Annotated in this window: 105 protein-coding genes and 1 riboswitch (2 of these 106 only partly in view); of the genes, 53 read left to right on the plus strand and 52 right to left on the minus strand. The window is 72.8% G+C overall.

Going from position 1 to position 113,789, the window contains the following annotated elements:
- Window positions 1-224, minus strand: partial view of a lysophospholipid acyltransferase family protein gene (locus HDA43_RS04915; RefSeq protein WP_179818528.1) — the beginning only. Its footprint begins 562 nt before the window's first position; the window shows 224 of its 786 coding nt (coding positions 1-224); its start codon is at window positions 222-224; its stop codon lies beyond the left edge, outside the window.
- Between the two features lie 149 nt (window positions 225-373).
- Between HDA43_RS04915 and HDA43_RS04920 the strand changes: the two genes are divergently transcribed.
- Both HDA43_RS04920 and HDA43_RS04925 read left to right on the plus strand, forming a co-directional pair.
- Complete coding sequence (locus tag HDA43_RS04920) at window positions 374-1,138, plus strand: alpha/beta hydrolase (RefSeq protein WP_179818529.1); 765 nt, start codon at window positions 374-376, stop codon at window positions 1,136-1,138.
- A gap of 66 nt (window positions 1,139-1,204) precedes the next feature.
- Complete coding sequence (locus HDA43_RS04925) at window positions 1,205-1,696, plus strand: DMT family transporter (RefSeq protein ID WP_179818530.1); 492 nt, start codon at window positions 1,205-1,207, stop codon at window positions 1,694-1,696.
- 120 nt (window positions 1,697-1,816) lie between these two features.
- Here HDA43_RS04925 and HDA43_RS04930 read toward each other — a convergent pair whose 3' ends face one another.
- From HDA43_RS04930 to HDA43_RS04960, 7 genes are all read right to left on the minus strand, one after another.
- Window positions 1,817-2,950, minus strand: coding sequence for a beta propeller repeat protein (locus HDA43_RS04930; protein WP_179818531.1), 1,134 nt, complete (start codon window positions 2,948-2,950; stop codon window positions 1,817-1,819).
- A gap of 68 nt (window positions 2,951-3,018) precedes the next feature.
- Complete coding sequence (locus HDA43_RS04935) at window positions 3,019-3,726, minus strand: endonuclease/exonuclease/phosphatase family protein (protein WP_179818532.1); 708 nt, start codon at window positions 3,724-3,726, stop codon at window positions 3,019-3,021.
- Window positions 3,727-3,832: 106 nt separating this feature from the next.
- Window positions 3,833-4,777 (minus strand): ROK family glucokinase, encoded by a 945-nt coding sequence (locus tag HDA43_RS04940; protein ID WP_179818533.1) that lies wholly within the window; start codon window positions 4,775-4,777, stop codon window positions 3,833-3,835.
- Between the two features lie 50 nt (window positions 4,778-4,827).
- A complete protein-coding gene (locus HDA43_RS04945) occupies window positions 4,828-5,418 on the minus strand; it encodes a hypothetical protein (RefSeq protein WP_179818534.1) in 591 nt (196 codons plus the stop codon).
- Window positions 5,411-6,580, minus strand: a complete 1,170-nt coding sequence (locus tag HDA43_RS04950) for an ArsA family ATPase (RefSeq protein ID WP_179818535.1) — start codon at window positions 6,578-6,580, stop codon at window positions 5,411-5,413. Before HDA43_RS04950 ends, HDA43_RS04945 begins: the two co-directional genes overlap by 8 nt.
- A 106-nt stretch (window positions 6,581-6,686) precedes the next feature.
- Window positions 6,687-7,124 (minus strand): SRPBCC family protein, encoded by a 438-nt coding sequence (locus HDA43_RS04955; RefSeq protein ID WP_179818536.1) that lies wholly within the window; start codon window positions 7,122-7,124, stop codon window positions 6,687-6,689.
- A gap of 149 nt (window positions 7,125-7,273) precedes the next feature.
- Complete coding sequence (locus HDA43_RS04960) at window positions 7,274-8,041, minus strand: metallophosphoesterase family protein (RefSeq protein WP_179818537.1); 768 nt, start codon at window positions 8,039-8,041, stop codon at window positions 7,274-7,276.
- A 200-nt stretch (window positions 8,042-8,241) separates the two neighbouring features.
- On the opposite strand from HDA43_RS04960, the gene HDA43_RS04965 reads away from it, so the two are divergent.
- The gene (locus tag HDA43_RS04965) at window positions 8,242-10,035 is read left to right on the plus strand and encodes an AMP-dependent synthetase/ligase (RefSeq protein ID WP_179818538.1); all 1,794 of its coding nucleotides are present in this window, start codon (window positions 8,242-8,244) and stop codon (window positions 10,033-10,035) included.
- Window positions 10,036-10,132: 97 nt separating this feature from the next.
- Here HDA43_RS04965 and HDA43_RS04970 read toward each other — a convergent pair whose 3' ends face one another.
- From HDA43_RS04970 to HDA43_RS04985, 4 genes are all read right to left on the minus strand, one after another.
- Window positions 10,133-11,263: a glycosyltransferase family 4 protein gene (locus tag HDA43_RS04970; RefSeq protein WP_179818539.1), complete on the minus strand. Its 1,131-nt coding sequence runs from the start codon at window positions 11,261-11,263 to the stop codon at window positions 10,133-10,135.
- Window positions 11,260-12,579: a M48 family metallopeptidase gene (locus HDA43_RS04975; RefSeq protein WP_179818540.1), complete on the minus strand. Its 1,320-nt coding sequence runs from the start codon at window positions 12,577-12,579 to the stop codon at window positions 11,260-11,262. Before HDA43_RS04975 ends, HDA43_RS04970 begins: the two co-directional genes overlap by 4 nt.
- A gap of 49 nt (window positions 12,580-12,628) precedes the next feature.
- A complete protein-coding gene (locus HDA43_RS04980) occupies window positions 12,629-13,435 on the minus strand; it encodes a gluzincin family metallopeptidase (RefSeq protein WP_179818541.1) in 807 nt (268 codons plus the stop codon).
- A gap of 211 nt (window positions 13,436-13,646) precedes the next feature.
- Window positions 13,647-14,186: a C40 family peptidase gene (locus HDA43_RS04985; RefSeq protein ID WP_179818542.1), complete on the minus strand. Its 540-nt coding sequence runs from the start codon at window positions 14,184-14,186 to the stop codon at window positions 13,647-13,649.
- A gap of 109 nt (window positions 14,187-14,295) precedes the next feature.
- A riboswitch (cyclic di-AMP (ydaO/yuaA leader) is annotated at window positions 14,296-14,455 on the minus strand.
- 595 nt (window positions 14,456-15,050) lie between these two features.
- On the opposite strand from HDA43_RS04985, the gene HDA43_RS04990 reads away from it, so the two are divergent.
- From HDA43_RS04990 to HDA43_RS05005, 4 genes are all read left to right on the plus strand, one after another.
- Window positions 15,051-16,292, plus strand: coding sequence for a serine hydrolase domain-containing protein (locus HDA43_RS04990; protein ID WP_179818543.1), 1,242 nt, complete (start codon window positions 15,051-15,053; stop codon window positions 16,290-16,292).
- 134 nt (window positions 16,293-16,426) lie between these two features.
- Entirely contained in the window at window positions 16,427-17,131 is a 705-nt protein-coding gene (locus tag HDA43_RS04995) for a VanZ family protein (RefSeq protein WP_179818544.1), read from the plus strand.
- Between the two features lie 68 nt (window positions 17,132-17,199).
- Window positions 17,200-17,916, plus strand: a complete 717-nt coding sequence (locus HDA43_RS05000; protein ID WP_179818545.1) for a response regulator transcription factor — start codon at window positions 17,200-17,202, stop codon at window positions 17,914-17,916.
- Window positions 17,913-19,133 (plus strand): sensor histidine kinase, encoded by a 1,221-nt coding sequence (locus HDA43_RS05005; protein WP_179818546.1) that lies wholly within the window; start codon window positions 17,913-17,915, stop codon window positions 19,131-19,133. The genes HDA43_RS05000 and HDA43_RS05005 overlap by 4 nt, the downstream gene beginning before the upstream one ends.
- Here the strand turns inward: HDA43_RS05005 and HDA43_RS05010 are convergent.
- Both HDA43_RS05010 and HDA43_RS05015 read right to left on the minus strand, forming a co-directional pair.
- Window positions 19,084-20,025 (minus strand): C40 family peptidase, encoded by a 942-nt coding sequence (locus tag HDA43_RS05010; protein WP_312873016.1) that lies wholly within the window; start codon window positions 20,023-20,025, stop codon window positions 19,084-19,086. The two genes, HDA43_RS05005 and HDA43_RS05010, sit on opposite strands and share 50 nt — an antisense overlap.
- A gap of 305 nt (window positions 20,026-20,330) precedes the next feature.
- Window positions 20,331-21,653 carry an NYN domain-containing protein gene (locus HDA43_RS05015; protein ID WP_179818548.1) on the minus strand — a complete coding sequence of 441 codons (1,323 nt, stop codon included), beginning with the start codon at window positions 21,651-21,653 and terminating at the stop codon, window positions 20,331-20,333.
- A 151-nt stretch (window positions 21,654-21,804) separates the two neighbouring features.
- Between HDA43_RS05015 and HDA43_RS05020 the strand changes: the two genes are divergently transcribed.
- Both HDA43_RS05020 and HDA43_RS05025 read left to right on the plus strand, forming a co-directional pair.
- Complete coding sequence (locus tag HDA43_RS05020) at window positions 21,805-23,529, plus strand: DEDD exonuclease domain-containing protein (protein ID WP_179818549.1); 1,725 nt, start codon at window positions 21,805-21,807, stop codon at window positions 23,527-23,529.
- 42 nt (window positions 23,530-23,571) lie between these two features.
- Window positions 23,572-23,859 carry an Lrp/AsnC family transcriptional regulator gene (locus HDA43_RS05025; protein WP_179818550.1) on the plus strand — a complete coding sequence of 96 codons (288 nt, stop codon included), beginning with the start codon at window positions 23,572-23,574 and terminating at the stop codon, window positions 23,857-23,859.
- Window positions 23,860-23,963: 104 nt separating this feature from the next.
- Here the strand turns inward: HDA43_RS05025 and trpD are convergent, their stop codons facing one another.
- Both trpD and HDA43_RS05035 read right to left on the minus strand, forming a co-directional pair.
- Complete coding sequence (gene trpD, locus HDA43_RS05030) at window positions 23,964-25,010, minus strand: anthranilate phosphoribosyltransferase (RefSeq protein ID WP_179818551.1); 1,047 nt, start codon at window positions 25,008-25,010, stop codon at window positions 23,964-23,966.
- 21 nt (window positions 25,011-25,031) lie between these two features.
- Window positions 25,032-25,430, minus strand: a complete 399-nt coding sequence (locus HDA43_RS05035; RefSeq protein WP_179822795.1) for a response regulator — start codon at window positions 25,428-25,430, stop codon at window positions 25,032-25,034.
- Between the two features lie 197 nt (window positions 25,431-25,627).
- Between HDA43_RS05035 and ctaE the strand changes: the two genes are divergently transcribed.
- From ctaE to qcrB, 4 genes are read left to right on the plus strand one after another with little or no spacing between them, the layout of a single operon-like run.
- Window positions 25,628-26,245 carry an aa3-type cytochrome oxidase subunit III gene (gene ctaE / locus HDA43_RS05040; RefSeq protein WP_179818552.1) on the plus strand — a complete coding sequence of 206 codons (618 nt, stop codon included), beginning with the start codon at window positions 25,628-25,630 and terminating at the stop codon, window positions 26,243-26,245.
- A 16-nt stretch (window positions 26,246-26,261) separates the two neighbouring features.
- A complete protein-coding gene (gene qcrC / locus HDA43_RS05045) occupies window positions 26,262-27,071 on the plus strand; it encodes a cytochrome bc1 complex diheme cytochrome c subunit (RefSeq protein ID WP_179818553.1) in 810 nt (269 codons plus the stop codon).
- Window positions 27,068-28,174, plus strand: a complete 1,107-nt coding sequence (qcrA, locus tag HDA43_RS05050) for a cytochrome bc1 complex Rieske iron-sulfur subunit (protein WP_179818554.1) — start codon at window positions 27,068-27,070, stop codon at window positions 28,172-28,174. The genes qcrC and qcrA overlap by 4 nt, the downstream gene beginning before the upstream one ends.
- The gene (gene qcrB / locus HDA43_RS05055; RefSeq protein ID WP_179818555.1) at window positions 28,171-29,817 is read left to right on the plus strand and encodes a cytochrome bc1 complex cytochrome b subunit; all 1,647 of its coding nucleotides are present in this window, start codon (window positions 28,171-28,173) and stop codon (window positions 29,815-29,817) included. The genes qcrA and qcrB overlap by 4 nt, the downstream gene beginning before the upstream one ends.
- Window positions 29,818-30,102: 285 nt before the next feature.
- Here the strand turns inward: qcrB and HDA43_RS05060 are convergent, their stop codons facing one another.
- From HDA43_RS05060 to ctaC, 4 genes are all read right to left on the minus strand, one after another.
- Complete coding sequence (locus tag HDA43_RS05060; protein ID WP_312873018.1) at window positions 30,103-31,281, minus strand: L,D-transpeptidase; 1,179 nt, start codon at window positions 31,279-31,281, stop codon at window positions 30,103-30,105.
- A 250-nt stretch (window positions 31,282-31,531) separates the two neighbouring features.
- Entirely contained in the window at window positions 31,532-31,927 is a 396-nt protein-coding gene (locus HDA43_RS05065; RefSeq protein ID WP_179818557.1) for a cytochrome c oxidase subunit 4, read from the minus strand.
- The gene (ctaD, locus tag HDA43_RS05070) at window positions 31,924-33,555 is read right to left on the minus strand and encodes an aa3-type cytochrome oxidase subunit I (RefSeq protein ID WP_179822797.1); all 1,632 of its coding nucleotides are present in this window, start codon (window positions 33,553-33,555) and stop codon (window positions 31,924-31,926) included. Before ctaD ends, HDA43_RS05065 begins: the two co-directional genes overlap by 4 nt.
- Window positions 33,556-33,581: 26 nt before the next feature.
- Window positions 33,582-34,331 (minus strand): aa3-type cytochrome oxidase subunit II, encoded by a 750-nt coding sequence (gene ctaC, locus HDA43_RS05075; protein ID WP_312873019.1) that lies wholly within the window; start codon window positions 34,329-34,331, stop codon window positions 33,582-33,584.
- Between the two features lie 214 nt (window positions 34,332-34,545).
- Between ctaC and HDA43_RS05080 the strand changes: the two genes are divergently transcribed.
- Complete coding sequence (locus tag HDA43_RS05080) at window positions 34,546-35,682, plus strand: cysteine desulfurase family protein (protein ID WP_179818559.1); 1,137 nt, start codon at window positions 34,546-34,548, stop codon at window positions 35,680-35,682.
- Window positions 35,683-35,710: 28 nt separating this feature from the next.
- A complete protein-coding gene (locus tag HDA43_RS05085; RefSeq protein ID WP_179818560.1) occupies window positions 35,711-35,980 on the plus strand; it encodes a sulfurtransferase TusA family protein in 270 nt (89 codons plus the stop codon).
- Between the two features lie 65 nt (window positions 35,981-36,045).
- On the opposite strand, the gene HDA43_RS05090 is transcribed toward HDA43_RS05085, so the two are convergent.
- Window positions 36,046-37,032: a carbohydrate kinase family protein gene (locus HDA43_RS05090; protein WP_179818561.1), complete on the minus strand. Its 987-nt coding sequence runs from the start codon at window positions 37,030-37,032 to the stop codon at window positions 36,046-36,048.
- A 119-nt stretch (window positions 37,033-37,151) separates the two neighbouring features.
- Window positions 37,152-37,505, minus strand: coding sequence for an iron-sulfur cluster insertion protein ErpA (erpA, locus tag HDA43_RS05095; RefSeq protein ID WP_179818562.1), 354 nt, complete (start codon window positions 37,503-37,505; stop codon window positions 37,152-37,154).
- Window positions 37,506-37,757: 252 nt separating this feature from the next.
- Here erpA and nadA point away from each other — a divergent pair, with 252 nt between their 5' ends.
- Together nadA and HDA43_RS05105 are read left to right on the plus strand one after the other, a co-directional pair.
- The gene (nadA, locus tag HDA43_RS05100) at window positions 37,758-38,912 is read left to right on the plus strand and encodes a quinolinate synthase NadA (protein ID WP_179818563.1); all 1,155 of its coding nucleotides are present in this window, start codon (window positions 37,758-37,760) and stop codon (window positions 38,910-38,912) included.
- Between the two features lie 359 nt (window positions 38,913-39,271).
- Window positions 39,272-40,582 carry an RNA-guided endonuclease InsQ/TnpB family protein gene (locus tag HDA43_RS05105; RefSeq protein WP_179818564.1) on the plus strand — a complete coding sequence of 437 codons (1,311 nt, stop codon included), beginning with the start codon at window positions 39,272-39,274 and terminating at the stop codon, window positions 40,580-40,582.
- On the opposite strand, the gene HDA43_RS05110 is transcribed toward HDA43_RS05105, so the two are convergent.
- From HDA43_RS05110 to HDA43_RS05130, 5 genes are all read right to left on the minus strand, one after another.
- Window positions 40,521-41,270: an SIMPL domain-containing protein gene (locus HDA43_RS05110; RefSeq protein ID WP_179818565.1), complete on the minus strand. Its 750-nt coding sequence runs from the start codon at window positions 41,268-41,270 to the stop codon at window positions 40,521-40,523. The two genes, HDA43_RS05105 and HDA43_RS05110, sit on opposite strands and share 62 nt — an antisense overlap.
- 194 nt (window positions 41,271-41,464) lie before the next feature.
- Window positions 41,465-42,037 carry a PspA-associated protein PspAB gene (gene pspAB / locus HDA43_RS05115; RefSeq protein ID WP_376770454.1) on the minus strand — a complete coding sequence of 191 codons (573 nt, stop codon included), beginning with the start codon at window positions 42,035-42,037 and terminating at the stop codon, window positions 41,465-41,467.
- 4 nt (window positions 42,038-42,041) lie between these two features.
- Window positions 42,042-42,953: a zinc metalloprotease HtpX gene (htpX, locus tag HDA43_RS05120; RefSeq protein WP_179818566.1), complete on the minus strand. Its 912-nt coding sequence runs from the start codon at window positions 42,951-42,953 to the stop codon at window positions 42,042-42,044.
- Window positions 42,954-42,962: 9 nt separating this feature from the next.
- Window positions 42,963-43,241: a PspA-associated protein PspAA gene (gene pspAA / locus HDA43_RS05125; protein WP_179818567.1), complete on the minus strand. Its 279-nt coding sequence runs from the start codon at window positions 43,239-43,241 to the stop codon at window positions 42,963-42,965.
- Window positions 43,238-44,095 (minus strand): PspA/IM30 family protein, encoded by an 858-nt coding sequence (locus tag HDA43_RS05130; RefSeq protein ID WP_281395018.1) that lies wholly within the window; start codon window positions 44,093-44,095, stop codon window positions 43,238-43,240. The genes pspAA and HDA43_RS05130 overlap by 4 nt, the downstream gene beginning before the upstream one ends.
- A 148-nt stretch (window positions 44,096-44,243) precedes the next feature.
- Between HDA43_RS05130 and HDA43_RS05135 the strand changes: the two genes are divergently transcribed.
- Window positions 44,244-44,855: a DUF3043 domain-containing protein gene (locus HDA43_RS05135; RefSeq protein WP_179818569.1), complete on the plus strand. Its 612-nt coding sequence runs from the start codon at window positions 44,244-44,246 to the stop codon at window positions 44,853-44,855.
- A 173-nt stretch (window positions 44,856-45,028) separates the two neighbouring features.
- Here HDA43_RS05135 and HDA43_RS05140 read toward each other — a convergent pair whose 3' ends face one another.
- On the minus strand, window positions 45,029-46,327 hold the full coding sequence (locus tag HDA43_RS05140) for an SMI1/KNR4 family protein (protein ID WP_179818570.1): 1,299 nt from the start codon (window positions 46,325-46,327) through the stop codon (window positions 45,029-45,031).
- A 55-nt stretch (window positions 46,328-46,382) separates the two neighbouring features.
- Here HDA43_RS05140 and HDA43_RS05145 point away from each other — a divergent pair, with 55 nt between their 5' ends.
- Entirely contained in the window at window positions 46,383-47,381 is a 999-nt protein-coding gene (locus HDA43_RS05145) for an aldo/keto reductase family protein (protein WP_179818571.1), read from the plus strand.
- Window positions 47,382-47,564: 183 nt separating this feature from the next.
- Here HDA43_RS05145 and HDA43_RS05150 read toward each other — a convergent pair whose 3' ends face one another.
- Complete coding sequence (locus HDA43_RS05150) at window positions 47,565-47,771, minus strand: hypothetical protein (RefSeq protein ID WP_179818572.1); 207 nt, start codon at window positions 47,769-47,771, stop codon at window positions 47,565-47,567.
- 111 nt (window positions 47,772-47,882) lie between these two features.
- Between HDA43_RS05150 and HDA43_RS05155 the strand changes: the two genes are divergently transcribed.
- A complete protein-coding gene (locus HDA43_RS05155) occupies window positions 47,883-49,184 on the plus strand; it encodes a bifunctional adenosylcobinamide kinase/adenosylcobinamide-phosphate guanylyltransferase (protein WP_312873021.1) in 1,302 nt (433 codons plus the stop codon).
- 48 nt (window positions 49,185-49,232) lie between these two features.
- Complete coding sequence (locus tag HDA43_RS05160) at window positions 49,233-50,054, plus strand: adenosylcobinamide-GDP ribazoletransferase (protein WP_179818574.1); 822 nt, start codon at window positions 49,233-49,235, stop codon at window positions 50,052-50,054.
- 7 nt (window positions 50,055-50,061) lie between these two features.
- Here HDA43_RS05160 and HDA43_RS05165 read toward each other — a convergent pair whose 3' ends face one another.
- The 3 genes from HDA43_RS05165 to HDA43_RS05175 all read right to left on the minus strand — a co-directional run bounded on the left by HDA43_RS05165 (window position 50,062) and on the right by HDA43_RS05175 (window position 52,532).
- Complete coding sequence (locus HDA43_RS05165; protein ID WP_179818575.1) at window positions 50,062-50,985, minus strand: CPBP family intramembrane glutamic endopeptidase; 924 nt, start codon at window positions 50,983-50,985, stop codon at window positions 50,062-50,064.
- Between the two features lie 53 nt (window positions 50,986-51,038).
- Window positions 51,039-52,106 (minus strand): DUF1648 domain-containing protein, encoded by a 1,068-nt coding sequence (locus HDA43_RS05170; protein ID WP_179818576.1) that lies wholly within the window; start codon window positions 52,104-52,106, stop codon window positions 51,039-51,041.
- 78 nt (window positions 52,107-52,184) lie between these two features.
- On the minus strand, window positions 52,185-52,532 hold the full coding sequence (locus HDA43_RS05175) for a GntR family transcriptional regulator (protein WP_179818577.1): 348 nt from the start codon (window positions 52,530-52,532) through the stop codon (window positions 52,185-52,187).
- Between the two features lie 128 nt (window positions 52,533-52,660).
- Between HDA43_RS05175 and HDA43_RS05180 the strand changes: the two genes are divergently transcribed.
- The 9 genes from HDA43_RS05180 (at window position 52,661) to HDA43_RS05220 (ending at window position 62,624) form a co-directional block, all read left to right on the plus strand.
- A complete protein-coding gene (locus HDA43_RS05180; RefSeq protein ID WP_179818578.1) occupies window positions 52,661-54,148 on the plus strand; it encodes a leucyl aminopeptidase in 1,488 nt (495 codons plus the stop codon).
- 217 nt (window positions 54,149-54,365) lie between these two features.
- Window positions 54,366-55,745, plus strand: a complete 1,380-nt coding sequence (gene lpdA, locus HDA43_RS05185; RefSeq protein ID WP_179818579.1) for a dihydrolipoyl dehydrogenase — start codon at window positions 54,366-54,368, stop codon at window positions 55,743-55,745.
- Window positions 55,746-55,784: 39 nt separating this feature from the next.
- Window positions 55,785-57,230 (plus strand): 2-oxoglutarate dehydrogenase, E2 component, dihydrolipoamide succinyltransferase, encoded by a 1,446-nt coding sequence (sucB, locus tag HDA43_RS05190; protein WP_179818580.1) that lies wholly within the window; start codon window positions 55,785-55,787, stop codon window positions 57,228-57,230.
- A 238-nt stretch (window positions 57,231-57,468) separates the two neighbouring features.
- Complete coding sequence (locus HDA43_RS05195) at window positions 57,469-58,362, plus strand: TIGR01777 family oxidoreductase (RefSeq protein ID WP_179818581.1); 894 nt, start codon at window positions 57,469-57,471, stop codon at window positions 58,360-58,362.
- A gap of 51 nt (window positions 58,363-58,413) precedes the next feature.
- Entirely contained in the window at window positions 58,414-59,151 is a 738-nt protein-coding gene (locus HDA43_RS05200; RefSeq protein WP_179818582.1) for a Type 1 glutamine amidotransferase-like domain-containing protein, read from the plus strand.
- A 28-nt stretch (window positions 59,152-59,179) separates the two neighbouring features.
- Window positions 59,180-59,857, plus strand: a complete 678-nt coding sequence (gene lipB, locus HDA43_RS05205; RefSeq protein ID WP_179818583.1) for a lipoyl(octanoyl) transferase LipB — start codon at window positions 59,180-59,182, stop codon at window positions 59,855-59,857.
- A 158-nt stretch (window positions 59,858-60,015) separates the two neighbouring features.
- Complete coding sequence (gene lipA, locus HDA43_RS05210) at window positions 60,016-60,945, plus strand: lipoyl synthase (RefSeq protein ID WP_179818584.1); 930 nt, start codon at window positions 60,016-60,018, stop codon at window positions 60,943-60,945.
- A gap of 176 nt (window positions 60,946-61,121) precedes the next feature.
- Window positions 61,122-61,802: a DUF4191 domain-containing protein gene (locus tag HDA43_RS05215; protein ID WP_179818585.1), complete on the plus strand. Its 681-nt coding sequence runs from the start codon at window positions 61,122-61,124 to the stop codon at window positions 61,800-61,802.
- A gap of 15 nt (window positions 61,803-61,817) precedes the next feature.
- Window positions 61,818-62,624: a class I SAM-dependent methyltransferase gene (locus tag HDA43_RS05220; protein WP_179818586.1), complete on the plus strand. Its 807-nt coding sequence runs from the start codon at window positions 61,818-61,820 to the stop codon at window positions 62,622-62,624.
- Between the two features lie 33 nt (window positions 62,625-62,657).
- Here HDA43_RS05220 and HDA43_RS05225 read toward each other — a convergent pair whose 3' ends face one another.
- Entirely contained in the window at window positions 62,658-63,119 is a 462-nt protein-coding gene (locus HDA43_RS05225) for an RDD family protein (RefSeq protein WP_179818587.1), read from the minus strand.
- A 251-nt stretch (window positions 63,120-63,370) separates the two neighbouring features.
- Here HDA43_RS05225 and glnA point away from each other — a divergent pair, with 251 nt between their 5' ends.
- From glnA to HDA43_RS05240, 3 genes are all read left to right on the plus strand, one after another.
- Window positions 63,371-64,795 carry a type I glutamate--ammonia ligase gene (gene glnA, locus HDA43_RS05230; protein ID WP_179818588.1) on the plus strand — a complete coding sequence of 475 codons (1,425 nt, stop codon included), beginning with the start codon at window positions 63,371-63,373 and terminating at the stop codon, window positions 64,793-64,795.
- 299 nt (window positions 64,796-65,094) lie between these two features.
- A complete protein-coding gene (locus HDA43_RS05235; protein WP_179822801.1) occupies window positions 65,095-65,871 on the plus strand; it encodes a C40 family peptidase in 777 nt (258 codons plus the stop codon).
- Window positions 65,872-65,883: 12 nt separating this feature from the next.
- The gene (locus tag HDA43_RS05240) at window positions 65,884-66,858 is read left to right on the plus strand and encodes an LLM class flavin-dependent oxidoreductase (protein WP_246423910.1); all 975 of its coding nucleotides are present in this window, start codon (window positions 65,884-65,886) and stop codon (window positions 66,856-66,858) included.
- Window positions 66,859-67,019: 161 nt separating this feature from the next.
- On the opposite strand, the gene HDA43_RS05245 is transcribed toward HDA43_RS05240, so the two are convergent.
- Both HDA43_RS05245 and HDA43_RS05250 read right to left on the minus strand, forming a co-directional pair.
- Window positions 67,020-68,282 carry a hypothetical protein gene (locus tag HDA43_RS05245; protein WP_179818589.1) on the minus strand — a complete coding sequence of 421 codons (1,263 nt, stop codon included), beginning with the start codon at window positions 68,280-68,282 and terminating at the stop codon, window positions 67,020-67,022.
- Window positions 68,283-68,444: 162 nt separating this feature from the next.
- Window positions 68,445-71,486 (minus strand): bifunctional [glutamine synthetase] adenylyltransferase/[glutamine synthetase]-adenylyl-L-tyrosine phosphorylase, encoded by a 3,042-nt coding sequence (locus HDA43_RS05250; RefSeq protein WP_179818590.1) that lies wholly within the window; start codon window positions 71,484-71,486, stop codon window positions 68,445-68,447.
- Window positions 71,487-71,875: 389 nt separating this feature from the next.
- Between HDA43_RS05250 and HDA43_RS05255 the strand changes: the two genes are divergently transcribed.
- The gene (locus HDA43_RS05255) at window positions 71,876-72,748 is read left to right on the plus strand and encodes an alpha/beta hydrolase (protein WP_312873023.1); all 873 of its coding nucleotides are present in this window, start codon (window positions 71,876-71,878) and stop codon (window positions 72,746-72,748) included.
- 273 nt (window positions 72,749-73,021) lie between these two features.
- Here HDA43_RS05255 and HDA43_RS05260 read toward each other — a convergent pair whose 3' ends face one another.
- The gene (locus HDA43_RS05260) at window positions 73,022-73,747 is read right to left on the minus strand and encodes a hotdog fold domain-containing protein (protein ID WP_179818592.1); all 726 of its coding nucleotides are present in this window, start codon (window positions 73,745-73,747) and stop codon (window positions 73,022-73,024) included.
- Window positions 73,748-74,179: 432 nt separating this feature from the next.
- Here HDA43_RS05260 and HDA43_RS05265 point away from each other — a divergent pair, with 432 nt between their 5' ends.
- Both HDA43_RS05265 and HDA43_RS05270 read left to right on the plus strand, forming a co-directional pair.
- Window positions 74,180-78,349, plus strand: a complete 4,170-nt coding sequence (locus HDA43_RS05265) for a SpoIIE family protein phosphatase (protein WP_179818593.1) — start codon at window positions 74,180-74,182, stop codon at window positions 78,347-78,349.
- Window positions 78,349-78,645: an STAS domain-containing protein gene (locus tag HDA43_RS05270; RefSeq protein ID WP_179818594.1), complete on the plus strand. Its 297-nt coding sequence runs from the start codon at window positions 78,349-78,351 to the stop codon at window positions 78,643-78,645. The genes HDA43_RS05265 and HDA43_RS05270 overlap by 1 nt, the downstream gene beginning before the upstream one ends.
- A gap of 87 nt (window positions 78,646-78,732) precedes the next feature.
- Here HDA43_RS05270 and glnA2 read toward each other — a convergent pair whose 3' ends face one another.
- Window positions 78,733-80,094: a gamma-glutamylpolyamine synthetase GlnA2 gene (glnA2, locus tag HDA43_RS05275; RefSeq protein ID WP_179818595.1), complete on the minus strand. Its 1,362-nt coding sequence runs from the start codon at window positions 80,092-80,094 to the stop codon at window positions 78,733-78,735.
- A 292-nt stretch (window positions 80,095-80,386) separates the two neighbouring features.
- On the opposite strand from glnA2, the gene HDA43_RS05280 reads away from it, so the two are divergent.
- From HDA43_RS05280 to HDA43_RS05290, 3 genes are read left to right on the plus strand one after another with little or no spacing between them, the layout of a single operon-like run.
- Window positions 80,387-81,394: a terpene synthase family protein gene (locus HDA43_RS05280; protein ID WP_179818596.1), complete on the plus strand. Its 1,008-nt coding sequence runs from the start codon at window positions 80,387-80,389 to the stop codon at window positions 81,392-81,394.
- 35 nt (window positions 81,395-81,429) lie between these two features.
- A complete protein-coding gene (locus tag HDA43_RS05285; RefSeq protein ID WP_179818597.1) occupies window positions 81,430-81,969 on the plus strand; it encodes an EF-hand domain-containing protein in 540 nt (179 codons plus the stop codon).
- A complete protein-coding gene (locus tag HDA43_RS05290) occupies window positions 81,969-83,063 on the plus strand; it encodes a terpene synthase family protein (RefSeq protein ID WP_179818598.1) in 1,095 nt (364 codons plus the stop codon). The genes HDA43_RS05285 and HDA43_RS05290 overlap by 1 nt, the downstream gene beginning before the upstream one ends.
- Before the next feature lie 63 nt (window positions 83,064-83,126).
- Here HDA43_RS05290 and HDA43_RS36300 read toward each other — a convergent pair whose 3' ends face one another.
- Window positions 83,127-84,104 (minus strand): ArsR/SmtB family transcription factor, encoded by a 978-nt coding sequence (locus tag HDA43_RS36300; protein ID WP_179818599.1) that lies wholly within the window; start codon window positions 84,102-84,104, stop codon window positions 83,127-83,129.
- 47 nt (window positions 84,105-84,151) lie between these two features.
- Between HDA43_RS36300 and HDA43_RS05300 the strand changes: the two genes are divergently transcribed.
- From HDA43_RS05300 to HDA43_RS05325, 6 genes are all read left to right on the plus strand, one after another.
- Complete coding sequence (locus HDA43_RS05300) at window positions 84,152-85,525, plus strand: MFS transporter (protein ID WP_179818600.1); 1,374 nt, start codon at window positions 84,152-84,154, stop codon at window positions 85,523-85,525.
- A 447-nt stretch (window positions 85,526-85,972) separates the two neighbouring features.
- Window positions 85,973-87,487 (plus strand): BTAD domain-containing putative transcriptional regulator, encoded by a 1,515-nt coding sequence (locus tag HDA43_RS36305; RefSeq protein WP_179818601.1) that lies wholly within the window; start codon window positions 85,973-85,975, stop codon window positions 87,485-87,487.
- Window positions 87,488-87,489: 2 nt separating this feature from the next.
- Window positions 87,490-89,523, plus strand: coding sequence for a sensor histidine kinase (locus HDA43_RS05310; protein WP_179818602.1), 2,034 nt, complete (start codon window positions 87,490-87,492; stop codon window positions 89,521-89,523).
- Window positions 89,524-89,633: 110 nt separating this feature from the next.
- On the plus strand, window positions 89,634-90,581 hold the full coding sequence (locus tag HDA43_RS05315; protein ID WP_179818603.1) for a TolB family protein: 948 nt from the start codon (window positions 89,634-89,636) through the stop codon (window positions 90,579-90,581).
- A gap of 218 nt (window positions 90,582-90,799) precedes the next feature.
- Window positions 90,800-92,584, plus strand: coding sequence for an NAD+ synthase (locus HDA43_RS05320; RefSeq protein ID WP_179818604.1), 1,785 nt, complete (start codon window positions 90,800-90,802; stop codon window positions 92,582-92,584).
- A gap of 232 nt (window positions 92,585-92,816) precedes the next feature.
- Window positions 92,817-93,287: a hypothetical protein gene (locus tag HDA43_RS05325; RefSeq protein WP_179818605.1), complete on the plus strand. Its 471-nt coding sequence runs from the start codon at window positions 92,817-92,819 to the stop codon at window positions 93,285-93,287.
- Here HDA43_RS05325 and HDA43_RS05330 read toward each other — a convergent pair.
- The gene (locus HDA43_RS05330; protein ID WP_179818606.1) at window positions 93,267-93,557 is read right to left on the minus strand and encodes a hypothetical protein; all 291 of its coding nucleotides are present in this window, start codon (window positions 93,555-93,557) and stop codon (window positions 93,267-93,269) included. The two genes, HDA43_RS05325 and HDA43_RS05330, sit on opposite strands and share 21 nt — an antisense overlap.
- 2 nt (window positions 93,558-93,559) lie before the next feature.
- Complete coding sequence (locus HDA43_RS05335; RefSeq protein ID WP_179818607.1) at window positions 93,560-95,320, minus strand: hypothetical protein; 1,761 nt, start codon at window positions 95,318-95,320, stop codon at window positions 93,560-93,562.
- 277 nt (window positions 95,321-95,597) lie between these two features.
- Between HDA43_RS05335 and HDA43_RS05340 the strand changes: the two genes are divergently transcribed.
- From HDA43_RS05340 to HDA43_RS05350, 3 genes are all read left to right on the plus strand, one after another.
- Complete coding sequence (locus HDA43_RS05340) at window positions 95,598-96,437, plus strand: helix-turn-helix domain-containing protein (protein WP_179818608.1); 840 nt, start codon at window positions 95,598-95,600, stop codon at window positions 96,435-96,437.
- Window positions 96,422-96,646: a DUF397 domain-containing protein gene (locus HDA43_RS05345; RefSeq protein ID WP_179818609.1), complete on the plus strand. Its 225-nt coding sequence runs from the start codon at window positions 96,422-96,424 to the stop codon at window positions 96,644-96,646. The genes HDA43_RS05340 and HDA43_RS05345 overlap by 16 nt, the downstream gene beginning before the upstream one ends.
- Before the next feature lie 219 nt (window positions 96,647-96,865).
- Entirely contained in the window at window positions 96,866-97,222 is a 357-nt protein-coding gene (locus HDA43_RS05350) for an MmcQ/YjbR family DNA-binding protein (RefSeq protein WP_179818610.1), read from the plus strand.
- Window positions 97,223-97,244: 22 nt separating this feature from the next.
- Here the strand turns inward: HDA43_RS05350 and relB are convergent, their stop codons facing one another.
- From relB to HDA43_RS05395, 9 genes are all read right to left on the minus strand, one after another.
- A complete protein-coding gene (gene relB, locus HDA43_RS05355; RefSeq protein WP_312873025.1) occupies window positions 97,245-97,487 on the minus strand; it encodes a type II toxin-antitoxin system RelB family anti-toxin in 243 nt (80 codons plus the stop codon).
- A gap of 101 nt (window positions 97,488-97,588) precedes the next feature.
- The gene (locus HDA43_RS05360; protein WP_179818612.1) at window positions 97,589-97,819 is read right to left on the minus strand and encodes a hypothetical protein; all 231 of its coding nucleotides are present in this window, start codon (window positions 97,817-97,819) and stop codon (window positions 97,589-97,591) included.
- A gap of 133 nt (window positions 97,820-97,952) precedes the next feature.
- Window positions 97,953-98,543 carry a TetR/AcrR family transcriptional regulator gene (locus HDA43_RS05365; protein WP_179822805.1) on the minus strand — a complete coding sequence of 197 codons (591 nt, stop codon included), beginning with the start codon at window positions 98,541-98,543 and terminating at the stop codon, window positions 97,953-97,955.
- Entirely contained in the window at window positions 98,543-99,943 is a 1,401-nt protein-coding gene (locus HDA43_RS34775; protein ID WP_179818613.1) for a hypothetical protein, read from the minus strand. Before HDA43_RS34775 ends, HDA43_RS05365 begins: the two co-directional genes overlap by 1 nt.
- Window positions 99,940-100,341: a hypothetical protein gene (locus HDA43_RS05375; RefSeq protein ID WP_179818614.1), complete on the minus strand. Its 402-nt coding sequence runs from the start codon at window positions 100,339-100,341 to the stop codon at window positions 99,940-99,942. The genes HDA43_RS34775 and HDA43_RS05375 overlap by 4 nt, the downstream gene beginning before the upstream one ends.
- A gap of 95 nt (window positions 100,342-100,436) precedes the next feature.
- The gene (locus tag HDA43_RS05380; protein WP_179818615.1) at window positions 100,437-102,542 is read right to left on the minus strand and encodes a right-handed parallel beta-helix repeat-containing protein; all 2,106 of its coding nucleotides are present in this window, start codon (window positions 102,540-102,542) and stop codon (window positions 100,437-100,439) included.
- A gap of 330 nt (window positions 102,543-102,872) precedes the next feature.
- The gene (locus tag HDA43_RS05385; RefSeq protein ID WP_179818616.1) at window positions 102,873-103,493 is read right to left on the minus strand and encodes a TetR/AcrR family transcriptional regulator; all 621 of its coding nucleotides are present in this window, start codon (window positions 103,491-103,493) and stop codon (window positions 102,873-102,875) included.
- Window positions 103,494-103,500: 7 nt separating this feature from the next.
- Window positions 103,501-105,084, minus strand: a complete 1,584-nt coding sequence (locus HDA43_RS05390) for an MFS transporter (RefSeq protein ID WP_179818617.1) — start codon at window positions 105,082-105,084, stop codon at window positions 103,501-103,503.
- A 241-nt stretch (window positions 105,085-105,325) separates the two neighbouring features.
- Window positions 105,326-106,528, minus strand: a complete 1,203-nt coding sequence (locus tag HDA43_RS05395) for an MFS transporter (protein WP_179818618.1) — start codon at window positions 106,526-106,528, stop codon at window positions 105,326-105,328.
- Window positions 106,529-106,691: 163 nt separating this feature from the next.
- Between HDA43_RS05395 and panB the strand changes: the two genes are divergently transcribed.
- Window positions 106,692-107,537: a 3-methyl-2-oxobutanoate hydroxymethyltransferase gene (gene panB, locus HDA43_RS05400; protein WP_179818619.1), complete on the plus strand. Its 846-nt coding sequence runs from the start codon at window positions 106,692-106,694 to the stop codon at window positions 107,535-107,537.
- A 49-nt stretch (window positions 107,538-107,586) separates the two neighbouring features.
- Here panB and HDA43_RS05405 read toward each other — a convergent pair whose 3' ends face one another.
- Both HDA43_RS05405 and HDA43_RS05410 read right to left on the minus strand, forming a co-directional pair.
- On the minus strand, window positions 107,587-108,498 hold the full coding sequence (locus HDA43_RS05405; protein ID WP_179818620.1) for a threonine/serine dehydratase: 912 nt from the start codon (window positions 108,496-108,498) through the stop codon (window positions 107,587-107,589).
- Between the two features lie 37 nt (window positions 108,499-108,535).
- Window positions 108,536-109,708 carry a trans-sulfuration enzyme family protein gene (locus tag HDA43_RS05410; protein WP_179818621.1) on the minus strand — a complete coding sequence of 391 codons (1,173 nt, stop codon included), beginning with the start codon at window positions 109,706-109,708 and terminating at the stop codon, window positions 108,536-108,538.
- 257 nt (window positions 109,709-109,965) lie between these two features.
- On the opposite strand from HDA43_RS05410, the gene HDA43_RS05415 reads away from it, so the two are divergent.
- The 4 genes from HDA43_RS05415 to HDA43_RS05430 are packed head-to-tail and all read left to right on the plus strand — an operon-like array spanning window position 109,966 to window position 113,510.
- Complete coding sequence (locus tag HDA43_RS05415) at window positions 109,966-110,892, plus strand: ABC transporter ATP-binding protein (RefSeq protein WP_179818622.1); 927 nt, start codon at window positions 109,966-109,968, stop codon at window positions 110,890-110,892.
- Complete coding sequence (locus tag HDA43_RS05420; RefSeq protein ID WP_179818623.1) at window positions 110,889-111,665, plus strand: ABC transporter permease; 777 nt, start codon at window positions 110,889-110,891, stop codon at window positions 111,663-111,665. Before HDA43_RS05415 ends, HDA43_RS05420 begins: the two co-directional genes overlap by 4 nt.
- 10 nt (window positions 111,666-111,675) lie before the next feature.
- Window positions 111,676-112,908, plus strand: a complete 1,233-nt coding sequence (locus HDA43_RS05425) for a sensor histidine kinase (RefSeq protein WP_179818624.1) — start codon at window positions 111,676-111,678, stop codon at window positions 112,906-112,908.
- On the plus strand, window positions 112,905-113,510 hold the full coding sequence (locus HDA43_RS05430; RefSeq protein ID WP_179818625.1) for a response regulator transcription factor: 606 nt from the start codon (window positions 112,905-112,907) through the stop codon (window positions 113,508-113,510). The genes HDA43_RS05425 and HDA43_RS05430 overlap by 4 nt, the downstream gene beginning before the upstream one ends.
- 103 nt (window positions 113,511-113,613) lie before the next feature.
- Here HDA43_RS05430 and npdG read toward each other — a convergent pair whose 3' ends face one another.
- Window positions 113,614-113,789: the 3' portion of an NADPH-dependent F420 reductase gene (gene npdG, locus HDA43_RS05435; RefSeq protein ID WP_179818626.1), read on the minus strand. 490 nt of this gene lie beyond the right edge of the window; the window shows 176 of its 666 coding nt (coding positions 491-666); its start codon lies beyond the right edge, outside the window; the stop codon is at window positions 113,614-113,616.

The following is a 113,789-nucleotide window of genomic DNA, read 5'->3' on the forward strand; positions in this document are numbered from 1 at the left end:
ACGACCCCCTTGAGGCCGCTTCCGGTGAAGTAGTCGGACTTGCCGAGGGTGATCACCTTGCGCGGCAGGGGCAGCGCCCCGAAGAAGTGGTCGGCGAACGACAGGTGGTTGCCGGCCAGGATCACCGGCCCCTCCACGGGTACGTTCTCCACCCCCTCCGCCCACGGGCGGAAGATGAGATGGAGGAAAGGCCAGAGGATGGCCTTCACCACCCAGTAGAACACGCGGGGCTCCTTCGGTTGACAGGCGTCGAACTGGAGTTATCTTCGCACTTTCAGACTCAGCCAACTACACCGCGAAACCACCCAAATCCACCCCTCGCAAAACACGGCCCACTCGTGCGACGATCGGGCGGACCTGACAAGGAGCTGCGATGCCAGTCATGCCTGGTGCGGAACCGTACCACCACAGAGGTGGACAGATAGGCGTGCTGCTCTGTCATGGATTCACTGGTTCGCCCCAGTCGCTGCGCCCCTGGGGCGAATATCTCGCCGCGGCCGGCCTGACCGTGTCGCTGCCCCGGCTGCCGGGCCACGGCACCACCTGGCAGGAGATGAGCCACACCCGCTGGGAGGACTGGTACGCCGAGCTGGACAAGGCGCTGGCCCGGCTGCGGGCCGACTGCGCCGAGGTGTTCGCGATGGGCCTGTCGCTGGGCGGCTGCCTGGCGCTGCGGCTGGCCGAGGTGCACGGCCAGGCGATCAGGGGCGTGGTGGTCGTCAACCCTTCGGTGGCCAACGACGTCCCACTTCTGAGGCTCGCGCCGCTGCTGCGGCTGGTGGTCTCCTCCGTGCCGGGAGTGGCCGGGGACATCAAGAAGGAGGGGGTGTCCGAACTGGGGTACACGCGCACGCCGGTCAAGGCCGCCGCCACCCTCCCCCGGCTGTGGGCCCTGACCCAGGCCGACCTGGGAAAGATCACCCAGCCGGTGCTGGTCTTCCACAGTCCGCAGGACCATGTGGTGAAACCGACCAGTGTGCGTATTCTGCGTGAGAGGCTGACGAGGGGGAATCTCGATGTGGTGGAACTCCGCGACAGCTATCACGTCGCGACGCTCGACAACGACGCCGAACAGATCTTTGCGAGGAGCCTGGAGTTCATCGACACGAACGCCTCTGTACCCTTGCAGGGAAGTTGAACGCGGGTGGGGGATGTGCGGTTTCCGGGAGAAAGAGGCCGCCCGATGAGTAACGGGCCCAGCTAAGTGACACCGCAGAGCGATGAGGACGAGGTCTGGCGTCAGATCGTCGCGTCCTTCAACGACACCGCCGAGCGCGACTCGGCGGATCAGCCGTGGCCGGACAGCGAGAACCTCCCGGCGGAGCCTTCCCGGCGGGTGGTCAAGCGCTCGGACGAGGAACTCCTCGCCGAGGACGAGTACGGCGACGGCGACGCTCCCGGCGGCGACAACCAGGAGGACCGGGAGAACCGGGAGGATCCGGACGACGAGGGCCACTACGTGCCCCCGCCGCCGCCCCCGCTGCCCAAGACCGACGCCACCACGAAGATCGCCTGGCTCGGTCTGTTCGGCGGTCCCGCCTACCTGCTGCTCAGCGCCGCCTTCGGCTGGAGCCTGCCCGGCTGGGTGCTCTTCACCGCGGTCGCCGCGTTCATCGGCGGCTTCGTGGCCCTGGTGGTGCGGATGGGCGACGGCCCGCCCAGCGATTCCGGCTGGGACGACGGCGCCGTGGTCTGACACGGCGCGCGGCCGGGACATCGCGGCACGGTGCCGGCCGGACGACGGCGACCGGAGAACGGCCGCGGCCGGAGGACCGGCGGCCGAGTGAGGAAGCGCGGCGGGGCGGGCCCGGAGCGGTCAGGACTTGGCCCGCTCCGGGGCGCCGAACCGCTCGATCACGTCGGTGTAGCGGCCCTTGGGGTCCACGACGTGGCCCACGGCCAGCACGCCGCCGTCCTTGGGGAGGTAGGCGACCGACTGGAGCCGGACGGTGCGCCGGGCCTCGGCCGGGGCGCCGTGCACCGACTTGAGCGTGCGGCCGTCGTAGCGCAGCAGGAACGCCTCCCCCGGCCGCTTCAGGTCCACGCCGGAGATCCAGAAGTGCCCCTTGCGGTCGCCGGTGACCCCGTACAGGTTCATCCGGTCGCCGCGCACGCGCACCCGGGACCACTTCTTGCCGTTCCACGACAGGATCAGCGGGCCGGCCTCGCCGGACTCCCCCCGGTAGACGCCGCCGACCGCCAGCGCCCGCTTCGGCCCGTCGATGTGGATGTCGCGGAGATAACCGTTGGGAACGCCGGGGGCCTTGACGGTCTTCCACCGCCCGTCGGAGAGCCGGGCGAGCAGCGGCCCGTCGCCGTCGTCGCCCACCGCCCAGCCGTCGTCCTTGCCGGAGAGCGCCACGCCGTACAGCGTGCCCTCGCCCTTGAGCTTGGCGACCTTCCGCTTGGCGGAGGTCACCGTGAGGATCATCGGGTCCTTGCCGCGGCGGCCGACCGAGACCATCCGGCCGCCGCCAGCGGCCACCCCGCCCAGCCAGTCGCCCACGCGCAGCTCGTCGACGGCGAACCGGTCGAAGCCCGTGCCGTCCCCCCGCGCCACGTACGGCAGGCCGTCGTGGCCCTCGCCGACGGCCCACAGCTCCGTCGGGGAGCCCGCGGCGATCGAGCGCAGGACGCCGGCTCCGGTGGGGTCGTTGCGGACGCCGACCTCGCTCCAGGCCGAGCCGTCCCAGTGGGCGATCGCCCCGCGGCTCTGCCAGATGTCCCAGACGCTCTGCTGGCCCACGGCCCAGGCGCTGCTCGCCGAGAGCCCGACCACGTCGGACAGCGACCCGTCGCTGCTCAGGCGCGCGCTGGTCGGCGTCTGCCAGGCACCCCCGGCCGAGGGCGGGTCGGCGGGCTCGGCGAGTGCGGCGGACGGGTGCGAGGACAACAGGAGCATGCCTCCCGCGCACAGCGCCAGCGCACGCCGCGGAAGGCGACGGGTCATGCACCAAATGGTACGGGGCCGGAGAGGATCACGTGTGCCGCTCCCCCGTCCGGGACCCCGGGAAGGGCTCAGCCGCTCCGGCCGGCCGACCGGCTCAGCTCCGCGACCACCGGGAGGTGGTCGGTGGCCGCCGCCAGGTCGGCGGGGTCGGCCTCGCCCCCGCCGCAGGACACGACCCGCAGGTCACCGGCGGCGAAGATCGCGTCGATGCGCAGCCGCGGCCCGCGCGCCGGGAAGGTGAGGCCGTCGCCGCGCGGCGACACGGGGTGGCAGTCGGTCAGCCGCCCGGCGAGGTAGCGCCAGGTCGGCTCGTGGGACTGCTCGTTGAGGTCCCCGGCGAGCACCGGCAGGGCGTCGAAGCGGCGGGCCGTCGCGCGCAGCAGGGCCAGCGCCTCGACCGCGTGGTACAGGCGGGCGCCCCGGTCGAGGTCGAGGTGGACCGAGCCGACCGCCAGCCGCTGCCCGCGCGCCTCCACCACGGCGATCGCGACCGCGCGCCGCTCCAGGCCGGGGAACCACCGCAGGTGGTGGCCCGTGCCGTGCAGCACCCGCACGTCCGGGCCGACCAGGACGGCCACCCCGCCGGAGCGGCGGCCGGCGGCCGGTGTCAGCCCTCCGGAGGAGGCCAGTTCCCGGCGCCTGCGCCGCCAGCGCAGGAAACGGGGCGCCTCCTGCACGCAGAGCACGTCGGCGCGGAGTGCGGCGATCACCCGGCTCAGCGCGGCGGTGTCGTCCTTCATGGAGCGCACGTTGTAGCCGGCGATCCTGACCGTCACCGCGTCACCGCCCGGCGTCCGCCGCCGTCCCGCACCGTCACGGTCCGGCACCTGCCCCGCGTCCGCCGCCCGACACCTTTCGGCGCCCGTCGCCGCCCGGCGCCCGTCAGAGCCGCCTGGCGAGGTCGGCCGCGCCGACCAGGCCCGCGGACGCGCCCAGCTCGGCGAGGCGGATCTCGACCGGCGGGCGGTGCCCCCTGCCGGTCACGATCCGCGCGTAGGTGTCGCGGACCTCGTCGAACCAGAACTCCGCGGCGCGCGAGACGCCGCCGCCGAGCACGAAGCAGCCGGGGTCGAGGACCGCGGTGAGGTCGGCCAGCCCCTGGGCGAGCCACCCGGCGATCGAGGAGAACGCGGCCAGCGCGGCCGGGTCTCCCTCGCCCGCCGCCTGGGTGACCTCCTGGCCCTCGATCCGGTCGGGCGTGCCGCCGGCGATCTCCAGCAGCCGGGCCGCCCGGCCCGGCTCGGCCGTGGCGATCTCCTTGGCCTCGTGGACCAGGGCGTTGCCGCTGGCGTACTGCTCCCAGCAGCCGAGGTTGCCGCACCCGCACAGGCGTCCGCCGGGGACCGCCTGTATGTGGCCCAGCTCGGCGCCCATGCCCCAGCGCCCCCGGTAGAGGGCGCCGTCGAGCACGATGCCGCCGCCGATGCCGGTGCCGACGGTCACGCACACCAGGTGGGTCTCGCCGCGCCCGGCGCCGAACCGGGACTCCGCCCAGGCCATCGCGTTGGCGTCGTTCTCCACCACGACGGGCAGGCCGACGAGGTCGGAGACCTTCTTCTGCAGCGGCTCCTCCCGCCAGGCCAGGTTGGGGGCGAAGCGCACGACGGAGCGCGTCTCGTCGACGAACCCGGCGGCGCCGAGCCCCACGGCCTCGATCGAGCGGCCCTTCGACAGCTCCCTGACCACCTCGGCGATGGTCTCGGCGACCTTCTCGGGGCTCTGGGCCGGGGTGGGCCTCAGCAGGTTCTCGACGATGCGGCCGTCCTCGTCGACCACGCCCGCCGCGACCTTGGTGCCGCCGATGTCAACGCCGATGGTCAGCGCCATTTTCCAACCTCTCTCGCCGGGGTCCGCCCCCGGTCGTTCCGCTCCGGGGGTCACCCCAGGTCGATGTGCTCCACCGGGGTCTCGTCACGACGGCGCTCCCGGGCCCGCTGCGCGGGCGAGGGCCGGTTGAGGCCGTCCACGGCGGTCCTGAAGGCGGCGAACAGCTCGCTGCCCGCCTGCACCAGGTGGTCGGTGACCGCGACGCCCGACTCCCGTTCCCGCGCCCGCCGGTCCGCCATCGCCCGGCAGACGGGGCAGGCCCGGCAGATGTACTCGTCGTGCTCGGACACCGCCTCCTCCCAGACGTCCCGGCCGGCCGTACGGCCGCCGCCGAAGACGCCGCCCACGGTGCCCCGGACGTCCCGGACGGCGCCCCTGACCAGGGTCTTGCCCAGCTCCCTGGCGGCCCGCTGCTGGAGGGAGTCGAAGAGCTTGAACGCCTCCTCGACGGCGCCGCCCAGCGGGTCCCCGGCGGTGGCGCGCGCGTCGCTCCGCACGCCGCGCGCCTCGTCCCGCGCTCCGCCGCGTGAGTCGTCCCGCACGTCGTCCCGCACCGCGTCGCTCACGTCGCCCCACACGTCGCCGCGCGCGTCGGCCCCGGCGTTCTCCGCCTTGCCGGTCTTGTCGGTCATGTCAGTCATCTGGCCCTCCCGACTCGAACCGTACCCGGAGAAGCCCGTCGCGGAGCACGGCCTCGCGCACCCGCCTGCGGGACAGGGCCGCGGGGAGGGCCAGCACCCGCCGGTGGGAGCCGGCGGTGACGATCAGCTCGTCGCCCTTGCGCGCCAGGTCCACCTCGCCCCGCTCGGCGAGCGGCAGCGCCAGGACCAGCTCTCCCTCGGGGGTGATCCGCAGCGGCGGGTCCCCGGCGGGCGGCGCGAAGGGGTCGGTCCCGCCGTACACGGCCTCGGCGACCTCGGCGAGGGCGTCGGCGCCGATCGGCTCGGCGTCGAGGTAGGGCACGGTGTGCAGGGGCAGCGGGGAGAACGACTGGCGGATCTCCGCCAGGTGGCCGGCCTGGGCCTTCACCCAGCCGCGCCGCCACGGGTCGGCACCGCCCGCGGGGAAGACCCGGTTGGCGATCACCGCGTCGACGCGGTAGCCGTACAGGCTGAGCGAGGTGAGCGTGCGGCGGGCCTCGGCCAGCACGACGGCCTCGGGGGTGAGGACCAGCCGGACGCTGGCGCCGGGGCCGGTGAGCAGCTCCCGGACCTCCATCAGGCTCCGGTGCAGGCGCTCGCCCGCGCCGAGCACATGGTCCTCGGGCACGTTCACCTGGGCCACCCTGCGGACCACCGGCGAGAGCGCGCGCAGCAGCCGCCGGCCGGTCGGCAGCAGCCGGTTCACGTGCCAGTCGAGGGCCTCGGGCAGGGCGAGCAGCCGGAGCGTCTCGGCGGTGGGCGCGCAGTCGACGACGATCACGTCCCACCGGCCGTCGCGGGCCTGCTCGCGCAGCTCCAGCAGCGCGATGACCTCCTCCGCGCCGGGCAGCACCGTGATCTCCTCGGCGGTGATCTCGTCCAGGCCGAGGTCGGCGAGGACGTCCCTGGCGTAGTCGCGCAGCTCGCCCCACTGGCGCTCCAGCGCCTTCTGGGTGTCCACCTGGTACAGGTGCAGGCCGGGCGCGACCTCGGCGGGGCCGTCCCCGGCCGTCACGCCCAGCGCGTCGGCCAGCGAGTGCGCGGTGTCGGTGGAGAGCACCAGCGTCCTCAGCCCCGAGCGGGCGGCGAGGGTGGCGGTGGCGGCCGCCACGGTCGTCTTGCCGACGCCGCCCTTGCCGGTGAACAGCAGGACCCGGCTCACGCGGCCTCCCGGCCCGCCGCCGCACCGCCCGGGACGGCCGCCCCGGGGCCCGGCACGGCCGGGACGGCCACCGTACGGCCCGCCACCGAGACCCGGCCGCCGCGCCTCATGAGGCCTCGACGCGCTTCTTCAGTCCCTTCAGGGCGGTGTCGACGATGACCTTCTCGGCCTTTCGTTTGATCATTCCGATCATCGGGACCTTGAGGTCCGCGGCGAGCTCGTACGTCACCTCGGTGCCGCTGCCCCGCTCGGCCAGGACGTAACGTCCGGTGAGCCCGGAGACCATCCGGCCCTCCTTCGCGATCCGCCAGCCGACGGACTCCTCGCCGTTCCAGGTGTAGGCGAGGGTGTACTCGTCGTTGATGACGCCGGCGTCCAGGACGAACCTGACCTCGGCCGGACGGCCGTCCGGCCCGGTGGACAGGACCTCGGCCTCCTTCACCTGGCCGGCCCACCGGGGATAGGAGGGGAAGTCGGCGATCACGGCCATGACGGCCGGGCGGGCGGCGTCGATCGTGATGCTGGAGGAGGTTCGATCAGCCATGGGGTTACCGTACTCGTTCCCGGTTTCCCAGCGGACCTCCGGCGCACCGCGCCGTTCCCTCCCGGACGGCGCCGATCCGGCCGCCCGGATCACCGCCATGGCGTCCGGCTCACCACTCCGGGACGAGGCTCACCATTCCAGGACGAGGCTCACCATTCCAGGACGAAGGGCGTCCCCCGGCCGCGGAAGTGGCCCACGTTGAGGCACTCGGTCCGGCCGATCCGGGTGCGCGGCGACAGGGGCTGGTGGACGTGGCCGAACAGGGCGTAGCGCGGCTGGGTCCGCCTGATCGCCTCCAGCGTGGCCTCGCTGCCCCGCTCGAAGCGCCGGGCGACCACGTCGTAGAGCAGTTCGGGGACGGCCGGGGGGATGTGGCAGCAGAGCACGTCCACCTCGCCGACGGCCTCCACCTTGCGGGCGAACTCCTCGTCGTCGATCTCGTTCGGCGTCCGGTACGGCGTGCGCAGCCCGCCCCCGACGAAGCCGAACCGCAGGCCGCCGATCTCCACGGTCTCCCCGTCGAGCACGCGGTGGCCCTCCCGCAGGTAGTCGGGCCACAGGCGGGGCAGGTCCACGTTGCCGTGGGTGAGGTAGGCCGGGATCGGCATCGCGGCGAAGATCTCCGCGTACTGCCGGCGGACGGCGTGCTCGATGTGGTCGCGGGGGTCGCCGCCGAGGGAGGCCCACAGCGCCGCCGACATCTCCCGCGCCTCACCGAACCGCTTGGCGGTGCGCAGCGCGATGAAGCGGGCGGCCTGCTCGGCCCCGAACAGCTCGGCGAAGATGCCCCGGGAGTGGTCGTCGTAGTCGATGAACAGGATGAGGTCCCCGAGGCAGACGAGCGCGTCGGCCCCCTCTCCCGCGCGGGCCAGGGCGTCGGTCCTACCGTGCACATCACTGACGACATGAACCCGCATGGCGGACATACTAACCAGACCAAGAAAGCGGACATAAGTAACAACTAAGCCGCGACCGGTACGGCACAGCCGCCCTGGGCGGCAAGGCTGATACCGTGAATCCGCCTCGGACAGCGCCTGGTCGTCGGCCTTACCCACGCGTAACATGTCGCGATGAACCTCCAGGCAGACCATCTATCCGCGCGATCTCAGGAGTGCCCGTGCGCGAGTACAGCGTCCCCGTGCTGGTGGATGTCCCCTCCTCCGCCAATCTGACCGACACGCCGTTCCGGCGCGCCGATCGGGAGCCGGGCACCGTGGTCATGCGCCGCAAGGTCGGCGAGGAGTGGGAGGACGTCACCGCCCGGGAGTTCCGCGACCAGGTCGCCGCCCTGGCCAAGGGCCTGATCGACGCCGGCATCGAGCCGGGCGACCGGGTCGCCCTGATGTCGCGCACCCGCTACGAGTGGACCGTCGCCGACTACGCGATCTGGGCCGCCGGCGCGGTCGGCGTACCGATCTACGAGACCTCCTCCGCCGACCAGGTGAGGTGGATCGTCTCCGACAGCGGCGCCAGGGCCGCCTTCGTGGAGCTCGCCTCGCACGAGGAGACGGTCCGCGAGGTGATGGACGAGCTGCCGGGCCTCAAAGACGTCTGGCGCATCGACGACGGCGCCCTGGAGGAGCTGAGCGCGGCCGGCGCCGGGGTGTCCGACGAGACCCTGACCGAGCGCAGGACCTCCCGCGGCATCGCCGACCTGGCCACCATCGTCTACACCTCCGGCACCACCGGCCGGCCCAAGGGCTGCCGGCTGACCCATGACAACCTGCTGTTCACCGCGCGGAACGTCGCGTCCGGCCCACTGGAGGCCCTGTTCACCAGGGATGACCGGGCGGCGCTGCTGTTCCTGCCCCTCGCGCACGTCTTCGCCCGCATGATCGAGATCGTGCTCGTCGAGACGGGCACGATCATCTGCCACACCCCCAACATGAAGAACGTCGCGCCCGACCTGCAGGGCGCCCGGCCGACGTTCCTGCTGGGCGTGCCCCGGGTGTTCGAGAAGGTCTACAACAGCGCCGAGCAGACGGCCGCCGCCGGCGGCAAGGGCAAGATCTTCCACGCCGCCGCCGCCGTCGCCATCGCCTGGAGCCGCGCCGAGTCCTCCGGCGGCGCCGGGCTCGGCCTGAAGATCAAGCGCGCCGTGTTCGACCGGCTGGTGTACAGCAAGCTCCGCGCGGCCACCGGCGGCAGGCTGTCGGCCGCGGTGTCGGGCGGCTCGGCGCTGGGCGAGCGGCTCGGCCACTTCTTCCGCGGCGTGGGCATCGAGGTCTTCGAGGGCTGGGGCCTGACCGAGACCTCCGCGCCGTCCGCGGTCAACATGCCCGGCGCCAACAAGATCGGCACCGTCGGCAAGCCGTTCCCGGGCGTCACGCTCGCCATCGCCGACGACGGTGAGATCCTGATCAAGGGCCGCCACGTCTTCCACGGCTACTGGAAGGACGAGAAGGCCACCGCCGAGGTGATCGACGCCGACGGCTGGTTCCACAGCGGCGACGTCGGCGAGCTGGACAAGGACGGCTACCTCCGCATCACCGGCCGCAAGAAGGAGATCCTCGTCACCGCCGCCGGCAAGAACGTCGCGCCCGGCCCGCTGGAGGACTTCATCCGCGCCCACCCGCTGGTCAGCCAGGCGATGGTGGTCGGCGACGGCCGGCCGTTCGTCTCCGCGCTCATCACCCTCGACCCCGAGGCGCTGGAGCAGTGGAAGAAGACCAACGGCAGGGAGGGCGCCTCCCTGGCCGAGCTCAGCGCCGACCCGGCCGTCCTCGCCGAGGTGCAGAAGGCGGTGGACACCGCCAACCGCTCGGTGTCCAAGGCCGAGCAGATCAAGAAGTTCACGGTGCTCGACACCGACCTCACCGAGGAGACCGGGCACGTCACGCCCAGCCTCAAGATCAAGCGCAACATCGTGATGCGCGACTTCGCCGACCGGATCGACGCCCTGTACGGCTGACACCGTACGGCCGGCGGGGTCCCGCCCCGCCCCGTCCCGCCGCACGACCGGCGCCCGGCCCGCCTCGGGCCGGGCGCCGCCGTACATCGAGCCCGGCTCACGTCCCGGCGGGCGCCGGGTCCCGCAGCAGCTCGGCGAAGCGGGCGGACACCAGGTCCCAGCCCCACTCGCGGGTGACCCAGTCGCGCCCCCGCTCGCCCATCTTCCGCGCCCGCTCCGGGTCCTCCAGCAGCCCGGTCACGGCCCGCGCCACCTCCCGCGGGCGGGTGCCGTCCACCACCACGCCGGTCTCCCCCGGCAGGACCGCATCCGGGGCCCCGCCGGAGGAGCCCGCCACCACGGGCAGGCCGCTGGCCGAAGCCTCCAGGTAGACGATGCCGAGCCCCTCGAAGTCGATGCCGCCCAGCCGGGTGCGGCACGGCATGGCGAACACGTCCCCGGCGTCGAGGTGGGCCGGCAGCGCCGCCCACGGCACCGGCCCGGTGATTCGCACCGCGTCGCCCAGCGGCCGGGCCAGCCGTTCCAGGGTGCGGTGGTAGGGGCCGCCGCCGACGATCAGCAGCACGGCCTCCGGCACGGCCCGCAGCACGAGCGGCCAGGCCCGCAGCAGGACGTCCTGGCCCTTGCGCGGCACCAGCCTGGACAGGCAGACCACGACCGGCCGCTCCCCGAGGTCCAGCGCCGCGCGCACCTCGCGCCCGCCCGCGCCGGGCCGGAACGCCCCGGTGTCCACACCGGGCGCGAGCCGGGCCAGCCTGCCCGCGGGGATCACCCGCTCCAGCCGCCGCCGGGTGTACTCCCCCAGGTAGGTGACCACGTCGGCGTGCTCGCCGATCCTCGCCAGCAGCCCGCGGGCGCCGGGGACGCCGGCCCAGGCCGCCTCGTGCCCGTGGGTGACCATGACGATCCGGCGGGCCCCGGCGGCGCGCATCGCGGGCGCGAGCAGCCCGAGCGGGGCCGCCGCCCCGAACACCACCGTGTCGCAGCCGTACGCGGCCATGACCTCGGCGGCCCGGCGGGCGACCCCGCGGGTGGGCAGCATCAGCGAGGTGGGGTGCCGCACGACCGGGTACGGCCGGCGGGCGTCGAAGTCCTCGCAGCCGGACCAGCGCGGGGCGTAGACGACCACCGACCCCGGCGGGCGGCCGGCGGCCAGGCCGTGCACGAACGCCTGGATGCCCCCGGGCCGGGGCGGGAAGTCGTTGGTGAGGAACAGCGCGCGGCTCACGGCTCCGGAACGCCGTTCAGCAGGGCCCATGAGCGCGCCATGGCGATCCGCTGCGGCGCCGTCGGGTGAGAACCATAGAGAACATATTCCAGGAAGTCCGGCGAGAGATCGGAGATGTTGGTGACCGACAGGCGCCGCTGCATCGCGACGAACGTCTCCGGGTCCCGGGTCAGCTCCAGCGCGTGCGCGTCGGCGCGGGCCTCGATCTGCCTGCTGACCAGGTTCTGCGCCGGCCCGGACAGCACCGTGGCCAGGCTCATCAGCCCCATGATCAGCCCCACCGCCCGCGGGTCGGCCGCCGAGGCGACGCCGGCGCGCCGCCGCACGGGGCCCGCGGCGAGCACCAGGTACAGCAGGCAGGCGCCGAAGGCGGCGCCCAGTCCCCCGACGAGCGTGCCGTACAGCACGTCGCCCGCCTTGGCGTGGCCCAGCTCGTGCGCCACCACCAGCTCGACCTCCCTGGCGGGCGCCCGGAGCAGGGTGTCGTAGACCACGATCCTGCGGGTCGCGCCGAACCCGGAGACGTAGGCGTTGAGCGCGGTGGTGCGCCGGGAGGCGTCGGCGACCAGGACGTCCTCGACGGGCACGCCGTCGCGGGCGGCCATGGCCAGCAGGTCGTCGCGCAGCGGCCCGGCGGCCATCGGCGTGAAGTCGTTGAAGAGCGGCTCGATGACCACCGGGTAGGCGAAGGACGCGGCCACGGTCAGCGTGAACGCGCCGATCGCGGCGGGTATCCACCAGCGCCGGAAGCGCCGGGCCAAAGCCACCACCGCGAGCACCATGACCGCGAGCAGCGCGGTCCGGACGCCGATGTCCTTGAGCCGGTCCGCGGTCCACGACGGCCACGTCTGGGTGGACAGGCCGTAGGCGCGCAGCTGCGTCTCCGACCACATGCCCAGCGGCCAGCGCAGGGCCTCGACCGCCGCCGACAGCCCGACGACGCCGAGCAGCGCCCGCGCCCACCAGGGTCCGCGCAGCCGGCCGAGCAGCCGGGCGCCCAGCGGAGTGGCCACCAGCACCCCGGCGACCAGGAGGGTCAGCCCGAGCGACAGGTAGGCGGGCGCGGTGAGCGCGGCGTCGAACGCCTCGGAGCGGGCGATCTGCCCGGCGGTGAAGTCGCGCGCCGGGTCCGGCGCGACGGCCGGGGCGGCGGACGGCAGGGCCCACCAGGGGGTGGTGAGCGCCACGACCGCGACCGTGGCCGCGCCCAGGACGGCCAGCGCCCATCCGGCGGCCCGCACCCCCGCGGGTGCCGCTGCCGCTTCCGCCGCTTCCGCCGCTTCCGGCGTGTCCGGGCCCGTCGCGGGGTCCGTCATCGGGTCCCTCCGAGTCGCGGGGACCCCGCCCTCGGGCGTGGAGAGGACGTCAACCCAGCTCCCTTCTCAGGTGGTCGCGCCAGCCGGCGGTGAACTCCGCCGGGGACATGCCCGGCACGCCGCCGACATCGCTACCGTAGAGCCTCACCAGGGCCCGCTCGCCGTACCGCTGCGCGACATAGCGGCAGGCGAGCCACGCCTCCTCGTACGCCTGCGCCCGCCGCGGGGCGCCCGCCGCGAAGTCGGCGGGGCCGGGGAGCCGCGCGGGCAGCCGGCCCTCGCGCACCTCCGCGGCCAGTTCGGCGGCGGCCGTCGCGGTCGCGATCCCGGCGTCACGATAGCCGACGTAGTCGGCGAACCCCTCCGACAGCCAGACCGGCACCCGGCCGCCGCGGGTGGCGCCGGTGGCCACGTGGGTGAGCTCGTGGGCGAGCACCACGTCGCGGCCGGGGCCGCTCAGCCTGGCGTATCCCGACGGCAGGACGATCACCCGGCCCGCGTCGGCCAGCGCGGCCAGGCCGGCGACGGCGGCGGGCGCGGCGCCGGCCAGCGCCGCCGCCTCGGCGTCGTCGGCGGGGAACAGGACCACCGCCCGGACCGGCCCCCAGACCTCGAGGACCGTACGGCGGGCGCGGTCGGCCCTGGCCGCCAGGTCGGCGAGGCGGGACGGCGGGACACGGTGGCCGATCACGACGGAGTGCTCGCCGCGGACGGTGACGGAGTCGCCGGGCCACGGGTCGCGCGGCGCGGGAGACGGGCTCGCGCCGGTGACCAGGGCGGCGCCCGCCATCGTCAGGATCCCGGCGAGCACGGCACGACGCTCCGCCGGGACGCGCTGCTCTGTCGGGACGCGCACACGCCCGATGGTAGCGACGGGCCCCGGACGCCGACCGGCGGCGTCCCGGTGGCGCGGCGGGTGCGCCGCGGGGTCCGGCGGCGTCGCGGCACGTCCCGGCGCGTCCCGGGCCGGACCGGCCCTAGACACGCGGCGGCCCCGCCCGTCCCTTCGCGGGACGGGCGGGGCCGTCTTCCCGGTCACCTCCCTGGCGGGCGGCGGCCGGGATCCGTCAGGCTCCGGGCCGGACCGCCCCGGAGAAGGAGGACCGGTAGTACCCCTTCAGGAGGACGACCCTGACGGTCTTGCCGCTGCTCGGCGAGTGGACCATCCTGCCCTTGCCGACGTACATGCCCACGTGGCCCTTGCCGTAGAAGAACAGCAGGTCACCGGGGCGCAGGCTGCTCCACGAGACCTTCTTCCGCACGGATCGGTACTGGCTGGTCGTGACCCTGGGGAGGGAGACGCCGGCCTTGCGCCACGCGTACCGGACGAGACCGGAGCAGTCGAACGCGCCGGGACCGGAGGCTCCCCACCGGTATGGATCGCCGATCTGCTTCTTGGCCGTCGAGACGGCCCTCGCGGCCTTCACCTTCTGCAGCGCGGTCCTGCTCAGCGTGGTCTTCTTCTTCGCCTTCGCCGTCTTCTTGGCGCTGACGTGCGCCGCGGAGGCGGCGGAGGCGGCGACCGGGCTCTCAATCCGAGAGGCGGTGCTTCTGACCTGGAGAACGGAGCCGGTTTCCGTGTCGGCCAGCGCGGCCGTGGAGCTCATCGTGACCGCTCCGGCGGAGGCGGTCACGGTGAGGGCGAAACCACTGGCACAAACGCGAAAAAAGCGCGACGAACGGGGGTTAAGCAGGGTGGTAGACAGGATTTCTCCTTGGGACTTCCGCTGACGCCTACCGGGTTAGCTGACGGGTTCGGGCAGGGAAGAAGCCCTACGGCGCGTCGGACGCGCCGATTCACCCCTGGCCGTGTCTCACGGCCGGTGGGTCCCCGGCTCCGTGCCTCCTGGCTGCACGGACTCGGCAGGCCGCCGCAGGTGGGAGCGTCTCTCGCCGGGCGCGGCGGCCGGATGGATCTTTCGTGGGCTCCGGCATGACGGGCCGGACCCGGCGCGGCGGCATGGCTTGCTCGCCGCGACGCCAGAAGTTACCCCCGCTTCTCACGATTCGGCAAAGGAATCGCAAAAGATACATAGATCGACAACGCTTCCGGTGATCGCCGAGTCGCTGTTCAGGGACCGATTTCACCGGGCGAATATGACGCTCGTCACATTTCTGTGATCAAACCGAGAAATCATGATTTTTGTGGCACAGATCACATAATGGTTAAGATCATTGGCGGAACGCCCGGCCGCCCGGGGACGGGCACGTACGGGTTCTCGCGCTCCATGTCGCCGTCGCGGCGCTCCGGGCAGGGGCGATGAACTCCGTTCCCAGGTCGCCGGATCAGGCGACGCGGCCGATCACGCCGCTGCCTCCTCGCGCTCGGCTCCTGGCAAGGGACTCCGTGTATCGCGGACGTATGGAAAACCGCATACGCCGCCGCAACGGTCCCGCGTCTTCAGTGAAGGCGTGAACCATCACGCATCACTGTCAGCACCGGCTTCATCGGCCGGGAAAGGACCATGATCATGGGTTCGGATTCGTTACCTGGCATCGACCGGCGGCGGCTGGTCAAATGGGGCGGGCTGGCGGCCGCCGGCGTCGTCGCGGCCGGCACGCCGCCGGTGAGCGCCGGGACCGGCCACACCGAATCGTCCGGACACGGCCGGATCCCGCCGGACACCCTGCCCGGCGGGGCCTATGACCGGTACGTGGCGCGGCTGGCCGCCGAGGGCAGGTTCTCCGGTGTGGTGCTGCTGTCACACCAGGGCCGGACGGTGCTGTCCCGCGGCTACGGCATGGCGGACGAGGAGAGAGGGATCCGCAACCACGAGGGCACCGCGTTCAGCCTCAGTTCGGCCGGCAAACCGTTCCACGCGGTGGCCGTTCTGCAGCTGGCGCAGCGGGGCAGGTTGCAGCTGACCGACACGGTGGGCGAACACCTGACGGGCTTCGCCCCGGAGATCGCCGACCGGGTGACCATCCACCACCTGCTGTCCGGCACCTCGGGGCTGGACATGCCGGACGAGGACGTGCAACGCGTCTTCCAGAGCCGGGACGAGGTGCACGACCACTACGTGCGGCGCGCCCGGCAGGCGAGACCGGTGGGCGCCCCGGGCACTCCCACCACCGCTCACGCGGAGGCCGAGGTCACCATTCCCGCGCTGATCGTGGAGGCCGTGACCGGCATGACGTACTGGGACTACGTCCAGGAGAACATCTTCAAGCGCTGCGGCATGGCCGGCTCGGCGTTCCACACCAGGCCGCGGTGGCTCACCGGCGAGCACATCGCGCACCCCTACATGAAGCTGGCCGACGGCAGCGTGGTGGACGCCCTCCGCAACCTGGACAGGGGCAGCCCGTACCCGCACGTACCGGGCAAGAACCCGGGCCGCGGCTTCATCGACGCCCCCGGGGACGGCGGCTTCGCCACCGCGCCGGATCTGGTCCGGTTCGCACACGCGCTGCGCGACGGCACGGTGCTGGACCGGCCCTGGGCCGACGTGCTCACCGCGGCCAAGATCCCCCACGGACCGGCGTCGTTCGGCGCGTACGGGATCCCGATCGACATCGTCAACGGCCAGTGGATGTTCCAGCGTGCCGGTGGCAACCCCGGCGTCGGCGCCAACTGGAGCATCTACCCCGACACCGGCTGGGTCGGCGTCATCCTCTCCAACCGCGACTCAGACGGCGTGTCGCTGCAGGACATGATCGGGCGGGAGACGCAGGCCGTCACCGGGGCTTCGCCCGGCGGCGGGGGTGGTGGCTGAAACGTTCCGGCGGCTGAGTCGGCTGCGGGCCCGGGGCGGAGGCGCCGGGCGGCGACGCCGGGGACTCCGTGTATCGCGGACGTATCCGAAATCGCATACGCCACCGCAACGGCCCTCCGTCTCCAATGGGAGGCATGAACCGAAGTGCATCCCTGTCAGCACCGCTCCGCCGCGCGCGCGGCATCGTGCTCGCCGGCCTGGCGATCCTCGGCCTGGCGGGCCTGGCGTTCGTCGTGCGGCGGCCGCTCATGATGTCCGCTCCGAGGTGCCTGGCCGGCCGGTGGCACGGCTGCCTCGACACGGAGAACGGTGTGCTGCTCATGACGCTGGTCGCGCTGCCGCTGGCCGCCCTGGCGGCGTGGGCCCTGGCGCGCCGCCGGCGTGCCGCCTGCGCCGCGTCGGCCTGGCGGATGTCGCTGGCCGAGGTGGGCATGGTCTACGGGACGGTGCCGTTCGTATGGATGACCATGATGCCGGGCCCGGGGGCGGGCGTCATCCCCGGCCGGGTGAGTCTGGTCCCGCTGCGGGATCTGCTCACCATGGGGCCCGTCGGCATCGGCGGCAACCTGCTGGTCTTCGCGGCGCTGGGGTTCTTCGCCCCGATGCGGTTCGCGGCGCTGGCGTCCGTGCCGCGGATCCTGGCGCTCGGGGCAGGCTGCTCGGTCGTGGTCGAAACCGCGCAGTACGTTCTGTGGCTGGACCGGGTGTCGTCGGTGGACGACGTGCTGGTCAACGCCGCCGGCGCCGCGCTGGCCGCGCTGGCGTCGCGCCGCTGGTGGCGCACCGCGGCGGAGGCGCCGTCGGATCGGCCTCGCCCCGCGCCGGCATCGGCGGGCTGAGTCGCGTGCCCGGTGCGCACGCGTCCTCGCATACCCCGGCGATATGTCGTACTGCCTAGGCTTCGGACATGCGCGTACTGATCGTGGAGGACGAGCCCTACCTGGCCGAAGCCGTCCGTGACGGTCTGCGGCTGGAGGCGATCGCCGCCGACATCGCCGGCGACGGCGACTCCGCCCTGGAACTGCTCAGCGTCAACTCCTACGACCTCGCGGTCCTCGACCGCGACATCCCCGGCCCCTCCGGCGACGAGGTCGCCCGGCACATCGTCGCCTCCGGCAGCGGCATCCCGATCCTCATGCTCACCGCCGCCGACCGGATCGACGACAAGGCTTCGGGGTTCGGGCTCGGCGCCGATGACTACCTCACCAAACCGTTCGACCTTCGGGAGCTCGTGATGCGGCTGAGGGCGCTCGACCGCAGACGCGCGCACGCCCGGCCCCCGGTCAGGGAGATCGCGGGCCTGCGGGTGGACCCCTTCCGCCGGGAGGTCTTCCGGGACGGACGCCACGTCGCGCTCACCCGCAAGCAGTTCGCCGTGCTCGAAGTCCTCGTCGCCGCCGAAGGCGGTGTCGTCAGCGCCGAAGAACTGCTGGAGCGGGCCTGGGACGGGAACGCCGACCCCTTCACCAACGCCGTCCGCATCACCGTCTCCGCATTGCGCAAACGACTCGGCGAACCATGGCTCATCGCCACGGTGCCGGGCGTCGGCTACCGAATCGACACCGGCGCCGACACCGGCGCCGACACAGGGCATGGGCCCCGCCCGCCCTGGCGGCACTCGTGACCAGGCGCCCGGGGCTCAGCGCCCGGCTGAGGCTCACCATCAGCTACGCCGGGTTCCTCCTGCTCGCCGGCGCTCTCCTGCTGGCCGTGGTATGGGTGTTCCTGCTGCGCTACGTACCCGACGGCACGCTCATGATCGAGCCGTGGGGCGGCCGGCCCGGGGCGCCGTCCCCGCGGCTCATACCCAACCGCACCGACCTCCAGCGCGCCTTCGTCCCCCGCGCGGCCCAGGCACTGGCCTTTCTGCTGACGTTCGGCCTGCTGGGCGGATGGATCCTCGCCGGCCGGATGCTCGCACCGCTCACCCAGATCACGGATGCGGTCCGGACGGCCGGGAACGGGTCGCTGTCCCACCGGATCCGCATGAAGGGCCGCCAGGACGAATTCCGTGAGCTCTCCGACGCGTTCGACTCGATGCTCGAGCAACTGGAGTCCCACGTCGCCGAGCAGCGGAGGTTCGCCGCGAACGCCTCCCACGAACTGCGAACCCCGCTGGCGATCTCGCGGACGCTCCTCGACGTCGCCCGCCAGGACCCCACGCGGAACCGGGACGAACTCATCGAACGCCTGCGCACCGTCAACCAGCGGGCGATCGGCCTCACCGAGGCCCTCCTGCTGCTCAGCCGCGGCGACCGCGGAAACTTCACCCGCGAGGGCGTCGACCTCTCCCTCCTCGCCGAAGAAGCCGCCGAGACCCTGCTTCCCCTCGCCGAACGGCGCCGGATCACGCTGGACGTCACCGGCGGGGCGGCCCCGGCCGACGGCTCCGCCGAGCTCCTGCTGCGGATGGTGACGAACCTCGTCCAGAACGCCATCGTCCACAACCTCCCCGCCGGCGGCACCGTGACGGTCCACACCGAGGCGCACGACGACACGAGCGTGCTGCGGGTCGAGAACACGGGTCACCGGCTTCCACCGGAACTGGTGCCGACCCTCACCGAACCCTTCCGGCGCGGAACGGAACGTGTGCGCACCGGCGAGCACGCCGGCGTCGGGCTCGGCCTGGCCATCGTGCACAGCATCGTCCGCGCCCACGACGGCACCCTCGACCTCGTCCCCCGCCCCGACGGGGGTCTCCTCGTCACGGTGCGGCTTCCCGGCGCGCCGACGGCCGAGACCGGCCCGGCCTCGTCGGCCTCGCGGTCAACGCGACCCGGAGAGGGCCGGCTCAGGGACGGACGGCGCCGACCAGGCCGCTGCGGAGGGGCGAGATCTTGACGACGTCGCCGGTCTGCGGGGCGTGGACCATCTTCCCGCCGCCGATGTAGATGCCGACGTGCCCCAGGCCGTGGCTGAAGACGAGGTCTCCGGGCTGGAGGGCGCTCACCGGCACCCGGCGACTCGCCCCCCAGCTCCACTGCTCCCAGGTCGTACGGGGCAGGCTGACGCCCCCGCTGCGCCAGGACGCCTGGACGAGCCCGGAGCAGTCCCAGCCGCCCGGCCCCGTCCCGCCGAACCGGTAGGGCTTGCCGATCTGGGCGTAGGCGAAGGCGAGGGCGGTGCGGGCGTTGCCGGAGGCCGGGCCGCTGTACTTGATCCCGGTGCTGTTGGGGTTGCCCTGCTGGTAGGTGCCCAGCTCGTTCAGGAGCTTGGTCTGGGCCCTGACCATCTTCTCGACCTTGGCCTTCTCGCCGGCCAGCTCGTCACGCGTCTTGTCGGCCTCGTTGAGGGCGGCCTTGGCCTGGTTCCGGTTGTCGCGCAGCGTCTTGGTCGCCTCGTCGAAGGCGTTGAGATACCGGGCGCGGGCGGCGGCCATCTGGTCGGCCGCGGCCATGCTGCTCAGCAGGGCCCCGGGGTCGCCCTGGTTGATCAGGCCCTCCCAGCCGGTCACGGAGCCGTACTGGTAGGAGCTGACCGCCATCGTGACGAGCTCCTTGCGCAGGTCGGCGACCTTGGCCGTCTGGCGGGCGAGGTCACCGTCCAGTGCCTTGTACTTCTTGCGGGCCTTCTTCCACTTCTCGCCCGCCTGGTTGTACTTCTCAACGATCTTGTCGGCCTGGTCGTTGAGCTTCGCCAGCTTCCGCTTGGCCTCGGCGACCGTGGGCCTCGGATCGGCGGCCGCACCGCCCATCGGCACCAGGAACAGCGCGAGGGCGAGCCCCGCGGCCACCGGTACACGTCCGAACCAAACCGGCTTACCCGCCACGGCCACAGTGCCGCCTCCCCAGTGCGAAGACCTGGGGCGAAATAGTACAGAAGAGGTAAGGACCGGCTCACCTTTTCGGGGGTTTTACTTGGTTTCGAAGCGATCTCTCCTGACGGTCCGGCGCACCCCGGCCGGTCGGCCCGCCCGGCGCGGCGGCGCCGGCTCAGGAGAGACGGACACGGAAGGGACCGGGAAGAGACCGGGAAGGGCCCCGGAGCCCCGGGCGGGCACCCGGTGGCCCCGGGGTGGCCGCCGGCCGCGTGCGGGCCTCAGGTGCGCCCGAGACGCCGCAGCAGCAGCACCGAGGGCACCGGCCGGGCGCCCATCCGGCGGACCGACTCGGCCACCTCGCGGTCGGAGGAGACCACCGCGACGGCGCGGCCGACCGGCTCGGCGCGGACGAGCTGACGGATGAGGTCGTCGGCGATCTGCCCCGGGGAGCTGAACATCACCCGCACCCCCCGCGGGGCCGACACCGGCACCGGGCCGTTCAGCTCGGCGCCGTCGAAGACGCAGGTCAGCTCGACCCGGGTCTGCGCGTACAGCGCGCCGAGGCCGGTGAGCAGCCGGGCGCGCTGGTCGGCCAGGGTGAGCGTGCCGTACCCGGTCTTGGTGACGTTGTAGCCGTCCACGATCACGTGGATCTGCGGCAGCGCGAGCAGCTGGTCGAGCAGTGCCGGGTCGTCGTCGGCGAGCGCCCGCGCGGGCACCGCCTGGGCCCCCTGCCCGCCGGGCGCCACCGAGAGCACCGAGTCGGCGGGCCGGTTGATACCGGAGGGCAGGGCGAGCTCCCGGCGCAGTCCGGCGGCGGCGTCCTGGAGGGCGTCGAGCAGCATGCGGACCTTGGCGTCCTCCAGGCTGCGGCCCTCGCGGGCGGCCCGGCGGCTGGTCTCCAGCTGCCGCTCGGCGTCGGCGAGGCGCTCGCGCAGGCGGCGCAGCTCGCTCTCCCCCGCGCTGCCCGCCGACGCGGCGGCGACCTTGGCCTCGCGGACCTCCTCCTCCGCCTCGGCGGTCCGTGCCTCGGCGGCCCGGGCGCGCTCGCGGGCGTCGTGCAGCCGGCGGCGCAGGTCGGAGATCTCCGAGCGGGCGCCCTTGAGCTGCTCGCGCAGCCGTTCGCCCTCCTCCTTGGCGGCGGCCTTCTGCGCGGCGAGCTGCTCGCGCAGCCGGGTGACGGTCTGCTCCATCGCCGAGCCCTCGGCCACGGCGGCCGACCGCTCCAGGTCGTCACGGGCGGCCTCGACCATGTCCGCCCAGCCGGGCGGACGCGTGAGGTAGGCCGCGGCGGCCACCAGGGACGGCTCGGCCGCCGGCGGCGCCACACCCCCGGCGAGGCTCGCCACCAGGTCGGGCCACTCGGCCGCCAGCGCCTCGGCGACCAGCTCCCGGAACTCCTTGTCGTTCTCCAGCTGGGCGGCGATCGGCGCGCTGCCCAGCCTGGCCCGCTTGCGTGGGTCGAACTTCGCGATCCCCTTGAGCTGGGAGGGCACGGCGGCGGCGGGCATCGCCCCCAGGATCTGCGCCGCCAGCTCCACGACGTGTGAGCGGACCTGCTCGGGTAACGGACGAGACAGGCCCTCTCCGGCTGAACTCATCACGGGCCCCTACTCGGATCGGTCTTGACGTCAAGGGTACGGCCAGCCCGCGACGGCACCGACCTGAGCGGAGATCACCGGCTCCGGCCCGACCTGCGCGCGCCGGGGGCCGGACGGTGAATGTCGGTGGGGGCTTCTATGGTCTTGAGCCGTGGAGTACGCCGTACAGGGAACGCTGGACGAGCTGGGCACCCCCCTCGACCAGATCACGTTCGTCGTGTTCGACCTGGAGACCACAGGCGTCTCCGCGGCCGAGCATGCGATCACCGAGATCGGAGCGGTCAAGGTCAGGGGCGGCGAGATCCTGGGCGAGTTCGCCACGCTGGTCGACCCCGGGTCCCCCATCCCTCCGTTCATCTCCGTGCTGACCGGCATCACCGACAGCATGGTCGTGGCCGCCCCGAAGATCGAGGCGGTGCTGCCGTCCTTCCTGGAGTTCACCCGCGGGACGACGCTGGTGGCGCACAACGCCGGGTTCGACGTGGGCTTCGTCAAGGCGGCCTGCGCCGCCCACGGCCATCCCCCGCCCGACCACCCGGTGGTCGACACCGTCGTGCTGGCCCGCCGCCTGCTGACCCGCGACGAGGCCCCCAACTGCAAGCTGGCCACGCTGGCCCGGCTCTTCAGCGGCACCGAGCCCCGCCACCGCGCCCTGGCCGACGCCCGCGCCACGGTGGACGTGCTGCACGCGCTGCTGGAGCGGGCCGGCTCCTTCGGCGTGCACACCCTGGAGGAGCTGCGCGGCTTCACCCGCGCGCCCACCCCCGAGCAGCGCCGCAAGCGCCACCTCGCCGACGCGGTGCCCGCCGCCCCGGGCGTCTACGTCTTCGAGGACCACCGCGGCGACCCGCTGTACGTCGGCAAGAGCGTCGACCTGCGCACCCGCGTGCGCAGTTACTTCACCGCGAGCGAGACCCGCCCGCGGATCCGCGAGATGGTCGGGCTGGCCGAGCGGGTCCGGCCCATCGTCTGCGCGACCCCGCTGGAGGCCGAGGTCAGGGAGCTGCGGCTGATCGGCGCGGCCAAGCCGCGCTACAACCGCCGCTCTCGCTTCCCCGAGCGGGCGGTCTGGCTGAAGCTGACCGTCGAGCCCTTCCCCCGCCTGTCGGTCGTCCGCGAGGTCAGGGACGACGGCGCCGCCTACCTCGGCCCGTTCGGCGGCTCCCGCGCCGCCGAGGACGCCCGCGTCGCCCTGCACGAGACGTTCCCGCTGCGGCAGTGCGCCGAGCGGATCACCGCCCGCGCCCGGCGCCCGGCCTGCGCCCTGTTCGGCATCGGCCGGTGCGGCGCGCCCTGCGAGGGCCGCCAGAGCGCCGAGGAGTACGGCGAGCTCGCCGAGGCCGCGCGCCGGGCGATGGAACTGGACGCCTCGGCGGTCTTCGCCGCGATGGAGACGCGGATGACGCGCCTGTCGCTCGACCAGCGCTACGAGGAGGCCGCGGCCGACCGCGACCGGCTGGCCGCCTACGTCCGGGTCGCCGCGCGCATGCAGCGGCTGCGGGCGCTGACCGCCCTCCCCCAGCTCGTCGCAGCCGCCCCCGCGGCGGACGGCGCCTGGGAGGTCCACGTCGTACGGCACGGCCGGCTGGTCTCGGCCGGGGTCATGGCCCGCGGCGTCCACCCCACGCCCTTCGTGGAGGCGCTGGTGGCCACGGCCGAGACCGTCGTGCCGGGGCCCGGCCCGCTGCCGGCCGCCCTGGCCGAGGAGACCGAGTGCGTGCTGCGCTGGCTGGAGGGCCCCGGCGTGCGGCTGGTGCAGGTGGAGGGCACCTGGAGCCTGCCGGTGCACGGGGCCGGGAGGCTGCGGGCCCGCATCGACCACGCCTACCGTGGGATCGACTCCCACCGGCCGCGTGAGGGCCGCCCGGAGCGCTGATAGCTTCTGGACTGCAAGCCGCACTCAACGAGGAGGAAGCCCGTGGTCACCGCGATCGTGCACATCACCGCCGAGGTGGACCGGATCCCCGAGGTCGCCCAGACGATCGCCGAGCTCGACGGGGTGAGCGAGGTGTACTCCATAACCGGCGAGTACGACCTGATGGCGATGGTGCGCGTCCCCTCCTACGAGGAGATCGCCGAGGTCATCCCGGGCCGGATCAACAAGGTGCCCGGGGTGCTGCACACCGAGACCAACGTCGCCTTCCGCACCTACTCCCGGCACGACCTCGACGCCGCCTTCTCGATCGGCCTCGGCGAGTCCGACTGACGTCTCCCCGGCCGGCTTCCGCGATCCGGGGCCGGCCGGCAGGTCCGGGGCCGGGCTCCCGGCCGGGCGCGGGGTTCGGCCCGCGGGAGCCCGGCCCGGGGGGCTCAGGCCCGCTTCAGTGACCGGCTGGCGGCGATCCAGCGGTCGAGGAGGGCGGCGGCGGCGCCGGAGTCGACGGCCTCCACGGCGCGGGCGTAGGCGGCCGTCATCGCGGCGTCCAGGTCGTCACCCGGGCCGTCGTGGGCGACCAGCGCGGCGGCGGCGTTGAGCAGCACCGCGTCGCGGACCGGCCCGGTCCTGCCGCCGACCAGGTCGCGGACGGCCTGGGCGTTGAAGACCACGTCGCCGCCGCGCAGCGCGTCCGGGGCCGACCTGGGGATGCCCAGCACGGCCGGGTCGAAGACGGTCTGCGTGGCGTCGCCGTCGCGCACCACCCAGACCGTGGAGGTGGTGGCGGTGGTGAGCTCGTCCAGCCCGTCGTCGCCCCGGAAGACCAGCGCCGACACCCCGCGCTCGGCGAACACGCCGGCGATCACCGGGAGCATGCGCGGCTCGAAGATGCCGATCGCCTGGGCCTGGGGCCGGGCCGGGTTGGTCAGCGGGCCCAGGAAGTTGAAGACCGTCGGGACGGCCAGCTCCTTGCGGGCCGGGCCGGCGAAGCGCAGCGCCGGGTGGTAGAAGGCCGCGAAGCAGAAGGCGATGCCCACCTCGGCGGCCAGCCGGGCGGTGGCGGCCGGCGGCAGGTCGAGCACGATCCCGAGGTGCTCCAGCACGTCGGCGGCGCCCACGGAGGAGGACGCCGAGCGGTTGCCGTGCTTGACGACCCGCGCACCCGCGGCGGCGGCCACGATCGCGGCCATCGTGGAGACGTTGACGGTGTGGGCGCGGTCGCCGCCGGTGCCGACGATGTCGACGACGCGGCCCTCGACGGTCAGCGGCGTGGCGTGCTCCAGCATCGTGCGCGCCAGGCCGGTCACCTCCGCGACCGTCTCCCCCTTGGCCCGCAGCGCCACGGCGAAGCCGGCGACCTGAGCGGGCGTGGCCGTACCGGACATGATCTCGTTCATCGCCCAGGCGGTCTCGTCCGCCGTCAGGTGCTCACCGGCGATCAGGGCCGACAGCAGCGCGGGCCAGGTGGTGCGCGCGTCCATGAGAGGTCTCCAGCGGATGGGTCAGTGGGCGGTCAGGCGGCCGGACAGCCGCCGGCGCATCAGGCCGGCGATGGCGTCGGCGAGCGTCACCGGGTCGATCGGCTGCGGCACGACGGCGTCGGCCCGCGACCACTCCGCCAGCCAGCGGTCGTCCCGGCGGGCGATCAGCAGGCAGATCGGCGGGCAGTCGTAGACCTCGTCCTTGGCCTGGCGGGCCACCCCCATGCCGCCGGCCGGCTGGGCCTCCGCGTCGAGCACCGCCACGTCGATCTCGCCGGAGTCGAAGTGCTGGACGACCTTGGCGTGGGTGGCGCACTCCACGATCTCCACGAGGGGCACGTCGGCGGCCGGGCGCCTGCCGATGGCCTGCCGCACCTTCTCCCGGGTGGCGGCGTCGTCGCTGTAGACGAGGACCCTCATCTTGTCGTCGGTGCTCACGGTCTGCGCTCACTCATCCCTTGTCGATGTATGGTCACCTGGGATGCTACCGGTCACCTCGCCCGCGGACCCAGGGCGGAGGTACTGACGGACGGAAAACTCCGTTCGTCCTGTTTACAGTGGCATTCAGGCCCCCTATCGGGGGGCCGTGCGGCGACCCGACCAGGGGAGCCGCAATAATGCTGGGCGTGGCGACAGCATCCGCAATCTCAACGACGACGACAGCACACTCGTCCCGCAGGCCCGACCTGGTCAGCGTGGGGACGATCGTCTGGCTGTCCTCCGAGCTCATGTTCTTCGCGGCGCTGTTCGCGATGTACTTCACCATCCGGTCAGTGAGCATCGGCCGGGGCATGCCCTGGCCCGAGGCTCATCTGAACGTCCAGTTCTCGCTGGTCAACACGATCATCCTGGTCCTGTCGAGTGTGACCTGCCAGCTTGGCGTGTGGGCAGCCGAGAAGGGCCAGGTCGCCAAGCTGCGCTTCTGGTACATCGTCAGCTTCCTGATGGGCGCCGTGTTCGTCGGCGGCCAGCTGTACGAGTACAGCCAGCTGGTCCACGAGGGGCACACCCTGTCGCACTCCGCGTACGACTCGGTGTTCTACCTGACCACGGGCTTCCACGGCCTTCACGTGACCGGTGGACTGATCGCGTTCCTCTTCATGCTGGGACGCACGTACGCCGCGAAGCGCTTCACCCGTGAGCAGGCGACCAGCGCGATCGTCGTGTCCTACTACTGGCACTTCGTCGACGTGGTCTGGATTGGCCTTTTCGTGACCATCTACGGCATTCACTAAGGAATCGGGGATCTCTGTGACTAGGATCACCGCTGGACGGCGGCATCCCCTCGCGAGATACGCCGTCCTGCTTCTGGCTCTCGGGCTGCTCGGAGGTATCTACACCTTCGTGGCCTCGACGACGGGGCGTGCCGACGCCTCCATCGCGGCGGGCCGGGCCGACGACGTAGCCGAGGGCAAGAAGCTCTTCCAGCAGAGCTGCGCCAGCTGCCACGGCTTCAACGCCGAAGGCAGCAACGTGGCTCCGTCGCTGGTCGGCGTCGGCGCCGCGGCCGTCGACTTCCAGGTCAGCAGCGGGCGCATGCCGCTGGCCAGGCCCGAGGCCCAGGCGCCGCGCAAGCCGCCGCCCCCGTGGGTCAACGAGACGACCATCCGCCAGCTCTCGGCCTACGTCGAGTCGCTGGGCGGCGGCCCCACCGTTCCCGCGGCCGAGCAGGTCGACCCGGCCAAGGGCGACCCGGCCAAGGGCGGTGAGCTGTTCCGGGCGAACTGCATCCAGTGCCACAACTTCGTCGGCGCCGGTGGCGCTCTGACCCGGGGCAAGTACGCCCCGAACCTGACGGAGTCCACCCCGACGCAGATCTACGAGGCCATGATCACCGGCCCGCAGGCCATGCCGGTGTTCAACGACAGCATCATCACGCCCGAGCAGAAGCGGGACATGATCGCCTACATCACGGGCGTCCGCAGCCAGGTCGACCCGGGCGGCGCGGGTCTCGGCCGCATCGGCCCGGTCACCGAGGGTCTGACGGCCTGGATCGTCGGTCTCAGCCTGCTCGTCCTGGCCGCCATCTGGATCACCGCGAAGAAGCGACAGGCCAAATGACTGACAACAACCACGACATCGAACAGCCCGAGGGCCGCGTCCCCAAGCGCGTGATCGGCACTCCCTCGCCCGCCACGAGCACGTCCGTGCTCGGCGACGACGAGCGCCCCGGGGACCAGGGTGTCCCCGGGGTCGTCCCGCAGAGCGAGGCGACCGCGAGGAAGGGTGAGCGGATCGCCGCCCTCTGCTTCCTCCTGACCCTGCTCGGGGGCATCGCCTTCATCGCCTCCTATGTGATCTTCCAGGTCGGGGACATCGACTCCGCGCGCGCCTCCAACGTGGCCCTGGGCGGCTCGCTCGCCCTCGCGCTGCTGGCCATGGCCGCCGGCATGGTGGTCTGGGTCCGCCTGGTCATGCCGAAGTACAACATGGTCCAGGAGCGCCACACGATGGCCTCCGACGGCCGGACCCGCGAGTACGTCACCGAGACGTTCAAGCACGGCGTCGACGAGAGCGGCTTCGTCAAGCGGCCGATGCTGCGCCGTACGCTGCTGCTCGCCGCGGCCCCGCTGGGCCTGGCGCCGCTGGTCCTGCTGCGCGACCTCGGCCCCCGCTACAGCGATTTCCCCGAGAAGCTCCGGCACACCGTCTGGGGCGAGAAGACCAAGGACGGCAAGCCTCGCAGGCTCGTCGTCGAGGGCACCGGCGCGCCGATCCGCGCGGCGGACTTCAACTCCCCCGGCGGCATCCTCTCCGTGGTCCCCGAAGGGTACGAGCACGATCTGAACGCGCTGGCCAAGGCCACGCTGATCCTGCTCAAGTTCCGGCCGGAGGAGCTCAAGTCCGGCACGAACCTGAACTGGGCGCCCCAGGGCATCGTGGCGTACTCGAAGATCTGCACGCACGTCGGCTGCCCCGCGGCCCTGTACGAGCAGACCACGCACCACATCCTGTGCCCGTGCCACCAGTCCACCTTCGACGCCGCCGACGGCGCCAAGGTGATCTTCGGCCCGGCCGCCCGGCCTCTGCCCCAGCTCCCCATCGCCGTCGACGAGGAGGGCTTCCTCGTCGCCACAGCGGACTTCTCCGTCCCGCCCGGCCCCAGCTTCTGGGAGCGCGGGGACGCCGAGGCCGAGGTCCGTGAGAACGGAGGCCACGCGTGAGCATCACGACCGTTCCGAAGCCCATCGCGGGAACGAGTTCCTTCCTCGACGACCGCCTGGGCGCCGGAAACTTCCTCAAGCGCAACCTGAGGAAGATCTTCCCCGACCACTGGTCCTTCCTGCTGGGTGAGATCGCCCTCTACTCGTTCATCGTCCTGCTGCTGACCGGCACGTTCCTGACGTTCTTCTTCAAGCCCAGCATGGGCGAGGTCCCCTACGAGGGCTCCTACGAGCCGCTCAAGGGCATCATGATGTCCGAGGCGTACGCATCGTCGCTGCACATCAGCTTCGACGTGCGCGGCGGTCTGCTGATGCGGCAGATGCACCACTGGGCGGCCCTGCTGTTCGTCGGCGGCATGATGGTGCACGCGCTCCGCGTGTTCTTCACCGGTGCGTACCGCAAGCCGCGCGAGCTGAACTGGCTGATCGGCGTCCTGCTGCTGACGCTGGCCCTGTTCGAGGGCCTGACCGGCTACTCCCTCCCCGACGACCTGCTCTCCGGCGCCGGTCTGCGGATCACCGAGGGTGTGGCGATCTCGCTGCCGCTGGTCGGCACCTGGATCACGTTCTTCCTCTTCGGCGGCGAGTACCCCGGCGAGGACGTGATCTCCCGGTTCTACTCGCTGCACATCCTGCTCATCCCGGGCATCCTCCTGGCGCTGATCACCGCCCACATGATCCTGATGTGGGTGCAGAAGCACACCCAGATGCCGGGCAAGGGCCGGACGAACGAGAACGTCGTCGGCGCCCCGTTCTACCCCGCCTTCATGGTCAAGGCCGGCGCCTACTTCATGTTCACCTTCGGCGTCATCGCGCTGCTGGGCGCCTTCGCCCAGATCAACCCGATCTGGCTGTTCGGCCCCTACACCCCGGCGGACATCTCGGCGGGTTCGCAGCCGGACTTCTACATGGGCTTCCTGGAGGGCTCCCTCCGCCTGATGCCCCCGTGGGAGATCAACATCGCCGGCTTCACCCTGCCGATGAGCGTGCTGATCCCGGCGCTGGTCCCGATGGGGATCATCATGACGGGCCTGGCGCTGTACCCGTTCATCGAGCAGTGGGTCACCGGCGACCGCAGCGAGCACCACATCGCCGACCGGCCCCGCAACAACCCGCACCGCACCTCGATCGGCATGGCGGCGGTCACCTTCTACGGTGTCCTGTGGCTGCTGGGCGCCAACGACGAGCTGGCCTCGTTCTTCCACATCTCGCTGAACGCGACCACCTACGTCGGCCGGGTGATGGTCTTCCTCGGCCCGGCGATCGCCTACTACGTCACCTACCGGGTCTGCCTCGGCCTGCAGCGCAGCGACGCCGCGGTCATCGGGCACGGCGTGGAGTCGGGCGTCATCAAGCGCCTGCCCAACGGTGAGTACATCGAGGTCCACGTCCCGCCGAACCCGGCCATCGAGGCCCACGTGCGCGGCAAGGCGCCGGTCCCGATGCTCCCCGGTGCCGACGGCGACGGCGGCGGCGAGCGCGACGGCGTGCCGCCCAAGCAGCTGCGCGGTCCGCTCGGCAGGCTCCGCGTCAAGATGAGCCGGGCCTACGGCGGCGAGAAGATCCCGCTGGACGACGGCCACGGCCACGGCGAGGAGCACGCCGCGATCGGGTCGGGCGAGGACAGGTCCCTCACCCACTGACCCACCGCTGATCCGCCACGGCAGAAGGGCCCGGACACCGCCACGGTGTCCGGGCCCTTCTCCGTCTCCACAGGGCCTCTCAGGGCTCTTCCGCCGGCGTCCCGCGGGCCTGGACCGCGGCGTCCCCAGGGGCCGCCCGGGACGCCTGTACGGGCTCACCGGCCCCCTCGACCGGTGCCCGGCCCCCGAGGCCCGCCCAGGACGTCCGTACGGGCTCACCGGCATCTCGGCCCGGGGTGGGGCGGTGGTCGCCCGTACGGCCCGCTCAGGGCGTCCGGCGGGTGGTCACAGCTCCTCGGTGACGAAGTGCTTGGTGCTGCTCCACTTCAGCCATTCCTTCCAGTTCTCCTGCCACTGTCCCCAGCCGTTGGTGGGCTCCAGCGGGCGCGGCGAGCCGGTGATGATGATCGGGTCGCCGATCAGCGTGTTGTCGAGGAACCACTTGGCGTCCGCCGGGCTGACGTTGACGCAGCCGTGGCTGACGTTGGAGTTGCCCTGCGAGCCGACCGACCAGGGCGCGGCGTGGACGTACTCGCCGCTGTTGGAGATCCGCACGGTGTCGTAGACGGTCATCTGGTAGTAGCCCGACTCGCCGGGGCCGATCCCCGGTGAGGTCATGACCGTGACGTTCTCCCGCGACATGGCCAGGTGGATGCCGCTGGTCGTGTAGTACTTCCACACGCCGCCCTGGCCCGCGCTCATCGGCATCACCCGCACCTTCCTGCCGTCGCGCCTGACGGTCAGGTAGTGGGTGTCGGTGCTGCCCCGGGTGATCTGCGAGCGGCCGACCTTGAAGTCCAGCGTGAGGTTCCGCTTGCCGTACAGGCCCTTGCCGCCGCGGACCCCGGCGAGGCGGGCCTCCAGCCTGACCTTGGTGTGGGCCGGCCAGAAGGTCTTGGGGCGGAAGTGCACGGTCTTGTCGTCGAACCAGTGCCAGGCGCCGGAGACCGGCTTGGACGCGGTGACCACCAGGTTCCGCTCGACCGAGACGCGGTCGGTGATCGGCTTGTCGAAGGTGAGCATGATCGGCATGCCGACGCCGACGGTCAGCCCGGTGTCGTCCTTGTTCGGCTGGACGCTCTCGATCGAGAAGGCCTCCTGGGCCTTGACCGTCGAGAAGGAGCTGGTGGTCTGGGTGAGCTTCCCGTCGGGGTTCACCGCGGTCACCGTGACCCGGTAGGAGGCCCCCGGCGGGATCGTGCCCCAGCTGTGCCAGCGGGTGCCGTCGGCGCTCAGCGCGCCCGGCAGGGGACCCTTCCGGCCCGCGACGGTGACGTCCTTCAGGGTGCCGCCGCGCGCGGAGACCAGGATGGTCGCGTCGGTCGGCACGTTGACCGCCCCGTTGAGAGGGGTCACGGCGACGGCGGCGTCGGCGCGCGGCGTGGCGCCCGGCGTGCCCGCCGTCCGGGTGGAGGTGCTGTCCGAGCAGGAGGCGGCCGCCAGCGCCAGGGCCAGCAGGCTCACCCCCCATATCGGACCACGGATCGCCTGCCGCACATGAACTCCCTGTCCCGGTACTGAACCACTAATTCAGTTATTACCCGGAGTAAGGGGATCACTACGGAGGACATCCGTCTTGTGCAGCTAACAAACGCCAAAAAGCGGGCCACGGAAACTTTCCGTGGCCCGCTTCCAGGTCCCGCCTCCGCGGGTCCCCGTTGTGGCGGGGTCCGCAGAGGCCGGGTCCCGCGGGGTCGGGGACCGGCGGGGCCGGTCAGTGGGAGAAGTGCCCCCGGTAGTACTCGAAGACGAAGCCGATCATGCTCATGATGACCGCGAAGACGCCGATCATGAACAGCCACCAGCCGATGACCAGGCCGACCGCGGTGAGCGCGACGGCCAGGCAGACGAACAGCGGCCACCAGCTGTGCGGGCTGAAGAAGCCGAGCTCCCCGGCGCCGTCGGCGATCTCGCCCTGCTTGTTGTCCTCGGGCTGGTCACCGATGCGGCGGGCGGTGTACATCAGGTAGTAGCCGATCATGAAGGCGAAGCCCACCGAGATGGCCATCGCCGTCGTGCCGACCGGTTCCTTGGACCAGTACCAGTAGACGACGTCCACCGCGGCGAAGAAGACACCGCAGAGGATGAACAACCAGCCCTGAACCTTCATCGGGCGTCCTCCAGCTCACGGGGAGCGGTCACGTGCGGGTACTTGAGGTCGAAGGCCGGACGCTCGGAGCGGATGCGCGGCAGCGAGGTGAAGTTGTGCCGCGGCGGCGGGCAGGAGGTCGCCCACTCCAGGGAGTTGCAGTAACCCCACGGGTCGTCCACCGTGACCTTCGGCGCGTACTTGGCCGTCTTCCAGACGTTGTAGAGGAACGGCAGCGTGGAGGCGCCGAGGATGAAGGCGCCGACCGAGGAGATCATGTTCAGGTCGGTGAAGCCGTCGATCGGGCTGTAGTCGGCGTAGCGGCGCGGGAAGCCCTCGGCGCCCAGCCAGTGCTGCACCAGGAAGGTGGTGTGGAAGCCGATGAACAGCGTCCAGAAGTGCCACTTGCCCAGCCGGTCGTCCAGCATCTTGCCGGTGAACTTCGGCCACCAGAAGTAGAAGCCGGAGAACATCGCGAACACCACGGTGCCGAAGACGACGTAGTGGAAGTGCGCCACCACGAAGTAGGAGTCCGACACCTGGAAGTCCAGCGGCGGCGAGGCGAGGATGACGCCGGTCAGGCCACCGAAGAGGAAGGTGACCAGGAAGCCGATCGCGAACAGCATCGGCGACTCGAACGACAGGTGGCCCCGCCACATGGTGCCGATCCAGTTGAAGAACTTCACACCGGTCGGGACCGCGATGAGGAACGTCATGAACGAGAAGAACGGCAACAGTACCTGGCCGGTCGGGAACATGTGGTGCGCCCACACGGTGATCGACAGGCCGGCGATGACGATGGTCGCGCCGACCAGGCCGATGTAGCCGAACAGCGGCTTGCGGCTGAAGACCGGGATGACCTCGGTCACGATGCCGAAGAACGGCAGCGCGATGATGTACACCTCGGGGTGGCCGAAGAACCAGAACAGGTGCTGCCACAGGATCGGGCCGCCGGTCTCGGTGGCGAAGATCTGCGCGCCGAACTTGCGGTCGGCCTCCAGGGCCAGCAGGGCGGCGGCGAGCACCGGGAAGGCCATCAGCACCAGGATCGAGGTGAGCAGGACGTTCCAGGTGAACAGCGGCATGCGGAACATGGTCATGCCGGGGGCGCGCATGGTGACGACCGTGGTGATGAAGTTCACCGAGCCGAGGATCGTGCCCAGACCGGAGATGGTCAGGCCCATGATCCACAGGTCGCCGCCGATGCCGGGCGAGCTGATCGCGTTCGACAGCGGGGTGTAGGCGAACCAGCCGAAGTCGGCGGCGCCGCCCGGGGTGAGGAAGCCCGACAGGGCGATGAGGCTGCCGAAGGTGAACAGCCAGTAGCTCACCATGTTCAGCCGGGGGAAGGCCACGTCCGGCGCGCCGATCTGCAGTGGCATCAGCTCGTTGGCGAAGCCGGCGAACAGCGGCGTGGCGAACATGAGCAGCATCACCGTGCCGTGCATGGTGAACAGCTGGTTGAACTGCTCGTTGGTGGTCACCTGCAGGCCCGGCTGGGCCAGCTCCGCCCGCATGATCAGCGCCATCACGCCGCCGATCAGGAAGAACACGAACGAAGTGATCAGGTAGAGGTGCCCAATGATCTTGTGATCGGTGGAGGACAGCCACTTCACGATGACGGAGCCCTTGCGCTCCGGCACCGGCATGGAGGTGAGGGGTTCGTTAAGTGCGGTCACTGGGCACCCGCCTGACTAGCGACGTACTGGTCGAACTCGGCCTGGGGAACGAGCTTCACCGAGAACAGCATGCGACTGTGGTCCACACCGCACAGCTCGGCGCATCGGCCGGCGTAGACGGCGGGCTTGTTGAGCGTGTCGACCTCGAACTTGTTCACGATGCCCGGGATCACGTCACGCTTGAAGTGGAAGGCCGGCACCCAGAAGGAGTGGATGACGTCCGGCGACTGCAGCTCGAACTCGACCTTCCTGTCGACCGGCAGCACCAGCTGGGGGCCGTCGGTGTAGTCGCTGACCGGCCGGCCGACGGTCTGCACCTGCTTGCCGTTGTAGTCGGTCGTGAAGCGCCAGCTCCACTGGAACGCCTCGACCTTCACCTTCACGTCCGGCTTGCCGGACATCTTGTCGATGTAGGTCTCGTCCCGGGCGGTGAAGTAGAAGAACACGCCGACCATGATGATCGGGACCACCGTGTAGAGGATCTCGATCGGGAGGTTGTAGCGGACCTGGGGAGGCAGCTCCTCCTTCGAGTTCTTCCTCTTACGGTGGAAGGCCGCGGACCACAGGATCAGGCCCCACACGACCACACCGGTGGCGAGAGCGGCGATCCAGGATCCGTTCCACAGACTCTGGACCGTCTCGGCCTGCTTGGTGATGCCGACGGGCATGCCGGCGCGCTTCCACTCATCGGCACTGCACGCCGTCGCGGACACCAGCAGCAGCGCCAGAGCGGCAGCGCGTGGCACCCGGCGGCGGGCCAACGGACGCCGTGCAGAACGGCGGGTCGGACTCACGGATCGCCTACCCCACAGATGAAGCCCAGAAGTCACTCCTGGGCGGTCGTTTGTTCGTATTAACAACTCGTAGTTCACAGCTTTACGCTGGAGGACACACTAGCGCGGACCCGGCTCGCCCCCCCGCGCAGCCCCCGGTTCCACCACGCGGTGCGACGATTGAGGAATGGCGTACTTCGACGCGGCCTCCACCGAACCGTTGCATCCTCAGGCGCGCGAGGCGCTGATCGAGGCACTCGACGCCGGCTGGGCCGACCCGGCTCGGCTGTACGGCCCAGCCCGCCGCGCAAGGATGTTACTGGAACAGGCGCGCGCCGAGGTCGCCGAGGTGATCGGCGCCCGGCCCGACGAGGTCTCCTTCACCGCCTCCGGCACCCAGGCGGTGCACCTGGGCGTGCTCGGCGCGCTTCTGGGCCGCCGCCGGGCGGGCCGCCGCCTGGTGGTCTCCGCGGTGGAGCACTCGGCGGTGCTGCACGCCGCCGCGCTGCACGAGCGCGACGGCGGCACGGTCGAGACGGTCGGCGTGAACCGGGCCGGCGCGGTCGACCCGGCCGCCTTCGGCGCGGCCGCCGGGGCCGAGGGCACCGCCCTGGCCTGCCTGCAGAGCGCCAACCACGAGGTGGGCACCCTGCAGCCGGTGGCCGAGGCGGCGGCCGCGTGCGCCGAGGCGGGCGTGCCGCTGCTGGTGGACGCCGCGCAGACCGTCGGCCGGGCGCCGGTGCCCGCCGACTGGTCGGTGCTGGCCGCGAGCGCGCACAAGTGGGGCGGTCCGGCCGGGGTCGGGGTGCTGGCGGTCCGCAAGGGCGTCCGGTGGCGTTCCCCGCTGCCGGAGGACGACCGGGAGCGACGGCGGGTCCCGGGCTTCGAGAACGTGCCGGCGATCATCGCCGCGGCCGTCGCGCTGCGGGCCGTCGCCGCCGACGCGGCCCGGGAGTCGGCCCGCCTCTCCGCGCTCGTGGACCGGATCAGGAGCGAGGTGCCGAGGACCGTGCCGGACGTCGAGGTCATCGGCGACCCCGTGGCCCGCGCCCCACACATTGTCACCTTTTCGTGTCTTTACGTGGACGGTGAGGCCCTGTTGACAGAGTTGGATAGGGCGGGGTTCGCCGTGTCGTCCGGCAGTTCGTGTACGGCGAGCACGCTTCGCCCGTCGCATGTTCTGGAGGCCATGGGGGTGCTGACACACGGGAACCTCCGGGTGTCGCTGCCCCGGGGAGCCTCCGCGGCGGACGTCGACCGCTTCCTCGCCGCCCTGCCGGACATGGTGAAGAGGATCCGCGAGGACGCGGGAATGCAGCCGTGACGGACCATTCTTCGGGGAGTGAAGTGACATGACGGCCGGCCAGACGACCGCGGAGGGGGCCGGGCAGCCCCCGGCGCTGACCATCGACGCGCTGGGCAAGAAGTGCCCGATCCCGATCATCATGCTCGCCCAGCAGATCAACGACGTCCCGCGCGAGGCGATCGTGTCGGTCCTCGCCGACGATCCCGCGGCGTTCACCGACATCCCGGCCTGGTGCCGGCTCAAGTCGCACCACCACGTGGCCAGCCACGAGCTCCCCTCGGGCGGCTGGGCCATCCACGTGCGGCGCAACTACTGAGCTGAGCCGCCGGGTCCCGTCCGCGGATCGCCCCGCCCGTCGCGGGGCGATCCGCGGAGCGGGTCCTAGGGGTGGTGGCAGCGCACGTGGCGGGAGATCTCGTCGGCGGCCTCGGAGCCGTAGGCGGCGGCGAAGCGGTCGAGGAAGACCCGCTGGCCGAGGCGGTACTCCTGCCCGCCGACGTGCTCCAGGACGTGGGTGGCGGTGAGGTTGCCGAGCTGGCCGCAGCGCTCCAGGGACAGGCCCCAGGCCAGGCCGGCCAGGAACCCGGCGCGGAAGCCGTCGCCGACGCCGGTGGGGTCGGCCTTGCCCAGCTCGGGGACGGCCGGGACGCGCAGGATCGGCTCACCCCTGCGCTCGATCGCGACGCCCTTGGGACCGAGCGTGGTGACGCGGACCTCGACGCGGTCGAGGACCTCCTCGGCGGACAGCCCGGTCTTCTGCTCGATCATGCCCTTCTCGTAGTCGTTGCTGAACAGGTAGGCGGCGCCGTCCAGCAGCGGGCGGATGTCGTCGCCGGACATGCGGGCGATCTGCTGGGAGAAGTCGGCGGCGAAGGGGATACCGCGCCGGCGGGCCTCCTCGGTGTGCCGCAGCATCGCGTCGGGGTCGTTCGGGCCGACCAGCACCAGGTCGAGGCCGCCGAGCCGCTCGGCGATCGGGCCGAGCTCGATCAGCCGCGCCTCGGCCATCGCGCCGGTGTAGAAGGAGGCGATCTGGTTGTGGTCGTCGTCGGTGGTGCACAGGAACCGGGCCGTGTGGTGCAGCTCGGAGGTGTGCACGGAATCACAGTCGACGCCGTGCCGCTCCAGCCAGGACCGGTAGTCGGCGAAGTCGGCGCCGACCGCGCCGACGAGGATGGGCCGCAGGCCGAGGCACCCCATGCCGAAGGCGATGTTGGCCGCGCAGCCGCCACGGCGGATCTGCAGGTCGTCCACGAGGAACGACAGGGACACCCGATCGAGCTGGCCGGCGATCAGCTGGTCGCTGAAGCGCCCCGGGAAGGTCATCAGGTGGTCGGTCGCGATGGAACCGGTGACGGCGATGCGCACGGGGTTCTTCTCCTCGTTGTCGGCATCCGGAACATGGTCGGGGGGCGGTTACAGGCGTGCGAACACACGATGGCCCCGCCGGGTGAGTCAGCTCACCCGGCGGGGCCATCGTATTGCGACTAGTTGAAAGAGTCGCCGCAGGCGCACGAGCCCGTGGCGTTGGGGTTGTCGATCGTGAAGCCCTGCTTCTCGATCGTGTCGACGAAGTCGATCGTCGCGCCCGTGAGATAGGGGGCGCTCATCCGGTCGGTGACCACACTGACCCCGTTGAAGTCGGAGACGATGTCACCGTCCATCGAACGGTCGTCGAAGAAGAGCTGGTAACGCAGGCCGGAGCAGCCGCCGGGCTGCACGGCCACGCGCAGCTGGAGCCCCTCCTCGCCCTGCTGCTCCAGCAGGCTCTTGACCTTGGCGGCGGCGGCGTCGCTGAGGATCAGGCCCTGCGCCGTGGTCTCGCTGCTCTCAACCGACATGTGGTGACTCCCGCGTCTGCGTCAACCGCCCGTTCGAGACGGTTGTCTGTTTCTGACGTCCTACTAAGACGCTACCAACACCCACGCGGGCCTACACATTCCTGCGGGCTCCGGTCTCCCGCCGCCACCCCGTCCGAACGGCCGTGACCGCCCCCGATCAGGACGTTCGCCCCGATCGACTCCCCCGGGAACAAAAACCCCCGGCCGTGTGTCATCATTAGTCGTCACTTCGACGATAAGGGGGTGGTGGTCGTGACGACCACCGAGACCGGCCTTCCGCTCTTCGTCCTCGGCCGGGGAACCGACCCGCACAGCGAGCGCGGTGTCGACTGCCCCGGCGAGCTGCCGCCCGCGTCCGACCCGGCGCTGGTGGAGCGGGCCCGGCGGGCCAAGGCCGCGCTGGGCGAGCGGGTCTTCGTGCTGGGCCACCACTACCAGCGCGACGAGGTCATCCAGTTCGCCGACGTGACCGGCGACTCGTTCAAGCTGGCCCGCGAGGCCGCCGCCCGGCCCGACGCCGAGTACATCGTCTTCTGCGGCGTCCACTTCATGGCCGAGTCGGCCGACATCCTCACCTCCGACGCGCAGAGGGTCGTCCTGCCCGACCTCGCCGCCGGCTGCTCCATGGCCGACATGGCCACCTTCGACCAGGTCGAGGAGTGCTGGGAGGCGCTGCAGGACGCCGGGATCGCCGACGTCACCGTCCCGGTCACCTACATGAACTCCAGCGCCGACATCAAGGCGTTCTGCGGGCGCAACGGCGGCGCCGTCTGCACCTCCTCCAACGCCCGGCGCGCCCTCGACTGGGCCTTCTCCCGCGGCGAGAAGGTGCTGTTCCTGCCCGACCAGCACCTGGGGCGCAACACCGCGGTGCTGGAGATGGGCCTGTCCCTGGACGACTGCGTCGTCTACAACCCGCACCGGCCGAACGGCGGGCTGACCGCCGGGCAGCTGGAGAACGCCAAGATGATCCTGTGGAAGGGGCACTGCTCGGTGCACGGCCGCTTCAGCGCGGAGTGCGTCGACGACGTCCGGGAACGCATCCCCGGCGTCAACGTGCTGGTCCACCCCGAGTGCCGCCACGAGGTGGTCACCAAGGCCGACCACATCGGCTCCACCGAGTACATCATCGAGACGCTGCGGCGGGCGCCGGCGGGCTCCTCCTGGGCCGTGGGCACCGAGCTGAACCTGGTGAAGAGGCTCGCCCGGATGTTCCCCGACAAGAACGTCACGTTCCTCGACCGGACCGTCTGCTACTGCTCGACGATGAACCGGATCGACCTGCCGCACCTGGTGTGGGCGCTGGAGTCCCTCGCCGCCGGGCAGGTCGTCAACCAGATCACGGTCGATGACGACACCGCGCACTGGGCGAAGGTCGCCCTCGACCGGATGCTCGCGCTGCCCTGACGGCCCCGGGGCCGTCAGGGAGCCGTCGGGGCCGGCGCCCGGCGAAGGTCCCGGCCGGCCACTTCCCGGGCGGCCGGGGTCGGACGGCTACCGAGATGCGGGCCGGTGCTCCGGTCTTCAGGCCGGAGGTGAAGGCCCGCGCGGGAGTGCCCGCCAGGGCGCGGGCGTGTCCTGACCTTCCCGGCCTTGCCGCTCGGCTCACCAGGTGTAGGGCACCAGGGCGGTGAAGGGCCGGCCGCCCGCGTTCGGCGATGGTGTGCTCGCCGGGGTGGTGGGCGGCGTCGGCGCGGTCGCCGGTGTGTTCACGGATCGCCCGGATCCCCTACGCCCGGTCATGGCCGGATGGCACGATGATGGCCGTGCGGCTGCGTTACCGGTACCGGCTCTCCCCGGACGCCGCCCGGCGCCAGGCGCTGGCCAAGGCGTTCGGGTGCGCCCGCGTGGTGTTCGACGACGGGCTGCGCCTGCGGCAGGAAGCCCGCGAGGCGGGCCTGCCGTACGTCTCCGACGGGGAGTTGTCCAAGCGGGTCATCACCGAGGCGAAGAAGACGCCGGAACGCGCCTGGCTCGGTGAGGTGTCGGCCGTCCTGCTTCAGCAGGCGCTCGCCGATCTGAACACCGCCTACCGGAATTTCTTCACCTCGGCCGCCGGGAAGCGGAAGGGCCCGAAGGTCGCCCCGCCCCGGTTCCGGTCGCGCAAGGACAACCGGCAGGCCATCCGGTTCACCCGCAACGCCCGATTCTCGATCACGACGGGCGGGAGGCTGCGCCTGCCGAAGATCGGGGACATGCCGGTGCGCTGGTCGCGGACCCTACCGTCGGAGCCGTCCAGCGTCACGGTCATCAAGGACGCGGCAGGCAGGTACTTCGCGTCGTTCGTGGTCGAGACGGCCGACGAGCCGCTACCGGAAACGGTGGCCGAGGTGGGCATCGACCTGGGACTGACGCACTTCGCGGTCACCTCCGACGGCTCGAAGGTGGACAACCCGCGCTTCCTGCGCCGGACGGAGCGCCGCCTGCGCAAAGCCCAGCAGGCCCTCAGCCGCACGGTGAAGGGGTCGGACAATCGCAAGAAGGCCATTGCCAAGGTCGCGCGGGCGCACGCCCGGGTGGCCGACGCGCGCGGAGACTTCGCCCACAAGCTCTCTGCGAGCATCATTCGCGACAACCAAGCGGTGTACGTGGAGAACCTGTCGGTAAGGGGCCTGGCGCGCACGAGGCTGGCCAAAAGCGTCCACGACGCGGGCTGGTCGCAGTTCACGGCCATGCTGGAGTACAAGGCCGCCCGATACGGCCGCACCTTCGCCAAGATCGACTGCTGGTTCCCGTCGTCGAAGCTCTGCTCGGCATGCGGGACCTTGCAGGACAAGATGCCGCTTTCCGTCCGGTCGTGGACCTGCCCATATGGCATGGTCCACGACCGGGACGTCAACGCGGCGATCAACATCCTGGCCGCCGGACGGGCGGACAGGCGAAACGCCTGTGGAGGGACGGTGAGACCACCGCTTGCGGTGGCACGACCCGGCGAAGCAGGAACCCACTCCAAGCCGCCCGCGTTCTCGGCGGCCTGGCAGGGGAGAATCTCCGTCCTTCAGGGCGGGGAGGACGTCAAACCATCATCGAGTAGACCACCTGGACGTGCACCGAGATGTTCTGCTGGCCCGGGCTGATCGAGCTGCGGTCGGCGATCCCGGCGGCGGCGAACATGATGGGTCGCGGCGGTGTGACGTCCTGCTCCCTGATCGTCAGGACGTCGCCGAGCGTGCCGCCGGCCAGCCTCGCGTACTGCTGGGCGCGGGCCTTGGCGTCGGCGAACGCCAGGTCCCGGGCGGCCCGCAGCGCGGCGTTGTTGTCGGAGAGCTCGAAGGAGACGCCGTTCAGCCGGGCCTCGGGCCCGACGGAGACGACCGTGTCCACCGCCTTGTCGGCGTTGTCGAGGTCGCGCACCACGACCTCGACGCCCTGCGCCGCCCGGTATCCGGCGATCTTCGGGTAGTCGTCGTACACCGGGGCGAGGGAGAGCTCGGTGGTCCGCAGGTCCTTGGGAGCGATGCCCGCGTCGAGCAGCGCCTGGGTCAGCCTGGCGGCGGCCTGGCGGGCCTGGGAGAAGGCCTGTCCCGGCGTGTCGGTGCGCACCTCGACGCCGGCGTTGAGCCGCATGATGTCAGGGGTGACGAGCAGCTCGCCCTCCCCCATGACCGTGACCTTCGGCGGGTAGTCGTCCGCCGCCGCCCGCGCCGCTCCGACGGCGGGGCCGACGCCGGGATCGGTGCCGGCCAGGGCCGTGCCGCACATGCCCGCCGTGGCGATCGCGGCCGCCGCCGCGGCGGCGGCCAGGGCGTGAAATACCTTGATCATGGGGTCATGGCACCACGGGGCGGCGGGCCCGCCGGGGAGCCGCCCGCGCGCCCTGTCATGTCTTGAAGAGCAGATTACGGCGTGTTCCCGCCTCCGGGCCGGCGCGCCACGACACCGCCGAAGCCCCGGGGCGTCGCGACACCGCTGAGGGCCCAGGGCGCCGTACCGTCAAGACCCGGCGCGTCGCGAGGCCGCTAAAGGCCCGGCGCGCCCCAGAGGGGGAACCAGCGGTCGAGGTCGGGCTCGACGGGCAGCTCGTCCCCCAGCGCGGCGCGCACCTGGAGTTCCAGTGCGCCGTCGCGGTGCTGCCCCGACAGGGGGGCGAACGGGTAGAAGGTGCCGCGCTTGTACAGGTAGACCAGCGCCAGGCCGCGGCCGGTCGGGGCGGAGAAGCAGACCAGCGAGCACAGCAGGGACGGACCGAACCCCGCCGACTCCAGCGAGGAGTTGACCGCGTGCAGGTCGGTGACCAGCTCGCCGAGCCGGTCGGGCGAATGGCGCATGAACAGCCAGGTGTAGCCGTAGGGGTCCTGCGTCTCCTCGACCGCCGGGCCGTTCCCGGCGGCGAGCAGGTCCACGACCTCCTCCTGCAGCCGGTTGAACGCCTCGCCCTCGGCGGAGCGGAAGCAGACCGACCCGTGCCCGGTCGGCGCCAGCCCGGTCGCCGCCTGCAACGTCACCGCCGCCGACGGCAGCGCGAACAGCGCGTCCAGGTCCGGCTGCGCCGGCTCGGTACGGCCCAGCATCGCGTCCCACCACCGCTTCACCGCGTCACACCCCCCGGCCCAGGTCGGCGGAGATCCTGGCGAGCTGCTCCAGCCGCCGCTCCAGCGGCGGGTGGGTGGCCAGCAGCGCGGCCATGGCCGTGCGCCCCGACACCGCGGGGGCGAAGAAGAAGGCGTTGAACGGCTCGGCCTCGCGCAGGTCGCGGGTCGGGATGCGGGCCATGTCCCCGCTGATCTTGGTGAGCGCGCTCGCCAGCGTCGAGGGGCGGCCGGTCAGCAGCGCGCCGGCCCGGTCGGCCGCCAGCTCGCGGTAGCGCGACAGGGCGCGGATCAGCAGGAAGCTGACCGCGTACACCACGACCGACACCAGCAGGATGATCAGCCCGACCGGCGGGCCGCCCCGGTCGTCGCGGGCCCGCCCGCCCAGGCCGCTGTAGAGGGCCACCCGGGTCATCAGCCCGGCGACAACCCCGAGGAAGGAGGCGATCGTCATGACGGCGACGTCCCGGTGGGCCACGTGGGACATCTCGTGGGCGAGGACGCCCTCCAGCTCCGGCTCGTCCAGCCGGCGCATCAGGCCGGTCGTCACGCAGACCACCGAGGTGCGCTGGTTACGGCCGGTGGCGAACGCGTTCGGGACGTCCGAATCGGCGATCGCCACCCGCGGCTTCGGCATGTCGGCCAGCGCGCACAGGCGGTCGACCAGGGCGTGCAGGGCGGGGGCCTCGCTCGGTTCGACCACCCGCCCGTGCATGGCGAACAGGGCGATGCGGTCGGAGGCGAAGAACTGCACCAGCAGGATGCCGCCCGCGATGAGCAGCACCACGACCGCCCGGACGCCCAGGGAGATCAGCACGCCCACGAACACGACGTACAGCAGCCCGAGCAGGAACATGGTCAGGACCATGCGCCTGGTCAGACCCCGATCTTTGACAAATCGATCGCGAGCTGCCGTCATATGGACAAACTAGCCGGGAATCAGCCCCTCATCCCCGAGCATCTCCCGTACTTCGTCCATGGAAGCGTCGGCCGGAGGCAAAATCAGCTCGGAGGACTCCAGACTGTCGTCCGGCAGCGGCCTGCCCACGTGGCGGATCTTGTCGAGCAGGTCGTGCAGGCAGCCCCGGAAGGCTCCCTCGTCACCGGACTCGATCGCGGCCTCCAGCCGGCCGTCGAGCGCGTTGAGGACGTCGAGGTCCTCCGGGGCGATCTGGACCTGCCCCTCACCCATGATGCGGACGATCACCGGCCCTCCCCCGGCTGGCCGTACTCCTGGGTCGGCTGCGCGTGCGGCTGCGGCTGCTGGGGCGCCTGCTGGTACTGCTGCGGCGCCTGCTGGTAGGAGGGGGCGTGACCCTGCTGCGCCGGGCCGGACTCGATCGCGCCCTGGGGCGCCGGGCCCTGTCCCAGCTCGGCCTTCATCCGGGCGAGCTCCAGCTCCACGTCGCGGCCGCCGCCCATGCGGTCGAGCTCGGCCTGGATGTCGTCGCCGCGCTGGCCGCTGAAGTCGTCGAGCGCGCCGCTGGCGAGCAGCTCGTCGATCGCGCCCGCGCGGGCCTGCATCGAGGCGGTCTTGTCCTCGGCCCGCTGGATCGCCAGGCCGACGTCGCCCATCTCCTCGGAGATGCCGGAGAACGCCTCGTTGATCCGCGTCTGCGCCTCGGCGGCGGTGTAGGTGGCCTTGATGGTCTCCTTGCGGGTGCGGAAGGAGTCGACCTTGGCCTGGAGGCGGTGGGAGGCCGTGGTGAGCTTCTCCTCCTCGCCCTGGAGGTTGTCGTGCTGGACCCGCAGGTCGGCGATCTGCGTCTGGAGGGCCCCGCGGCGGGTCAGCGCCTCGCGCGCCAGGTCCTCGCGGCCCACGCTGAGCGCCTTGCGGCCCTGGTCCTCAAGCTTGCGGGACTGGGCCTCCAGCTGGTTGATCTGCAGCTCCACCCGCTTACGCGAGGTCGCAACGTCGGCGACCCCCCTGCGCACCTTCTGCAACAACTCCAACTGCCGCTGGTAGGAGTAGTCGAGGGTCTCGCGTGGATCCTCCATCTTGTCCAAGGCGTTGTTCGCCTTGGACCTGAAGATCATGGAAAGTCTCTTCATCACGCTCATGCGCGTCGGCCGTCCCCTTCTTCAAATGCGCTTCGGGCCACCCGGGTGATCTCCGGCCCCCTGGGAGAACAACCGGAATCCACCTAGGTTCACCCTACGCATAACGTACGGGGGCGTCACTAAGTTGCAGTCCCGGTAGGCTGGCGATGTGTTCCGACGTACCCAGACCACCGCGGACGACTCCCCCGCCTCCGCTCCCGATCCTAAACCTGCGGGCAAGGGGCGTCCCACACCCAAGCGCCGCGACGCCGAGGGCCGCCGCCGCCAGCCGGTGACCGCCCCCAAGGACCGCAAAGAGGCCTACCGCCAGCTCCGCGAACGCCAGGCCAAGGAGCGCGTCAGGGCCCGCGAGGGCATGATGCGCGGCGAGGAGCGTTACCTCCCGGCCCGCGACCAGGGCCCGGTCCGCAAGTTCGCCCGCGACTGGGTCGACTCCCGTCGCCTCGTCAGCCAGTACTTCCTGCCGTTCATGGTGGTGGTCCTGCTGATCACCTGGATCCCCTTCCCCGACCAGGACTTCCGCACCGCCGTCAACATCGCCGTCGTCACGATCGGCTGGCCGGTCATGATGGTCGGCGTGGTGCTGGCCTCGGTCTGGGTGGCCTGGCGGGTCAAGAAGCTCGCGGCGGAGAAGTTCCCCGGCGAGAACGTCCGGGGCGTCGGCTTCTACGCCGCCATGCGGGGGCTGCAGATCCGCAAGCTGCGCTTCCCGCCGCCCACCCTCCTGCCCGGCGGCAGGCCCGTCCCGCCGAAGAAGTAACGGCCCGAAGAGACAGCGGGCGGACGGCGGCCCTCGAAGGCCGGTGCCCGTGGCCCCGTCCTCCTTTCCGGAGGGCGGGGCCGACGCGTTCCTGCCCGGTGCCCGCGCCGTACCCGTGCTCCGGGCGGGTCCGCTACGGCGCCGCCGCGCCGTAGCGCCGCCCGACCGCCGCCTCAGCTGTCCTGCACGTCCCAGCGGAGCTCGCCGTCGGCCGCCAGGGGCTTCCAGTACCCGACGGTCCCGCCCGTCTCCAGGGCGTCGGCCGTGGCCTTCAGCAGCGCGTAGTAGGAGCGGACCGGGACGCCTCCGGGCTCGAAGCCCAGACTCCCCTCGTGGTCGTGCTCCCCGATGTCGCGGATCAGTGAGTCGGCCACCAGGTGGTCTCCGCTGCCGTCGGCGCCGAACGGGATCATCCGCCCGTCCCACCACTCCGACCGCGGGTCCGACGGATCCGCGGTGTCGTCGGTGTCGTCGATCCCGCACAGCATGCGCCAGGTGTCGCGGATCCCGCGCACGCTCATGAGCCCGTTGTCCAGCGGCCCGAACGGCCAGGCCCGCCCCGCCGCGACCGTGCCGTCGTGCCGCAGCAGGGAGGCACGCAGATCGTTGGGGAAGCGCAGGCCCATCTGCGCCTCGGCGACCGCGATGGTCCGGGCCCGGCCGGGTCCGGCGAGGGTCTCGTAGGTCTTCGGCGCGTTCTTCCGCAGCCACCGCTCGATCCGCGTCCACTGCCGGTTCACCGCCCGGGTGACCCGGGGCGGTACGGCCCGCACGCGGGGCCGGGCGGTCCCGGGACGGCAGTCGGCGTCGGGGACCCCGGAGTTCCCGTACGGCCCGGCCGACTCGCCCTGACCGTCCGGGGAGCCGGTCTCCGCGGGGTACGGGTCTCCCGTCGCCTCGGCGCGGGCCGCCGGGTCGTCTTCCAGCCCGCCCGGGTTCTCAAAGGAGTCCGCGGACGACTCCTCCAGGGTCGTGCAGGTGACGACGCCGCCCCAGCCGGGCTCGCAGTCCGGCACGTCCTGGGCACGGTCCTTCTCCGCGTGCACCGCCCTGGCCCCGGCTCCCCCGGAGAAGACCCCGCTCTCCAGGGCCTGCGCTCCGGCGGCCAGCAGGACCAGCGCCGCGGCCACGGCGCCCCAGCGGGTCAGGCGGCGCCGGGCCGGGCCGTCGAGGGGGCGTCGCGGCGGCCGTTCCGCGGTCAGGAAGCGGGGCAGGCGGGTCCTGGACTCGTAGTGCCTCAGGACGTCGGCGGTGGGGACGCCGAGGATCGGGACGGGCGGCCACCGCCCCTCGGACTTCGGCCCGGGTCCCGGCGCGGGCGGGGAGACGGGCGCGGGAGCTGAGACCGGTCGCGGACCTGCGGCGGGAGCGGCCGGACGGCCCCGCAGGCGCATGATCACCACGACGATCACCGCCGCGGCGGCGGCCGCGAGGCCGAGCCGTACCCATCGAGAAGTGATCAAGCGCAGCACGCCGGGCAGAGTATCCCGAATCGGTCGGCCGGATGGCACCTACTAGGGTCGGCGTATGGAATTTCGGCATCTCGGCCGCAGCGGTCTCATGGTCAGCGAGATCAGCTACGGCAACTGGATCACCCATGGTTCCCAGGTCGAGGAGGACGCCGCCAAGGCGTGCGTCCAGGCGGCGCTCGACGAGGGGATCACCACTTTCGACACCGCCGACGTCTACGCCGGCACCAAGGCGGAGGAGGTTCTGGGCCGCGCCCTGAAGGGCGTCCGCCGCGAGTCCCTGGAGATCTTCACCAAGGTCTTCTGGCCCACCGGTCCCGGCCCGAACGACCGTGGTCTGTCCCGCAAGCACATCACCGAGTCCATCCACGGCTCGCTGCGCCGCCTGCAGACCGACTACGTGGACCTGTACCAGGCCCACCGCTTCGACAACGAGACGCCGCTCGAGGAGACCCTCAAGACCTTCGACGACCTCGTACGGCAGGGCAAGGTCCTCTACGTCGGCGTCAGCGAGTGGACCGCCGAGCAGATCGGCCGGGCCCTGAAGATCGCCGACGAGATGGGCTTCGACCGCCTGGTCTCCAACCAGCCCCAGTACTCGATGCTGTGGCGGGTCATCGAGTCCGAGGTCGTCCCCCTCTGCGAGAAGGAGGGCCTCAGCCAGGTCGTCTGGTCGCCGATCGCGCAGGGCGTGCTCACCGGCAAGTATCTTCCGGGCCAGCCGCCGCCGGCCGGCTCCCGGGCCACCGACGCGAGCGGCGGCAACTTCATCTCCCGCATGCTGACCGACGACGTGCTCACCCGCGTCCAGGAGCTGAAGCCGATCGCCGCCGACCTGGGACTGAGCATGGCCCAGCTCGCGGTGGCGTGGGTGCTGCAGAACCAGAACGTGGCCTCCGCCATCATCGGCGCGACCAAGCCCGAGCAGGTGCGTGACAACGTCAAGGCGTCGGGTGTGAAGCTGGACGCCGAGGTGCTCAAGAAGATCGACGGCATCCTCGACCCGATCGTCGAGCGGGACCCGGCCAAGACCGTCAGCCCCGCGAAGCGCCCGTAGTCACCGCGGTCACCGCGGTCGCCGCGCACACCGCGGGACCATGGGCCGTGGCGGCCCGGCGCGGCCGCCACGGCCACCGGCCCGGGGGCCGGGGCCCCTCACCGGATTCCCGCTCGACGACTCCGGTTCGCCGCCGGAACCCGGGACGCACGCCCCGGCCTCGCCACCTCGGGCCGCCGCGTCTCAGGCCGGGCGCAGCGACATCCTCGCGTACTCCACCCGGTCGCCCTCCAGGAGGCTGACGCTCTCGACGCCCGCCTCCAGCAGCTCGCGCCACGTCTCGCCGAGCCACGACTCCGCGTCCGCCTGACTGGTGAACGCCTCGGACGGCACGGCCTCCACGGTCACCGGATCGCCGTTCGCGTCCTCGTAACGCCAGTACCACGCCATGTCCCGCGCTCCTTCCGCCGATGCCGCCGGCGCCCTCCGACCGCTCAGCGAACCCTACCTCGCCGGTCGTCCCCCGGCATGATCGCGGGGCCGCGCCCGTACGCTGGGGCGGTGAAAGTCCTGATCTCCGGTACGGCGCGCGGCGGAGGGTGGCCCGTCCCGGGCTGCGGGTGCGCCTCGTGCGCCCGTCTCTCCCCCGGCCACCGCCGCCCCACCGAGGTCGTCGTCACCGAGGCGTCCTTCCCCCTGACCGGCTCCGCCGCGGGCGCCCCCTCCCACGCCCCGGCCCCCGGACCCGCCTCCGGAACGGCTCCCGGATCCGCCCTCGGAGCCGCCGGCGCCGTACGGCTCCCGCTCGCGGCCGGCGACCCGCCTCCGCCGGGGCACCGGGTCTCGGCCACCGCCGACGGCCTCGTCCTCGTCACTCCCGGCGGCGGCCGGATCCTCGACACGACGGCCTCGCCCGTCTCGCCGCCGTCGTCCCCGTCGTCCCTCTCGCCCTCCGCGCCGGTCTCCGGCCCCTCGGCGGCCCCGGACGGCGGGCGCGGGGACGCCTGCGACCTGGTGCTGATGGACGTGCTGGACCGGCCGGAACGACTCGGGGACATGCGGCGGCGGGGGGTGGTGGACGAGCGGACGCGCGTGGTGGCCGTGGACGTGGACCACCGGGTGCCGACGGAGGCCGAGCTCGCCCGGCGGGCCGCGTTGTGGGGGGTGCTGGCCGTACCGGACGGGACGGTCCTCGACCTCGCCGGGCCCGCGCCCGCCCGCGCTCCGCGGCCGCCGCGGACCCTGCTGCTGGGCGGGGCACGGTCGGGCAAGTCGGCCGAGGCCGAGCTGCGGCTGGCGGCCGAACCCGAGGTCCTCTACGTGGCGACCGGGCCGTCCGGCGACGGCGACGCCGAGTGGGCCCGCCGCGTGCGGGCCCACCGCGACCGCCGGCCGGCCCACTGGGGCACGGCCGAGACGATCGACCTCGCCGGCCTGCTGCGGACTCCGGGGCCGCCTCTGCTCGTCGACGGGCTCGGCACCTGGGTGGCCGCGGTCTTCGACGAGAACGGCGCCTGGCCGGGCGACCCGGAGAACCCGGACCGCACGAACGACGAGAGCGGCCCGGACGGCCCGGACGGCGCGCGGGACGAGAACCAGGACAAGGACCACACGGACGGCATGGGCGGCGTGGGCGGCCTGGGGGCGGTCTCCGCCCGGTGCGACGAGCTGGTCGCCGCCTGGCGGGAGACCCGCCGCCGGGTGGTGGCCGTCTCCGACGAGACCGGCCTGGGCGTGGTGCCCGCCACGGCCGGCGGCCGGATGTTCCGCGACGTCCTCGGCCGGCTGAACCAGCGGCTGGCCCTGGAGTCGGAGGAGGTGGCCCTCGTGGTGGCCGGCCGCCTCCTCCCCCTGCCCGTCTGACCCCGCGGTCGCCGGACGGCGGATGACGGGCGGCTACGATCGGCGGTCATGTCCGCAGGCCCCTCCTCGCCCCGCCCGTCCACGTTCGCGGACGGGCTCCGCCTGGCCGTCGGCACGCTGAGCGTCCTGCCGGTCCGGTCGCCGGTGGTGGTCGACCGCCGGGCCGCCGGGGTCGCGATGACGGCCGCGCCGTTCGTGGGCGCGCTGCTCGGGGCGATCGGCGCCGCCGTGCTCGCGGCGGCGCTGTGGGCGGGGGTCTCGCCGCTCCCGGCGTCGGTGATGGCCGTGGGCTCCCTGGCGCTGCTGACCCGGGGCCTGCACCTGGACGGCCTGGCCGATCTGGCCGACGGCCTGGGCAGCGGCAGGCCCGCGGACCGCGCGCTGGAGATCATGAAGCGGTCCGACATCGGCCCGTTCGGCGTCGTGACGCTGGTCCTCACGCTGCTGCTCCAGGTCGCGGCGCTGGAGGAGGCGGCCTCGGCGGGGCTGGGGCCGGTCGCACTGGTGACGGCCTGCGCGGCGGGGAGGCTGGCGCTCACCTGGGCCTGCCTGCCGTCCGTCCCGCCGGCCCGCCGGGACGGGCTCGGCGCGACGGTCGCGGGCACCGTACGGCGCGGCGCCGCGCTGGCGGTGACCGCGCCGGTGCTCGCCGGGGTGACGGCCCTGGCGTACGGCGTGGCGTGGCGTGGGCCGTACGCCGTGCCGTGGGGGTGGTTCGCGCCGGCCGTGCTCGCCGGGCTCCTCGCCGCCTGGGCGCTGCGGCGCAGGGCCGTGCGGCGGCTGGGCGGGGTCACCGGTGACGTGCTCGGCGCGCTCGTGGAGGTCGCGGCGACCGCCGCGCTGCTGGTGTGCGCGGCGGTCGCGGGCTGACCGTCGTTCAGACGGCGACCAGGTCGGGCGCGGTGACCGGGCGGAGCCGGAAAAGCGCGGCGGTCAGCACGGCGATCAGTGCCGAGCCGACCAGGCCGGTGATCCCGGCGACGACCAGGTCGGGCGACGCGGCGGCGTCGCCGACCAGCACGACGAGACCGGCCGAGGCGTTCAGCGCCCCGTGGCCGACGACCGCGGGCCAGACGCTGCCGGAACGCAGGCGGAGCCAGCCGAGCAGGGAGCCGAAGGCCACGCAGAAGATGACGAACATGGGCGCGGCCCACGCGCCGAGCTCGGGATAGTTGTAGCCGCGCAGGGTGAGCGGGGCGTGCCAGGCGCCCCAGATCACCCCCGAGGCCAGCAGCGCCCGCCAGGTGCCCAGCGGCATGAGCCTGGGCAGGAGCCAGCCGCGCCAGCCCCACTCCTCGCCGAAGGCCGCGATCGAGTTGATCAGCGGGGCGATCAGGAAGACCGTGACGCCCTGGATGAGGGCCATGATCGTGAGGTCGGGCTGCGCGGCCTGCCCCTGGCCCGCGCGGAGGAGGCTCTGGCGGAACAGGCTGAGGCCGTCCAGGTCGACGGAGAGCAGCCCGAGGGCGGCGCTCAGCGCGATCGCCATGATGGTGAGGACGGGAACGCCGAGCCAGGCCGTCGCGACCAGCCCGAGGGTGCGGCCCCGGCGCTCGCCGAGGGTCAGCCCGGTGCGGCGGGCCCACTCGCGCGGGGAGGTCCCGGGTTCCCCGCGGCTCCTGCCGTACAGCCACACGGCCAGGACCCCGAAGGTGGGGGTGAACATCAGCACGATGCCGACGACCGTGAACAGCGGGGAGCCTATGGGGGCGTCGGCCAGCCAGACGGGCAGCGCGGCCAGCCAGGACAGGGCGAACGTGACGAGCAGGAACAGCGGGAGGCCGGCGGATCTGCGTGGCATGACGTCGCCTTTCGTGACTTCGGGGGCTGGGGGGATCGGGCCGTCCGGGTGGGTCACGCGGCGGCCTCCTCGGCGGCGTAGGCGTTCAGCAGGGCCGCGGCGCGGTCGGCGTCGTCGACGGAGACGACGAGCTCACCGCCGCCGGCCCGCCGGACGACCAGGCATTCGCCGCCGCGCACCATGACGGCGAGCCGCCCGGTGCCGGGCAGGCCCCGCAGGCCCCAGCCGCCGACCTCGATGGGGCTGCGCCGCTCCGCCGTGGCCCACGCGATCTTTCCGGTGGGGACCCGGAACGCGGGCCAGGAGAGCGGGCCGAAGCCGACGCGCAGCCCGTCCGGGCCGACGCGGACGCGGACATCGCTTATCAGGGACACGATCACCGCCAGGGGCAGCAGCGGCAGCATGGCGGCCCAGACGGTCTCCCCGACCGGCGCCCCCAGGACGAGGAACGCGCCGGAGACCGCACCGGCCAGCAGCATCGCGGCCGACAGCCACAGCAGCCAGCGGTTGGTGGCGCGGCCGGCCCAGACCGCCCGCTGCCCTGGCCGCAGCCGCATGGCCGGCGCGTCCCCGGGTTCGACCGGCCGGTCGGGCTCGCCCCGGCCGAGGTAGCCGGCGAGCGCGCCGGTCACGGCGGCCGTGCCGAGCACGGCGGGGACCGCCCAGCCGGGCATCGCGGCCTGCCGCCAGTCGGCGACGTCGAGGTTGGCGAGGAGGATGGAGCCCGAGACGCCCAGGGCGAACACCGACCCGCCGACCAGGAAGCCCCACCAGCCCGCCCGTCCGCCCCGGCGGTTCAGCACCTCGCCGTGGGCGGCCGAGACGAGCAGGAACACCCAGGCGACGCCCCAGACGACCAGGCTCGGCGCGAGGCCCGCGCCGAAGGACATCGCGCTGTCGGGACCGGCCGATTTCCAGTGCGTGGCGAGGGGGTCGGGCAGGCGGTCGCGCAGCGCGAGGGGAGCGGCGATCAGGGCCGCGCAGACGAGCGTGCCCCAGACGGCCGCGACGGTGAGGGCGGTCCGGCGGCCCCGGACGGGGACGCCGGACCGCCCGGCTGCGGAGCCGGTACGGCCTGCGCCGGCCGGGATGTCGCCCCTGCCGGGGTTTCGGAAGGTCATGGCGTCTCCTCGGTCAGATGGGGGTCGGGTGAGGGCCGGGCGCGGCCCGGCGGGAGGGGCGCCACCACGGGGGCCGGCTCACGACAGCTCCCGGATGATGTGGATGACCTCTTCGGGGCCGTAGCCGTACCGGTCGGCCTCGGCGAGCAGCTCGCGCGCCGCCTCCTGCAGCGCCGCGCGCGCGTCGGGCCTGCTGAGCACGCTGACGCCGCGCCCGCGGCGGAACTCCAGCAGGCCCTCGTCCCGCAGCTCGCGCAGCGCCCGCAGCACCGTGTTGACGTTGATCCCGAGCGCGCCCGCCAGGTCACGGGCGGGCGGGAGCCGGTCGCCCGGGGCGTAGGAGCCCTCGGCGATGGCCCGCCGGATCGACCCGGCCACCTGATCGTGCAGGGGACGGGGATCGTTCAAGTCCAAAGTGAGCAGCATGGTGCTAGTTACAGTAGCACCATGCTCTTGATGGTGCTAATAAAAATGGTTTCATCCGGGGACTCACCGATTCGTAGGACGAACCCGCGTTTACGGGTTGGCCCCAAGCACGACTAGCATCGGGCGACGTGACCACTGTGCGGCTGAACTCAACTGACAACGCTGTCTCGTTTGATACCGATGCCCTGGTCGTCGGCGTCCACAGCAGCCCCGACGGTCCCGTCCCCGCTCCGGGGGCCGAGGGCCTCGACGACGCGCTCGGCGGCCGGCTGGCCGCGACCCTCGGCGCCATGGGCGTCAAGGGCAAGGCGGGCGAGATCGCGAAGGTTCCGACCTTCGGCGCGCTGAGCGCCCCCCTCCTGGTCGTCGCCGGTCTCGGCGACGCCCCCGAGGGCGACCACGACCCCGAGGTGCTGCGCCGCGCCGCGGGTGCCGCGACCCGCGCGCTGGCCGGGACCGCCCGGGCCGCGGTCGCCCTGCCCGCCGCCGACGCCGGGCGGACCGGGGCCGTCGCGCTGGGCGCCCTGCTCGGCGCCTACTCCTTCGACAGGTACCGCACCGGCGACGCGCCGACCGCCCCGGTCGGCGAGCTGACCGTGCTGAGCCGCGCCGAGGACGCCCAGGCCGCGGTCGACCGCGCCGTCACCGTGGCCGAGTCGGTCTCCCTCGTCCGCGACCTGGTCAACACCCCGCCCTCCGACCTGTGGCCGGCCCGCTTCGCCGAGATCGCCCAGGAGACCGGCTCGCAGGCGGGCCTGTCGGTGGAGGTCCTCGACGAGAAGGAGCTCAAGGAGGCCGGGTTCGGCGGCATCGTCGCCGTCGGCCAGGGCTCGGCCAACCCGCCGCGCCTGGTCCGCCTCGCCTACCGCCACCCCGAGGCCACCAAGCGGGTCGCCTTCGTCGGCAAAGGCATCACCTTCGACTCCGGCGGCCTGTCCCTCAAGCCCACCGCCTCGATGGACTGGATGAAGTCCGACATGGGCGGCGCGGGCGCGGTCTTCGGCGCGCTCGTCGCGATCGCCAGGCTCGGCCTGAAGGTCAACGCGGTCGGCTACCTGTGCCTCGCGGAGAACATGCCGAGCGGCACCGCGCAGCGCCCCTCCGACGTCTTCACCAGCTACGCCGGCAAGACCGTCGAGGTCCTCGACACCGACGCCGAGGGCCGCCTGGTCCTGATCGACGGCATCGCCCGCGCCGCCGAGGACGAGCCCGACGTGATCGTGGACGTCGCCACGCTCACCGGCGCCCAGATCGTGGCGCTCGGCTGGCGTACGGCCGGCGTCATGGCCAACGACGACGCGCTGCGCGAGACCGTCGTCGAGGTCGCCGGCGAGCAGGGCGAGGCCGCCTGGGGCATGCCCCTGCCGGAGGAGCTCCGCAAGGGCCTGGACTCCCCCGTCGCCGACATCGCCAACCTGCACCCCGAGCGCTTCGGCGGGATGCTGACCGCGGCCATCTTCCTGCGGGAGTTCGTGCCCGCCGGGGTGAGCTGGGCGCACATCGACATGGCCGGTCCCGCCTTCAACAAGGGCGAGCCGCACGGCTACACCCCCAAGGGCGGCACCGGGGCGATCACCCGGACCCTCGTGGGCATAGCCGAGCGCTACGCGGGCTGACCGGCACACCGCCCCGGACGGTGCCCGCGAGCGGGCGGCGCGCGGGGCGGACAAATGAAAAGATGCGGTCGCCGGGGCCCGGCCGACGGGCCGGGTCCCGGCGCGAGCGGCGGTCCGCACCCCGCGGGGCGGACGCGTGCGGCGCACCCGCGCCGTTCGCGGGGCGGGCCGGGCACGACCGTGAAGACGGTATTTCGATCCGACAAGGAGCTTTCCTGTGGCTGATGGCAGCGGCCCCTACGACATCGTCGTCCTGGGGGGCGGCAGCGGGGGGTATGCCTGCGCTCTGCGGGCCGCCGAGCTGGGCAAGAGCGTCGCGCTGATCGAGAAGGACAAGATCGGCGGCACCTGCCTGCACCGGGGGTGCATCCCCACCAAGACCCTCCTGCACTCGGCGGAAGTGGCCGACGAGACCCGGGAGAGCGCGGCGTTCGGCGTCCGGGCCCGTTTCGAGGGCATCGACATGAACGGCGTCCACGCGTTCAAGGACAAGATCGTCAACCGCGCCTGGAAGGGCGTGCAGGGCCTGCTCAAGAGCAAGGGCATCACGATCATCGAGGGTGAGGGCCGCCTGGTGGGCCCGAACCGCGTGGCCGTCGGCTCGGAGGTCTACGAGGGCCGCAACATCGTGCTGGCCACCGGCTCGGCGCCCCGGACGCTGCCCGGCCTGGAGATCGACGGCGAGCGGGTCATCACCAGCGAGCACGCCCTCAAGCTGGACCGCGTTCCGAGCTCGGTGGTCGTCCTGGGCGGCGGCGTCATCGGCGTGGAGTTCGCCAGCGTCTGGCGTTCCTTCGGCGCCGAGGTGACGATCGTCGAGGCGCTGCCGCACCTGCTGCCCCTGGAGGAGGAGTCCAGCTCCAAGCTGCTGGAGCGGGCCTTCCGCCGCCGCGGCATCAAGCAGGAGCTGGGCGTCTTCTTCGAGAGCGTCAAGACGACCGACACCGGCGTGGTCGTCACGCTCGCCGGCGGCAAGACCCTCGACGCCGAACTGCTGCTCGTCGCCGTCGGCCGCGGCGCCGTCTCCTCCGGCATGGGCTTCGAGGAGGCCGGGATCGCGATCGAGCGCGGCACCGTCGTGGTGAACGAGTACTGCCAGACCAGTGTCCCGGGCGTCTACGCGGTGGGCGACCTGATCCCCACCCTGCAGCTCGCCCACGCCGGTTTCGCCGAGGGCATCCTGGTGGCCGAGCACATCGCCGGGCTGAACCCGGTGCCGATCGACTACGACGGCGTGCCGCGGATCACCTACTCCGACCCCGAGGTCGCCTCGGTCGGCATCACCTCCGCCCAGGCCCGGGAGCGCGGCCACGAGATCGTGGAGTTCACCTACGACCTGGCGGGCAACCCCAAGAGCCAGATCCTGCAGACGCAGGGCGCGGTCAAGGTCATCAGCGAGAAGGACGGCCCGGTGCTCGGCGTGCACATGGTCGGCCGCCGCGTCGGCGAGCTGGTGACCGAGGGTCAGCTGATCTACAACTGGGAGGCCCTGCCCTCCGAGGTCGCGCAGCTGATCCACGCCCATCCCACCCAGTCCGAGGCCGTCGGCGAGGCCATGCTGGCCCTGGCCGGCAAGCCGCTGCACGTCCACAACTAACCACCGGCCCTCACTCGGAAAGCACGAGAGAAGACACCAATGCCGAAGTCCGTACAGATGCCCCAGCTCGGCGAGAGCGTCACCGAGGGCACCGTCACCCGCTGGCTGAAGAAGGAAGGCGAGCGCGTCGAGGCCGACGAGCCGCTCCTCGAAGTCTCGACCGACAAGGTCGACACCGAGATCCCCTCCCCGGCGTCGGGCGTCCTCACCAAGATCGTCGTCGGTGAGGACGAGACCGTCGAGGTCGGCGCCGAGCTGGCGATCATCGACGAGGGCGGCACGGCCGCCGCGGCCCCGGCCCAGGAGGCCGCCCCGGCCCCCGAGCCGGAGCCGCAGCCCGAGCCCGAGCCCGAGCCGGCCCAGCCGATCTCGTCGATCCCGCAGCCCGCCCCGCAGGCGCCCGCCCCGGCCCCGCAGCCGCAGGTCCAGGCTCCCGCCCCGGCCCCGGCCCCCGCGCCGCAGGCCCCGGCTCCGCAGCAGGCGCCCGCCCCGCAGCAGCAGGCCCCGCAGGCTCCGGCCGGCGAGAGCCCCTACGTCACGCCGCTGGTGCGCAAGCTCGCCAGCGAGCACAACGTCGACCTGGAGACGCTGAACGGCACCGGCGTCGGCGGCCGCATCCGCAAGCAGGACGTCCTGGAGGCCGCCCGCAACCAGCGCGAGCAGGTCCAGGCTCCCGCCCCGCAGGCCGCCGCCCCGCAGGCGCAGCAGGCCCCGCAGGCCGCCGCCCCGGCTCCCGAGCCGGTCGCGGTGGACACCACGCTGCGCGGCCGCACCGAGAAGATGTCGCGGCTGCGTCAGACCATCGCCAAGCGCATGGTGGAGTCGCTGCAGGTCTCGGCCCAGCTCACCACCGTGGTCGAGGTCGACGTCACCAAGATCGCGCGGCTGCGCGACCAGGCGAAGGCCGAGTTCCAGCGGCGCGAGGGCGTCAAGCTGTCGTTCATGCCGTTCTTCGCCCTCGCCACCATCGAGGCGCTCAAGCAGCACCCGAAGCTGAACGCCACGATCAACAGCGAGACCAACGAGGTCACCTACTTCGACGCCGAGCACCTGGCCTTCGCGACCGACACCGAGCGCGGCCTGATCGTCCCGGTGATCAAGGACGCCGGTGACCTCAACATCGCGGGCCTGGCCCGCAAGATCGCCGACCTGGCCGAGCGCACCCGCACCAACAAGGTGAGCCCGGACGAGCTGACCGGCGGCACGTTCACGCTGACCAACACCGGCAGCCGCGGCGCGCTGTTCGACACGCCGATCCTCAACCAGCCGCAGGTCGGCATGCTGGGCACCGGCGCGGTCGTCAAGCGCCCGGTCGTCGTGGACACCCCCGAGGGCGAGGTCATCGCCGTCCGCTCGATGGTGTACCTCGCGCTCAGCTACGACCACCGCCTGGTCGACGGCGCCGACGCCGCCCGCTTCCTGACGACGATCAAGCGTCGCCTGGAGGAGGGCCGCTTCGAGAACCAGCTGGGCCTGAACGCCTAGTCACTCCGGTTCCCCGTTCCGGGCCGGTCCGCGTCACGCGGACCGGCCCGGTCCGTTTCTCCCGGGACCCCGGCGGCCCGGGTTCCGGTACGGCCGCGCCCGGCTGCCCCGGAATCCCCGGTCGCCGCCACGGCGCCGCGTGCCCGCCGTCCCCGGGTTCCGGTACGGCGGCGCCCGGGTGAATCCGGCGGCCTCCGCCTTCCGAAGACCGGAGGGGAGGTCGATTACATTGGACGGTATGACGATCATCGTGACCGGCTCGTCCGGCCTGCTGGGATCCGCCCTGGTCCGGTCCCTGCGGGCCGACGGCACACGGGTGGTCAGGCTCGTACGGCGGGCGCCGCAGGGCCCGGACGAGGCGTTCTGGGACCCGGCGGAGGGGACTCTCGACCCGGCCGTGCTGGAGGGCGCCCGCGCCGTGGTCCACCTCGCCGGGGCGGGCATCGGCGACCGGCGCTGGAACGAGGAGTACAAGCGCGAGATCGTCCGCAGCCGGGTGGAGGGGACCGCGACCGTCGCCAGGGCCCTGGCGGGGCTGCCGGCCGGGCCGGCGCTGCTGTCGGCCTCGGCGACCGGCTTCTACGGCGACACCGGCGACCGTGAGGTGGACGAGACGTCCCCGGCGGGCTCCGGCTTCCTCGCCCGGGACGTGGTGGTGCCCTGGGAGGCCGCGACCCGGCCCGCCGCAGAGGCGGGCGTCCGGGTGGCGCTGCTGCGCACCGGGCTGGTGCTGAGCCGCGACGGTGGCCTGCTGACCAGGATCCTGCCCCTCTTCCGGGCCGGGACGGGCGCCCCGCTGGGGTCGGGCCGGCAGTACATGTCGTGGATCTCCCTCGACGACTGGGTGGGGGCCGTGCGGTACATTCTGAACGACCCGGAGATGTCGGGGCCGGTCAACCTCACCGCGCCGGAACCGGTGACCAACGAGCGGTTCACCAGGGCGCTCGGGCGGGCCGTGCACCGGCCGACGATGCCGGTGGCCGTACCCGGCTTCATGTTGCGCGCGGTCCTCGGCGAGTTCGCCGAGGAGGGCGTGCTGATCGGCCAGCGGGTGCTGCCGCGGCGGCTGCTGGAGGCGGGGTACTCGTTCCGGCATATCCGTCTCGACGACGCACTCGCCGCCGTACTCTAGGGTCCGTTTCGCCAGGGTCCGTTTCCGCCGAAGTCACCGGGAGATCAACATATGGGCAGGTCCGGGCAGTCGCACATCCTCGCCATCGGGGGCGGCTCCTTCCGCCAGACCGAGCGTCACGGGTTCATCGAGGCGAGCCCTCTGCTGCGCTACGCCCTCGACCTGACCGGGCAGGACCGCCCCAGGCTGGGCCTGCTGGCCACCGCCACGGGTGACGACGCCGACTGGCTGCTGAAGATGTACGGCGCGTTCCGCGACTGGGACGTCGAGGTCAGCCACCTGACCGTGTTCCCGATGCCCAACGTCGCCGACCCGCGCGAGTGGATCCTCAGCCAGGACGCCATCTACGTCAGCGGCGGCAGCGTGGCCAACCTCGCGGCGCTGTGGCGGCTGCACGGCCTGGACGACGCGTTCGCCGAGGCGTGGCGGGCGGGCGTGGTGCTGTCCGGGCAGAGCGCCGGGGCGCTGTGCTGGCACGTGGGCGGCAACACCGACTCCTTCGGCCCCGAGCTCCGGGTGTGGGCCGACGGCCTCGGGCTGCTCCCCTACTCCTGCGGCGTGCACTACGACTCCGACCCGCAGCGCCGCGAGCTGCTGCACGGGTCGGTGGCCTCGGGCGAGCTGCCGGGCGGCTACGCCGCCGACGAGGGCGTCGGGCTGCACTACGTCGGCACCGAGTTCATCCAGGCCGTCACCGTCTCCCCGAAGGGCTACGCCTACCGGGTCGAGCACGACGGCGCCGGAGGGGTCAAAGAGCTCCGCATCGAGCCCCGGCTTCTCACCGCATGAGCGGGGCCGGGTCAACTACTCTTGGTACGTGAGTGACCTGGCGATAGTCCGTCTCGGTGTCGACTTCCCCTACGAACAGGCTTGGGATCTTCAGCGGCGGCTCCACGCCCGCCGGGTGGCCGGTGAGATCCCCGACACCTGCCTGCTGCTCGAACACGCGCCGGTCTACACGGCCGGCAAGCGCACCGCCCCCGGCGAACGGCCCACGGACGGCACCCCGGTCATCGACGTCGACCGGGGCGGCCGGATCACCTGGCACGGTCCCGGCCAGCTCGTCGGCTACCCCATCGTCAAGCTCGGCGGGCCGCTCGACGTGGCCTCCTACGTCCGGCTGCTGGAGGAGACCCTGCTCGGCGTCTGCGCCGACTTCGGGGTGCCCGCCGTACAGGTGCCGGGGCGCAGCGGCGTCTGGGTGGCCGGCGACCCGTCGCACGGGCTGCCGGACCGCCGGGTCGGCGCGGTGGGCATCCGGGTGTCGCGGGGCGTGACGATGCACGGGTTCTCGCTCGACTGCGCCAACGACCCGAGCTGGTACAACCGGATCGTCCCGTGCGGGATCAGCGACGCCGGGGTGTCCTCGCTGTCGGCCGAGACCGGCCGCCGGATCGTGGTGGACGAGGTCACGCCGTACGCCGAGAAGCGCCTGGCCGAGGCGCTCGGCGCGCGGGCCTTCGAGCTGTTCGAGGAGGACCTCTTCCGCCGCTAGGCGCGCCGGTGGGGCGGCCCGGGAGGCGGGGCCGGGGAACCTCGGGCCGGGGGCGGGGTCCGAGGGCCCGATCCGCCGCGCGGGGCGGGCGGCGCGCCGCAGGTCGCCACGGGGTACCGGGTGCGTCCGCTGTCCGCCGGGGACATAAGCTGAATGGCGTGACCGTTGCTCCTGAAGGCCGAAAGCTCCTCCGCCTGGAGGTTCGCAACAGCCAGACCCCCATCGAGCGCAAGCCCCCGTGGATCAAGACCCGGCTGAAGACGGGCCCTGAGTACACCGAGCTGAAGTCGCTGGTGAAACGCGAGGGTCTGCACACGGTTTGCGAAGAGGCCGGCTGTCCTAACATCTACGAGTGCTGGGAGGACCGCGAGGCCACGTTCCTCATCGGCGGCGACCAGTGCACCCGGCGCTGTGACTTCTGCCAGATCGACACCGGAAAGCCCGCCGAGTACGACACCGACGAGCCGCGCAGGGTCGCCGAGTCGGTCCAGCAGATGGGCCTGCGCTACGCCACCGTGACCGGCGTCGCCCGCGACGACCTGCCCGACGGCGGCGCGTGGCTGTACGCGGAGACCGCCCGGCAGATCCACGCGATGGTGCCCGGCTGCGGCGTCGAGCTGCTGGTGCCCGACTTCAACGGCGACCAGGCCCAGCTGGAGGAGGTCTTCTCCGCCCGGCCCGAGGTGTTCGCCCACAACATCGAGACCGTGCCGCGGATCTTCAAGCGCATCCGTCCCGCGTTCCGCTACGAGCGGTCCCTGGAAGTGATCACCAAGGCCCGGCGGGCCGGTCTGGTGACCAAGTCCAACCTGATCCTCGGCATGGGCGAGGAGCGCGAGGAGGTCCTGCAGGCCATGCGCGACCTCCACGAGGCCGGGTGCGACCTGCTGACCGTCACCCAGTACCTCCGCCCCACCCCGCGCCACCACCCGGTGGACCGCTGGGTGAAGCCGGAGGAGTTCGTCGAGCTGCAGAAGGAGGCCGAGGCCATCGGCTTCGCCGGGGTCCTGTCCGGCCCGCTGGTCCGCTCCTCCTACCGCGCCGGCCGTCTGTACCAGCAGGCCATCGAGGCCCGCCAGAACGCCTGAGGCCGCCGTACGGCCCGCCGTACCGCCGCGTGCCCGCGCCGCCGTACGGCTCCCGGCCGCGCCTGCCGTGTGCCCGCGTCACCGTGTACCCGCGGCGGCGCGGGCGGGGGCCGGGCCGGTCGGCCATCAGGTCACGTTTTCATCTCTTGCCCACTCGATTTGTATCCTTCATAACTATGGCGAAGAAGCCCGAAGACCAAGAGCGCCCGGGGCGCGTCAAGCAGCTCCGCATGATCGCTCAGATCATCAAGCAGGCCAACCCCAAGGGGATGCCGATCGTCTACGCGTCGGCGCTCGGCACGCTTGTGCTGTTCGTCGTGCTCGGTCTGGTCACGGGCTGGTTCTGGTACCTCCTCCTCATCGGGGTGATGGCGGCCCTCATCGTCGGGCTGGTCGTCTTCGGCCAGCTCGCCCAGCGGGCCCAGTACTCCATGCTGCAGGGCCAGCCGGGCGCCGCCGCGGCGATCCTGCAGAGCATGCGCGGCAACTGGGAGGTGACCCCGGCCGTCGCGGTCAACCGCGACCAGGACATCGTGCACCGCGTGGTCGGCTACCCCGGCATCGTCCTGGTCTCCGAGGGGCCGGGCTCGCGGGTGCAGCGGATGCTCGTCGCGGAGAAGAAGCGCGTCCAGCGGGTCGCGCTCGACGTCCCGGTCTACGACATCCAGTCCGGTGACGGCGAGGGGCAGATCCCGATCGGCAAGCTGCAGCGGCACCTGATGAAGCTGCCGCGCAACCTCAAGAAGCCCGCCGTCTACGAGGTCAACAACCGGCTGAAGGCGCTCCCGCAGACGCTGCCGATGCCCAAGGGCCCGCTGCCGCGCGGCGGCCGGATGCCCCGCCCGAAGATGCGCTGACGGGCCGGCCCGCCGATGGACCTCGCAGGGGTGGCACGACACCGGGTGGACGCCGCCGGCACCTCCCGGGCCAACCGCGGCTGGTGGGACTCCGCCGCCGACGACTACCAGGCCGAGCACGGCGGGTTCCTGCGCGACGCGGGCTTCGTCTGGTGCCCGGAGGGCCTGGACGAGGCCGACGCGCGCCTGCTGGGCGACGTCGAGGGCAAGGACGTCCTGGAGATCGGCTGCGGAGCCGGGCAGTGCGGCCGGTGGCTGGCCGCGCGGGGCGCCAGGGTCGCGGCCTTCGACCTGTCCTTCCGCCAGCTCCAGCACTCCCGCCGGATCGACCTGGGCGGCGACGGCGGCGAGCCGCTGCCGGTGGTCCAGGCCGACGCCGAGGCCATGCCGTTCGCCGGGGAGTCGTTCGACCTGGCGTGCTCGGCGTACGGCGCGCTGCCGTTCGTCGCCGACGCCGGGGCGGTGCTCCGCGAGGCCCGCCGGGTGCTGCGTCCCGGTGGGCGCCTGGTCTTCTCGGTCAGCCACCCGATCCGCTGGGCCTTCCCCGACGACCCGGGCCCGCGCGGCCTGACCGCCGACCGGTCCTACTTCGACCGCTCCCCGTACGTGGAGATCGGCGACGACGGGCGGCCGTCCTACGTCGAGCACCACCGCACGCTGGCCGACTGGATCGGGCACGTCGTCGCCTCCGGGCTGGTCCTGGAGGGGCTGGTGGAGCCGGAGTGGCCGGACGGCCACGAGCGCGAGTGGGGCGGCTGGAGCCCGCTGCGCGGCCGTCACCTGCCGGGCACCGCGATCTTCAGCTGCGCCCGGCCCGCCTGACCGCCGCGCCGTACCCTTTCTGCGCCGCGGAGCTCAGATGCGCACGACCACGGTGCCGGCCGTGCGGTCGTGCAGGCCGCGCTGGTCGCGGTCCCAGATCATGGCCGGTACGGCCAGGCAGAGCAGCACGGTCCGCACCACCACGGAGAGGAAGGGCGGCCGTCCGCCGCCGAGCGCGGCGACCCGGATCCCGAGCAGGCGCATGCCGAGGGTCGTGCCGATCGTGCCGACCAGCAGGATGTACTCGGCCGCCAGGACCAGGAGCGGGATCCAGCTTCCCTGGGTGGGGTCGATCCGCAGCAGCCCCTGGGTGATGGCCCAGGCGCAGATCAGCCAGTCGATCACCAGCGCGCCGAGCCTGCGGCCGAACCCCGCGACCGACCCGCTGCCGTGCTCGGGCAGGCCGAGCCGTTCCCCCGGGTGACCGAGGTCGACTCCTGCCGATCGGACGCCGCCGAGCCACGTCTGGGTCCAGCGGGGTTGCCTGCTGCTCATGCCCCAAAGGTATCCGCCCGCGCCGCCGCCCTCGAATCCGCCCGCGCCGGTTACCGGGACCGTACGGACGAGAGTCGGCGACGGGACGTGAAACTCCGGCAAAAGTCGATGTATCAGCGCAACCGGGCGTGTCCGGGCGGCTACCGTGGACGGAGGTCGTGCTTAACATGAGTGAAACAGTCGAGACACGGAGTGGTAACGGCGCAGTCCTACGTTCGGCACTGTCAGCCCGTGTCCCTTGGGAGGTTCGCGTGTTCAACTCCGCCGACGACGTCCTGAATTTCATCAGGGACGAAGGCGTGCAGTTCGTCGACGTCAGGTTCACCGACCTGCCGGGGACGACGCATCACTTCACCTTCCCCGCGGAGAACTTCGGGGCCGGCGTCTTCACCGACGGTCTGATGTTCGACGGCTCGTCCATCCGCGGCTTCCAGGCCATCCACGAGTCGGACATGCTGCTGCTGCCCGACCCGTCCACCGCGGTCCTGGACCCCTTCCGTCAGCACAAGACGCTCAACATCAACTTCTTCGTGCACGACCCGCTGACGGGCGAGGCCTACAGCCGCGACCCGCGCAACGTGGCCCGCAAGGCGGAGGAGTATCTCAAGGGCACCGGCATCGCCGACACGGTCTACTTCGGCCCCGAGGCCGAGTTCTACATCTTCGACGACGTGCGGTTCGAGACCAGCGCCCACTCGAGCTTCTACCACATCGACTCCATCGAGGGCGCCTGGAACACCGGCAAGGCCCAGGACGGCGGCAACCTCGGCTACAAGCCGCGCTTCAAGGGCGGCTACTTCCCGGTGCCGCCGATGGACCACTTCACCGACCTGCGCTCGGAGATGGTGCGCCGCCTCATCGACGCCGGCGTCGAGGTGGAGATGCAGCACCACGAGGTCGGCACCGCCGGCCAGGCGGAGATCGACTTCCGCTTCAACACGCTGCTCAAGTCCGCCGACACGATGATGCTGTACAAGTACATCGTCAAGAGCACGGCGCAGGAGTACGGCCACACGGTCACGTTCATGCCCAAGCCGATCTTCGGGGACAACGGCTCCGGCATGCACTGCCACCAGTCGCTGTGGAAGGACGGCGAGCCGCTGTTCTACGACGAGGTGGGCTACGCCGGCCTGTCGGACACCGCCCGCTACTACATCGGCGGCCTGCTCAAGCACGCCCCGTCGCTGCTGGCCTTCACCAACCCGACGATCAACTCCTACCACCGCCTGGTCCCGGGCTACGAGGCGCCGGTCAACCTGGTCTACTCCCAGCGCAACCGCTCGGCGTGCATCCGCATCCCGATCACCGGGTCCAACCCCAAGGCCAAGCGCATCGAGTTCCGCGTGCCGGACCCGTCCTGCAACCCGTACTTCGCCTTCGCCGCCCAGCTCATGGCCGGCATCGACGGCATCCGCAACAAGATCGAGCCGCCCGAGCCGGTCGACAAGGACCTGTACGAGCTTCCGCCGGAGGAGGCCCGTGACATCCCGCAGGTGCCGGGCTCGCTGCCGGAGGTGCTGGCCGCGCTGGAGGCGGACCACGAGTACCTGCTGGAGGGCGGCGTGTTCACGCCGGACCTGATCGAGACCTGGATCTCCTACAAGCGCGAGAACGAGATCGACCCGCTGCGCCTGCGCCCGCACCCGCACGAGTTCGAGCTGTACTACGACGTCTGATCGGTCGCCGCGCGGCCGGCCTCGCGAGGAGTGACGCGAGGCGGCGCCGCGAGGTCGTGGAATCGAAGAGCCCGTGGGAAGGCCATGCGCCTTGCCACGGGCTCTCCGTATCTCTCCCCCGCTCCCACCGATCCTCTCCCCCTCCCGATGGCTCCTCCCTGCTCCCGCCGATCCCCTCCCCGCTCCCGATGGCTCCTCCCCCGGTTCGGGCGGGTCGGCGAAAGGGACGATCGAGCGCGACCGGCGAGTGGATTAGGCAGAATTGACCTGACTTGCGCCGAGGAGCGGGGGTGAGCGGGATGGCGCGGATCTCGCGGAACGACCCGGACGGCCGGGCCGCGGTGGACACGGCGCGGCCCGGAGGCGGCACCGGACGCCGCGATCCGGCGGCCTCGGCGGACCCGACGGCCGCAGGCGGCCCGGACCGGCGCCGCAGGCGGGCGGTCGCGGCCGTGCTCGCCGGGGTCCTGGTGCTCACCAGCGGTTCCGCGCCGCTCCTGCCGGCCGCCCTGAACCGGGTGACGTCCATCGCCTTCTCGATCGAGGCCGGAGGCCACCGGCCGGGCTGGTCCGGCGGGTCGATCCCCTACTCCTGGGGCGGCGGCCACGACGCCGCACCCGGCCCCTCCTACGGCACCTGCCAGGGCTACACCGGCCGGATCCGGCCCTGCCCGGCCACCACGACCCTGGGCCTCGACTGCTCCGGGCTGGCCAGGTGGGTCTACCACCTGGCCTACGGCCGCGACGTTCTGGGGCCGGGCAACACCGACGACCACGTCAGACGGCTCACCCGGGTGCCGGCCGACCAGGCCCGCCCCGGTGACCTGGTGTTCTACGGCAAGGTCGGCAAGCGTACGGTGAAGACGCACCACGTCGGCATCTACGTCGGCGGGGGTGAGATGGTGAACGCGCTGCGAACCGGCACCGAGGTGCGGATCGACCCGGTCACCGCCGTCAAGGGGCTCGCCGGCTACTTCCGCTACCTGCCCCCCTTGGGGCCCGAGGCGACCCCTCGGATCGGCGCCGTGGACCGTCCCGCCCTCCGTGACCGTCCGGACGCCCTCCCGCTACGGTGAGGATCCACGAAGATGATCTCAGGAGTCCCCATGCGCCTCGGCGTCATGTTCGACCGCGACCTCCCCCCGGAGACGCTCGTCCCCTTCTGCCGCCACCTCGACGCCACGGAGGTGGACGACGTCTGGGTGGTCGAGGACCTCGGCTGGACGGGGGCCGTCTCCTCGGCCGCCACCGCGCTCGCCGTGACCGGGCGGATCCGGGTCGGCATCGGGATCACCCCGGCCCCACTGCGCAACCCGGTCCTGCTGGCCATGGAGCTGGGCAACCTGGCCCGCATGCATCCGAACCGGCTCGCCGCCGGGATCGGCCACGGCGTCCAGGACTGGATGCGGCGGGCGGGCGCGGCCGTGCCCTCGCCGCTGGCACTGCTGGAGGAGACCGTCCTGGCGGTCCGGGCGCTGCTGCGCGGCGAGACGGTCACCACGCGGGGCCGGGCCGTACGGCTCGAGGGGATGCGGCTGGTGCATCCGCCGGCCGTGCCGCCGCCGGTGCTCGCCGGGGTGATGGGACCGCGCTCGCTGGAGCTGTCCGGGCGGGTGGCGCAGGGGACGATCCTGCCGGAGGGGTTCGGCCCCGAGCGGATCGCCGGGGCCCGCGAGCTGATCGGCGCCGGCGGGCGCGGGCCGGCGCTCCCCGACCCGGGCGACGGCGGGCGGGCCGCCGGTGACGGCCCGGAGGGCGGCGACCGCCCGGACGGCGGTGACCGCCCGGACGGCGGCCACGAGGTGGCGGTGTTCACCCACCTGTACGTCGGCGACGACCCCGCGCTGGTCCGCGAGGCCGTCCGGCCCTCCGCCGAGGAAACGGCGTCGTTCCTGGGCATCGCCCCGGACGAGGCGCCGATGGCCGCGGGCACGGCCGAGGAGGCCGCCGAGCACGTCAGGGCGCTGTGGGCGGCGGGGGCCGACACGGTGGTGCTCCGCCCGATCGGCGACGACCCTCTGGTCCACGTGGACCGGATCCTGGCGGCGCTGCGGGACCGCTGACCCGCCCGGCGCGGAGACACCACGGCGGCCGGCCCGCCCGGTGCGAGACACCACGGGGACGGCCGCCGGAACCGCGGGGAACCGTCTCGGGCCGCCGCAGCCGTACCGGCCCTATCCGGAGCGGCGGCCGCGCCTGCCTGGCCGCCGTGGCCGTACCGGCCCTATCCGGAGCGGCGGTTGCGCAGGCCGGTCAGGCGGCGCAGGACGTCCCACCAGAAGGACGCGCCGAACAGCAGGGCGACCACGGTGATCAGGTATCCGGGCCAGTGGCCGGGGCTGATCAGCCGGTCCCACCACGAGGCGCCGTTCCAGTTGAAGGAGGGGTCGCGCTCGCCGTCCGGGGGGATCGTCACGCTCACCAGGGAGTGGTCGAAGATCTTGACCAGCGCCGGCGAGCTGAACGCCTCGGTCACGCAGTCGTACGGCTCGGCGGTGCCGGACACGGCGCACTTCTCCCGCAGCGCCGCGAGGCCCTCGCCGCCGCCTCCCGCGATGGCGGCCACCCCGGCCCGGTAGGCGTTGTCGCGCAGCAGGGTCTTGCCGTACTCCAGGGAGTCCATGCCGAACACCAGCGTCAGCGCCAGCGCGAGGACGAAGATCACCCACTTGACGTAGCGGCGGTACAGTCCGGACAGCCGTTCCATCTCGCCGTCGAACCAGTTCTCCACGCCCTTGCGGAACCGGCCGAGGTCGCGCTGGGCGCTCTCCCAGACGCCCCGCAGGTGGCCGGCCAGCGGGCTGCCGATGGCCTCCAGCTTGGCGAGCAGGCCCTCGACCCCGCCCTCCTCGGCGGCGACCAGCTCCATCACCGCCCCGGAGAACCGCTCGGGCGGGATGTCGGAGATGCTGGTCCGCGCGCCCTTGGGGTGGTCGATCTCACGCAGCCGCTCGTACAGGCGCTCGGTCATGTCCACCCGCGGGGCGGGCGCGGGGTCGGCGGCGGACACGGGATCACCGGTGAATGCGGGAACGCCGACGGACACGGCGTCCGCGGCGGACGTCGTCCCCGCGGGCGCGGCACCGGTGGCGGGCGTTGGACCGGCGGACGCGAGGTCGGTGGGGACGGGGTCGGTGGGGACGGGGTCGGTGGGGACGGGGTCGGCGGGCGTGGGCCCGGAGACGGACACGGCGTCGGGCGCGACGTCGGCGGGCACCGGCTCGACGACCGGTGGCGCGGGCTCCGCCTCGTGGTGGGGGCGCGGGTCGGCGCCGGAGAACGGCAGCCGGGCGAAGACGTCCGTCACCTTCGCCGGAACCCATGACCGGCCGTCCCCCCGGGCGCCGTCCAGGGTGTCGCGGAGGTAGGCCCACAGGAACTTGCTACGGATGCCGAACAGCCGGACGAGGGCCTCGTTGGCTCCGCTCACCATGAGCGAGAGGAACAGGAAGGCAAGCACCAGGCCGATGGCCAGGTCGATGTACACCGATATCAATGTGGATCACCCGCACCGTTGATACACGTCCGTCCCACGGGGCGCAATGGGATCGGCGAAAGAGACGGGGACGACCGGGAGCGGCCACAACGAACCCTCGCCCCGGGACACCACCCCGGGACGGCCCGCGGGCCCGATGTCCGGCGGCGTCGGTCAGTCCTCGTAGAAAGCCCGTTCCATGACGCGCCGGGCGCGGCGGGTGACGCGGCGGTAGTCCTCCACGAAGTCCTCGGTGCCGTCCGGCGGGTAGCCCAGAGCCTGGGAGATGAGCGCGCGCTCGCGGACGTCCACCGGGATGGAGTCGGCGGCCCTGCCCCTGACCAGGACGATGGCGTTGCGGACGCGCGAGGCGAACCGCCACGCCTCGGCGAGCGCGGCCTCGTCGTCGGACGGCAGCAGGTCCTCGGCGACGGCGGCGCGCAGCGCCTCCAGGGTGCGGGTGGTCCGCAGCGACGGCAGCCGCCCGGCGTGGCGGAGCTGGAGGAGCTGGGCCACCCACTCCACGTCGGACAGCCCGCCCGGGCCGAGCTTGGTGTGCAGGGCCGGGTCGGCGCCGCGCGGCAGCCGCTCGGCCTCCATACGGGCCTTGAGTCTGCGGATCTCCCGCACGGCGGTGTCGGGGATGCCGTCGGCCGGGTAGCGCAGCGGGTCGGCCAGCTCCAGGAAGGCGGTGCCGAGCGAGGCGTCGCCGGCCGAGAGCCTGGCCCGCAGCAGCGCCTGCGACTCCCACGGCGACGACCAGCGCCGGTAGTAGGCGGCGTAGGAGGCGAGGGTGCGCACCAGCGGCCCCTGGCGGCCCTCGGGGCGCAGGTCGGGGTCGATGAGCAACGGCGGGTCGGGGGCGGGCAGCGCCAGCAGGCGCCGCAGCTCGTTGGCCACCGCGTGGGCGCCGGCGGTGGCGTCCCGCTCGGCGACGCCCTCCAGGGGCGAGTGGACGAACATCACGTCCGCGTCGCTGCCGTAGGAGGGCTCGGCACCGCCGAGACGGCCCATGGCGATCACCGCGAACCTCGTGCCCAGCGGGGCGCGCCGTTCCATCTCGACCTTGTCGATCGCGGCGTCCAGCGCGGCCTGGAGGGTGGCGTCGTTCAGCGCCGACAGCGCCTGGCCGACCCGTTCGACGTCGAGGTGCCCGGTGAGGTCGGCGACGGCCGTACGGAACAGCTCGCGGCGGCGCAGGCCGCGCACCGCGGCGACCGCGTTCTCGGCCGTCGTCTGGCGGCCCGCCGTGACCCGTGCCTCGCTCAGCAGCGCCTCCGGGGGGCGGGGGGCCAGTTCGGCGTCCGAGCCGAGCATCACCACCGCCTCGGGGGCGTTCAGCAGCAGCCCGGTGGCGTAGCGGCTGGTGCCCAGCAGCCGGGCGAGCCGCTCGGCCACCGCGGTCTCGTCGCGCAGCAGCCGCAGGTACCACGGGGTGGTGCCGAGTTCGTCGGAGACCCGCCGGAAGCCCAGCAGCCCGGCGTCGGGGTCGGGGGCGTCGGCGAACCAGCCGAGCATGACCGGCAGCAGGGTCCGCTGGATCGCCGCGCGGCGGGAGACGCCGCTGGTGAGGGCGCTGATGTGGCGCAGCGCCCCGGCGGGGTCGGTATAGCCGAGCGCCTCCAGCCTCGCCTGGGCCGCGGTGGCCGACAGCCGGGTCTCGGACTCGGGCAGCCGGGCCACGGCCAGCAGCAGCGGCCGGTAGAACAGCTTCTCGTGCAGCCGCCGGGCCTCCATGGCGTGCCGCCGCCAGCGGGCGGTGAACGCCTCCACCGGGTCGCCGGCCATGCCCAGCGCCCGGCCCAGCCGCCGCAGGTCGGCGGGGTCGGCGGGCACGACGTGGGTACGGCGCAGCCGGTGGAGCTGGAGCAGGTGCTCGACCCGGCGCAGGAACGCGTACGCCTCGGCGAGGGCCCTGGCGTCGTCGCGGCCGACGTAGCCGCCGCGGGACAGGGCGGCGAGCGCGGGGAGCGTGGCGCGGCGGCGCAGCAGCGGGTCCAGGCGGCCGTGGACGAGCTGGAGGAGCTGGACGGCGAACTCGATGTCGCGCAGGCCCCCGGGCCCCAGTTTGAGCTGGCGTTCGGCGGCCTCGCCGGTGTCCCTGCGGACGTGGTCCTCGACCCGGCGGCGCATGGCCTGCACGTCCTCGACGAACTTCTCGCGGGTGGCGGCCTGCCAGACCATCTCGTTCGCCGCCTCGACGTACCGCTCGCCGAGCTCGGTGTCGCCGGCGACCGGGCGGGCCTTCAGCAGCGCCTGGAACTCCCAGGTCTTGGCCCAGCGCCGGTAGTAGGCCAGGTGGCTGGCGAGGGTGCGGACCAGCGGTCCGGCCTTGCCCTCGGGGCGCAGCGCGGCGTCCACCTCCCACAGCGCGCCCTCGGGGGTGGTGGCCGAGCAGGCCCGCATCATGCCCTGGGCCAGGCGGGTGGCGTGCCGGACCGCCTCGGTCTCGTCGCCGCCCTCCTCGGCCGGTTCGGCGACGAACACGACGTCGACGTCGCTGATGTAGTTCAGCTCGCGGGCCCCGCACTTGCCCATCCCGATGACGGCCAGCCGTACCGCTTCGGAGCCGGGGTGCTCGGCCCGCGCGACGGCGAGGCCCGCCTCCAGCGCGGCCCCGGCCAGGTCGGACAGCTCGGAGGTGACCTCCGCGAGGGAGGCGGCGCCGGTGACGTCGCGGGCGGCCAGGTGGAGCAGCCGGCCGCGGTAGGCGGCACGCAGCGCCGACAGCGTCTCGGTGCCGTGCCCGGCCGCGCGGGGCCGGGGGTCGCCGGGGTCGGCGCCGACCGCGCGCAGCAGCCCGGCCCGCAGGTCCCGGGAGGCGGGGCGCCGTACGGCCCGCTCGCCGGCGAGGAGGGCGACGTGCTCGGGGTGCCTGACCAGGTGGTCGCCGAGGGCGGCGCTGACGCCGAGGACGCCGAGCAGCCTCGCGCGCAGGCCCGGGTCGGCGCGGAGCGCGCCGAGGAGGCCGGGGGCGGCGGGACCGCCCGGGTCCCCGGGGCCGCCGGGGCCGCTCGGATGTCCGGGGCCGCCGGGGTCCCGCTCGACGAGCCGGGTGAGGGAGGTGAGGGCCAGGTCGGGGTCGGCCGTGCCGACCAGGGCGTCGAGCAGGTCCAGGTCACCGGCCGCCTCGGGTCCCAGCTCACCGAGCAGCCGCTCGGCCCTGGCTCCGTCGGCGAAGCCGAGCCGGGCCAGCCGCCCGGCGGTCGTCTGCATGCGTGGCACGGTCCCCACCGGCCCTCCGTTGTCTCACGGTCACAAGTCGTCTTCACGGTCACGAGCCGTCTCATGGTCACGAGCGGTCTTCACGGTCACGAGCCGTCTCATGGTCACGAGCGGTCTTCACGGTCACGAGCCGTCTCATGGTCACGAGCGGTCTTCACGGTCACGAGTCGTTTCACGGTCACGAGCGCGGGTGACGCCCCGATGGCCCGCCCCGGCGGCCGGAGACGCACGGCGGTGACCTTCAGGACCTCATGACCGGATCTTACGGCGCAGCGCCGCGAGTCCTCCGATGCCGCTTTTCGGGGGATCGTGATGACCGGGTGGTGGCCGGGGTGGCAGACTGGCCGGAACCTGGGTTCCGAGGAGAGCGTGGTGAGCCGGTGAGCGCTGTGAGTCCCGTCTTCGGCGAGGTCGCGGTCCCCGGCGGCGCGCTGCGCGTCGCGCGGTTCGGCACCGGGCCGCGCGTGGTCGTGGCGGTGCACGGCATCACCGCCTCCCTCATGTCCTGGGGCGCCGTCGCCCGGCGGCTGCCGGCCGGCTGGTCGCTCGTCGCGATGGACCTGCGGGGCCGCGGCCACAGCGCCGATCTCCCCGGCCCGTACGGCCTGCCCCGCCACGCCGAGGACGTGAACCTGGTGGCCGACTCGGTGGGCGCGGCGCGGGACATCGTGCTGACCGGCCACTCGATGGGCGCCTACGTCGCCGCCCTCGCCGCGGCAGGCCGCGACTACGCGAAGGTCGTGCTGATCGACGGCGGGCTGCCGCTGCCGCAGGCCCCGGGCGCCGACCCCGACGCGGTGCTCGCCGCCACGCTCGGCCCGGCCCTCACCCGGCTGGAGCGGACCTTCCCCAGCGTCGAGGCGTACGTGGACTTCTTCCGCGCCCACCCGGCCTTCGCGGGCGCCTGGCGGCCGGAGGTGGAGGAGTACGTCCGCTACGACGCGACCGGCCCGGAGGGGGCCGTGCGCTCGCGGGTCCGGGCGGAGCCGGTCCGCCAGGACGGCCGGTGGCTGCTCACCGGGGGTGAGACGATCGGCGACGCGCTGCGCGCGGCGCGGTCGCCGCTGTCGCTGCTGCGGGCGCCGCGCGGGCTGCTGGACCAGCCGGTCGGCATGCTGCCCGAGGAGGTCGCGGCCGTCTGGGCCGGGCGGCTGCCCGGACTGCGCGACGAGATGGTCGACGACTGCAACCACTACACGATCCTGTTCGACGACCGCTGCGCCTCGCTGGTCGCCGACCGGCTGACCCGCTGATCCGCGGGCGCGGAGTCTCCCGGAACGGTCCCCGCGCCGGGGCGCCGCCGGCCGGTGGGGCGGTTCCGGCGGGGCATGGCCGCGCCTTCCTCCGGGAGCGGGCCGCCCGCGCTCTCTGAGGACGGCCGCCCGCCGCGACGGCGGCGGGCGGGTCGAGCGGCCCGGAAAACCAGACGGTCCGGAGAGACCGGACGGTCCGGAGGGATCAGGCGGTCTGGAGGATCCGGCTGTACGGCGGATCAGGCTGTACGGCGGATCAGGCTGTACGGCGGATCAGGCGGGGGCGATCCAGGTGGCCTTGGCGGCGGCGACCAGGGTGCCGTCCACCTCGTACACGGCGCTCTCACCGAAGAGCTTGCGGCCCTCGCGGCCGGTGGCGCGGGCCACCACGGAGTAGGTGCCGCCGGGGTAGACGCGGCGGTGGACCCGCGCGGTGAGGCGGCCGAGCAGGGCGAACTCGCCGGGCTTGAAATGCGCCCAGCCGGTGGCGCAGTCGAGCGCGGCCCAGACGATCGCGTCGGGGACGACGCCGTCGGTGTCGGTGACGGTCATCGGCACCCGCCAGCCGGCGGCCACCAGGCCGGTGTCGGCCACCGGGCCGGGGAAGATCCGCAGGCCGTCGCCGGGCGTGCGCAGACCGCAGGAGAAGCAGCCGGGGAAGGCGTGGGCGGTGAAGCCGGCGAAGCCGCCCTCGGCGCGGGCCGCCTCGTTGAACGGCACGAACCCCGGGGCGTCGAGCTCCTCGGCGACCGAGATGGCCTCCACCAGGAGGGCGCCGTCGTGGGTGAGGGTGGCGGTGTTGGCCAGGTGGCGCAGCTCCAGCTCGGTGTCGAGCGGGGTGGGCGCGTGCAGCGTGACCTCGACGGCCGAGTCGTGCCGGGCGCCGTGCAACGCCTCGGTGACCGTGCCCGCGATCCATCCGCCGTTCGCGGTGCCCTCCGGCCCGCGGAAACGCGCCGGAACGGTCAGCACGGTCTGCAGCTCGGCAGCCGTCGTCATGCCGCACCTCCTATTGCCTTCACGGCGATTGGTTCGTTAAGAAATCGTTTTAAACGGACCGACCGATTTTACCGGAGCCATCGCGTACCCGCCGAATCAGGGGTCCGTGACGTCCCGCCGGTCACGGGCGTTCCCGGCCGCGGGGCGGTCGGCGGGTCTCGCCGGGAGACGCGGATCGCGGCGGCACGGGAGGGCAAGGATAGGGCACCGTGCGGTACTTCCGCGGCCGGATTCCGCACTTCGGTGAGATATGCTGCCCGTCACCGTCGCCTCACCAATGCCCTGGTTTATGCCGATTCGTCCGGTGGACGGTCAGCCGGCCCCGCGGGCCGCGTCACCGATCTCCGCAGGCGGGGACGGCGCCTGTCGCGCGGCGGCACGGTGACGAACCCGGCGCGCGAGGCTGGGCCCGGCGCGAAGAAAGGGTGTCAGATGACGCACCGCGACGACGCTGAGCACGGACCGGTGAAAGCGGCCGGGGCTCAGGTGTTCGCCGCCGACGACGAGGTCGGCAAGGACCTGGCGATGGTGGACTGGCGGGCGACCCCGCTCGGGCCGCCGGCCGAGTGGCCGCAGAGCCTGCAGACGGCGGTGAGCATCCTGCTGGCGTCCCGGTTCCCCATGTGGATGGCGTGGGGGCCGCAACTGACGTTCTTCTGCAACGCCGCCTACCGCCGCGACACCCTGGGGCGGAAGTACCCGTGGGCACTGGGCCGACCGGCCGACGAGGTGTGGGCGGAGATCTGGGGCGACATCGGCCCGCGGATCGGCACCGTGCTGACCACGGGGAAGGCGACCTGGGACGAGGCCCTGCTGCTGTTCCTGGAGCGGGCCGGCTACCCGGAGGAGACCTATCACACGTTCTCCTACAGCCCCCTCAGGGACGACGCCGGCACGGTGGTCGGCATGCTGTGCGTCGTCAGCGAGGACACCGAGCGGGTCATCGGCGAGCGGCGGATGGCGACGCTGCGGGACCTCGGCTCCGATCCGAGTGTGGTCCGCACCGAGCAGGAGATGCTGGCCTTCGCCTGCCGCCAGCTCGGCCGCAACCTGCAGGACCTTCCGTTCACGCTGACCTACCTGCTCGACGACGACTGCGCGCGGCTGGCGGGGACGACCGGGATCCCCGCCGGGCACCCGGTCGCCCCGGCCACCCTGCCGCTCGACGATCCGGACGGGATGTGGCCCACGGCGGCGCCGACCCGCGGGGAGCCGGTGCTCGTGACGCTCGGCGGCGACGCGTTCACCGGCCTCCCGTCCGGGGACTGGAGGGAGCCGCCCACGCAGGCGCTGGTGGTGCCGCTGCTGCAGCAGGGCGGCGCGCCGTACGGATTCCTGGTGGCCGCGCTCAACCGGTACCGGCCCCTGGACGACGCCTACCGCGGGTTCATCGAGCTGGCCGCGGGACATGTCGCGGCGGGGATCGCCAGCGCCCGCAGCTACCAGGCCCAGCAGCGGCGAGCCGAGGAGCTGGCCGAGCTGGACCGCGCGAAGACCGTCTTCTTCTCCAACATCAGCCATGAGTTCCGCACCCCCCTGACGCTGATCATGGGGCCGGTGGAGGAGCTGCGCACCCGGCTGCAGGGGGCCGACGCGCAGGTGCGCGACGAGCTGGAGGCCATCCACCGCAACGGACTGCGGCTGGGCAAGCTGGTCAACACCCTCCTGGACTTCTCCCGCATCGAGGCCGGCCGGATGCGGGCCCGCTACGAACCCGTCGACCTGGCCGCGGTCACCGCCGAGCTGGCCAGCCTCTTCCGCTCCGCCGTGGACAGGGCCGCCCTGGAGTTCCGGGTCGACTGCGCCCCCACGGACGAGCCGGTGTACATCGACCGCGGCATGTGGGAGAAGGTGATCCTCAACCTCCTCAGCAACGCCCTGAAGTTCACCTTCGAGGGCTCGATCGGCGTCACGGTGCGCGGGGAGGGCGACCACGCGGTGGTGACCGTAACCGACACGGGCATCGGCGTCCCGGCCGAGGAGCTGCCGCGGCTGTTCGAGCGGTTCCACCGCATCGACAACGCCCGCTCGCGGTCCAACGAGGGAAGCGGCATCGGACTGGCCCTCGTCCGGGAACTGGTCGGCCTGCACGGCGGCACCATCGTCGCCGACAGCGTCGAGGATGAGGGCACCCGCTTCACGATCAGCCTGCCGTTCGGCTCCGCGCACCTGCCCCCCGAGGCGGTCGGGACGGCCGCCGACTCCGCCGCCGCGGGCTCCGCCGCCGCCGCGCCCTACGTCCAGGAGGCGCTGCGCTGGCTGCCGGCGGACGACGCCGCGTTCACCGCGGACGCCGCGGAGACGCCGCCCCACGACGCCTCCGCCTCCCCCGGCGCCGGCCCGGCCGTCTCGGCGCGGGTGCTGGTCGCCGACGACAACGCCGACATGCGCGACTACCTCGTCCGCCTTCTCAAGGGCGCCGGATACCTCGTCAGCACCGCGGGCGACGGGTGGGAGGCCCTGGACGCCATCCGCGCCGACGCACCCGACCTCGTGGTCAGCGACGTGATGATGCCCCGCATGGACGGCCTGGCCCTGGTCTCGGCGCTGCGCAGCGACCCGCGCACCGCGGCCGTCCCCGTCCTGCTGCTGTCGGCGCGGGCGGGCCAGGAGGAGTCCATCGAGGGCCTCCAGGCCGGAGCCGACGACTACCTGGTCAAGCCGTTCGCCGCCGCGGAGCTGCTCGCCCGGGTGCGGGCCAACATGGAGATGGCGCGCCTGCGCCAGCACCAGGCCCGCTGGCGCACCGCCCTGGTGGACTCGCTGCAGGAGGCGTTCTTCGTCTGCGACGAGAGCGGCGCCGTCGTCGAGATCAACAGCGCGTTCACCGACGTCCTCGGCTACGGCCCGGAGGACCTGCCCTACGCGCCCATCCACCCGTGGTGGCCGGACGCCGACACCGACCCGGAGGCCCACCGGCAGGTCGCCGACGCCTTCTCCGACCTTCTCGGCCGCGACAAGGGCGGCTACACCATCCCCGTCATCCACCGTGACGGGCACCGGGTGTGGGTCAGCGCCAGCTTCAACCACGCGCAGGACCCCGACACCGGGCGCCGCGTCGTCGTCGGCACGTTCCGCGACGTCACCGCCGAGCACTACGCCATCCAGCGTGAGAGCGCCCTCGCCTCGCTGAGCACGACCCTGTCCCGGGCCGTGAACCTCCCCGACGCGCTGGCCGGCGCCCTGCGGGAGCTGCACGGCCTGTGGCGCGCCCGGTGCGTGCTGGCCGCCGTCTTCGACGGCGACGAGCCCACCCTGACCGCCACCGACGAGTCGACGAGCTGGCACGGGCTCTCCGCCGAACACCGCCGGGCGCTCGCCGGCCTGCGGGAGCGGCCTCTGCTGGCTCCCGTCGCCGACCACACCGGGATGGGCGTCCTGCTGGAGCATCCCGAGGGCCCGCTGGCGCTGTGGGTCGATCTGGGCGGCCACCGGCCCTTCACCGGCGAGGACCAGCTGCTGCTGTCGCTGCTGGCCGGATATCTCGCCCAGGGTCTGGTCCGCGCCCACCAGATCGACCAGCAACGCGAGACGGCGATCGCGTTGCAGCGCGCCATCCTCGGTCCCGCCCGGCTTCCCGACGGGTTCGCCGTCCGCTACGAGCCCGCCACCCGCCCCCTGGAGGTCGGCGGCGACTGGTACGACACCATCACCCTGCCCGACGGGCGCATCGGCATCGTCGTCGGCGACTGCGTCGGGCACGGCGTGGAGGCCGCCGCCGTCATGGGGCAGCTGCGGAGCGCGTGCCGCGCGCTGCTCCTGCAGGACGCCAGTCCGGCCCGCACCCTCATGGCCCTGGACCACTTCGCCGCCGGTGTCCCCGGCGCGAAGTGCACCACCGCCTTCTGCGGCGTCCTCGACCCGGTGACCGGGCTCCTGACCTACTCCAGCGCCGGGCACCCGCCGGGCATCCTCGCCCACCCCGACGGCACCACCAGCCTGCTCGACGGCGGGCGTTCCATTCCCCTGGCCGCCCGGCCGGGCAGGGCCCGCCCCGAGATCGAGACCGTCATCCCCGCCCGCGCCACGCTCATGCTGTACACCGACGGCCTGGTCGAGCGTCGCCGTCACCCGCTGGACGCGGGCATCGACCGGGCCAGCCGGGCCGTCCAGGACGGCCGGGACGCCGCCGTCGACGACCTCGCCACGCAGGTGATGAGCCGCCTGGCGCCCGCCGACGGCTACAACGACGATGTCGCCCTGCTGCTCTACCGCCACCCCACGCCGCTGGAGGTGTCCTTCCCCGCCGAGTCGTCCCAGCTCGCACCCGTCCGCAGCGCGCTGCGGAACTGGCTCGCCCAGTGCGACCTGCCCGCCCAGACCGTCCAGAACGTCCTCGTCGCCGCCGGTGAGGCGTGCGCCAACGCCATCGAGCACGGCCACCGCCACGCCCCCGGCGACATCGTCCGTCTGAGGGCCGAGGCGTTCGTCGACAACCTGCGCCTCACCGTCGCCGACAGCGGCCGATGGAAACTTCCCCAGCCCGAGGCGAACGCCCACCGCGGCCGCGGCGTCGCCCTGATGCGCGCCATGATGCAACAGGTCACCATCACGCCCAGCCCGTCCGGCACCACCGTCGACATGCTCATGAGGATCGCCTGATGACCACGCCCCTTACCCTCACCTCCGGACATCGCCCGGACGGGGTCGCCCTCCTGACCGTCGCCGGTGAGATCGACATGAGCAACACCGACGTTCTCGCCGCCGCCCTCGACCGCGTCCCGGGCCCCCTGGTCCTCGACCTGACCGACGTCGAGTATCTCGACAGCGCGGGGCTGAGCGTCCTGTTCACCCACGCCGACCGCATCACGGTCATCGCCAACGACCTGCTGTCCCCCGTCCTGGCCATCTCGGGGCTCGCCGAGCTCGCCACCGTCCACGACAGAAGACCCGAGTAGGCGCGCGTCAGGGGCCCGCCGGCGTCGCCGGCGGGCCCCGGGGCCGTGGGACCCCGCCGGTGGTACGCGGGACGGGGGTCCCGCCGGTCAGAGCACCGGCAGGTAGCGGCCCAGCTCGAACTCGGTGACCTGGCGGCGGTAGTCGCGCCACTCGGCGCGCTTGTTGCGCAGGAAGTAGTCGAAGACGTGCTCGCCGAGGGTCTCGGCGACCAGCTCGCTGTGCTCCATGACCGAGATGGCCTCGTCCAGCGACTGCGGCAGCGGGCGGATGCCCAGCGCCCGGCGCTCGGCCGAGGTCAGCGCCCAGACGTCGTCCTCGGCGCCGGGGGGCATCTCGTAGCCGTCCTCGATGCCCTTCAGCCCGGCGGCCAGGATCACCGCGAAGGCGAGGTAGGGGTTGCAGGCCGAGTCCAGGGAGCGGAACTCGATGCGGGTCGAGCCGCCCTTGTGCGGCTTGTACATCGGCACCCGCACCAGGGCCGAGCGGTTGTTGTGGCCCCAGGAGATGTAGCTCGGCGCCTCGCCGCCGGCCCCGGCGATCGCCTCGGCGCCGCCCCACAGCCGCTTGTAGGAGTTGACCCACTGGTTGCACACGGCGGTGATCTCCGCGGCGTGCGCGAGCAGGCCGCCGATGAAGGAACGGCCGACCTTGGAGAGCTGGTACTCCGCGCCGGGCTCGTAGAAGGCGTTGCGGTCGCCCTCGAACAGCGACATGTGGGTGTGCATGCCCGAGCCGGGCTGCTCGGTGAAGGGCTTGGGCATGAAGCTCGCCCAGATGCCCTGCTCCAGCGCGACCTCCTTCATGACCAGGCGGAACGTCATGATGTTGTCGGCGGTGGTCAGCGCGTCGGCGTAGCGCAGGTCGATCTCCTGCTGGCCGGGGCCGCCCTCGTGGTGGCTGTACTCGACGGAGATGCCCATCGACTCCAGCATCATGATCGCGTTGCGCCGGAAGTCGTGGCCGGAGCTGTGCGGGGTGTGGTCGAAGTAGCCGCCGTCGTCGATCGGCTCGGGACGGGCGCCCTTCTGCGGCCGCTCCTTCAGCAGGAAGAACTCGATCTCGGGGTGGGTGTAGAAGCTGAACCCCATGTCGGAGGCCTTGGCCAGGGTGCGCTTGAGCACCCAGCGCGGGTCGGCGTGGGAGGGTGACCCGTCCGGCATGAGGATGTCGCAGAACATCCTGGCCGCGCCCGGCATCTCGCTGCGCCAGGGCAGGATCTGGAACGTCGAGGGGTCGGGCTTGGCGAGCATGTCCGACTCGTAGACCCGGGCGAAGCCCTGGATCGAGGAGCCGTCGAAGCCGATGCCCTCGGCGAATGCCCCCTCCAGCTCGGCGGGTGCGATGGCCACCGACTTGAGGAAGCCCAGCACGTCGGTGAACCACAGCCGGATGAACCGGATGTCGCGTTCCTCAAGGGTGCGGAGAACGAACTCCTGCTGGCGGTCCACGGCTCCTCCTCCATTACCGACCGGGTGCGACACTCCTGGCCGCGTATCAGTCTGCCCGCTTGGTGTTTCGCACACGTTACGAGAAGAGCGGCGGGAAGGCGCATCGGCCGCACCGCCCGCGGGCCCGGCGACTGGCGCGTCCCGGCCGTCCGGCGTGACCGGTGGTGCGAGACTCCCAGCAGCCGGAACCGAGTTTGCCCAGGTCAAAGCGGCTAAAACCCCGCCGACCAGATCAAGGTGGTCACTCGTTCCCGGCCGGAACGGACCGATTGTTCTCCCGGGGAGGAAGACGATGCGCACCGGACTGCGGCACGGACCTGCGGGCGGCACCGCGCCCGCCGCGCCGCCTATCTCGCCCATCTCGCCCATCTCGCTCACCGAGCGGCTCGCGGCGCTGGCCGTACCGTGCCCGGTGCACCCGTCGGTGCACCGGATCGAGGCGGCGGCCATCGCCTGGTCGCGGCGGCACGGCCTGCGGGCCGATCCCGGCGGGGGCGCGCACCTGCTGGCCGGGAGGGCGTTCGCCCGGTACGGCGCGGACGCGGCCACGATGTTCGCCCGCTGGCTGGTCTGGATGTCCGCGGCGCGCGAGGACCCCGCGGCGCTGGCCGGGGTGCCGCGGGTGGCGCGCGGGGACGAGCCGGGCCCGGCGGCGGTGGAGCGGGCGTTCGCCGACCTGTGGCGGGCCTGCGCGCCGCGGATGAGCGACGGCTGGCGCGAGGGGTTCCTGACCGGGCTGGCCGCCCAGCGCGCGGCGCTGCTCCGCGCCGCCCCGGCGGCCGGGGACTACCCGCCGTTCGGCAGGGACCGCTTCGGCCGCTACCTGTTCGACCTGGTGGAGCCGTGCGCCGGGGTGGAGGCACCCGCGGCCGTACGGCGGAGCCCGCACTGGGCGGCTGTCGTCGAGGCGAGCTGCGACGTGGTCACGTGGTGTACGGACCTGGTGGCCGGGGACGGCTACCTGACGGCGGCGGCCGGACTCCCCGGCTCCACGGGCGGGCTCACCGGCTCCACGGCGGAACTGCCCGGCTCCACGGGCGGCCGGAACGGCACGGCCGGGCCCGACGGCGGGAACGGCGCGGGCGGCGGGGACCCCGTGGCGTGGGTGACCGACCGGCTGGTCGAGCGGATGGACGACCTGTGGACGGCCGCCCGCGCGATCCCGCAGGTGGTGGAGCGGCGCGGCCTCGACACCGCCGCCGCCCGGGAGGTGATCCAGGTCACGTGCGCTTTCTTGACCATTCCCAGGGCCTACCTGGAATGGCTCTTGGAATCACCTCGCTATCGTCACCTAGCGTAATCGTTCGCGCCATTCACGTAACACGGGGGTCTGCCGTGAGCACCGAACTTCTCAAGCACAAATTAGACCGTGCCTTCGGGCACCTGGACGTCGACGGCGACGGCCGGGCCGTACGGGACGACATGCTCGGGCTGGGCGCCAGGATCCTGGTCGGTTTCGGAGAGTCACCGACCTCTCCGGCGGGCAACCGGCTCGTCGGCGGGCTGGAGGCGGTCTGGGCGACGCTGTCGGCCGCGACCGGCGGCGACGGCGTGATCTCCCCGGAGGGCTTCCGGGCCGGCATGATCTCGGCGTTCGTGGAGGGCGACCGGTTCGACCCGGTGTTCCGGCCCGCCGCCGAGGCGGTCGCGTGGCTCTGCGACGCCGACGGGGACGGGTCGGTCCGGCCGGCCGGCCTGCGGATCGCGCTGACCGCCTTCGGCACCGCCCACGACGACGTGGACGTGGCGTTCGACCGGCTCGACCGCGACCGGGACGGGATCATCTCGGTCGGCGAGCTGGTCGAGGCGGTCCGGCAGTACTACACCAGCGCCGACCCGAACGCGTCCGGCAACTGGCTCTTCGGGCCGCTGTAGTGCTCGCCAGGACATGCGGGGCGGCGCCCCGCGAGGTGGAGCGGTGGCCGTCCCGGGCCCACGCCCCCGTCACGGCCGCGTCCCTGCTCCTGCCCCTCGTCGAGCGCGTCCCGTCGATGGGCGCGCCCTGCCGCATGCACCCCGCGATCGACCGGATCGGGGCGTCGCTCGCCGGGTGGGCCCGCGAGACGGGGCTGGAGCCGCCCCCGGGGGCGCGGTTCGAGCGGATGGCGGGCCGGGCGCTCGCCGACGCCGGCGAGGACGCGACGCTGCTGTTCGCCAAGTGGCTGACCTGGCTGTTCTGCTTCGACGACGAGTGGGACGAGAAGCCGGCCGGGCGGGTGACCGAGACCGTGGACGCCGCCTTCGCCCGCCTCGGCCTCATGACCCGGGCGTCGCCGCTCGTGCCGGGCCCGGCCTGTGGGTCCGACGGGGAGCGCCCGCCCGTGGAGGCGTCGTTCGCCGGCCTGTGGCGGGCCACGGCCGGGCGGATGAGCGCCCGGTGGCGGCAGCGATTCGCCCGGGGGCTGGTGGCCCAGGGGGCGGCCTGCCGCGCGGAGGCGGAGAACCGGTGCGCCGGGCGGGTGCCTTCGCCCGCGGAGTACCCGGCGCTGCGCCGGGGCACCGCCGGGCCGTACCTGTTCGACCTGGTGGAGCCCTGCCTGGGGGTGGAGGTGCCGCCGGGGCTGCGGGAGAGCGTGACCTGGCGGACGCTGTTGGACGCCTGCAACGACGTGACGGCCTGGTGCAACGACGTGGCGTCGTATCCGAAGGAGCGGGCGAACGGCGACGTGCACAACTACGTGACGGTCGCCGCGCGGGCGTTCGGGCTCTCGGAGACGGAGGCCGTCGCCTGGGTGAGCGACCGGATCGCCGAGCGCGCCGAGGACCAGCGCGCCGCGGCCCGGCGGCTGCCCCGCCTGTTCGACCGGTTCGCGCTGTCGGCGGCCCAGGCCAGGGACGTCAGCAAGGTCGCGTGCGCCTTCCTGGCCGCGCCGCGGGCGCAACTGGAGTGGCTCCTGGAGTCCAGCCGGTACGGCACGGCCGGCCCGGCGGCCCGGGACGGGTACGGGCCGGTGGCCCGGAGCGGGTAGGCCCGGCGGCCCGGGACCGGCGCGTCCCGTCCGTCCCGGATCGGCACGGCCCGGCCCGGCGGCTCAGGGGGCGCAGGCGAGGGAGTCGCCCACCGGACTGCGGCGGTAGACGACCTCGCGGCCGAGACGGCGGCGGGTCACCAGCCCCCCGCCGGCCAGGACGGTGAGGTGCTGGCTGACCGCCCCGGGGGTGAGGTCCATCCGCCGGGCGAGCGCCGAGGTGGTCGCGGGCTCGCCCAGGGCGGTGAGGATCCGGGCCCGGGTACGGCCGAGCAGCGCGGCGAGGGCGTCGGGGGCGGGCGGCGGGCCGTCGGTCCACAGCGTGCCGACGCCCGTCGCCGGGTAGACGAGCATCGGCTGGTACGGCTCGACCATCGTGGCGGTGTCCGGCCAGTAGAAGGCGGTCGGCACGAGCACCAGGCCGTCGCCGCCGATCGGCGCCGAGTACTCCCAGTTCCGGACGACGGCGAGCCGGTCGCCGCGCCAGCTCACGTTCGGGTGCAGGTCGGCGAAGAGCTCCCGGGCCCCGCCCGCGGCGAGCCTGCGGGAGCGGCGCAGCACGTCGGCCTCCAGCAGGCCGTGGACGCGCGGCCAGAACTCGGCGAACGCCGCCTCCCAGTACCGCTCCAGGGCGTCGGCGACGCGCGCCACCCCGGCCTCCGGGTCGGCGGTGAACCGCGCGACGATCCGGGGGTCGGCCTCCGGCACCCAGCCCACCTCCTCGGCCGCCCGCTCCGGGGGTGTGCGCCGTACCCGGTCCAGCTCGGCGGCGAAGTCGGGCAGCGGGGTCTCGGGGGTGGGGGTGAGGAAGTCGGCGAAGTAGCCGCGGACCGGGACCAGCGCGAACAGCTCCGCCATGTCGAGCGCGGCCACCCGGTCGCGCACCGCGCGCGCCCACGGCAGGTGCAGGGAGTGCCGGGCCGGGTGGCGGATCACCCGCAGGCTGGCCACCAGCTCCCAGAGCGGGGAGAACGCGAAGCGGATCCGCGCGACGTCCTCGGGGGCGAAGATCCACTCTACGTGGCAGGACTTTTTAGGCACGGCTAAAAGATTCGCGCCCGGCCGCCCGCCTGTCCAATCCTGCCGTCATGACGAGCACGACCCTCGCCGGGCCCGGTTCACCGTCCGGCTCCCCCGGCTCCCCCGATCCCTCCGGCTCCCCCGGTTTCCTGCGGTCGAAGCTGGGCGGCCTGCCCCGGCCGTTCTGGGCGCTGTGGGCCGGCACGCTGGTGAACCGGGTGGGCATGATGGTCCAGCCGTTCATCGGCGTCTACCTGATCGAGTCCCGCGGCATGTCCCTGGCCGCGGCCGGCACGGTGATGACGGTGTTCGGGGCGGGCTCGCTGATCTCCCAGGTCCCGGCGGGCTGGCTGGCCGACCGGTACGGCAGGCGGATCACGCTGGCCGGCGGCATGACGGCGACCGCCGCCGGCATGGCGGCGCTGGGCGCGAGCAGCTCGTTCCCGGCGATCGTGGCGTCGATGTTCGTGCTCGGCCTGGCGATCGACGCCTACCGGCCCGCCTCCAACGCGCTGGTGGCCGACCTCGTCTCCCCCGCGGACCGGCCGCGCGCCTACGGCCTGCTCTTCTGGGCGCTGAACCTGGGCTTCTCGGTGGCGATGGTCGCCGGGGGCTGGCTCGCCCGCGCCGGGTACGGCTGGATGTTCGCCGTCAACGCCCTCACCTCGCTGGCCTTCGGCCTGCTGGTGTGGCGGGCGGTGCCCGAGACGCTGCCCCGGCGCGCGGGCCGCACCGGGCCCCGGGACGGGGACGGGGACGGCCGGTCCCGGGACGGTGGCGGACTCCGAGGCGAGGGCGACCGGCTCCGGGACGGCGGGGCATCGCCCGGGGATCGTGCCGGAGCGCCGCGCGGCGGGCTCGCCGCGCTGCTCGGCGACCGGCTGATGGTCGTCTACTGCCTGATCTCCCTGCTGTACAGCATGGCCTACTCCCAGGCGTTCACCACCCTGCCGGTGGCGATGAGCGGCTCGGGCTTCTCCACGGTCGACTACGGCCTGGTGATCGCGGTGAACGGCGTGCTGATCGTGGTCCTGCAGCCGCTGACCGGCGACTGGGTCGGCAGGCGCGACCCCGGCACCGTGTTCGCCGCCGGCCTGATCGTCATCAGCGCGGGCTTCGCGCTGACCGCCTTCGTCTCCAGCATCGCCGGGTACGCGGCCGGCGTGGTCGTCTGGACGCTGGGCGAGATCCTCACCGCGGGGCTGCCGGGCGCGATCGTGGCGATCCTCGCCCCACCCCACCTGCGCGGACGCTACGCCGGCATGTACGGCCTGGCCATGTCGGGCGGGGCGATGCTCGCCCCGCTGGTCGGGACCCACCTGCTCACGGCCGGCCCCGTCACGCTGTGGCTGACCGTCGGCGGCGTCAACCTGGCCGCGGCGGCGGGCCTGCTCGCGATCCGCCCGGCCCTGCGCCGCCGCGCGGCCTCTCAGGAGGCGTGACCGCGGCGGCCGGTCCGGCGCCGGGCGCGTTGAGCCGTTGTTGATCCGATTGCTGTTCCCGCGCGGTACGGTCCCCCGGTCATGGAATGGAGGGCTGGGGCGATGCGCGAACCGAGCCGGGTTCCCCCGGAAGCGACGCCGGCCTGGGGGCGGAACGCCGCGACACCGGCTGTGGCTTCGACTGCGGCACCGGCTGCGGTACCGGCTGCGGTAGCGGCCGCCGCGCCGTCCGGCGCACCCGCCAACTCCCGGCATAGCGCTACATATTCGGTTATTTCACCCTTAAAGGGATTTTCCCCTTTCAGGGTGGAGATCTGTGACCGAAGTGGTGCCGCCGCCCACCTTGAATGTGGGGTTTCGACTCCCGATGATTCTCTTCAGTCGGCGAACGATGGCAGGTGGAGCTGGTATGACATTGGACGCGGTGGCTCTACGCTTACGCCTGCGATGCTGACATTTCGGGCCCTGGGACCGTTCCAGGCATGCCATGGCGGGGACCTCGTCGATCTCGGCGGGCAGCGCCAGATGGCCGTGCTGGCCCGGCTGCTCGTCGCGGGCGGCCGTGCCGTACCGGTGAGCATGCTCATCGACGAGCTCTGGCCCGGTGAGCCCCCCGCCCAGGCCCTGTCCACCGTCCAGGGATACGTCTCGCGCCTGCGGCGCGCCCTGGAGCCCGGCCGCGCCCCCCGGGAGGAGGCGGAGGTCCTGGTCTCCGCCCCGCCCGGTTACGCGCTGCGCGCCGCCCCCGACCAGGTGGACACCTGGACGTTCGAGCGCGCGGTGAAGGCGACGGGCGAACCGGCCGAGGTGTGGGAGCGCCTGGGCCGGGCCCTCGCGCTGTGGCGGGGACCGGCCCTGGCCGAGTTCTCCGACCTGCAGTGGGCGGCGACCGAGGCGGGCAGGCTGGAGGAGCTGCGGCTGGTCGCGGTGGAGCGCCGCGCCGACGCGGGCCTGCGGCTCGGGCAGTCCGGCGCGCTGGTGGCCGACCTGGAGGCCCACGCCTCCGCCCACCCGCTGCGGGAGGAGGCCTGGCGGCTGCTCGCGCTGGCGCTCTACCGCAGCGGCCGGCAGGGTGACGCGCTGGGCGCCCTGCGGCGCGCCCGTGCGCTGCTGCGCGAGGAGCTGGGCCTGGACCTCGGCCCGGCCCTGCAGCGCCTGGAGTCCGACATGCTGGCGCAGGCCGCCCATCTGGACCTGCCGCCCGCGCCACCCGCCGCCGGGGAGGCCCGGGAGGTCCGGGACACCGTGGCCTCCGCGACCTCCGCGGCCTCCGCGGCCTCTACGGAGGCGAGCGGGCCGCGGACGCTGCGCGTGGTGGTGGCCGACGACCAGGCGCTGGTCCGCACCGGCCTGCGGGTCGTACTGGACAGCGAGCCCGGCTTCCAGCTGGTCGCCGAGGCCGAGGACGGCGAGCGGGCGATCGCGGCCGTCCGCGAGACCTCCCCCGACGTGGTGCTGATGGACATCCAGATGCCCCGGCTGGACGGTCTGACCGCCGCGCGGCGCATCCTGGCCGACGACGCGCCGCCGAAGGTGATCATGATGACCACGTTCGGCACGGACGACAACCTGTACGCGGCGCTGCGCGCCGGGGTGAGCGGCTTCGTGCTCAAGACCTCCGCCCCCGAGCAGCTCATCAGCGCGATGCGGGCCGCGCAGGCGGGGGACGCGCTGATCGACCCCGCCGTCACCACCCGGCTGATCGCGGCCTTCGCCGGACGGGCCGACCCCTCGGTCCCGCCCGCCCTCGCCGGCCTCGGCGACACCGATCTGGACCTGATGAAGCTGGTCGCCCGGGGGCTCACCAACCGCCAGATCGCCGTGACCCTGTCGGTGCCCGAGCACTCGGTGGCACAGTCGGTGACCAGGCTCCTGGATCACCTCGGGCTGCACGACCGCGCCCAGCTCGTCGTCGTGGCCTACGAGTCGGGGCTGGTCAACCCCGGCGGACCGGGCAGGTAGCGGTGGCGGGGTGGTCCGCCCGGCGCGCGCTGCTCACCTCGCCCCGGCGGATCGTCGCCGTCGTGTCGGCCGTCGTGTCCGTCACGCTCACCGTCGCCGGCTACGTCACCTACCGGCAGCTCCCGCCGGGCTGGGCCGGGGACGTGCCCGCCACTCCGGAGATGTCGGTCGGCGTGACCTTCCCGCTGGTGGGGGCGTTCCTGCTGGCCCACCGCTCGCGCCCGCCCACCGCGTGGCTGATGTGCCTGGGCGGGTTCGGCTGCGCGGTCAGCACCTTCGCCGGCGCCATGATGCTGCGCTCGGGCGCCGACGGCGCGATGACGGCCGCCGGGTACTACCGCCACATCTCCGGCCTGGGCTGGATCTTCGGCGGAATCCTGCTGGCCACCGTACTGCCGCTGTACTCCCCTGACGGGCGGCTGCCCTCGCGGCGCTGGCGCCCGGTGGCGGCGCTGGCGTTCGCGGTCATGGCGGCGGAGGGGTTCCGCGCGATCACCCGACCGACCCCGTCGCTCCGGAACTACCCGCTGCCGAGGATCGTCCCGAACCCGTTCGCCGTCGAGGCGCTGGCCCCCCACATGGAGTGGATGCTCCTGGCCTCGACGTGGGCGATCAACGCCATGGCCGTCCTGGCCCTGATCTCCCTGGCCGTCCGCTTCCGGGGCGCCGATCCGGTGCTGCGCCGCCAGATCGCCTGGCCGCTGAGCACGTTCGGCCTGTACGTGGTCGTCCTGCTCGGCGGTCCCGCCTGGTGGCTGCCGGCGACCGTCCTCACCGGGCTGATCCCGGTCTCCATCGCCTTCGCCGTGCTGCGCTACCGGCTCTACGGCATCGACACCGTGGCCGGCCGCGCCTTCGTGGCCGCCGGGCTGATCGCCGCGGTCAGCGTGGTCTACTTCGGCGCGGGCGCCGTGGCCGGGCTGTTCCTGTCCGACTACGCCCCGGTCGGCGGGGCGATCGCGGCGCTGTTCGCCGGCGCGGTCTTCCACCCGCTCCGCCGCGTGCTGCGGCTGTGGGCCGACCGGCTCCTGTACGGCACGCGCGGCGACCCGCGGGCGCTGACCGCGCGACTGGCCGCGGAGTCCGCCCAGACCGAGCCGGCGAACGCGCTCGCCGCCATGGCCGCGGTGATCCGCGACGTGCTGAGCGTCACCGGGGTCGCCGTCGAGGCGGACGGCGTGGAGGGCAGGCCGGCGGAGATCGGGCTGCTCGGCCCCACCCCGCGGGCGGTGCCGCTGGTCTGGCACGGGGAGCCGGTCGGGCGGTTGCTGCTGGGCTCCCCCGGCCCCCGCCGGTTCGCCGCCGCGCACAACGACCGGCTCATCGCGGCGGCCACGCCGTACGTGGCGGACGTCGTGCACGCCGTACGGATGACCGCCGACCTGCGGCGCTCCCGCGAGCGCATCCTGAGCGCCCGCGAAGAGGAGCGCCGCCGCCTGCGCCGCGACCTGCACGACGGGCTCGGGCACGCGCTGACCGACATGGCCATGTCGATCAACATGGCCAGGATCACCCTGCGCACCTCCCCCGACTCGGCCGACCTGCTGCTGTCCGAGCTGCGCGGCGCCATGGACACGGTCAGCCGGGAGGTCAGGGAGCTGGTGTACGGCCTGCGCCCGCCGACCCTGGACGAGCTGGGCCTGGCCGGGGCCGTACGGGCGCTGGCCGCCGAGGGGGACCCCGTGGTGGCCGTGGAGACGACGGGCGACCTGTCCGACCTGCCCGCCGCCGCGGAGGTGGCCGCCTACCGGATCGCCCAGGAGGCGCTGACCAACATCCGCAAGCACGCCGGGGCCCGGACCGCGACGGTCTCGCTGGCCCGCGGGGAGTCGCTGACGGTACGGGTGCAGGACGACGGCAAGGGGCTGCCGGGGACGGCCCGCTCCGGCGTGGGCCTGCTGTCGATGCGCGAGCGCGCCGCCGAGCTGGGCGGGACGTGCGTGGTCGGCGCGGCCCCGGGCGGCGGCACCGTCGTGGAGGCCGTCCTGCCGCTCCCGGCGGGCCGCGAACCTCCGGTCCCGGCCGGGCGGCTGTGAGCCCTCCACCGCGCCGGCGGAGACGACGTTCCGGTTCCGGGCGGATGTGAACCTTCTGCGCCACTCGGCGCTCTAACAACGAGCAGACGAACCGTTCCGAGGAGATCGTTGTGAAATACCGGGCCCTGGTCGCCGGCGCCGCACTCGCCGTGACCGCCCCCGCTCTCTCCGCCCCCGCCCAGGCGTCCGCCGGGACGGCCGCTTCCGCCGCGAACCCCGCGGCGGCCTCGGCACCGGCCCGCGCGGCGGCCACCGTACGCGGCGTCTACTTCGACTACAAGGACGGCGGCGTCCGGGTGACGACCGGACCCGGCGGGCGGCAGGTGACCATCCCGTCGGACAAGGGTTCCTTCGTCGGGCAGTTCTCCGCTTCGCCGGACGGCGGGCGCGTCGCCTGGATCGACGACAAGGGCCGCCTGCACGTCAGGTCGGCCGCCGGGGACAAGGTCGTCGCCGTCGGCGCGGCCTACGGCGGGCCGTGCGTGACCCCCGCCTGGAGCGCCGACGGCAGGCGGATCGCCTTCCCCAGGAGGGGCGATTCGGAAGCCGCGACGGTGGCCGCGGTCGGCGCCTCCGGCGGGCGGGTGACCGTCCTCGGCCGCACCCCCGGCCCCTGCCACCTGGCGTGGTCGGCCGACGGCCGGACGCTCGCCGGCTACGCCGGGGACACCGACGGCGTCCACCTGCTCGACACCCGCACCCACCGTTCCCGCAAGGCGCCCGGCATCGGGCTCGCCAACCACGTGGGGAGCGTCTCGCCCGACGGGCGCCGGGTCGTGGTGCAGACGATCTCCGCGAGCGCCCCGGGCGGCGACGGCTCCTGGCCCGCCTGGTACAGCCCGTCGGTCTACGACACGATGACCGGCAAGAAGATCGCCCTCCCGGTGAAGGGCAGGGCACTGAGCGCCCACTACCTGCGTGACGGCCGCCTGGCCGTCCGGGTGAAGGGCGCCTCGGCCAACACGCTCGTCGTCCTCGACCGCTCGGGGAAGGAGGTCCGGCGCGTCACCGAGCCCGCCTCGGCGCGGAGGCTCGGCCTGCTCGGCGTCACCGGCTGACTGATACGGGCCGCCCCCTTCCCCGGGCGGCCCGCACCGGCCGCTCCGGCGGGAGCCGCTCCCTCCCCGCACCGGCCGCTCCGGCGGGAGCCGCTCCCTCCCCGCACCGGCCGCTCCGGCGGGAGCCGCTCCCTCCCCGGACCGGCCGCCCGCCGGCTCCGGGACGTCCCGATCGCCCCGCAGCCGCCTCCCACGAGGCCGGGAATAGGGTGGGGGACGTGGCTCAACTCCGTATCGCCCTGGCCCAGACCAACCCCGTCGTCGGCGACCTCGCCGGCAACGCGGACAAGCTTGTCGAGTGGACCGGGCGCGCCGCGGACCGGGGCGCGCACCTGGTGGTCTTCACCGAGATGTTCCTGACCGGTTACCCGGCCGAGGACCTCGTGCTGCGCAGCTCGTTCGTGGAGGCGTCGATCGCCGCGATCGAGGACGTCGCCCGGCGGCTGGCCGACGAGGGCCTCGGCGAGATCCCGGTGGTGGTGGGCTACGTCGACCGGGCCGGCCTGGCGCCCCGGGTCGGGCAGCCCAAGGGCGCCCCGCTGGACGCCGCCGCGCTGCTGCACCGCGGCCGGGTCGTCACCAGGACCGCCAAGCACCACCTGCCGAACTACGGCGTCTTCGACGAGTACCGCTACTTCGTGCGCGGCGACCGCCTGCCGATCTTCCGCCTGCACGGGGTGGACGTGGCGATCGCGATCTGCGAGGACCTGTGGCAGGACGGCGGGCCGGTCTCGGTCGTGGCCGAGGCGGGGGCCGGGCTGCTGGTGGTGCCGAACGCCTCGCCGTACGAGAGGGAGAAGGACGACGTCCGGCTGGAGCTGGTCTCCCGGCGGGCGCGGGAGGCGGGCTGCGCCCTCGCCTACGCCAACCAGGTCGGCGGGCAGGACGAGCTGGTCTTCGACGGCGACTCGATCATCGTCTCGGCCTCCGGCGAGCTCGTCGCGCGGGCCGCGCAGTTCTCCGAGGAACTCTTGGTCACCGACCTGGAACTGCCCGAGGCCCGGTATGGAGGTCTCGGGTCGTTCGAGGTGGACGCCCACGACGGCACCGTGATCACGGTGGAGCGGGTGGAGCTGGCCGCCTTCCCCGTCGAGCCGTACACCCCGCAGCCCCCCTCCGTGGCGCCGCGCCTGGACGACCTCGCCGAGGTCTACTCGGCCCTGGTGCTGGGGCTTCGCGACTACGTCTTCAAGAACGGGTTCCGGTCGGTCATCCTGGGCCTGTCCGGCGGGATCGACTCGGCGCTGGTCGCCACGATCGCCTCGGACGCCGTCGGCCCCGGCCGGGTGCACACGGTCATGCTGCCCTCGCGCTACTCCTCCGAGCACTCCCTGAGCGACGCCCAGGAACTGGTGGACCGGCAGGGGATCAACACCCGGGTGGTGCCGATCGCCGACATCGTCGAGGCGTTCGAGAAGGAGATCGAGCTGTCCGGCCTGGCCGCGGAGAACCTCCAGGCCCGGGTGCGCGGCATGATCCTGATGGGCCTGTCCAACGAGCACGGCCACCTGGTGCTCACCACCGGCAACAAGAGCGAGCTGGCGGTCGGCTACTCCACCCTCTACGGCGACTCCGCCGGCGGCTTCGCGCCCATCAAGGACGTGCTCAAGACCCAGGTCTGGGAACTGTCCCGCTGGCGCAACGCCCAGGCGGGCACCTCCGGCGACTTCCTGTACGGCTTCGGCCGGCCGCCGATCCCGGAGAACTCCATCTCCAAGGAGCCGAGCGCGGAGCTGCGGCCCGGCCAGCGCGACATCGACTCCCTGCCGCCGTACGACGTGCTCGACCGGCTGCTCGGCGACTACGTCGAGAAGGACATGGGGTCGGCCCGGCTCGTCGCGGCCGGCCACGACCCGGAGCTGGTGGCCAGGGTCATCCGTCTGGTGGACCTCGCCGAGTACAAGCGCCGCCAGTACCCGCCGGGCCCGAAGATCACCCCGAAGAACTTCGGCCGCGACCGCCGCCTCCCCATCACCAACGCCTGGCGCGAACAGGCCCGCTGACCGGGGAGCCCGGCGTCGGCCGGGCCGATGGGCCGACGGCTGACCGGGCAGGCGGGTGACCGGGCGAGTGGGCGGCCCGCCGGGTAGGTGATCGGCCCTGTAGGTGGTCGGCGGCCTTTCGCCATCGAGCCTTTCCAGACTTCCAGACCGTTTCCGGACGTTGATCTCCCCAGGCGGGGACGCGATCAGTAGAGTCGGGAGGGTGCGCCGTGCCGTGGGATGTGCCGCTCTGTTGCTGCTGCTGGCCACCGCCTGCACCGGCGGCGGCCCCAGCCTGGACGAGGCCGCCGAAGTGCTGGCAGCGGACGCCAGGAAGCTTGAGTCTCTTCATCCGGCAGTGGACAAGAAAGTCGTCGACGAAACCGGCGATGGAAACGATGACTTCGCAAGCTGTTCAAATGATGACACGGCGCTTCGCGTTTACCAGGTCACCGGGAATCTGAAAGAAGGCACTCAGCCGATACCGGCGGAGCAAGCGGACCTGTACGGCCGTCCCCTACGTGACAAGCTCAAGGAGATCGGCTACACGATCGACCGGAACTCCAGTTGGGCGCAACCCGGTCGAAGCGTCTCGATACTGCGGAAGCAGGACCCGGGGATCACCTTCATCGTCCTCGTCCAGACCTCCCAGCCCAACGTTGAGATCATCGGGAAGACCGACTGCCTGCCTGCACCACGACGCTCAGAGCGGGGATCGGGGTAGGCTTGCCTGCTCACGAAGCCTTGACGCGGCCCGGCGCAGGTTGCGCACCGCCGCATGGCACTGTTCGGCAAGCCGAGTGACCTCCGATCCTCTCGTCAGGAAATCATTGTCAAAACACTGAGCAGCAGGCCCCGTCCAGACCGGCCCGCCGGCGGAACCTGTCTTGATACGCTCCAGGAGCAGTTCAAGGTTCTTCGCGTAGCCGTCGAATCTGTCAGCCAGCATGTCCTTCGCCTCGGCCTGGCGCATCAAATCGGCGGATTCGGTCATGTCTAACCTCCACGTGCCGCGAGCGCGGATTTCAAAACCGGGGTCAACTGTCCGGCGAAGATCGTCCTCAGCTCACGCAGATCGGAATCCCCGAGAGGTTGGTGGCCGTGGCTTTGCCGAGAGACGTTGAAAGCCGCGACCTGCACGTCGATGAAGGAATCGACCAGCTCCGATGCGTCCCCGGCGCCATCTCCGTCAAGAAAGCCCTCGATCGCATCCTTCAGGGAATTCTTTTCACCTATGTCGATCGCCTTTCCAAGGGAAGTCTCGCCTATCACGCCATCGACGACCTTCCCACCGGCTCCTGCGAGGAAAACGTCGAGCGGCAGGGTGAGAAGCTCCACGACGGCCTTGTCGGACTTCTCCTGCGAGAGATCCGCCTCGTGCAGACCGCTGAAGAGCACCGATGCCAGGGCACCGGCTGACACCACCTTGCCGTAGAAGCGATTGCGCTGCTTTTTCCGGGCCGCCTCGGTCACGGCATCCCCGAAGGGGTGTTCAGCACCAAGATCGATCTTGCGTAGGAAATCCCCGTACCCGGCTTTCAACGAGGGAAGCGCTGCAGAACTCTGCAGAAGACCGCCGAAGAAGCCGACGATCACCTTGGAGTCGACGATTCTCCATGCTTTCTCTTCGGTGACGCCACCCATGTCCTGTGCTCGGTTCCAAACATTGATTATTTCGGGGAAGTACTGGGAGACGTGCTTGGCGAGGACCTGGCCGACCGGGGACGGTTCCGTCAGCGCCGGCCAGAAGTTCTTCCGACTGTAGAGGTCGATGATGGCGAGCCAGGCGTCACGGCGGAGGGCCGCGTCCCCCGCCCCGGGTGCCAGCGCCCCGTCCAGGGTCTTGGCCAGCAGTTTCTCGAAGTCCGTGCCGGGCAGGCCGTTCACCACCTCGGGGCGCAGGAGCAGCGTGGCGTTGTCACCGGTGGTGAGGAACCCCTGCGCCGCCGCGACGTCCTGGCCCAGGGCCTTGACGAGCCAGTAGGTGTTCCAGTCCTTCCCGCTGTCGCGGTTCCCGCTGTACTGGAGCACTTTCGCCCCGGCCCGCAGGACGAACTCGCGTGACTGCCGGGCCAGGCCGAGGAGCGCGGCCATGTCGCCGATCGGGAACCTGTCCGTCACATGGTCGCGCAGACCCTTGGGCAGGGCGCCCGCCGCGTCGGCGGAGGCGAACGCCTCGGCCAGCGGTTCGAGATCCTTCCCCGCCTCCTTCAGGTTCTCCGGGCTGTAGCCCCGGGGGTCGTTCTGGTTGTGCGCGCCCACGGCGGTGAAGACGGCGGCGAAGGTGTCGGTGCCGAGCGCCGTCAGCAGCCCCGCCGAGTAGGCCGCGTCGGAGGTCTTCCCCCGCCCCTCCCGGAGCATCGCCTGGACCTTCTCCCAGTTGTCGACGCCGGGGTCCTTCAGGTAGTCCCGCCACGCCGCCAGGGTCCTCTTCCCGGCGAGCGTCCCCGCCGCGCGGGCCGACGAGGCGTCACCGAACGCGAACTCCGCCGTCCTGAGGCCGCCCGCCGACGCAGCCGTCCCTTCGATCCGCTCGATCGTCTGGGTCCGCCAGGTCAGATCGCGCTGCGCCTCGTCGAGGAAACGCATGACGCCGTCCAGCGTCTCCGCACCGGGACCGGCGGGCCAGTCGGAGCCGGCTTCCGCGATGGAGGCGGCCAATGGCCCCCGCAACGCCTTGGCACGCTGTACGGCATCGCCCATGGAGCCGATCAGGCGCCGCGCACCGGCCGGATCAATGCCGACAAACTCCGCCATTTCTCCCCGTCCCCTCAAGGTGGAGGTGCCGGATTCACAATGCCTCAACATATTAACCCGGATTTTTCACAACGGGAGTTGTTGAACGGCGAGGACTGGCGGACGCACAAGGAATATGCAGGAGGCGGAGCGGCGGACCGCGAGCGGGAAGAACTTTTCGCCATATTCCGGAGGCGGGCTTCCTATTGCGACAACGGCCTATTACTTTTCGTAGTCGATCGACCACGACGCCCGTCCGCCCTCCCGAGCGGGTTCCACGCACGAAAAGGAGTCCGCGATGCCCCCGAAACGTGAGCCCGAAGGCGACCCCAGCCCGCTCACCTTCTTCGCCTCCGAGCTCCGCCGCTTCCGCGAGCAGGCCGGGTGGACGCAGGGACAGCTCGGCATGCACATCAGCTACTCGATCGGTCTGATCAGCATGGTCGAGACGGCCAAGCGCACCCCGACGCTGGACTTCGCCGAGAGGTGCGACCGGATCCTCGGCACCGGCGGCGTGCTCTCCCGGATGTGGCCGATGCTGGCCTACGGGGCGCTTCCGACGCGGTTCCGCCCCTGGGTGGACATCGAACGACAGGCCCACACCCTGCGGGGCTGGCATCCGTTGCTGGTTCCCGGTCTCCTGCAGACCCCCGACTACGCCCGCACGGTCCTGCAGGCCGACCCCGGGGTGACCGACGAGCGGGTCCAGGAGCTGCTCACCGCCCGCCTGGAGCGCCAGAAGATCCTGGACGACGGCGAACCGCCCCTGCTCTGGACAGTGCTCGACGAAGGCGTGCTGCACCGCGTCGTCGGCGGGCCGGACGTCATGCGCGACCAGCTCGCAGCCCTGGTCGCCGCGGCTGAGCGCAAGCACGTCTCCATCCAGGTCGTGCCGGAGGGCGCGGGCGCGACCGGAGGCGCGATCGCCGGTCTGGAAGGAGGTTTCTTCATTGCGGGCGTCGAAGGAAGCCTGGATAGTGTTTTCGTGGAGTCCGCCGCCGTGGGACATGTAACGGACCACCCGCGTGACGTGGCGGTGATCTGCAAGAGATACGAGGCAATCCGCTCGGCGGCCCTGCCCGCGCAGGCCAGCGCCGCCCTGATCGCGAAGGTGATGACGAAGTGGCAGCAGACCTGACCGGCGCCGCCTGGCGCAAGTCCTCCCTCAGCGGCTCCAGCGGCGGTGAATGCGTCGAAGTGGCCGTCGTGAACGCTCCCGAGTCCGGCACCGGCCCTCTCCACGTCATCCGTGACTCCAAGGACCCCGGCGGCCCCAAGCTCTTCCTCAGCCGAGCCGGATGGAACGCCTTCGTCGGCGGTGTCAAGCGCGGCGAGTTCGACCTCTGAGCCCCGGCCACCCCTCAACGCCCCGCGCCACCCGTCTCCCCGGCCCGGCCCGCCGGGGAGATGCGGCCCTTCTGGGATGAAGCGCCGAGGCGGCGCGCTCCCCTCCGGACACGAAGGACCGAAAGCGGCGCGAACATGAAGTGCCGGAAGCGGCGCGCTCTCCCAAGATGGAGGACCGGAAGCGGCGCACGCCCTCCTCCGGTGAAGTACCGTCCGATCATGGGTGACGATCCGCTGGAGTCCCTGCGCCGGCTCTGCCTGGCGCTGCCCGAGACCACCGAACGGCTCAGCCATGGTGAACCGACCTGGTTCATCGGCGGCAAGAAGACGTTCGTGATGTACGCCGACCACCACCACGGCGATCGGCTGGCCTTCTGGTGCGCCGCCCCTCCCGGCGTGCAGGAGGCCCTGGTCACGCAGGACCCCGGGCGCTTCTTCCGCCCGCCTTACGTCGGCCACCGGGGCTGGCTCGGCGTCTACCTCGACGTCCCGCAGGACTGGGCGGAGATCGCCGAGATCGTCACCGACGCCTACCGGACCGTCGCCCCCAAGCGCCTGGCCGCCCTCCTGGACTGAGAAGGCCGTACGGCGAAGCGGCTCAGGCGGCAGGCGCCCGTGGTGTCAGCCGGACTTCGATCTCCGTACCAAGGGCGTGTGCCAGGCGCTCGATGACCGGCGGCGTCGGGACGGTGCCGCCCACTTCGAACCGCGCCACCGCCGGCTGGGTCATGCCGGCCTCCCGTGCCAGATCACTCTGGCTCCATCCCCGCTTCTCGCGCATCGCCCGCACGGTCCTGCCGAGGTGGTAGGCGAGTCTCGTGGTCTCATACGCCTCAGCCACGCCCGGCTCGGCCATGCGGCGATCCCTGAGTTCCGGTCAACCGGTCCGATCGCTCATACTGGCCTCTCCTCGTCGTCGCTGAGAAGGCTCAACCGGACCAGTCACCGGTTGCCCCGATGGTTGGGCGCGTCAGAAAGACGGTCCTGCCAGTCCTCGGCGTATTCGCGGAGTGCGTCGATCATTTCGTCGATCGCCGTATCGAAGTCAGGACCGTCCGTCGCTATGGGGGTTCCAGGGATGAAAACGGACCAGACGCCATTCTCAGCCGCCGCCTCGGCATGGGACAGGATTCTCCTCAGCGGGTAATCCTGGCAATCCCTCATCAGCTCCACGTCGACGACGATAGCCCTGATCGTGTTCCGAGGAAGGTGTGTCGCTCAACCCCTACCCGGCCGCTTCCGGAAGGTCTTCAGGCGGACGTGTGTCCGGCACGAGCATCGTGGCGTGCTGTTCGCCGATCACGGGTCAGTGAGGTAGGGCGCGTTCCAGGTAGGCGCGGAGGAGGTGCTTGGTCTCGGTGATGTATGAGGGGTCACCGCCGGGAGACTCACGGAAGGCGAACTTGAGGAGCGCGTCGGCGGCCTCGACGGCGACGCGGAGCGAACGGTTCAGGTCGCCCGCGCCGAGACCGTCCGCCGTCCCCGGGGGGAGCCGGTCGGCGAGGTGGGTGGCGAGGGATTCGGACACCGCGCGGTTCTCGCCGAAGTCGATGACCGCGAAGCCCGGGACCGTACGCTTCATCTCGACGTACTCGTCCACCACCAGGTCCACCATGTCCGGCCAGTCCGCCGCCCCCGTGAGCCGCCGCTCGATCCTGGCCAGGAAGCGCTCCAGGTTGCGCCTGGCCAGGGCGTCGGCCAGGCCGCGCTTGTCGCGGAAGAAACGGTAGATCGAGCCGATCGGCACCTCGGCGCGGGCCGCCACCGCCCGGGTGCTCAACGCGTCGTAGCCGCCCTCGTCGAGCAGGGCCGCCGCCGCGTCGAGCATCTGGTTCACCCGCTCCACGCTGCGCTGCTGGACCGGGCTTCTGCGTACGGAGGATCCCACGGCGTCCATCATGCCGCGAACAGCAGGATGAGCCCTCCGATGGTGTAGCAGACCATCAGGACCAGCAGCGGGATCTGCCCGGCGACCGCCCTCTCCGGCGGGAAGAGCCGTACGGAGCGATCGTGGGCGGCGACCACGCCGAGCACGTGTCCGGCCACGATGGCCAGCACCTGGACGGAGGCGATCGCGCCGGGGCCCACCACGTCCGGGTCCACGGTCCGGTCCAGGCCGAGCGAGAGGACGACCGCCCGCTGCCCCTCGATGACGAGGAGCGAGAAGTAGTGGGCGATCAGGTAGCCGACCGCGACGGGGACCAGCGAGTGGGCGAACATCCGGGCCATGCCGTACCCGCCGGTCGCCCCGGTTCCCCCGGCCGCCCCGTCTTCTCCCGCCGTATCGTCTCCTCCGGCCGCTCTGTCCTCACCGGTCACGCCGGACGTCTCGCCCACCGTGCCTCCCGCTCTCCCGGACGGCACGGGCACGGCGGCCCCGGTCCTGACCCGTCCGGCCCGGCCGATGAGCCCCGCGGCGGCGGTGCAGGCCCGGTAGAGGGCCGCCACGAGGCCGATCGCGGCGAGCAGGCCGAGCGTCCCGGTGACCGTACGGCCCAGCGGCCCGGTCTGCAGGAGTTCCACCCACCACGGGGAGTCGGAGAACCCGTCGTATCCGGTCGTGCCGAGCAGCACGCACACGACGGCGACCAGCCCCGGGGCCGGACGCAGGGCGTCGAGCCCGTCGAGGGGGTTGCGCAGGACCAGCCTGCCGTCGTCCCTGCGGCCGAGGGGCGAGAGGCGGCCGATCAGGGCGGAGTAGACCTCGAAGGCGTCGGCCCGGTCGAACCACCGCGTCCCGTACCGGAGGGCCGCGGCCAGGTGGGCGGCGCCGTACAGGGTGAGGAAGACGGCCAGCGTGGTCGTCGAGGCGGGGGCGGGCGAGGCCAGTTCCATCCAGGCGAAGGCGGTCAGGCCGAGCGCGGCGGGCCGGTAGCCGAACGGCGCGGGCCCCTTGTCCCGGCCGCCGAGCAGCAGGTGGATCGTGCGCAGCGGGTTGAGGAGCCGCCATACCGGCCCGAACAGCAGCGATGCCGGGATCAGTCCCGTCCAGAGGATCACGTAGACCAGGTGGGCCGCCGGGTTCCGGCCTGGATCGTCGGGTCCAAGGAGCATCCAGGCCGCGGTGAAGACGGCCCCGGCCAGCCCGATGACCCGCAGCGTCCACCGGATCCGCGCTCCCTCGGGGAGCCGTACCGGCCGACCGGCCGCCCCGCCGCGGAACCGCGAGTCGGCCCAGAGCAGGGCGAGCCCGAGGAACGACACGAACAGCGCCGCGAACGCCCCGGCGAAGGCGTAGAACAGCGGGATCGGCAGGTCGTGCCGGCTTCCCAGCCCGTGGGCGAGGAGGCGCGTCATCGGACGACGAGCTGGGTCAGGACGAGGCCGGACTCGTGGGTCTCGACCTCGAACAGCCCGGTACGGTCGGCGACGACGTCGAGGGTGACGGGCCTGCCGGGCTCCAGGCGGCGGGTGAGGTCGAAGCCGTGGACGTGGATCTCGTCGGCGACGTCGGAGGTGACGACCAGGCGGACCGCCTGTCCCCTGGTGACCTCGACGCGGCCGGGCGGCGGGATCACCCGGCCGCCGGTGACCGTGATCTCGACCGTCGGCCCCTTGGGGGCCCCGTACGTGTCGTAGGGCGGGGGCGCGGTGGCCACGCTGTGGTCGGTGCCGGGGTTGTGGTGGCCGGTGGAGACGTTGCAGGCGGCCAGCAGCAGGCAGGCCCCCAGGACCGCCACGGCCCGCCGCACCACCGGCCGCCCTCCCCGGTGGCTTGCCGGTCGCGCCACCGAGAGGCCGGGGGCCGGCTCGGGACGGGTCCGCGCCCCCTCGGCGGACGGTGACCGCCTCACGCGGGCACCTCCTCGACGGGGGCCGCCGCCGTACGGCTCGGCCTGCGGGCGAGCAGGACGACCGCCCAGAGGACCCAGACCCCGCAGAGCAGGCCGCGGATCCAGCCGGGGCCGACCGGCAGGAGCGGGATCATCACGACCGCCTTGTCGAACGCGTCGGCCAGGGCGAGAACGCCGAGCACGACCGTGAACCAGCCGAACCCCCGGCCTCTCCGCGGCTCTTCGGCTCCGGTTCCCACTCCGGCGCCGGTCCCGTCGACGGCCTCGGCTCCGGCCTCCCCGGCCCCGGTCCCGGTGCGTGACCGGCCGCCGGGCCGCAGCCACAGCAGGCCCGCGCCGATCCACCACGCCCCCATCAGCACCAAGGCGGCGGCGGGCAGCGGGGTGTGGCCGTAGGCCGCGCCGAGGACGTCCAGGGTCAGGCCCGCGAGCCCGGCGACCGTGACGGCCAGACCGGCCCGGGAGCGGAGCGCGCGACGCCGGAGCAGGACCGCGACCAGGCCGAGCGCGAGGGACCCGGCGAGGGCGAGTTGCACCTCGACCCTGGCCACGCCCGCCGCGCCGTACCATTCGCAGCCGGCCGGGAGGCGCCGCTCGCGGATGCTGTAGTCGTTGCACAGGTAGCCCTTGGCGAGTTTGACCGGTTCGCCGAGGATCCGGGACGGTCCGGCCGAGCCGCAGGCGGGCAGCGCCCACGGGGTGGAGGGGCCGGCGTCGTCCTGCCAGCAGTTGCCGGTCCCCTGCCCGTCCCAGGAGACGCCGGCGCCGTTGGGGCGGCTCACGCCTTCGGGCGTCACGCCGAGGTGGTTGCCCTCGTAGAGGTTGTGGTGGGAGGTGTCGAACTGCTTGCCCAGGGCCCCTTCCCCACGGATGAAGGCGGGCACCGCGAGCAGGTCGAAGGCGGCGGACTCGTGGCCCCAGATCCAATTGTCGCGGAAGACGTTCCAGTTGCCGCCCGCGGTGATGATCCCGGTGCCCCGGGGCATGCCGATCTGGGGGCAGACGACGCCCCGCTCGTAGCCGCGTTCGGCCGTGGGCTTGGCGCAGGTGCCGTCGGCGACGTACCGGTAGTAGTCCCGGTTGTTGTCGTGGATCCGGTTGCGCTCGAAGCGGGCGTGGTTCTGCGGCAGGCCCGGGTGCCCGGCGAACGCGCTGTCCATCGAGGCGCCGCCCATGTTGTCGAAGAACTCGTTGTCGTGGACGTACACCGAGTCGCCCGCCGTGCCGGAGTAGCCGACCATGTTGCCGTGGCTCTTGCAGCGCCGGATCTCGATGGAGTAGCGCGGCACGTCGTGGCCCCGGCCGTCGTTGATGTTCGAGGCGCTGCCCGGGTAGAGCCCGGAGTCGCCGTTGCCGTGCGACTCGCAGTCGGTGTAGAGGCCGTGGTCGCTGGCGAAGGTCAGGAAGCCGTACTCGTCGTTCCAGCGGGTGAGCATCGTGTCGATGACGAACCCGTCGGCGGCCAGGATGTAGATCGAGTTGAACGTGGTCCGCTGGGCGGTGAAGTTGCGGAAGTAGATCCCGTTGGCCGTGTCGGCGCGGATCGCGTTCAGCTTCCGGTACTGCGCGTCGATGATCACATCCGTCGGCTTCGCGCCGGTGCCCTCGATCTGCAGGTCCTTGATCCCGAGGATGGCGACCAGGTTCTGGTTGTGCGGGCACTGCCGCTGCTGCTCGTAGGAGAGGATCTGGTAGCCCCAGGCCGACCAGCGGGCGGGCAGGCGGGCGCAGTCGCCGGTGGGCTCCGGCAGGCTGGGCTCCTCCAGGTAGACGCCGGGCAGGATCGCGATGTTCATCCCGGGCCGGTCGACCTTGTCCACCGCCTCCTGCAGATGGCGGTACCCCTGCTCCTGGCAGCGGTCGAACAGCTCCAGGTTTCGCCGCCTGAGGTCGGGCGGGAAGTCCGCGATCCGCCTGCCGAAGTCGGCGCGGTCGCTCTTGCAGACCAGCAGGTCGGGTTCCCCGGTACGGTGCACCGGGACGCTGCCCGTGCCGTCGGGGAGCTTCACGGGGCGTTCCTCGTGGGCGAGGGCCGCGGAGGCGGGCAGCAGCAGGGCGAGGGTCAGCGCGACGACGGTCGCGGCCCCGCGTAACGGGCGCATGGCCGCGAGAGTAGAACAATGTTCATCTTTTGCCCAGGCCTGTTTTCGGGCATCGAGCATCGGATCCTGTGGCTTCCGGGTCCGATGCCGTGGGGCCCCGGGCACTGTTCCGCGGGTCCCGGGTCCGTTTCCGCAGGTCCCTGACCTTCATGGGTCCTCGCCGCGACCGGGGCGGCCCCGCGCCGAGCCGGCCCCCGTCCGGGGCCGGTCCTCAGACGGGGCCGGTCCTCAGACGGGGCCGGTCCTCAGGCGGGGCCGGTCTCCAGACGAAACCTGTCCTCAGACGGGACCGATCCTCAGACGGGACCGATCCTCAGGCGGGACCGATCCTCAGGCGGTGGGCGCCAGGCCGGCCAGGAGCTGGTCGACGATCCGCTCGGCGATGCCGGCCGGCGACTCCGCGGTCCCGTCGGATCCCGCGTCGCGCATGTACCACGTGACGGTGCCGATCAGCGCCGCCATCACGACGGGCAGGTCGAGGTCGGCCCGGAGCTCGCCGGTGGCGACGCCCCTCCGCAGCACGGCGGCCAGCACCTCCCGGCGCGGCTCGATCAGGGCCTGGCGGACCCGCTCGACGAGACGCGGGTGCCGCTCGGCGTCGTTCATCACGATGCTCATCACGCATCGTCGGCGCGCGTCACACGAGTCGCGCACGACGACCTCGAAGTAGGCGACGAGATCCTCGCGGACCGACTCGCCCCGCAGCTCCGGCAGCGGCGACTTGAGCCGGGCCAGGGCGTCGACGCACAGGTCCTCCTTGTTGGCCCAGCGCCGGTAGATGGTGGTCTTGCCCACCCCGGCCCGGGCGGCGATCGCCTCGATCGACAGCTCGGCGATGTTCATGCCCTCGCCGAGCAGGTCGAGGGTGGCGTCGATGATCGCCTGTTCCGCCCGGGCGCTGCGGGGGCGGCCCGCCGGGCGGGCCGCTCGCGTCTCGTCAGTCGTGCTCATCGCACGTCTACACTACTGCCGGTTCCCTGTCGCGGTCCCTCTCCCCGATTGCGGAGCCGGAGGCGGGAGCGACGGCCGCGCCGCCGTCGCCGGACGGCAGCCACTTGAGCGCCACCAGCGCTCCGATCAGCGCGATCGCCGCCGAGACCAGCGCGGTGACGTGCATGCCGTCCAGGAAGGCCGCCTTGGCGGGCTCCACCAGGGCCGCGCCGCGCGCGCCGAGGCTCTGGGCCACGCCTATCGTGTCCGTCAGCGACTCTCCCGCGGCGTGCCTGAGCCTCTCGGGCAGCCCGCCCAGCGCGGGGGCGATCTCGTCGCGGTAGGTCGCCGACAGCACCGAGCCGAGCAGGGCCACGCCGAGCGCGCCCGCGACCTGCCGGACGGTGTTGCTCATGGCGGAACCGACACCGGCCTTCTCCCTGGGCAGGGCCTCCATGATGGCGGTGGTCGCCGGCGGCATGATGTTGGCCATGGCCGCGCCCTGGACGAAGAAGACGATCTCGATGACCACGAGCGGCGTGCTCCGGTCCATCAGCGCGTAGGAGGCCAGCGCGCCGGCCACGACGAGCATGCTCAGGGTGGCGGTCGGCTTGCCGCCGAAGCGGCGGACCATCCGCTGGCTGAGCGGGGCGAAGATGAGCTGGGCCGCGGCGAACGGGATCATCAGCGCCCCGGCCTGCAGCGGAGTGTGGCCGAGGACGACCTGGAGGTAGAAGACCAGGAAGAACATCGCGCCCATCATCGCGAAGAACACGATGCCGATCAGGCCGACCGCGGTGGCGAAGCGGGCGTCGCGGAAGTAGGTGACGTCGAAGGCCGGGTGGTCGACGCGGCGCTCGTACCAGACGAACAGGCCCAGTACGGCCACGCCGAGGAGCGTCGGGACGAGCACCTCCGCGCTGGCGACGGTGGCCAGCTCACCGCCCCGGATGATGCCGTAGGTGAGGGCGACCAGGCCGATGATGGACAGCAGCACGCCGGCCGGGTCGAGCCTGGACGGCCTGGGGTCGCGCGACTCGGGCACGACCAGGGTGATGAGCACCATGGCGACCAGGACGATCGGCAGGTTGACCAGGAAGACCGAGCCCCACCAGAAGTGCTCGATCAGCAGGCCGCCGGTGATCGGGCCGATCGCCACGGCGAGGCCGACGCCCCCGGCCCACACGCCGATCGCCTTGCCGCGCTCCTGCGGCGGGAAGACGTTGGAGATGATGGCGAGGGTCGCCGGCATGATCGCGGCGCCGCCGACCCCCATGAACGCCCGCGCCACGATGAGCTGGCCCGGGTCCTGGGAGTAGGCGCTGGCCAGCGAGGCGAGGCCGAAGAGCGCCATGCCGACCAGCAGCATGCGCCTGCGGCCGGTGCGGTCGCCGATGACCCCGAAGGTGAACAGCAGGCCCGCGAAGACGAGCGTGTAGGAGTTGATCGCCCATTCCATCTGGCTCTGGGTCGCGCCGAGCCCCTCCTGGGGGTCGGCGATCGTCTTGAGGGCGACGTTGAGGATCGTGTTGTCGAGGACGACGGCCAGGAGGCTGAAGACCAGCACTCCCAGTACCTGCCATCGTCTCGGGTGGCCGAGCTGCGGTTCCATGGGTCCCCGTTTTCGATACGATTAAGTTTCGCAACGTGACCGTATCGCTCATGGTTCCGATACGCAACTGTTTCGTTTCGTATTTACCGGATGTCAATCCGCCGGAAACATCCCGGGGCGGGGCCGGGCCGCCGTGGGCGGGCCGCCGGGAGGACCCGCCGGCCCGGCCGGCCCCGGGTCCCCACCCGAATCGCCGCTCCGGATTCACCGTCCCGGATTCACCGCCCCGGGACGGAGCGCCTCACACGGCGGCGGCCACCGGCCGCTCCTCCGGGATCTCGTCCGGCATCCGCCGCCAGAAGGGCAGCGCGATCAGCACCATCCCCGTCGCCACCAGCCCGGCGGCGGCGAAGGCCCAGCCCGGCCCGCCGTGGTCGATGATCGCCCCGGCGATCGGGGACGAGGCGGCGCCGCCGATCAGCAGCGCCGTGCCGTGCAGGCCCATCGCCTCTCCCCGCGCCGCGGCCGGGACCCGGCGGCTGAGGCTCTCGACCGTGGACGACAGCCCCGGCGCGCACAGCAGGCCGGCCGGCAGCAGCGCCAGCAGCAGCCACCGCCAGTCGCCGCTCACCAGCCCCACCGGCACGGTGAGCAGGCCCATCCCGCCGATCAGGACCAGCGGCGAGGCGCCCCGGGGCAGCGTGCCGTACACGAAGCCGCCGACCAGCGAGTACAGGCACCACACCCCGATGGCCACGCCGCTCCACGCGGTGTCGCCGGCGTCCTTCACCGCCGCCACCAGGGCCAGCTCGGAGGCGGTCAGCACGAACGTCGCCGCCGCGGCGGTGCCGAGCAGCGCGACGACGCCGGAGGTCAGCCATCGGCGGCGCGGCACCCGCTCCGCCGGGGCCGAGAGCTCCTCGGCCGAACGGATCGGCGGGTTCAGCAGGATCAGGGCCGCGCCGGAGCCGGTCAGGCCGATCGCGACGGCGCACATCGTCCACGCGCTGCCCAGCTGCGTGACGCCGAGGACGCCGAGGGCGGGCCCGGTCATGTAGGAGAGCTCGACCATGATCGAGTCGAGGGAGAAACCGATCCGGCGCTGGTGGGGCGGGACCAGGGCCGTCAGGCACTGCCGGATCACGCTGAACACCGGCAGGGCCAGCAGTCCGGCCACCACAGAGGCGACGACCAGCACCGGGTACGGCAGCACCCACGCCGTGGACCAGAAGGCGAGCTGGGCGAAGGTGGTCACGAACAGCACCGGGCGCAGGCCGTACCGGTCGACGAACCGCCCGGCCAGCGGCGACCCGACGGCCATCCCCACCGTCGTGGCCGCGCCGGCCCCGCCTGCCTCCAGCCATCCCAGGCCGAGGGTGTTGTTGATGTGCAACGTCAGCGTGATGCCCGTCGCCGTGGACGGGATGCGGGCGATCATGCCCACCAGCAGCAGCGTTCGCACACCGGGAAGCGCGAGCAGACGACGGTAAGGTTCGATGGCCATTTTTATTGCTTACCTCCGGGTGCATTCTGTCCTATGCCCCCGACAAGATCGCCACTGGATTACCTGGCGGTGCGGGGGTGTTGCACCTTCCGGAGCGCGTGCAATCATCGAAGACGTCCGGGGACGCCACTGGGGCGCCTCGAGACTTCACAGGGAGGCTCCCATGTCCTCTTCCGTCACGAGCCGGCCGACCGCTCTCTACGGCGGCCAGGCGGGACGAAGGGTCACCGTCCGCGACGTGGCCGCCGCCAAGGAGCGCGGCGAGAGGTGGCCGATGGTCACCGCGTACGACGCGATGACCGCGAAGGTGTTCGACGAGGCCGGAATCCCGGTACTGCTCGTCGGCGACTCGGCCGCCATGGTCGTGTACGGCTACGACTCCACGCTGCCGGTCACCGTCGACGACCTGCTGCCGCTGACCGCGGCCGTGGTGCGCGGGTCGTCGCGGGCCATGGTGGTGGCCGACCTGCCGTTCGGCTCCTACCAGGCGTCCCCCCAGCAGGCCCTGGAGACGGCCGCCCGCTTCATGAAGGAGGGCGGGGCGCACGCGGTCAAGCTGGAGGGCGGCCGCCGGGTGCTGCCGCAGGTCGAGGCGCTGGTCTCGGCGGGCATCCCGGTCATGGCGCACCTCGGCCTGACCCCCCAGTCGGTCAACACCTTCGGCGGCTACCGCGTCCAGGGCCGTGGCCAGGCCGGCGACGAGCTGATGTCCGACGCCAAGGACCTGGAGTACGCCGGGGCCTTCGCCGTGGTCCTGGAGTGCGTCCCGGCCGAGCTCGCCGAGCGGGTCACCCGGTCGCTGTCCATCCCCACCATCGGCATCGGCGCCGGGCCCTCCACCGACGCGCAGGTGCTCGTCTGGCAGGACCTGATGGGCCTGACCCCCCACCCCGCCAAGTTCGTCAAGAAGTACTTCGACCTCGCCGGGGAGATGGACCGGGCGGTCCGCGCCTTCGCCGACGAGGTGGTCGGCGGGGCCTTCCCGGCCGCCGAGCACAGCTACCACTGACGCGCCGCCGCGCCGCCGTACCGGCCCGCGATCCGGTACGGCGGCGCGGTCAGACCAGGGTCGAGGGGTCGGTGTTGCCGCCGCAGACGACCACGGCCACCCGCTCCCCGGGGGCCGGGACGTACGCCCCGCACCGCAGGGCCGCGTAGGCGGCGGCTCCGCCGTACTCGGCGGCCACCCGGAAGGACCGCCACAGCTCCAGCCGGGCGGCGGCGATGTCCTCGTCGCCGACCAGGACGCCGCGTACCCCCGCCGCGCGGGCGAGGCCGTAGCCGATGGCCCCGATCCGGCTGGCGCCCAAGGAGTCGGCCGCGATCCCGCCGACCTCGACCCGGACCGGCCCGCCCGCCGCCAGGGCGCGGTCGAGGGTGGGGATGCGCTCGGGTTCGACGGCCACCACCCGCGCCCGGCCGTCCAGCGCGGCGACGATCCCGCCGAGCAGCCCGCCGCCGCCGACCGCGACGAGCACCGTGTCGACGCCCCCGGTCTGCTCCAGCAGCTCCAGCCCGGCCGTGCCCTGCCCGGCCACCACCTCGGCCTGGTCGTAGGCGTGGACCTCAAGGGCGCCGGTCTCGGCGGCCCGCTTGAGCGACGCCTCGTACGCCTCGGCGTAGACGGCGCCGGTCTGCGTGACCTCCGCGCCCAGCGCGCGCAGCCCGGCGACCTTCACCGGGCTGGAGACCGTGGGCACGAAGATCTCCGCCCGGACGCCCAGTTCCCGCGCGGCGTGCGCCACCGCCAGCCCGTGGTTGCCGCCGCTCGCCGCGATCAGCCCGGCCGCGGGCAGGTCGCCCGCGGCCAGCGCCCGGTTGAAACCGCCCCGCACCTTGAACGACCCGGTGTGCTGGGTCAGCTCCAGCTTCAGGAACAGCTCCGGCGACACCTCCAGCACCGGGGTACGGCGGATCCGCCCGGCCAGGCGCGCGGCGGCCCGCGTCACGTCGTCGATCGACACGCTCATCGGTGATCCCTCCCCGCCGTTCCCGGCCGGCGGGCCCTCACGAGAGGGCCTGACCGAAGTCGGCCCAGAGGTCCTCGATGTGCTCGATGCCGACCGCGACCCGGACCGTGCCCTCGCCGATCCCGTGCCGGGCGAGCTCCTCCGCCGTCAGCGAGCGGTGCGAGGTGGTCGCCGGGTGCAGGATGAGCGTCTCGACGCCGCCGAGCGACGGGGCGAGCAGCGCCAGCCGTACCGAGCTCATGAACCTCTCCCCCGCGGCGCGCCCGCCGGCCAGGTCGAAGGAGAAGACGCCGCCGAAGTCGGGCAGCAGCTTGACCGCCAGCTCGTGCGAGGGGTGGGAGGGCAGGCCCGGCCAGTGGACGGCCGTGACGGCCGGGTGGCCCGCCAGGCGGGTGGCCAGCTCGCGCGTGTTGGCGCAGTGCCGTTCCATGCGCAGCGGCAGGGTCTGCATGCCGCGCAGCGTGAGCCAGGCCGCGAACGGGTCGGCGGTGGCGCCCAGCTCGACCGCGAAGTGCCACACCTTCCGGTACAGCTCGTCGGAGGCGAAGACCGCGACGCCGCCGAGGACGTCGGTGTGCCCGCTCAGGTACTTGGTGGAGGAGTGCACCACGACGTCCGCGCCGTGCTCCAGCGGGCGGCACAGGATCGGCGAGGCGAAGGTGTTGTCCACGACCGAGACCAGCCCGGCCTCGCGCGCCACGGCGCACATCCCGGGCAGGTCGGCGACCTGGGTGACCGGGTTGGCGATGGTCTCCAGGTAGACGACCTTCGTCTCCGGCCGTACGGCCGCGCGCAGCGCCCCGGGGTCGTCCTCGGGCACGTAGGAGACCGTGATCCCGAACCTCGTGACCAGGTCGTTGATCATCCCGGCGGTGCCGCCGTAGAGGGCCCGCTGGGCGATCAGGTGGTCGCCCGGCTTGAGCAGGCCGAGCAGCACCGAGTTGATCGCCCCCATGCCCGAGGCGGTGGCCACGGCGCCGACACCGCCCTCCAGGCCGGCGACGGCCTCCTCCAGCGACCGGACGGTCGGGTTGGACAGCCGCCCGTAGACGAAGGGACCGTCCGGGCGGCCCATCCCGTCGGCGAAGACGGACGGGTCCTCGAAGACGAAGCCGGAGGTCTGGTAGATCGGCACCGCGATGGGCCGGCTGCCCTCAAGGGACGGCTGCGGGTGGTGGACGACACGCGTCTCGGGGTGAAGCTCGCTCATGCGACAAGGATGACCCGCGGGGAGGCCCGCTGTCAGATCCGGCGCGACGGGATCGGCCCGTCATTCGGCCGGATCGCGCCCCGATCCGGGAGGAAGGGATCCGGCCCGGGGAACCGGAGGAGACGGCAGGGTCAGAAGAGGCGGGAGAGGGTCTCACAGGGGCTCCGGGCCCGGTCTTACGCGCCTTCCATGCCTTCCGGGGGGATTTGTGAATTCCTCACTGTCGCCGGGCGCGTCCGCCCGCCAGCATCGGAGGCATGACAGCGATTCTGGTGGACGGCCTCCGTAAGCACTACGGGGACTTCGCCGCCGTCCGGGACGTCTCCTTCGACGTCTCGCAGGGCGAGGTCTTCGCGCTGCTCGGCCGTAACGGCGCCGGCAAGACCACGACCCTGGAGGTACTGGCGGGCTTCGCGGCCCCCGACGCCGGCACGGTGCGCGTGCTCGGCCTCGACCCCGTCAAAGACCGCACGGAGGTACGGCGGAGCTGCGGCATCATGCTCCAGGAGGCCGGGTTCTTCCCCGACCTGACCGTGGCGCAGACCGTGGACGCCTGGCGCGACTTCGTCGCCGCCCCCCGGCCGCGTGACGAGGCCCTGGAGATGGCCGGGCTGACCGCCAAGGCCGGCACGAAGGTGCGGCAGCTCTCCGGCGGGGAGAAGCGCCGCCTGGACCTGGCCCTGGCCATCCTCAGCCGGCCCGACGTGCTCTTCCTCGACGAGCCGACCACCGGCATGGACCCCGAGGCCCGCCGGAACACCTGGGACGTCATCCGCGACCTCGCCGGGCAGGGCACCACGGTCCTGCTCACCACGCACTACCTGGAGGAGGCCCAGCGGCTGGCCTCCCGTATGGCGATCATGGATCACGGGGAGGTCGTGGCGAGCGGCGGCATGGCCGAGACCCTCGCCGCCCAGACCGGCCGGGTCGCCTTCGAGCTCCCCGGCGCGGTCACGCCGGAGGAGCTGCCGCTCCCGCCGTCCTCGGTGGAGGGCCGGACCGCGGTGTACCGGGTCGCCGACCCCGACCTCGCCGCGCGGACCCTGCTGAACTGGGCCGGCGAGCGCGGCCTGCGCCTGCACGGCCTGGAGGTCCGCACGGCGTCCCTCGAAGACCTGTTCCTGGACCTCGCCGCGGACGCCGACGGGCACCCGGAGAACGAGCACGCGAAGGAGGTGGCGTGACCGTGGCGGCGCGCGATCTGGTGACGGTGGCCCGCTTCGACGCCCGCCTGTTCTGGCGGGACCGGACGGCGCTGAGCACGTCCGTGACTCTTTTCCTGCTCCTGGGCGTCGGGCTGCCGGTGATGGCGGACCGCCTCCAGCCGGGCCACCCGGAGGCCGTGGTGGCCCAGCACCTCGGGATCCTGTCGATGCTGCTGGTCCTCGCGACGTTCGGCCAGGTGGTGAACACCCTGACCACCCGCCGCGACCAGCTCCTCCTCAAGCGGCTGCGGGCCACGGGGATGGCCGACCGCGACATCCTCGGCGGCGGGGTCCTCAACCTCGTGCTGCAGAACACCCTGCTGGCGGCGGTGGTCTCGGTCGCGCTGTACGCGCTGACGAGCCTGCCGGTCCCGCGCGACCCGCTGCTGCTCCTGGTGGCCGTGGTCGCGGGCGCCGCCGTCCTGTGCCTGCTGGGGACGGCGTTCACCCCGCTCGTCCCCCGGCCTGAGGTCGGGGCCGTCATGACGATGCCGTTCTTCCTGCTCGCGGGCGTCGGCGCGGGCGGTTTCGGGCCGCTCACCGAGATGCTCCCCGGCTGGGTGAGCACGCTGCTCGGCCTGCTGCCCACCGACGCCGTCGCCGACATCGCCCGGATCGCGTACGCGGCGGACGGCACCTTCGGCGGCGACCTCGCGGCGGCGGCCGGGCCCGCGCTCAAACTCGCCGCCTGGGCGGCGATCGGGCTGTTCGCGGTATCCCGCTGGTTCCGCTGGGACCCCCGGAGGCAATAATCACCGTGACATGCGAATGACCCCCCAGCGCCTGGCCGTCGGCCTGGTCGTGCTGCTCTCCGCGGGCTTCACGATCTCCCCGGTGATCGTGATGGTCCGCTCCGGCGGGCTCGCCGCGGTCGCCGTGTTCTCGGTCGTGCTCCCCGCCTTCTTCGTCCCCCACTTCCGGCACGTCCGCGCCGCCCTGCGCGGCGCGGAGCCGGGCGGCGTGACCCTCGGGATCGTGGTGCAGACCATCGCCGCCTACGCCCCGATACCGCTCCTGCCGAACGGGACCGGGAACTGGTGGTGGGGCACTCCGAGCATCCTGCTCGGCTCGGTGCTGCTGCGCCTGCGACCGCCGCTCGCCCTGGGGTTCCTGGTCCCCATGACGGTGATCCACTTCGCCGCCGCGTGGAGCGCGGGGATGCCGGGTTCCAAGTTCCTGTACGCCTTCCAGGGCGTCACCACCCTCTTCATCACCGGCTTCGTCATCTACGGTGTGACCCGGCTGGTCGTGGTCAGCCGCGAGCTGGCGCAGGCGCGGACCGAGCTGGCCGAGGCCGCGGTGCTCCGGGAGCGGCTGCGCATCTCCCGCGACCTGCACGACGGCCTGGGCAGCAGCCTGACCGCCGTCGCGCTCAAGGGCGATCTCGCGCGCAGGCTGGTCAGGCGCGACCCCGCCGCGGCCGAGGCGGAGCTGGCCGAGCTGGTCGGCGTGGCCAGGGAGGCGGCCCAGGACGTGCGGCAGGTGGCGCGGGGCTACCGGGAGATGTCGCTGACCGGGGAGGTGCACCGGGCGGTGGCGCTGCTGGAGGCGTCCGGGGTGAGCTGCCGGACCGACCTGGCCGACGTCGAGGTCTCGCGCGAGGCCGACGAGGCGCTGGCCTGGGCGGTGCGCGAGGCGGTCACCAACGTGGTGCGGCACAGCCAGGCGACGACCTGCTCGATCAGCACCTCCGCGCACGGCGGCGCCGTACGGCTGGAGGTGGTCAACGACCGCGCCCGCGGGCGCGCGGCGGACGGCGGTGGGCTGACCGGCCTGCGGGAACGGGCGTCGGGCCTGGGCGGCTCGGTCGTGGCCGAACGCGCCGGCGACGGGTTCCGGCTCGTCATGGAGCTGCCGGCCGTACCGGGGACCCCGCGGAGGAGGGCGGACGGGAGCCGGTGGGTGCGGAGGGGCCCGGACGCGGCCGCCGGGGACGGGGACGCCGCCGCCGGGGATCCGGAGACGACGACGGGGGACGCGGCGGTGACGACGTGATCAGGGTCCTGCTCGCCGAGGACATGCACATGATCCGGGCCGCGCTCGGGGCGCTGCTGCGGCTGGAGCCCGACATCGAGGTGGTCGCCGAGGTGACCCGCGGCGACGAGATCGTCGACGCGGCCCTGAGGTTTCGGCCGGACGTGGCGGTGCTGGACATCGAACTGCCGGGGATCGACGGCATCACCGCCTCGGTGGAGCTGCGGGAGAAGGTGCCCGGCTGCCGGGTCCTGGTGCTCACCGCGATGGGACAGCCCGGCCAGGTCCACCGGGCCCTGGCCGAGGGCATCGAGGCGTTCCTGGTCAAGGACGCCCCCGGTGACCGGCTGGCGGACGCGGTCCGGCGCACCGCCCAGGGGTTGCGGGTGCTGGACCCCGAGCTGGTCGCCTCGGCGCTCGCGTACGGCGCGAGCCCGCTGACCCCTCGCGAGACCGCCGTGCTGAAGGAGGCCGCCCGGGGCGCCCCGGCCGAGGAGATCGCCGGGCGGCTGCACCTGTCGGCCGGGACGGTCCGCAACTACCTGACCAACGCCGTCTCCAAGACGGGCGCCCGCAACAAGGTCGACGCCATCCGGATCGCCGAGGACGCGGGCTGGATCTGACGGGCCGGGTCCGCGGGACCGCCGAGGACGCGGGCTGGATCTGACGGGCCGGGTCCGCGGGATCACCGGCTCCGCCGCCGAACCCGGCGCGGCGGGCCGGCCGTCAGACGTCGGTGACCCGGAAACCGGCGTGGGCCTTGTAGCGGCGGTTGATGGAGATGAGGTTGGCGGTCAGCCCCTCGACCTGGCGGGCGTTGCGCAGCCGCCCGCCGTACACGCCGCGGACGCCCGGGATGCGGCTCGCCAGCGCCTGGACCGTGTCGGTGGCCTCGCGGTCGT

It is taken from the genome of Streptosporangium sandarakinum (assembly GCF_013409935.1).
Classification (GTDB): domain Bacteria; phylum Actinomycetota; class Actinomycetes; order Streptosporangiales; family Streptosporangiaceae; genus Streptosporangium; species Streptosporangium nondiastaticum.

Excerpts from the sequence above, each read along its gene's own strand:
- ctaE (WP_179818552.1), top strand. The coding sequence starts at position 25,628 with ATGCTGGGCGTGGCGACAGCATCCGCAATCTCAACGACGACGACAGCA.
- HDA43_RS05145 (WP_179818571.1), top strand. The coding sequence starts at position 46,383 with ATGGAATTTCGGCATCTCGGCCGCAGCGGTCTCATGGTCAGCGAGATC.
- HDA43_RS05130 (WP_281395018.1), bottom strand. The coding sequence starts at position 44,095 with ATGAGCGTGATGAAGAGACTTTCCATGATCTTCAGGTCCAAGGCGAAC.
- HDA43_RS05280 (WP_179818596.1), top strand. The coding sequence starts at position 80,387 with ATGCGCACCGGACTGCGGCACGGACCTGCGGGCGGCACCGCGCCCGCC.
- HDA43_RS05340 (WP_179818608.1), top strand. The coding sequence starts at position 95,598 with ATGCCCCCGAAACGTGAGCCCGAAGGCGACCCCAGCCCGCTCACCTTC.
- HDA43_RS05150 (WP_179818572.1), bottom strand. The coding sequence starts at position 47,771 with ATGGCGTGGTACTGGCGTTACGAGGACGCGAACGGCGATCCGGTGACC.
- HDA43_RS05035 (WP_179822795.1), bottom strand. The coding sequence starts at position 25,430 with ATGAGGGTCCTCGTCTACAGCGACGACGCCGCCACCCGGGAGAAGGTG.
- HDA43_RS05385 (WP_179818616.1), bottom strand. The coding sequence starts at position 103,493 with ATGAGCACGACTGACGAGACGCGAGCGGCCCGCCCGGCGGGCCGCCCC.
- HDA43_RS05085 (WP_179818560.1), top strand. The coding sequence starts at position 35,711 with ATGACGGCCGGCCAGACGACCGCGGAGGGGGCCGGGCAGCCCCCGGCG.
- HDA43_RS05000 (WP_179818545.1), top strand. The coding sequence starts at position 17,200 with ATGCGCGTACTGATCGTGGAGGACGAGCCCTACCTGGCCGAAGCCGTC.
- HDA43_RS05300 (WP_179818600.1), top strand. The coding sequence starts at position 84,152 with ATGACGAGCACGACCCTCGCCGGGCCCGGTTCACCGTCCGGCTCCCCC.
- HDA43_RS04985 (WP_179818542.1), bottom strand. The coding sequence starts at position 14,186 with ATGAGCTCCACGGCCGCGCTGGCCGACACGGAAACCGGCTCCGTTCTC.
- HDA43_RS05410 (WP_179818621.1), bottom strand. The coding sequence starts at position 109,708 with ATGAGCGAGCTTCACCCCGAGACGCGTGTCGTCCACCACCCGCAGCCG.
- HDA43_RS05335 (WP_179818607.1), bottom strand. The coding sequence starts at position 95,320 with ATGGCGGAGTTTGTCGGCATTGATCCGGCCGGTGCGCGGCGCCTGATC.
- HDA43_RS05080 (WP_179818559.1), top strand. The coding sequence starts at position 34,546 with ATGGCGTACTTCGACGCGGCCTCCACCGAACCGTTGCATCCTCAGGCG.
- HDA43_RS05235 (WP_179822801.1), top strand. The coding sequence starts at position 65,095 with ATGGCGCGGATCTCGCGGAACGACCCGGACGGCCGGGCCGCGGTGGAC.
- HDA43_RS04940 (WP_179818533.1), bottom strand. The coding sequence starts at position 4,777 with ATGGCGCTGACCATCGGCGTTGACATCGGCGGCACCAAGGTCGCGGCG.
- HDA43_RS05380 (WP_179818615.1), bottom strand. The coding sequence starts at position 102,542 with ATGCGCCCGTTACGCGGGGCCGCGACCGTCGTCGCGCTGACCCTCGCC.
- HDA43_RS05350 (WP_179818610.1), top strand. The coding sequence starts at position 96,866 with ATGGGTGACGATCCGCTGGAGTCCCTGCGCCGGCTCTGCCTGGCGCTG.
- HDA43_RS05250 (WP_179818590.1), bottom strand. The coding sequence starts at position 71,486 with ATGCAGACGACCGCCGGGCGGCTGGCCCGGCTCGGCTTCGCCGACGGA.
- HDA43_RS05365 (WP_179822805.1), bottom strand. The coding sequence starts at position 98,543 with ATGGACGCCGTGGGATCCTCCGTACGCAGAAGCCCGGTCCAGCAGCGC.
- HDA43_RS04990 (WP_179818543.1), top strand. The coding sequence starts at position 15,051 with ATGGGTTCGGATTCGTTACCTGGCATCGACCGGCGGCGGCTGGTCAAA.
- HDA43_RS05200 (WP_179818582.1), top strand. The coding sequence starts at position 58,414 with ATGGGCAGGTCCGGGCAGTCGCACATCCTCGCCATCGGGGGCGGCTCC.
- HDA43_RS05330 (WP_179818606.1), bottom strand. The coding sequence starts at position 93,557 with ATGACCGAATCCGCCGATTTGATGCGCCAGGCCGAGGCGAAGGACATG.
- HDA43_RS05110 (WP_179818565.1), bottom strand. The coding sequence starts at position 41,270 with ATGATCAAGGTATTTCACGCCCTGGCCGCCGCCGCGGCGGCGGCCGCG.
- sucB (WP_179818580.1), top strand. The coding sequence starts at position 55,785 with ATGCCGAAGTCCGTACAGATGCCCCAGCTCGGCGAGAGCGTCACCGAG.
- HDA43_RS05225 (WP_179818587.1), bottom strand. The coding sequence starts at position 63,119 with ATGAGCAGCAGGCAACCCCGCTGGACCCAGACGTGGCTCGGCGGCGTC.
- HDA43_RS05395 (WP_179818618.1), bottom strand. The coding sequence starts at position 106,528 with ATGGCCATCGAACCTTACCGTCGTCTGCTCGCGCTTCCCGGTGTGCGA.
- HDA43_RS05195 (WP_179818581.1), top strand. The coding sequence starts at position 57,469 with ATGACGATCATCGTGACCGGCTCGTCCGGCCTGCTGGGATCCGCCCTG.
- HDA43_RS05265 (WP_179818593.1), top strand. The coding sequence starts at position 74,180 with ATGACGCACCGCGACGACGCTGAGCACGGACCGGTGAAAGCGGCCGGG.
- HDA43_RS05175 (WP_179818577.1), bottom strand. The coding sequence starts at position 52,532 with ATGCTGCTCACTTTGGACTTGAACGATCCCCGTCCCCTGCACGATCAG.
- HDA43_RS04960 (WP_179818537.1), bottom strand. The coding sequence starts at position 8,041 with ATGCGGGTTCATGTCGTCAGTGATGTGCACGGTAGGACCGACGCCCTG.
- HDA43_RS36305 (WP_179818601.1), top strand. The coding sequence starts at position 85,973 with ATGCTGACATTTCGGGCCCTGGGACCGTTCCAGGCATGCCATGGCGGG.
- qcrA (WP_179818554.1), top strand. The coding sequence starts at position 27,068 with ATGACTGACAACAACCACGACATCGAACAGCCCGAGGGCCGCGTCCCC.
- HDA43_RS05390 (WP_179818617.1), bottom strand. The coding sequence starts at position 105,084 with ATGGAACCGCAGCTCGGCCACCCGAGACGATGGCAGGTACTGGGAGTG.
- HDA43_RS05215 (WP_179818585.1), top strand. The coding sequence starts at position 61,122 with ATGGCGAAGAAGCCCGAAGACCAAGAGCGCCCGGGGCGCGTCAAGCAG.
- HDA43_RS04975 (WP_179818540.1), bottom strand. The coding sequence starts at position 12,579 with ATGACGGACCCCGCGACGGGCCCGGACACGCCGGAAGCGGCGGAAGCG.
- HDA43_RS05425 (WP_179818624.1), top strand. The coding sequence starts at position 111,676 with ATGCGAATGACCCCCCAGCGCCTGGCCGTCGGCCTGGTCGTGCTGCTC.
- HDA43_RS05260 (WP_179818592.1), bottom strand. The coding sequence starts at position 73,747 with ATGACGACGGCTGCCGAGCTGCAGACCGTGCTGACCGTTCCGGCGCGT.
- panB (WP_179818619.1), top strand. The coding sequence starts at position 106,692 with ATGTCCTCTTCCGTCACGAGCCGGCCGACCGCTCTCTACGGCGGCCAG.
- ctaD (WP_179822797.1), bottom strand. The coding sequence starts at position 33,555 with ATGCCGGTGCCGGAGCGCAAGGGCTCCGTCATCGTGAAGTGGCTGTCC.
- erpA (WP_179818562.1), bottom strand. The coding sequence starts at position 37,505 with ATGTCGGTTGAGAGCAGCGAGACCACGGCGCAGGGCCTGATCCTCAGC.
- HDA43_RS05065 (WP_179818557.1), bottom strand. The coding sequence starts at position 31,927 with ATGAAGGTTCAGGGCTGGTTGTTCATCCTCTGCGGTGTCTTCTTCGCC.
- HDA43_RS05415 (WP_179818622.1), top strand. The coding sequence starts at position 109,966 with ATGACAGCGATTCTGGTGGACGGCCTCCGTAAGCACTACGGGGACTTC.
- HDA43_RS05240 (WP_246423910.1), top strand. The coding sequence starts at position 65,884 with ATGATCTCAGGAGTCCCCATGCGCCTCGGCGTCATGTTCGACCGCGAC.
- HDA43_RS05015 (WP_179818548.1), bottom strand. The coding sequence starts at position 21,653 with ATGAGTTCAGCCGGAGAGGGCCTGTCTCGTCCGTTACCCGAGCAGGTC.
- HDA43_RS05220 (WP_179818586.1), top strand. The coding sequence starts at position 61,818 with ATGGACCTCGCAGGGGTGGCACGACACCGGGTGGACGCCGCCGGCACC.
- HDA43_RS05405 (WP_179818620.1), bottom strand. The coding sequence starts at position 108,498 with ATGAGCGTGTCGATCGACGACGTGACGCGGGCCGCCGCGCGCCTGGCC.
- HDA43_RS04920 (WP_179818529.1), top strand. The coding sequence starts at position 374 with ATGCCAGTCATGCCTGGTGCGGAACCGTACCACCACAGAGGTGGACAG.
- HDA43_RS04930 (WP_179818531.1), bottom strand. The coding sequence starts at position 2,950 with ATGACCCGTCGCCTTCCGCGGCGTGCGCTGGCGCTGTGCGCGGGAGGC.
- HDA43_RS05160 (WP_179818574.1), top strand. The coding sequence starts at position 49,233 with ATGTCCGCAGGCCCCTCCTCGCCCCGCCCGTCCACGTTCGCGGACGGG.
- htpX (WP_179818566.1), bottom strand. The coding sequence starts at position 42,953 with ATGACGGCAGCTCGCGATCGATTTGTCAAAGATCGGGGTCTGACCAGG.
- trpD (WP_179818551.1), bottom strand. The coding sequence starts at position 25,010 with ATGGACGCGCGCACCACCTGGCCCGCGCTGCTGTCGGCCCTGATCGCC.
- HDA43_RS05165 (WP_179818575.1), bottom strand. The coding sequence starts at position 50,985 with ATGCCACGCAGATCCGCCGGCCTCCCGCTGTTCCTGCTCGTCACGTTC.
- HDA43_RS05270 (WP_179818594.1), top strand. The coding sequence starts at position 78,349 with ATGACCACGCCCCTTACCCTCACCTCCGGACATCGCCCGGACGGGGTC.
- HDA43_RS34775 (WP_179818613.1), bottom strand. The coding sequence starts at position 99,943 with ATGACGCGCCTCCTCGCCCACGGGCTGGGAAGCCGGCACGACCTGCCG.
- HDA43_RS05170 (WP_179818576.1), bottom strand. The coding sequence starts at position 52,106 with ATGACCTTCCGAAACCCCGGCAGGGGCGACATCCCGGCCGGCGCAGGC.
- HDA43_RS04945 (WP_179818534.1), bottom strand. The coding sequence starts at position 5,418 with ATGACTGACATGACCGACAAGACCGGCAAGGCGGAGAACGCCGGGGCC.
- HDA43_RS04995 (WP_179818544.1), top strand. The coding sequence starts at position 16,427 with ATGAACCGAAGTGCATCCCTGTCAGCACCGCTCCGCCGCGCGCGCGGC.
- HDA43_RS04955 (WP_179818536.1), bottom strand. The coding sequence starts at position 7,124 with ATGGCTGATCGAACCTCCTCCAGCATCACGATCGACGCCGCCCGCCCG.